This window comes from Microbacterium sp. TPD7012, assembly GCF_003075395.1.
Classification (GTDB): domain Bacteria; phylum Actinomycetota; class Actinomycetes; order Actinomycetales; family Microbacteriaceae; genus Microbacterium.
On the sequence record NZ_QDFV01000003.1, the window covers coordinates 503,237 to 615,974 of the forward strand.

The following is a 112,738-nucleotide window of genomic DNA, read 5'->3' on the forward strand; positions in this document are numbered from 1 at the left end:
CCACGAAGGTCGCCAGGTCCGGGTCGTGATCGACGATGTCGATCTTCTCCCCCGCGAGCTCCTCGGTCACCGCGCGGACGCGGCGCCCCATCTCGCCGATGCAGGCACCCTTCGCGTTGATCGACGGATCGTTGGCCTTCACCGCGATCTTGGTCCGGTGCCCGGCCTCGCGGGCGAGCGAGACGATCTCCACGAGACCGGCCGCGATCTCGGGCACCTCCAGCGCGAAGAGCTTGCGCACGAGGCCGGGGTGGGTGCGCGACACCGTGATCTGCGGACCCTTCAGCCCCTTCGCGACGCTGGTCACGTACACGCGCAGGCGGGATCCGTGGGTGTACTCCTCGCCCGGAACCTGCTCCTCGGGGGGCAGGATGGCCTCGACGGAGCCGAGATCGACGTGGATCATCCGCGGGTTCGGTCCCTGCTGGATGACGCCGGCGACGATGTCGCCTTCCTTGTCCTTGAAGTCGCCCAGCACGACGTCGTCCGCGATGTCGCGGAGGCGCTGGCTGATGACCTGCTTGGCGGCGAACGCGGCGATGCGGCCGAAGTCGTCGGGCGTCGCGTCCTCCTCGCCGATGATGGCGCCCTCTTCGTCCTTGACGACCTGCAGCACGGCGACGTGGCCGGACTTGCGGTCGAGCTCGACGCGGACGCCCTCGGGCGTGGCACCGTCAGCGGCGACGTGCTTGGAGTACGCGGTCAGGATCGCCTGCTCGATGATCGAGACGAGCTCCTCGAAGGGGATCGCCTTCTCCTTCTCGATGCCTCGCAGCAGACTCAGTTCGATGTCCATGACGGCCTCCCTATTCAGCTCTCGTCGCGCCTGATCGCACGCGCGACATCCGTACCACGATACCCTGTGCCCACCGCCTGTTGCCACGGCGGCAGCCGCGCCGCCGCGGCGAAGACGCCGCAGGAGGACCACGTGAACTCGTTCGACACCATCGTGATCGGCGCCGGGATGTCGGGCGTCACGGCTGCGCGGATGCTGACGGACGCCGGCCAGCGCGTCGTGGTGCTCGAGGGGCGCGACCGCATCGGCGGACGGATGAACTCGGACCGGCAGGCCGGGTTCCCCGTCGAACTCGGGGCGTCATGGATCCACGGGATCGACGGCTCGGCGCTCTGGCGACTCGCTCAGGCCCTCGATGTGCCGACGCTGGAGTACACGGTGGGCAGCTTCCAGGTCGGCGGGCGCCCGATCGAGAACTTCGACGGCGACGGCAGACCGATGGATGCCGATGCCACCGCACGATGGATCGCGGATGTCGACGAGGCGGACCGTCTCCTCGTCGAGGAGATCGCGGCGTCCTCGCCCGGCGACACGTATCTGGACGTCACCGAGCGCGCACTCGACCGCTCCGGGCTCGCACCCGAGCGCATCGACGAGATCCGCGAGTTCTTCCGCCACCGCGTCGAGGAGCAGTGCGGCGCGTGGATCGGCGACCTCGACGCTCATGGCCTCGACGAGGACGCGATCGACGGCGAGGAGGTGATCTTCCCGCGCGGCTACGACGAGCTGCCGCACCGCATCGCCGCGGGACTCGACATCCGCCTCGACCACGTCGTCACGCACGTCGCGCGGTCGGCGGCCGGAGTCGTCGTCCGCACCAGCGATGCCGAGTTCACCGCTGATCGCGCGGTCGTGACCGTGCCGCTCGGGGTGCTCAAGAGCGGCTCCCTCGTCTTCGAGCCCGCGCTTCCCGATGCCGTCGCCGGCCCCATCGACCGGCTGGGCATGGGCGTCTTCAACAAGATCTTCCTCCAGTTCCCCGAGCGGTTCTGGAACGAGGAGAGCTACGTCATCCGCGCGCTCGGCGAAGCCGGTGAGCACTGGCACTCCTGGTACGACGTCTCGGCGGTGAGCGGCATCCCGACCCTGCTCACGTTCGCCGCGGGGCCGTTCGGTCGGCACATGCAGGAGCTCCCGGACGACGAGGTCGTGGCCGACGTGGTCCGTGCGCTGCGGGTCCTCTACGGCGATGCGGTCGGAGAGCCCGTGGCGCACTGGATCACGCACTGGGGTGAGGACCGCTTCTCCGTCGGCTCATACTCCCACCTCGCCCTCGGCTCCTCGCATCACGATCACGACGAGCTCGCCGGTCCCGTGGACGACGTGCTGCACTTCGCCGGCGAGGCGACCTGGGGCGCTGAGCCCGCGACCGTCGGAGCGGCGTACTACTCGGGGCAGCGGGCTGCGGAGCGCATCCTCGGCCGGTCGGTGGATCTCGACGCCTTCGCCGCGGGCATCACTGCGCGCGAGCAGACGGAAGATCGTTGATCGCCCGGATGAGCCGGAACAGGTTCCCGACCTGACGCTGGTCCAGGTGCAGGATCAGTCGCGGCAGGTGCAGCACGTCGTCGTCGGCGACCTCGGCCCTCCGGGGCGCCGCTCGTTCGATCCGCCCGGACGAGAGCATCAGCGCGAACTGCTCGTTCAGCGACTCGATCTCGGCATCCGTCGGCTCGTTCCGCAGACGCAGGACGAGCGAGTCGCCGATCCAGCGGAGCGAATCGTAGTTCCGCCAGAAGCCGGCGATCTCGGCGCGCGCCTTGTCCGCGGAGTCGGTGACGACGACCCGGTCGAAGTCGCCGGGTGAGATGACGCCCATCGGCTCGAGGGTGTCATCGATGTAGCGCTGCAGGCCCTGCCAGAACGTGCCGCCGGGCTGATCGAGGAGCACGATGGGCGTCGGCTCCGCCTTGCCGGTCTGCTGGAGCGTGAGGAGCTCGAACATCTCGTCGAGCGTCCCGAAACCTCCGGGCAGGCAGATGAACCCGGAGGATTCCTTGACCAGCATCAGCTTGCGCGTGAAGAAGTACTTCATCGCGACGACCTGACCCTGACCCGTGACGAGGCTGTTCGCCTTCTCCTCGAAGGGAAGCCGGATCGAGACGCCGAGCGAGAGTTCGGGGCCCGCCCCCTCCGCCGCGGCCTGCATGATCCCTGGACCCGCTCCGGTCACGACCATCCAGCCGTCGGTCGCGAGGGCCGCTGCGATGTCGCGAGCCTGCAGGTAGAGCGGGTCGTCCTGTCGCGTGCGCGCGGATCCGAAGACCGTGACCTTCGGCACGCCGTGGAACGGCGCGAACAGCCGGAACGCATCGCGCATCTCGGCGAGGGCTGCGGAGGCGATCTTCAGGTCCAGTCGGCCCGCATCGTCCTCACCGAGACCGATCGCCGTGCGGATCATCCGCGTCACGAGCCTGCGTTCGTCATGAACTCCCGCGTCGTCGAGGAGCGCGTCGATCTCAGCGGTCAGGGTCTCCGCCAGCGGTTCGTCCGTCATGATCCCAGCGTCGCATGTGGGAAGGAGCTGATGCATCCCGCAACGCCGCGCTCCGCGGGAGAGCGGGCGCGGCGTTCGGGCAGACACTCAGCGGGTCAGGCGTTCCACGACGTCGCCGACGGAGATCGCGTCGCGCTCCCCTGTGCTCCGGTCCCAGAGCTCGACCTGACCATCGGCGGCGCCGCGGCCGACGATGACGATCTTGGGCACGCCGACGAGTTCCGCGTCGCCGAACTTCACGCCGGGCGAGACCTTGGGTCGATCGTCGTACAGCACGTCGAGTCCGGCGCCTTCCAGCTGCGCCGAGAGCTCTTCAGCGACGTCGAAGGCGACCTGGTCGCGACCCGCGGCCACGACCTGCACGTCGAACGGCGCGACGGATGCCGGCCAGATCAGGCCCTTGTCGTCGTTGTTGAGCTCGGCGATGATCGCGAGGATGCGGGTCACGCCGATGCCGTAGGAACCCATCGTGACGGTGACGAGCTTGCCGTTCTCGTTGAGGACCTTGAGCCCCAGCGCCTCGGCGTACTTGCGACCGAGCTGGAAGACGTGTCCGATCTCCATGCCGCGAGCGAGCTCGACGGGACCGGAGCCGTCGGGAGCGGGGTCTCCGGCACGGACGTTCGCGATCTCGACGATGCCGTCTGCGAAGAAGTCCCGCCCGGCGACGACCGAGTGCGCGTGCTTCTGGTCGATGTTCGCGCCGGTGATCCAGCTGGTGCCCTCGCTGACGCGCGGGTCGACCAGATAGCGGATGCCGGTGGCCGACTCCTCGCCGAGCACCGCACCGGTCGGCGACCAGGGGCCGATGTAGCCCTTCACGAGCAGCGGGTTGTTCTCGAAGTCGTCGGCCGTGGCCGTCGCCACCTCGGCGGGGGCGAAGGCCACTTCGGCGCGCTTCTCGTCGACCTCGCGGTCGCCGGGGATGCCGACGATGACGAGTTCGCGGGTGCCGTCGAGGTGCGTCAGCGAGAGGACGACGTTCTTGAGCGTGTCCGCAGCGGTGTACTCGCCGTCCAGGTGTGCATTGGTGTGCGCGACGAGCGTCTCGATGGTCGGGGTGTCCGGCGAGTCGAAGATGACCGGCGCCGCATCGGCGTCGAACGCGATCGCCTCGGGGACAGCCGTCGTGAAGGCCTCGACGTTCGCCGCGTAACCGCCGGCGCTGCGGACGAAGGTGTCCTCACCGACGGGCGTGGGGTGCAGGAACTCCTCGCTGCGCGAGCCGCCCATCGCGCCGGCATCCGCCTGCACGATGACGTACTCGAGCCCGAGACGCTGGAAGATGCGCTCATACGCGTCGCGCTGCGACTGGTAGCTGGCGTCGAGGCCCTCATCCGAGGCGTCGAAGGAGTAGGCGTCCTTCATCGTGAACTCGCGACCGCGGAGCAGACCTGCGCGCGGGCGCGCCTCGTCGCGGTACTTGTCCTGGATCTGGTAGATCGTCAGCGGGAGATCTTTGTACGACGAGTACAGGTCCTTCACGAGCAGCGTGAAGGCCTCCTCGTGCGTGGGCGCGAGGAGGTAGTCGCCGCCCTTGCGGTCCTGGAGCCGGAACAGCAGATCGCCGTACTCCTCCCAGCGCCCGGTCGCCTCGTACGCCTCACGCGGCATGAGCGCCGGGAAGTGCACCTCCTGCGCGCCGGCCTCGGCCATCTCCTCACGGACGACGGCCTCGATCTTCGCCTTGACGCGCAGACCCAGTGGCAGCCACGCGAAGATGCCGGCAGCCTGCGGGCGGATGTATCCCGCCCGGATCAGCAGCTTGTGGCTGGCGACCTCTGCACCGGCAGGGTCTTCGCGGAGCGTACGGAGGAAGAATTTCGAGAGACGAGTGACCACGGCTCAAGTCTAGTGAGCCGTGGACACCCGTCTCTGCGACGACGTCAGTTGAGCGCGGGCAGTCCGGACGGGACGACTCCCCCGCCGTACAGGCTGACGGCGAGCTCCTGCAGCGCGGTGAGTGCCACGCGCTGCGGGAGCGGCCCGTAGGAGATGCGTGCGACGCCGAGCTTCTCGTAGTCCGAGGCGGCGAGAGCGCCGGGGACGCCGATCACGCTGACCTTGCGTTCGCCGATGCCCTCGACGAGCTGACGGGTGACGTTCGCGTCGAGAAGGCCCGGCACGAAGACCGCGGTCGCACCCGCGTCGAGGTAGGCGCGGCCCCGCTGGATCGCGTCGGCGATGCTCTCCTGGACCGGGCGGTGACCCGCGCGGACGAAGGCGTCGGTGCGCGCGTTGAGGGCGAACGGGACGCCCTCGGCTTCAGCGGCCTTCACGATCGCCTCGACGGCGGCGACCGACTCGTCGAACGGCTTGAGCCGGTCTTCGACGTTCGCGCCGACGATGCCGACACCGATCGCGAGGCGGGTGGTCTCCCCCGCGTCTCCGTAGCCGTCGTCGAGATCGGCGGTGACAGGCACTTGGACGGATGCCGCGATGCGCCCGACCATGTCGATCATCAGGTCGCGCGGCGTCGCACCGTCGTCGTACCCGAACGAGGCGGCGATGCCGTGTCCGGCGGTGGCGATCGCCTTCGTCTCAGGAAGGGCGGCGACGGCACGGGCGCCGACGACATCCCACACGTTCACGACGCGGAGGATCTCCGGAGCGTCATAGAGTCCGACAAGGGTCTGGGCCTTGGCTGCAGTGGTCATGACTCCACGCTAACGCGGGTGGTCGACATCGGGGGCGGTGCGGGTGGAACAATCGCGAGGCTCCTCGGAGCTGTTCCGTTGTGTTGGGACAGGATGCTGGTGTGTCGGTTTGTGGGCGTGATCTGGGGGTTTCAATGTCGGTGGCCCCTGGTTCACTAGGGGTATGACAGCACTGGCGGACGCGACGGTCGAGCAGGTGAACGCGCTGGGTGCGGTCACCGAGATGCTCGTCGAGGTCGAGCGCACGATCAGCAGCATGCAGGCCGTCCGGGACGGTTTCCTCGCGGTCGGGTCCCGGTTGGCGGTCGACGTCGCGGGCCAGGCGGGGTCTCGGGAGGAGGCGGATCTGGTGTTGCGGTCGGTCGCGGCGGAGTTCGCGGCCGCGCTGCGGGTGTCGGACCGGACGGTGCAGCGGCGGATGACGGACGCGTCGTTCCTGGTGGAGCGTTTCCCGTCGGTGTGGCGGGCACTGGGGTCGGGGCGGATCAGTGCCGGGCATGCGCGGGTGATCTGCGACGCCGGCGAGCACCTGGACGATCCCGCGGACCGGGAGGCGTATTCGGCGGAGATGATCGGGTTCGCGGAGACGGAGTCCGCGAACCGGGTCGCGCGGTGGGCGCGGCGGGTCGCGGAACGGTACCAGGCGCGTCCGGTCAGTGACCGGCACAAGGATGCGCGGAAGAAGCGGGGCGTGTGGGTGAAAGACCTCGCTGACGGGATGGCGGAACTCGGCATGTGCGGGCCCGCCGCGTTGGTGCATGGAGCATTCGAACGGATCACCGCCATGGGAAAGACCGTGCAGGAACAGACGGTGCCGGAACAGACGGTGCCGGAACAGACGGTGCCGGAACAGACGGTTCAGGAACAGACGGTTCAGGAACAGACGGTGCAGGAACAGACGGGCCCGACCCGGGCGGATGCCGGAACGCACGCGACCGCGAGTGCGCCCGCAGGCGAGTCGCCGGAGACCGCGTTCGGCCCGGCCGCGGATGCGACGCGGACCGCGGGACGACCGACCGGTGACACGGTCGCCAAAGACCCGCGCACTCTGGGACAGATCCGCGCGGACATCGCCCTCGACCTGCTCCTCACCGGAGCCCCGGCAGGGCACGACACCCCCGGCGGCCTCCTCGGAGCGATCACGGCAAGCGTGTCGGTCACGGTCCCGGTCACGACTCTGATGGGGCACGGCACGACCCCCGCGGAACTGAACGGGTGCACCCCGATCGACCCCGACACCGCGAGACACCTCGCGGGGGCGGCATCCGGGTGGGATCGCATCCTCACCGACCCCATCACCGGCGCGCTCCTCACTGTCGACCGCTACCGACCCAGTGCGGAGCTGAGACGACACCTCCGGGCCCGGGACCAGCGTTGCCGATTCCCCACCTGCGGGTACGCCGCCACCCACAGCGATATCGACCACCACCACGACGCCGCCCACGGCGGTGCGACCACGGTGGAGAACCTCGGCCACCTCTGCCGACGACACCACGTCCTCAAGCACCACTCGCCATGGCACGTCGAACCCCTCGGCGACGGCACCTACGCCTGGACCAGCCCCACCGGCCGCACCTACATCGACAAGCCGCCGCCCCCGCACACCATCACCTTCACCGAAGACGACACCCCACCACCCTTCTGATACCCCGCGCCCTTCCGACGCCCCAGCCTTCCGACACCCTGTGCTCTTCCGACGCCGCTCTGCAGCGGCTCGACCTAGTGTGGAGACATGCCTCAGCGCCGATCTCACGTCGCCCCGTCCGCCGCGCAGACCGAGCTCGCCTCGGCACTGGCCGCGTTGCGGGAATCCGTCGACGCCCCGATCGAGTTCCCGGCCGACGTCCTCGCCGAAGCCGCAGCTGCCGATCCGACGGATCCCGAACTCGACCTGCGGGAGGTTCCGTTCGTGACCCTCGACCCGGCGGGATCCCGCGATCTCGACCAGGCGTTCCACCTGGAGCGCGACGGCGCCGGGTACACCGTCCGCTACGCGATCGCCGATGTCCCCGGTTTCGTGACACCTCGGGGTGCGGTCGATGTCGAGGCACGCCGCCGCGGGCAGACCCTGTATGCAGCGGACGGACGAATCCCTCTGCATCCGCCGGTTCTCAGCGAAGACCGCGCCTCTCTCCTCGCCGACGTCGACCGGCCCGCCCTGGTGTGGACGTTCTCGCTCGACAGCGACGGCGCCGTCACCACGTTCCGACTCGAGCGGGCGCTCATCCGCTCCCGCGCACAGCTCGACTACGTGACGACGCAGGCCTCCCTCGACCGCGGGGAGGAAGGACCCGCGACTCTGCTTCCCGAGATCGGCGCACTGCGCATCGAGCAGGAACGCGTCCGCGGCGGCGCGAGTCTCAATCTCCCCGACGAGGAGGTCGTGCGCGCTGCCGACGGCACCTATGGCATCGAGCGTGCCAGCCCGCTGCCCGTCGAGGAGTGGAACGCACAGCTCTCACTGATGACCGGGATGGCCGCCGCATCGCTCATGATCGACGCCGGCGTCGGCATCCTGCGCACGATGCCTCGACCCGATGACGACGCCTTCGAGACCTTCCGACACCAGACCGAGGCCCTCGGCCGCCCGTGGACCACCGGCGACTACGGCGAATACCTGCGAGCCCTCGACCGGACCGACCCTCTGACGCTTCCGGTGCTGCAGGCCGCCGCATCGCTCTTCCGCGGCGCCGGCTACGTCACGTTCGACGGAGCGGCCCCGAAGGACGCGATCCAGGCCGCGATCGCCGCGCCCTATGCGCACGCGACCGCTCCGCTGCGGCGCCTCGTCGACCGCTGGGTGCTCGCGATCTGCCTCGCGGTCTCGACCGGCCAGGAGATCCCGTCGTGGGCGCGCGAGTCGCTCGACGACCTGCCCGGATTGATGCAGGAGTCCGGACGACGCGCATCCCAGCTGAACGCGGCGACCATCAACAACGTCGAAGCAGCTCTCCTCACCCCACTGGTCGGCACCGAGATCGACGCGACCGTCATCGAGCTCCGCGGCGAACGGGCATCCATCCAGATCGCGGAGCCCGCCGTGACAGCATCCGCTCCGGTCCCCGCCGGTGCGCAACCGGGCGACGTGGTCCGGCTGCGGGTCGTCCGGGTCGACATCCCGCGCGGCGAGATCGAGTTCGCGATCTGACCCCGGGCCTCCGGCCTCGCCGACGGCGGGAGCGACGAGCGCCGCTCAGCCCGCCGGCACCGCGGTCGTCGTCATCACCAGCAGCTGCGGGTCGGTCAGATCCAGCGTCACCGTGATCGAGGCGAACTCCGACAGCGACGCGACGTGCGTCCCGCCGCACAGGATCACGGCTTCACCCTCGGGCAGCTCGCAGTGCCAGCGCCGGCGATCGACGATGGTCGGCCCCTCGACCTCGATGCGGCTGGAGGCTCCCGACGCCACCCAGTCGGCGAGCTGGGCGTTGATGCGCGCCGCACGGGCGTCGAGCGTGGCTGCGAAGGTCTCCGTGTCGAACCCGGCACGACGCAGACTCTTCCCGAGCCGGTACTCGTCCACCGCACCGTCCTCGTGGATGCGACTGGTCTGGTTCGCCCGACCCTCGAAGTCGGGGTTGCCGAGCGCGTCGGCGCCGGGGTCCTTGCGCCACAGGTCGGCGACGGCGAGGTCCAGCGCGAGCGAGGCGAGATGGCACGCGGTGTGCCCACGGCTCAGTCCCGCACGGCGAGAGGCATCCACCGACAGCGTGACCGGTGTACCGGGGACAAGCCCCTCGGGCGCATCCCCGGCGAGGCGATGCCCCACCAGCCATGTCCAGCCCTCGGCGCCGCGCTTGACGGGGATGGCGCTGCCGACGGCGAACTCGCCGGCATCGCTCGACGCCGCCATGACGGCCTCGACGACGGCCGCACGCTCGTCCCCCGCGGTCATCTCTCCGGAATCGCCGGGCTGATCGGGCCAGGTGTGGTCCACGGGATGGAACGGCGACACGTCGACGACGACCACGACTCCGTCGGGAGCGGCCTCGACCCGCGTGACCACTCCGTCTCCGATCACAGATCCATCGGCGAAGGACACGATCGTTGACGACATGGGACTCCTGGGGTCGGTGCGAAGTGACGGGAAGGCGTCCGGGGACGCCGACATGATCAGTGAGCCGGCGGAATGGTGAAGCTCGCGAGCTTGTCGCCCTCCACCACGAAGATGCCATCGGACTCGCCGTTGAACACGCGACTCGACCATCCGAACCGGATGCGGGTCGTCTCCCCCTCGGTCGTGGCGCTCAACACGGTCATGCGCGCTCCGGCGCCGATCGCATCGCTTCCCGCCCAGCTTCGGACGCCGTCGGGGCCTGCCTTGACCGTTCCCCAGTCGCTCACGAAGCCGTCGGCGGTGAACGCCGACACGAAAGCCTCGGTGTCAGCCGCGTTGATCGCATCGACCATCGCCTGCACGGGAGCGGGTACGGAGTTCTGCGACATCATCGTCTCCTTCGGGTCTCGCGTCAGACCGTGACGACCTGGGCCGTGCCGAGCGGAGCCTCGGGGCCCATCTCGGCGGCGATCCGGTTCGCCTCCTCGATCAGCGTGGCGACGATGTCGGCCTCGGGGACGGTCTTGATGACTTCGCCCTTGACGAAGATCTGCCCCTTGCCGTTGCCGGAGGCGACACCGAGGTCGGCCTCGCGCGCCTCGCCGGGACCGTTCACGACGCAGCCCATCACGGCGACACGCAGCGGGACGGTCATGTCCTTGAGCCCCTCGGTCACGTCTTCCGCGAGGGTGTACACGTCGACCTGCGCGCGTCCGCACGACGGGCACGACACGATCTCGAGCTTGCGCTCGCGCAGGTTGAGGGACTGCAGGATCTGGTGACCGACCTTGACCTCTTCCGCGGGAGGTGCGGACAGCGAGACGCGGATGGTGTCGCCGATGCCCTCGCCGAGCAGGATGCCGAACGCCGTCGCACTCTTGATCGTGCCCTGGAACGCCGGACCTGCCTCGGTGACGCCGAGGTGCAGCGGCCAGTCGCCCATCTGCGCGAGCAGGCGGTAGGCCTGGACCATGATCACCGGGTCGTTGTGCTTCACCGAGATCTTGAAGTCGTGGAAATCGTGCTCCTCGAAGAGCGAGGCCTCCCAGCGCGCGCTCTCGGCGAGGGCCTCCGGAGTCGCCTTGCCGTACTTCTGCAGCAGACGCGGGTCGAGGGACCCTGCGTTGACGCCGATCCGCAGCGAGACACCCGCGTCCTTCGCCGCCTTCGCGATCGCGCCCACCTGGTCGTCGAACTTGCGAATGTTGCCCGGGTTCACACGCACGGCGGCGCAGCCGGCGTCGATCGCCTGGAAGACGTACTTCGGCTGGAAGTGGATGTCGGCGATCACCGGGATCTGGCTCTTCTTCGCGATGATGTGCAACACGTCGGCATCGTCCTGCGAGGGAACCGCGACACGCACGATCTCGCAGCCGGACGCCGTGAGCTCGGCGATCTGCTGCAGGGTCCCGTTGATGTCGGTCGTCTTCGTCGTCGTCATGGACTGCACGCTGACGGGTGCGTCACCACCGACGAGCACCTTGCCCACCTTGATCTGGCGGGACTTGCGACGCGGGGCGAGGACGACGGGGACCTTCGGCATCCCAAGATTCACTGCTGGCACCCCTCAAGCCTACGCCGCCAGGATGCACGAGGGCTGGATGTCGGCCGCATGGTCACGGTGTCATCCGCCCGGGGACGGCGCCTCCGGTGTGGTAGTTTTCACCCCATGCTCGCGAACTTCACCTGGTGGCCCGCCTCCTAGGCGGTGTGTTCGCGTTCCCACGAATCCAGACCGCCTCCGGGGCGGTCTTTTCGTTGAGCCGAGCCGGAGCCCTGCACAGGAGACATCGATGACCCTCTCACGACTCGCCGAGCTCAGCACCGACCCGGCGTCATCCTTCGTGCTGATCGCACGCGACGGCGCCGACACCGTCGAGCTCCTCACCGGCGATGTCGTCGACGTCGACCTGCTCCGCGACATCCCGCTCGACGTCGACGGCGTGCCGCGCGAGGTGTTCGCGCTCGTCCCGTATCGACAGGTCCGCGAGCGCGGCTTCGTGGCGCAGGACGACGGGGCGCCCCTGCGCTGCATCGTCGTGGACGAGCACGTGCACCTCGACACCGCGCAGCTTCTCGCCGCGCTCCCCGACGCACCCGTGCCGCTGCACGACGACGGCTTCGACATCGCGGACGCGGAGTACGCCGCGATCGTCGAGAAGGTCATCGCCGAGGAGATCGGACGCGGCGAGGGAGCCAACTTCGTCATCCGCCGCGACTTCACGGCGAACATCGACGTCGACGACCGCACAGCGGCGCTCACCTGGTTCCGCGCGCTGCTCACGCACGAGCGCGGGGCGTACTGGACGTTCGCCGTGTTCACCCCCGGCCACATCGCGGTCGGTGCGAGCCCGGAGGCGCACGTCGTCGCCCGCGGCGGCGTCGTCACCATGAATCCGATCTCCGGCACGTTCCGGCACCCGGCCGGAGGCGCCACCAGGGAGACCCTCGTCGACTTCCTCGCGTCGACGAAGGAGACCGAAGAGCTGTTCATGGTCGTCGACGAGGAGCTCAAGATGATGAGCGCCGTCTGCTCCGACGGCGGCAGGATCACGGGTCCGCACCTCAAGGAGATGTCACGGCTCACGCACACCGAGTACATGCTGCGCGGACGCAGTGCCCTCGATCCCCGCGACATCCTGCGCGAGACGATGTTCGCCCCCACGGTCACCGGCTCTCCGATGCAGAACGCCTGCGCGGTCATCCGCCGGCATGAGAAGAAGCCCCGCGGCTATTACTCCGGTGTGGCGGCCCTGTTCACCCCGAATGACGCCGGTGGACACGACCTCGACGCCCCGATCCTCATCCGGACCGTGTATCTCCAGGATGGCGCCCTGAGCGTCCCTGTGGGCGCGACCCTGGTGCGGCACTCGGACCCGCTCGGCGAGGTGTCGGAGACCCACGGCAAGGCAGCGGGCGTTCTGGGCGCCATCGGCGCCATCGACCGCGATCGCGTTGCCGAGGCCCGCAGCGACGCGGATGCCCCCGGTGACGAGAAGGCACTCGCCGACGATCCGACGATCGCCGCACTGCTCTCATCGCGCAACGCCCGGCTCGCGGACTTCTGGCTCAACCCGCAGGGCGACGACCTCGACGGACCTTTCGCCGGACGTACCGCCCTCGTCGTCGACGCCGAGGATCGCTTCACGACGATGCTCGCCCACCAGCTCCGCCACCTCGGCCTCGCCGTCACGATCAGCCCCTGGAGCGAGGTGCAGGACGCCGATCTCGATGCGGCCGACATCGTCGTGGCTGGCCCCGGCCCAGGCGACCCTCGGGATGCCGCGAACTCCCGTATCGCCCGCATGCGCGAGGTCGTCGCTCGGCGCATGGATGCCGAGGCCCCGCTGCTCGCCGTCTGCCTGAGCCACCAGATCCTCAGCGACCGCTTCGGCATCGCGCTGACGTCGCTCGATGCTCCGCATCAGGGCCTCCAGAAGGCAGTGCCCGTGTTCGGTGAGGAGCCGTCGATCGGCTTCTACAACACCTTCACCGCCCGGGTCGCACCCGGCACGACGACGGTCGGGCCGGCGGAGGTCTCGGCGGACGCCGGATCGGGCGACGTCTATGCGCTTCGCGGCGCCCACTTCGCCTCGGTGCAGGGGCATCTCGAGTCGATCCTGTCGCGAGACGGCATCCACACGCTCGAACGTCTCGTCCGTCACGCACTCGCCTGAGCACCTGCCCCGGGGCCGCTTACTGCAGGATGTCGACAGGGTTGAACAGGTCGGCGACCAGCAGGAGCGCGCCCATCCCGATCAGCAGCACCGCGACGACGACCGTCAACGGCACGAGCCGGGTGGCGTCGACGGGTGCCGGCGGAGGCCGACGGAACAGCTTCGCCCAGATCCGCTTGATGCCCTCCCACAGCGCGACCACGACGTGACCGCCGTCGAGGGGCAGCAGCGGGATGAGGTTGAAGACGAAGAGGGCGATGTTGAGCGAGCCCAGAAGTCCGAGGAGCACCGCGAAGCGGTTCAGGATCGGGGCGTCGGTCGCGGCGACCTCTCCGGCGATGCGGCCGACCCCGACCACGCTCAGCGGCCCGTTCGGGTCGCGCTCGCCTCCGGTCACGAGTGACACTCCGACGTCCCAGAGCCGCACCGGCAGCGTGACGATCAGCGAAGCCACCCTGGCGACGTTGTCCGCCGTCATCTCCGGGCCCGCGCTCAGAGGCTGCTGCACGTAGCCCATCTGCGATCCCATGCCGACGTAGCCGACCTCCTTGACCACGGGCTCGCCGGCTTCGTCGAGGATCGGCTGCCCGCTGGCATCCGTGATCGTGCGCTCGGCGGCGATCGGCGTGATGCGCAGGGTCTGCTCCGCACCGTCGCGGCGAACCACCATGTCGAGAGTCTCGCCGGGTGCCGCCTGGACGATCGCCGTCGCATCGGCGAACGTCGACACCGGCTGGCCGTCGATCGAGACCAGCACATCGCCCGGCTCGATGCCCGCCTCGGCCGCCGGCGATGCCGGATCGTCGGCCGAGCACTCCGTGGCCGTGGACTCCGCCGGTACGACGCACTCGGTCACCGACGCGATCGTCGTCGTCCCCTGCTGCACGCCGATGCCGGAGACGAGGACCGTGAAGATGATGACCGCGAGGAGCAGGTTCATCAGCGGCCCGCCGAGCATGACGACCACGCGCTTCCACACCGGGAGCCTGTAGAAGACCCGGTCCTCCGCGCCCTCGGCGATGGTCTCGTCGTTCGCGGAGCGCGCATCCTGGATCAGCGTGCGGAACACGCCCTTCGCCGGACCGGCGGTCTTCGACGCCGGGTACATGCCCGACATCGAGATGAAGCCGCCCAGCGGCAGCATCTTGAATCCGTACTCGGTCTCGCCGATCCGCTTCGACCACAGCCGCGGACCGAAGCCGATCATGTACTGGCCGACGCGCACGCCGAAGAGCTTGGCGGGGACGAGATGGCCGACCTCATGCAGGCCGATCGACAAGCCGAGGCCGATCAGCATGAACAGGATGCCGCCCACATAGAGCAGGATTTCCACGTGCTCACGCTACTGCCCGCAGCCTAGGAATCCGCCCGGCACACCGCTCCGGCTAGGCTGACACGGTGACGACCCGGCAGCTGCGATTGGTACGCGCTGCCGCCGTCTCCTCCGTGGCCACGCTCATCGCCGCCGTCTCGCACACGCTCGGCGGCGGATCCGCGCCGCATCCGCTGCTGATCCTCGCGATGTCCACTCTGCTCACCCCGCTCTGCGCACTTCTCGTGGGCGTCCGGCCGTCGCGCCCTCGCGTCGCAGCCACCGTCCTGTTCGCGCAGGCGGCTTTCCACCTGCTGTTCCAGGTGCTGGGTTCGCCGACGGGATCCGCCGCGGTCGGCGCCGGCCATTCGCATCACGTCGCGCTCGACGCCCTCGGGGCGCTGCCGCCTGTCGCGGCGGCGGATACGACGATGCTCTTCGCGCACATCGTCGCGGCGGCGATCACCACGCTGCTCATCTGGCACGGCGAAGCGCTGCTGCGCGGCATCGCCCGCTGGTTCCAGACGCTTCTCCTCCGAGCGGTCCTGAGCGCGCCCGCCGAGCACCGGCGCCCCGACTCTCTCCGTTCCCTCCTCGTGCGCCCCTCCGACGCCGCGGTCTCCGCCGCCGTGTCGCGACGCGGACCTCCGGTGCTCGTCCGCGGCTGATCCGCCGCACCGACGTTCCGCTGCCCCGGCAGCGTCATCCTTCGCGGGTTCCCGCGTCGTTCCGACGCGCCCGCATCAACGAGCAATCAGGAGTACTCCCATGTCCCGCAACACCTCCCGCAGCCGCGCCCGTCGCGTCTCGATCACCTCCGCCGCCGTCTTCGGCGGTGCCGTCCTCGCTCTCGCCGTCCCGACGATGGCCGCCGCGCACGTCAACGTCAGCCCCGACGAGATCGTGGCCGGCGACCACGGCGTGCTCACCTTCTCCTTCTCGCACGGGTGCGACGACTCCCCCACCACAGCACTCCGCATCACGATGCCCGAAGGTCTCGCATCCGTGGCTCCCACGCTCGACGGCGACTGGACCATCGACGTCGAGCGCGGCGCCGACGGATTGGTGAGCGCCGTGACCTACACAGCCCTCACCCCCGTTCCGGTCGATCTCCGTGGCGCGGTGAGCATGTCGGTGGGCCTCGACGAGGACACCCCGGCCTCTTTGGCGTTCCCGGTCGTGCAGCAGTGCGTCGAAGGGGCGACCGAGTGGACGCAGCTCGCTGCCGAGGGTGAGAACCCCCACGACCTGGACTCCCCCGCACCCGTCGTGACCGTCACCGAGGCCGCTGCCGGCGGCCATGGCGAGCACGGTGCGACGGAGACCACGACGGATGCCGCGGCGGAGCCGGTCGCCGCGGACCCGCTGCCCACGGTCCTCGGTACGGGCGGACTCGTGGCCGGGATCGCCGCCCTCGTGGTCGCAGTGCTCGCCTACCGTCGCCGCGTCTGACGACACGGTCCGCCTCCTCCCGTGCATCGCGCGCGGAAGGGGGCGGGCCGCAGACGGGGTTCGTCCCGGCTCCGTGAGATCATGGATTCGACATGTCGATTGAACAACAACCGAGCCTGCCTCCCGTGCTCCGCCCCGCGAACCCGCCCCGGCGTGAGCTGTCCGAACTCGCCTCCCGATTCGCCGACGCCGTCCGCGGCGATGTGACCGGCATCGTGGTCTCCGGCATCACCCTCGCCACCGCGGATCTGCGGCCCGGCGAGGCGTTCGTCGCGATCCAGGGCGTCAACCGCCACGGTGCGGACTTCGCCGTGGCCGCGGCGGAGAAGGGGGCCGTGGCCGTCATCACCGATGAGCCGGGCGCCGAGATCGCCGCAGCGTCCGGAGTCCCGATCCTCGTGGTGGAGAACCCCCGCGCGATCCTCGGAGACCTCAGCGCCTGGGTCTACGGCACCGGTGCCGACGACCCGCTCCCGCTGCTGTTCGCGACCACCGGCACCAACGGCAAGACGAGCGTCTCGCACCTGCTGGAGGGCATCCTCGATCAGATGGGCGTCGTCACCGGCCTCTCCTCGACCGCCGAGCGCCACATCGCGGGCGAGATCATCGTCTCGCGGCTGACCACGCCGGAGGCGTCCGAGATGCACGCCCTGCTCGCACTGATGCGCGAGCGCGAGGTCGAGGCCGTCGCAGTCGAGGTCAGCGCGCAGGCCCTGTCGCGGCACCGCGTCGACGGCATCCGCTTCGACGTCGCCGGGTTCACCAACCTCAGCCACGATCATCTCGACGACTACGCCGACATGGACGAGTACTTCGAGGCCAAGCTGCCGCTGTTCCGCCCCGATCGCGCGCAGCGCGCCGTGATCTGCCTCGACTCCGCGTCGGGCGCCGTCGTGGTGGAGCGCTCCGAGATCCCGTCTGTGACCGTCGGCACTCCCTCGATCGCGGCCGATCCCGACGCCGCAGGAGGCGCGGACTGGGTCGTCGTCATCGATGAGGAGCGCGCCGCCGGCACGACCTTCACGATGACGGGCCCCGCCGGCTCGCTCACCACGACCGTCCCGGTGATCGGTCCGCACATGGCCGCGAACGCCGCGCTCGCGATCGTCATGCTCCTCGAGGGCGGATACCCGTGGCAGCGCATCGTCGACGCGCTCACCCGCGACGGCGGCATCCGCGCCTATCTCCCCGGCCGCACGCAGCTCGTCTCCGGAGACCGGGGACCGGCGGTCTTCGTCGACTTCGGGCACTCGCCCGACGCGTTCGAGAAGACCCTCGCCGCCGTCCGGCGCGTGACGCCAGGACGCGTGCTGATGCTGTTCGGCGCGGACGGCGACCGCGACGCGAGCAAGCGGTTCGACATGGCACGCACCGCCGTCGAGGGCAGCGACGTGCTCGTCGTGACCGACCACCACCCGCGCTTCGAGGATCCTGCCTCGATCCGGGCGACTCTGGTCGCCGGCGCGCGGCGCGCACGGCCGGATGCCGAGATCCACGAGTACTCCCCGCCCGAGAGCGCCATCGTCGCGGCCGTCGGCCTGGTCGGGGACGGCGATGCGATCCTCTGGGCAGGACCCGGGCACCAGGACTACCGCGACATCCGCGGGGTCCGCACGCCGTACTCGGCGCGAGAGCTGGCCCGACGCGCCTTGCGCGCTGCCGGATGGCCCGTGCCGGATTCGCGCTGGCCGGTGCCGTACCCCGACGAGGACTGACCGCGGGGCCGCCCGGCGGGCTCTCGTCGTCAGGCCGCCGCGATCAGCCGATCGGCCGTCTGGCGCGCCCACGATTCCGCGGCCGCGAGCGACTCGACCGTGAGCGCATCGGGCGGCCGGCCAACCGCAGATTGGACATCCGTACGACAATCGAGGTCCACCAGTCGAGCACAAGCCAGTGGCTACATATCGATATTCTGAAATGCGCCTGCTTTCGCACTTGAGCACCATCTGAGGCCTGGACACAATAGGTCGTTGTCGCCACATACGGAGCAGTGAGAGGATTCAGGATCCCGATGATGAAAAAGACTGTGACACGGAACGCCGGCACGATATTGGGTGCTTCATTGCTGCTCGCAGGCGCGAGTATAGCGGTACCCTCTGCCGCCCATGCAGGGACGATAGTCCAATCGAGGGATTACTCAACTCAGTTCCAGTGCAATATCGGCAGAGACACCCTTAGGGTCCAGGGGTTCAACGTCGCCCCCCATTGCACGTACGACGGCCTCTTCAAGACATGGAGCTTCTGGTACGAGACCAAGTGATCCGCTAGTCGCGTGTGGAAAGCGACTCGCGCGAGTGCGCCGGCAGTTGACAGTGACTTCGGTTGCTCCCTGTCGAAGCGCGGCACCCGGGCTGTCACACGCGCGGTCCAGCGGGGATCAAACGCAGGCGGGCGCGTCAGGCCGCCGCGATCAGCCGATCGGCAGTCTGGCGCGCCCACGATTCCGCGGCCGCGAGCGACTCGACCGTGAGCGCATCGGGCGGTTCGTGCGCGTCGACGACGCGGGCGATGGTGTCGACGATGCCGAGGAACGACAGGCGCCCCTCGTGGAAGGCGTCGACGGCCTGCTCGTTGGCGGCGTTGTAGACCGCGGGGAAGGTCGCGCCGGCTCGCCCGACGGCCTTCGCGAGTGCGACCGACGGGAAGGCCGCGGCGTCCAGAGGCTCGAAGGTCCACGAGGAGGCCGTCGTCCAGTCCAGGGGACGTCCGACTCCGCCGACACGGTGCGGCCAGTCGAGGCCCAGCGAGATGGGCAGGCGCATGTCAGGCGGGGAAGCCTGCGCGATCGTCGAGCCGTCGATGAACTCGACCATCGAATGGACGATGGACTGCGGATGGACCACGACGTCGATGTCGTCGTACGCGATGTCGAAGAGGAGATGTGCCTCGATGACCTCGAGCCCCTTGTTCACGAGGGTGGCGGAGTTCGTCGTGACCATGCGCCCCATGTCCCACGTCGGGTGCGCGAGCGCCTCCGCCGGGGTGACGTCTGCCAGCTCGGCGCGGCTGCGACCGCGGAACGGACCACCGGATGCCGTGACGACGAGCCGTCGCACCTCAGCATGCGTTCCCGCCCGGAGCGCCTGCGCCAGCGCGGAGTGCTCCGAGTCGACCGGCACGATCTGCCCGGGGGCCGCGGCCGCGAGCACGAGCTCGCCGCCGACGATGAGCGACTCCTTGTTCGCGAGAGCGAGGGTTCGTCCGGCCTTCAGCGCGGCGAGGGTCGAGCCGAGCCCGATCGAACCCGTGATCGCGTTGAGGACGACATCCGCCTCGACATCCCGCACGAGCTGCTCGGCCTCGACCGCGCCGAGGGCCGTGTCCTCGACCTGGAACTGCGCCGCCTGAGCCGCGAGCATCTCCGCGTTCGATCCGGCGGCGAGGCCGACGAGTTCGAAGCGCCGAGGATTCGCGCGGATCACATCCAGCGCCTGCGTTCCGATGGAGCCGGTGGAGCCGAGGACGATGATGCGACGCATGACGCCAGCCTAGGACACGCGCCCGCCGCGACTACTGCTGCGGCTGGACGGGCGTGGTGGCGAGGATGTCGACGACGAAGACGAGGCTCTCCTTCTGGAGCTCATGCCCCTCGTTCGCGCCGTAGCCGTCAGCCGGCGGCATCACGACGACGACCTGCGAGCCGACCTTCTGGCCCTCGAGAGCCTTCCGGAAGCCGGCGACGACACCGGTGGTCTGGAACTGCGCCGGCGCCGCGTCGCGGCTCCAGCTCGAGTCGAACTCGCTGCCGTCGGACCACTTCACGCCGAGGTACTGCACCACGACCAGGTCACCGGAGGCGACCGTTGCACCGTCGCCCTGCTTGAGGACCGCGACCTTGGTCTCGGTGGGCGCGTCCCCGTCGGGGATCGTCACGGTCGGCTTCCCGGCCTTGTCGAGCTCGACGGCGGGCATGCCGGGGGTCGGATCGACAGGGGTGCCCGTCGCGACCTCGGGGAGGTGCTCGACGGCCTCGGCGTAGACGACCTTGCTGGTCCCTCCCTCGCCGAAGACATTGCCCGGGAGCGCGAGAACGATGCGCGATCCGACCGGCTCGCACTCGAGAGCGGCGACGAACAACGAGGACTGGTCAGTGTCGAGCAAGATGGGCAGCAGACCCTCGTCACCGCGTGCCGACGAGTCGAGGACCTCACCCGTCGCGGCCTCGATGATCTGATACTGCACGGACACGAGGTCACCCACCCCGATGTCCTCGCCGTCGCCCGCGCTCACCACGGTACGCTCGACGCCCGCGAAGGCGGCGTCGGCCGGCACGGTGATCTTGGTATCGGCACCCTCGCCGTCGACGACCACCGCATCGGAGGTGTCGCCCGGCTGCGCGTCCAGCGCGCAGGAGCTCGACGCCGTGGGATCGGGCGTGCTCGAACTCTCCGGGGCACCGCTGCCGGAGCAGCCTGCCAGCAGAAGGGTCGCCGCAGCGACGGTGGACAGGATGACGAGCGGACGCTTGCGCACAGGGAGACCTCAAGATCGCGGGCGGGACACTCCATCCTCCCCCATCCCCCTTTGCCCGCGCTGGGAGGCGCGGCGCGATTCTTCATTCCCGCGATGGCATGGATCCGGGAGTAACCTGCTCTGATGACCTCTGAGCAGTCCGTCGAGCCCGAAGCCTCGTCAGAAGAGATTCCGGCCTCAGAGGAATCAGCGAAACCGCGCCACGCCGGATTCGCCTACCGGCTCGGACGCGGGCTCATCACGCCGCTGGCCCGCCTGGTCTACCGGCCGCGGATCGAAGGCCGTGAGAACGTTCCGCTGAGCGGACCCGTGATCTTCGCGAGCAATCACCTCTCTTTCATCGACTCGATCGCCATCCCGGTCGCCGCTCCGCGACCCGTGCACTTCCTGGCGAAGTCGACCTACTTCGAGGGCACGGGCTTCCAGGGCTGGATGAGCAAGACGTTCTTCCAATCGATCGGTGCGATCCCGGTTCGCCGAGGCGCCGGGCAGGCAGCGCTCGATGCGCTCGACCTGCAGCGCCAGCTCCTGGATGAGGGCCTCGCGGTCGCGCTCTATCCGGAGGGCACCCGCTCCACCGACGGCCGCCTGTACAAGGGCCGCACGGGCGTGGCGTTCCTCGCTCTCCAGACGGGCGCACCGGTCGTACCCGTCGGCCTGATCGGAACCGACAAGGTGATGCCGGTCGGCGCGAAGGTCCCCACCATCTCCGAGCGGATCACGGTGCGGTTCGGCGAACCGCTCGACCTGTCCCCGCACGGGCCCGCGACGAGCGGACGAGCACGTCGACTCGCGACCGACGACATCATGGCAGCGATCCACGCCCTCTCGGGCCAGGAGCTCGCAGGCGCCTACAACGAGGCTCCGGCGCAGGGAGCCATCGAGAAGATCAAGCAGGCGCTGCCGCACGAACGACGCTGACGCGACGCCGCCGCGCGCTACGACGCGAGCGCGGTGACCGTCGCCTCGTGCCGCACCGGGAAGTTCATCGAGTTCGCGATGAAGCACCACTCGTTCGCCTGCGCGTGGGCGCGCTCGGCAGCGTCGATCATCGACGCCTCGGCGACGACGACCTCCGGCCGCAGCAGGACCTCGACGAAGGCTCCTCCGCCCGCGCCGTTCTCGCGCATCATCCCGCTCGCCTGATCGCGGTAGGACACGACGACGACGCCGGCCGTCACGCAGGCATGGAGGTACGACAGCAGGTGGCATTCGGACAGCGATGCCAGCAGCAGATCCTCAGGGTTCCATCGTGAGGGATCGCCGCGGAACGGCTTGTCGGACGAGGCGAGGAGCTCGGGCTTCCCGTCGACCTCGATCGTGACGTCGCGGCGATAGTCGCGATAGCCGCTGGTCCCGCTGCCGGTGTTCCCGGTCCAGGTGGACGTGAGGGCGTAACGGTGCTCGCCGAGGGCGCGGGGGGTCGACTGCTCTGCCATACGTCAAGTCTGCCAGGGCCCGGCGGGACGCGGCGTTAGGATCGAGAGGTGCTGGAGACTCTCACCGTTCAGGATGCCGTGGAACTCGCCGTCGTCGAACGCAGCGGGTTCGTCGAGTCCCGCCATGCGGGTGCCGCCGTCGTGCTGTCGCCCGACGGCGAGATCGTCGCACGCCACGGCAACGTCGAGGCGCTGATCCTTCCGCGTTCCAGCCTCAAGCCGCTGCAGGCCGTCGCCTGCATCACGGCGGGTGCCGTCCTGGAGGGCGAGCAGCTGGCACTCTCGACGGCCAGCCACACCGGGACCGATCGCCATGCCTCCGTGGTCCGCGACATCCTGACCGAGGGCGGTCTGACGGAGGACGACCTCGGCTGCCCCCCGGCCTGGCCGACGGACTCGGCGACGCGGGACGAACTCGTCCGCGAGCACGGCCAGACGGCGCGCGTGCGCATGAACTGCTCCGGCAAGCACGCCGCGATGCTCCGGGCCTGCGTGGCCACGGGCTGGTCGACCGACGGATACCTGGATCCCGCGCACCCGCTGCAGGCTCACATCCGCGAGGTCGTCGAGCGCCTCTCCGGCGAGAAGATCGCGCACACGGCGATCGACGGCTGCGGAGCACCGGTGCACGCGCTCACGCTCACCGGACTCGCCCGCGCCATCCACCGGATCGGCACGGCTTCGGATCGCTCCCCGTTCGCGCTGCACCGTGTTGCCGGCTCTCTGGTGCGCGCGGTGCGGGAGAACCCGTGGACGATCGAGGGCCCCGGCCGTCCCGACACGATCGCGATCGAGAAGCTCGGGGTGTTCACCAAGGGCGGCGCCGAAGGCGTGATGGTGATGGTCGCCCCGAACGGCACCACGGTGGCGCTGAAGATGCTCGACGGCGCCCCGCGTGCCTCGACCGTCGTCGCCGCGACCCTGCTGGCTCGCGCCGGCGGTCTGAGCGATGCCGACGTCGCAACTCTCCAGGCGGCTCTTCCGCTCGAGGTCCTCGGTGGCGGCGGCGTGGTCGGCAGCATCCGACCGGGTAGCGGCATCTGACCCACCCCGGGTCGGCACCCTCTCTCACCCCGGCGTGAGCGCCGGAACGATGACGCGCCGCGGCGACCCAGCCCCGCGCACCGACCACGCACGACCGGCGTGCGGACGCGCGAAGGGCGGAAGCTCGCGGACGCCTGCGAGCTGACGGAGATCCGTCGGCTGCTCGGCGCGGATGAGGATCTCCCCTTCGGCGCGGATGCGCTGCCAGACCGACCAGCTGCGCTGCCAGGTCTCCGCGTCCGCGACGAGGATGCACGAGGCGGACGGACGGAGCCTCTCCGCATCGGGCAGGAGCACCTCGCAGTCGGGGTGAGCGATCTGCAGCCGCGCGACGATCTCCGGGGCGCCCGTGCTCACCACCGCGGTGATGCTCGCCGCCGGGACCCACGCCGGAGGCACTGCCTCCGCGGAGATGGCGACCGCGTGCTCCTCGACCCACGCGAACTGGACCTCACGCCCGCCCAGCGTCGCGCGGCCGGCGATGCGATCGCGGACGAACCCCGACGGCTCGCCTCCGGCGGCGATGTGCTCGACGCGGCTCGGCATCCGCAGCAGAGCCCTCCGCGGAAGCGCGTCGAGAAGGCGCCCCACCGGACCTGTCGCACGCGCCGCAGTCATCACGACGGTTGCGCCTCCGCCCGCCCTCAGGACCTGTTCCCAGCGCTGGGCGAGCTGCTGCGCGTGCTCGGACGGCAGTCCGGCGAGAAGGACGTCCACATCGTCGCACAGCACCACAGCGGGCAGCGGTTCGCCGCCGGTCGCCCAGGCCGTGACGAGATCCCAGGCGTGCTCGGGATCGGACGGCACCCATCGTGCATCGGCGCGCTGCGCCGCGATCGTGCGCAGCGCCGCGGTTCGCCCCGACCCCGGAGCGCCCAGGATGGACAGGCCCCGCTCCGGCCCGGGGTGCAGCACCTCCAGGGGCTGGGACTGCCGCTCGGGAGCGTCGGCCCGTCCGAGGACGACCTGTCCCGCCGGGAGAGCCGCGGCGGGTCCGGTGAGATCGCTGAGCGGGATACGGCCGGGGAGCGAAGCAAGCCAGGGGCTGCGCGGCCGGTCGACGGCTGCCCACCGCATCCCCACGCGCCGCAGGTCCGACGCGCCGGTGAGGGCGACACGCAGCGCGACCGGAGCGTGATCCTCGGGGCGGCGCACCAGGGCGACACCGCGTGAGCCCGCGCCGCCCGGGAGCTCGGCGGCGGCATCCGTGCCGATCACGAGCCTGCTGTCGGCGGCGTCTCCGACCCGCAGGCTGATCCGCAGAGGGCAGTTCGCCGCGAGGGCGTCGCGGACCACCCCTGCGGCGCGTTGGGTGCCGAGGATGAGGTGCATGCCCAGCGCCCGACCACGCGCGGCGACGTCGGTGAAGACGGCACCGAGATCCGGATGCTCCTGCAGGAGAGCCGCGAACTCGTCGACCACGATGATCAGTCGGGGCATCGCCACGTCGCGCACGTCTCTGGCGCCCGCGGCCGCGAGCACCGCCTCCCGGTGCCGCAGCTCCGCGGTCAGACTCGACACGCCTCGTCGCGCGCCCTCGTCGTCGAGATCGGTGATGACGGCCGCGACCTGTCGGAGCTCTCTCAGCGGCTCGAAGGCCGTGCCTCCCTTGAAGTCCGCGAGCACGAACGTCACGCGGTCGGGGCCGTTGGACGCGGCGATCGCGGTCACCCAGGTCACGAGGAGCTCGCTCTTCCCCGTCCCTGTCGTGCCGGTGACGATCGCATGCGGCCCGTCCTCCACGATGTCGACCACGATGTCCTCGTGGGCGCTCCGTCCGATGACCGCGGGAAGTCCGTGGTCGCCCGGTGACTGCGCGAGTTCGCGCATGCCTACGGACACCGGCAGCATGTCGGCGTCCCGATGCTCCTCCCGGCATTCCCCGGCGACCGCCTGCGCCTGCGCGAGCGAGAGGCATTCCACGGCGACGTCCGCGATGCCTCGCGGCGTCCGCAGCGTCGCCGACCCCGGCTCCGCGACGTCGATCACGGTCGTGATGCCGTCGGGCACCTCGCCTCCCGCCTGAGTCAGCCAGACGACCGCATCCGCATCGACCCGTGGGCCGCTCGACGCCGCGACGCCGATCCGGAATCCGCTCCGTCGTGCGCGCAGCGCGTGCGGCAGCGACTCGAGTCCCCAGCGCGCGAGATCGTCGCCGACGAGCGAGAGCTGAGCCGCACCGAATCGCAGACACAGCTGCACGACGACGGCCCGGGCCACCGCGGCCGTCAGCGCCTCCGGTCCGCGCAGACAGATGCCCCGTCCGAGCGGAACCGCGAGCGGCGCATCGTGCAGCGTCGCCGACCGCTCCCGGAAGTCGCGCGTGCGTGCATCGTCTCCCCCACCGCAGCGGATGCCGCTCGGCACCCTTCCCCTGCCCACCACGAGCGAACTCGACTCGTCCGGCGGGTGCGCGCCGCGCAGCGGCGGCTGGACGAGGCATGACGCGGCATCAGGATCCTGGAGCCATCGTGCCGCGCGCTCCTCGCGCTGCCGGCGCTCCAGCCCGGCTTCGGCCTCGGCCCATGCCGCTGCGGCCTCCGCAGCGTTCCGGCGCCGGTCCCGGCGTCGGCTCCGCGCCGCGTCGGCGAGAGAAGCGACCAGCATCAGAGGTCCCAGTGCGGCGAAGCAGAGGGCGAACAGAGAACCGGTGACCAGCCAGAGCACCACGCCGGCCGCGACGGGGACGATCGCCGCCATGAACGGCAGAGCGGGCCTCCGTGGCGAAGGCGGCGCAGCAGGGAGCGTGATCGGAAAGGAGTCCATGCACCTCAGTGCACAGCATGGCGCATCTGGAGAGGATGCTGTCCACAGGAGTGGAGCGGTTACTCCGCGGACTCGTCCTCTGTGGAGAGCGAGTCGTCCTCGCCGCTCACCTGAACGATGACCAGCGTGACGTTGTCGCGTCCGCCGTTCTCCAGCGCTGCGGCGAGCATCGCATCGACGGCATCAGCGGGGTCGGCGTTCTCGCGCAGGAAGTGCTGGATCCCGTAGTCGGTCAGCTCCTTCGTGAGCCCGTCCGAGCAGATGACGAAGCGATCGCCCGCCCGCACATCGATCGTGAGGTAGTCCGGCGGGGTGAGCTCGCTCGCACCGACGGCACGCGTGATGACGTTGCTGTACGGGTGCCCCTCGGCCTCCTCCGGACTGAGCTTGCCCGCCGTGATGAGCTCCTGCACGACGGAGTGGTCCGTCGTCACCTGCACGAGCCGGTCGTCACGGAGCAGGTAGACGCGGGAGTCGCCGATGTTGAGCGAGACCCACTGCGGCTCGTCCCCCGCGACGTCGAGGAAGACGCCGGTGAGCGTGGTGCCGGTGCCCTCGTCGGTCGTCTCCGGGTGATCGGCGATGTCGGCCACGGCCAGCTCGAGAGCGTTCTCGATCGCAGCCCTGTCGACCTCGCCCGACTCGACGACCGCTTCGAGCCTCGCGACGGTGCTGCGGCTGGCGATCTCTCCCCCGGCATGACCGCCCATGCCGTCGGCGACGATGAACAGCGGGTACTCCGCAAGGAACGCGTCCTGGTTCGTCTCACGACGACGTCCCAGGTCGGTGACGCCTGCCCACGAGAGCAGCAGCGGGCGCTGCGCGATCGTGATGCTGCGCGTCTTCGTCGTCTCAGCCACGTGCTGCCTCCGATGGACCTGCGGCGGATCGGGCGAGCGCAGGATACTCACACATCGTAGTGGAACTCCGGTTCCCGGCTCATACCCGGGCACCCGGGTCTTCGGGCAGCGGGAACAGCCTGTCGATGGTCTCGCGGTCGGCGGCGTCGGGGCGCCAGGCGTCTCCCGCAAGGGCGTTCGCCTCGACCTGGGCCGCCGAGGTGGCACCGGCGATCACGCTCGAGACGACGGGGTTGGAGAGGAGCCAGCCGAACGACGCCTGCAGCATCGTGATGCCTCGTTCGTCGCAGAACCCGCGGAACTCCTCGATGGCAGCCCACGGCGCGTTCTCCCACACGTGGCGACGACTCGACATGATGCGGCTCGATGCGGGGCCGCCTTCCCGGGTGAACTTGCCCGTCAGCAGCCCGTTGTGCAGCGGGAAGAACGGGAAGAACCCGAGCCCATAGCGCTCCACGGCGGGGAGCACCTCGCGTTCGGCCGCACGAGCGAGCAGCGAGTAGTGGTTCTGAGATGAGATGAAGCGGCCCGTCGACCGCTCGCGTGCGGTGAACTCCGCCTCGGCGATCTGCCAGCCGGAGAAGTTCGAATGCCCGTAGTAGCGGATCTTGCCTTCGCGAACGAGCTCATCGAGGGCATCCGTCGTCTCCGCGATCGGCGTCTCGGGATCGGGCAGGTGCAGCTGGTAGAGGTCGATCCAGTCCGTGCGCAGTCGGCGCAAGGACTCCTCCACTGCTCGACGGACGTATCGACGGGAACCACGGCCCGCGGGAAAGGCGTAGCCCATGTCGCGCTCGTGGCCGAACTTCGTCGCGAGCACCACGCGGTCTCGGCGCCCTTCCAGGGCCTGTCCCATCAGGGTTTCGCTGGTGCCGGCGACAGCGCCGTACATGTCCGCCGTGTCGAGCAGCGTGATCCCGTTGGCGATCGCGGCATCGATGACCTCGCGGGTCCCGGTGAGCGTCTCGGTGGCGGTGCCGCTGCGTCCGAAGTTGTTGCAGCCGAGGCCCGTTGCCGACACGAGCAGACCGGAGGCGCCCACCCGGCGCTGCGACATGACCATGGTCTCCACGTTAGCGCCCGTACCGTCGCTGTCGGCGCGGCCCACGGCGGGAACGGCACAGGGCCCCCGACCGAAGTCGAGGGCCCTGTGTCCGACGATCAGGCCGGAGGCTGCGTCGGGTCGGACGGCGGCGCAGGCGGAGCTGCCGGCGGCGCGGTCGGAGGTGCCGGCGGAGTGGCCGGAGGAGCTGCCGGCGGTGCCGGCGGCGTGGTGGGCTGCGCCGGAGGCACGGGGGCCCCGGTCGCCGGTGCGGCAGGAGCAGCGGGCGGCGCGTAGCCGGGCTGTGCCGGCGGCGCGTAGCCGGGCTGCGCGGGAGGCGCGTACCCCTGCGGAGCGGGAGGCGCGTAGCCCTGGGGGGCGGCGCCGTAGCCCTGCTGAGGTGCGGCGGCAGCCGGCTGGACGGGGATGCCGTCCCACACCGTGCGGTCTCCGAGGAAGCCGTTGCCCGCCCAGGAGGCCGGCTGGATGTTCGGGTTCCAGCGCGACTTGTCGAACGCGTTGATACCCAGCCAGACGATGCTCAGGAAGACGTAGAGCACGACCCAGACCGCATCCTTCTGCAGCTTGAGGCCGACGCGCCACGCGGCGATCACGGACAGCACGGCCAGCGCGATCGAGAAGACGAAGCCGATCCCGATCCAGCTGAGGAGCGCAGCGCCACCGATGCCGTAGAGCACGAGCCACGGGCTCAGGTCACCAAGCTTGAAGAAGATCATCGTGTTGTAGACGGGCACCCAGGCGCGCCACTTGCCCTGCACTCCGGCCTTCTCGAAGATCTTCATGTAGAAGAGAGAGCCCAGTACATAGCCGGCGATCGCGATCAGGAAGATCACGAAGGAATATGCGAGAAGCAGGCCGGCGTAGCCTGCTCCGTAGTCGTCGTAATCCATGAGACTCACATTCTTTGGTCTCGGGAGACGGCTTTCGCCCCCCGCAAACGAAGCGACCGCCTCGCATTGGACATGGTAGCGGTGCGCATGGGGGCGGGCAACGAACCACGCGGGGAGTTTCATCCCGCGTCACCTGGCGTCATTCGGCGACGACGAGCTCCAGGACGCCGGCATCATCCGTGCCGCGGAGGACGACGTCGCTCTTCTCCGCCCAGCGGCGGAGGCCCCGCAGCGACGTGATGCGCGGTCGGTCCTCGGCCAGCGCACGGACGAGGAGCCCCTTGGACTTCTTGTTGAAGTGGTTGAGCGCCCTGCCGTGCTCCGTCACGACGCGCACGTAGGAGGAGGGGACGGATGCCGGGACGGGCCCGAGAGCCACGTAGGCCTCGCTCCGCAGGTCGAGCACGAAGGCCGGAGCGGACTCCGCGATGGCAGACGATGTGGCATCCGCCCAGTGGCGCCGGAGGGCCGGGAGGCCGGGAACCGAGGTCCCTGCGGAGAGCCGGTACGTCGGCAGCGCATCCAGGGCCCCGATCGGTCCGAGCGGGGCGCTGTGGATCCACACGTGCTCGCCGAGCCAACGTCGGGATGCCGTCGACAGGGTCGCGGCGTCGAGCGCGTCGAAGAGCACTCCCGTGTAGCGGTCGACCGCGGGCATGGTCGGCGCGGTGCGCAGCGTCCGATTGTGCTCCACGTCACCGGCCTGGCGGTCGCTGAGCTTCAACACCCGACGGGCGGCCTCCTCGTCGGCGGCGAGCTCGATCAGCGCGTCGAGCGCGGCGGATCGGTGCGCGTGGAGCTCTGGGAGCGCCAGCGACGAGAGAGCCAGCGGTGCGCCGTCGCCGCCCGGACGCTTGGTCTCCGACGGTGGGAGCAGGATCTTCATGGGACCTCGGGGACAGACACGACCGCCCCGGATCGCCGACAGCTCGAAGAGCGCGGGACGGTCCGGGGCGGACGGGTGGAACAGGACTGCTAGGCGATGAGAGCCGCGTTGCCGGCGACGATGGTCAGGGTGTCGCCCTCCATGGAGAGGAACCCGTCCTGCGCGTTGGCCAGCACCTTGGTGCCGTCGGTCTGGGTGATCCGGACCTGGCCCTCGGCGAGGATGGCCAGCACCGGCTCGTGGCCGGTCATGAAGCCGATCTCGCCCTCGACGGTCTTGGCGACCACGAGGCTCGCCTCTCCCGTCCAGACCTCCGCGTCCGCGGAGACGAGGCTGACGTGCAGAGCCATGGTCAGCCGTTCTCCTTCTGGATCTTCGCCCACTGCTCTTCGACGTCGGAGATGCCACCGACGTTGAAGAAGGCCTGCTCGGCGACGTGGTCGAAGTCACCGCGCGTGATCGCATCGAACGACTCGATGGTCTCCTTCAGCGGGACGGTCGAACCCTCGACACCGGTGAACTTCTTCGCCATGTAGGTGTTCTGCGAGAGGAACTGCTGGATGCGACGTGCACGCGACACGACGATCTTGTCTTCCTCGGAGAGCTCGTCGACACCGAGGATCGCGATGATCTCCTGCAGCTCCTTGTTCTTCTGGAGGATCTGCTTGACGGTGGTCGCGACGCGGTAGTGGTCCTCGCCCAAGTACCGGGGGTCCATGATCCGCGACGTCGAGGTCAGCGGGTCGATGGCCGGATACAGACCCTTCGACGCGATCTCACGAGAGAGCTCGGTCGTGGCGTCGAGGTGGGCGAAGGTGGTCGCCGGAGCCGGGTCGGTGTAGTCATCGGCCGGCACGTAGATCGCCTGCAGCGAGGTGATCGAGTGACCACGCGTCGAGGTGATGCGCTCCTGGAGCACACCCATCTCGTCGGCGAGGTTCGGCTGGTAGCCCACCGCGGACGGCATACGGCCGAGCAGCGTCGAGACCTCGGAACCGGCCTGCGTGAAGCGGAAGATGTTGTCGATGAAGAGCAGAACGTCCTGCTTCTGCACGTCACGGAAGTACTCCGCCATCGTCAGAGCCGAGAGGGCGACGCGCAGACGCGTTCCCGGCGGCTCGTCCATCTGGCCGAAGACGAGGGCCGTCTTGTCGAAGACACCCGCCTCTTCCATCTCGTGGATCAGGTCGTTGCCCTCACGGGTGCGCTCACCGACACCGGCGAACACCGACACACCACCGTGGTCCTGCGCGACGCGCTGGATCATCTCCTGGATGAGGACGGTCTTGCCGACACCGGCGCCACCGAACAGACCGATCTTTCCACCCAGCACGTACGGCGTGAGGAGGTCGATCGACTTGATGCCGGTCTCGAACATCTGAGTCTTGGACTCGAGCTGGTCGAAGTTCGGCGCCTTGCGGTGGATGGGCCAGCGCTCGGTGACCTCGATGGTCTCACCGGGCTCGCCGTTGAGGACCTCGCCGATCACGTTGAAGACCTTGCCCTTGGTGACGTCACCGACGGGGACCGAGATGGCCTCACCGGTGTCGCGCACCTCCTGGCCGCGGACGATGCCGTCCGTCGGCTTGAGGGCGATGGCGCGCACGAGGTCGTCGCCGAGGTGCTGAGCGACCTCGAGCGTGATCTCGACGGAGGACTCGCCGATCACGATCGTGGTCTTCAGTGCGTTGTAGATGTCGGGGATCGAGTCGTGCGGGAACTCGATGTCGACAACCGGACCGTTGACGCGCGCGACGCGCCCGACGACCGCGGTCGCCGGCTGGTCAGCCGTGGCGGTGGGGGTCATTTTCGTCTCTTTCCTGATGGTCTATTTGCTCGACGAGAGCGCGTCGGCGCCGCCGACGATCTCTGCGATCTGCTGCGTGATCTCCGCCTGACGCGCGTTGTTGCGCAGGCGGGTGTAGTCGGTGATGAGCTTGTCGGCGTTGTCGCTGGCGGACTTCATCGCCTTCTGCGTCGCGGCCTGCTTGGCGGCCGACGACTGCAGGAGTGCGTTGAAGACGCGGCTCTGGATGTACACCGGCAGGATCGCGTCCAGCACGGTCTCGGCATCCGGCTCGAACTCGTACAGCGGGTAGACGGTGTTCCCGGCCTCCGACTCGTCTGCTTCCGAGATCTCCAGCGGAAGCAGGCGCACGGACTCCGGCGACTGCGTCATCATGCTGACGAAACGGTTGTACACGAGGTGGATCTCGTCGACGCCGCCCTCGTCCGCACCGCGGGAGAAGTCCTCGAGCAGCTGCTGCGAGATCTCCTCCGCCGTGCGGAACGACGGGGTGTCGGTGTCGCCGGTCCACTCCGCGGCCGCCGCGATGCGACGGAACTGGAAGTAGCCGACGGCCTTGCGACCGACGAGGTAGAACACCGGCTCCTTGCCCTGCTCGCGCAGGAGCTCCGCCACCTCGAGACCCTCACGGAGGATCTGCGAGTTGAAGGCTCCCGCGAGACCGCGGTCCGAAGAGAAGATCACGACCGCGGAGCGGCGGATCGTCTCGGGCTCACGGGTGAGCGGGTGGTCGACGTTCGAGTGCGTCGCGACGGCGGACACGGCCCTCGTCACGGCCCGCGCGAAGGGACTGGACGCCTTGACGCGTGCCATCGCCTTCTGGATGCGCGAAGCCGCGATGAGTTCCATCGCCTTCGTGATCTTCTTGGTCGTCTGAGCAGAAGAGATCTTCTGCTTGTAGACCCTGAGTTGAGCGCCCATGAAATCAGTACCTCACGCGGTTACGCGCGACGACCCTTGACGATCTTCTCCTGGTTGACGTCGTCCGCCTCGGCCGCCGCATGCTCCTCGTGACCGGGAGCGCCGATGGCGTGTCCCTTGCCACCCTGGAACTCCAGGACGAAGGCATCCGTGTGCTTCTCGAGCTCTGCGACCGTGTCGTCGTCGAGGACGTTGGTCTCGCGCAGGGTCTCGAGGACCTTGGTGTTGCGACGCAGGTAGTCCAGGAGCTCGCGCTCGAAGCGGAGGACGTCGGAGACCTCGATCGTGTCGAGCTTGCCCTTCGTTCCGGCCCAGATCGAGACGACCTGCTCCTCGACGGGGTACGGCGAGTACTGCGGCTGCTTGAGCAGCTCGGTCAGACGCGCACCGCGGGACAGCTGACGACGCGAAGCCGCGTCGAGGTCGGACGCGAACATCGCGAAGGCCTCGAGCGAGCGGTACTGCGCCAGCTCCAGCTTCAGCGTTCCGGAGACCTTCTTGATCGACTTGACCTGCGCGTCGCCACCGACTCGCGAGACCGAGATACCCACGTCGACCGCGGGACGCTGGTTGGCGTTGAAGAGGTCGGACTGCAGGAAGATCTGGCCGTCGGTGATCGAGATCACGTTGGTCGGGATGTACGCCGAGACGTCGTTCGCCTTGGTCTCGATGATCGGGAGACCCGTCATCGATCCGGCGCCGAGCTCGTCGGACAGCTTCGCGCAACGCTCCAGCAGACGGGAGTGCAGGTAGAAGACGTCACCCGGGTAGGCCTCGCGGCCCGGCGGGCGACGCAGGAGGAGCGAGACGGCACGGTAGGCCTCGGCCTGCTTCGACAGGTCGTCGAAGATGATGAGGACGTGCTTGCCGCCGTACATCCAGTGCTGGCCGATCGCGGAACCCGTGTAGGGGGCGAGGTACTTGAAGCCGGCGGGGTCGGATGCCGGAGCCGCCACGATCGTGGTGTACTCCAGGGCGCCGGCCTCTTCGAGCGCGCCCTTCACCGAGGCGATGGTCGAGCCCTTCTGGCCGATGGCGACGTAGATGCAGCGGACCTGCTTGTTGACGTCGCCCGACTCCCAGTTGGCCTTCTGGTTGATGATCGTGTCGATCGCGATGGCCGTCTTGCCGGTCTGGCGGTCGCCGATGATCAGCTGGCGCTGACCGCGGCCGACGGGGATCATCGCGTCGATGGCCTTGATGCCGGTCTGCATCGGCTCGTGGACCGACTTGCGCTGCATGACGCCGGGCGCCTGCAGCTCGAGCTCGCGGACCGCTTCGGTGGCGACCGGGCCGAGGCCGTCGATCGGGTTGCCGAGCGGGTCGACCACGCGGCCGAGGTAGCCGTCGCCGACGGGGACCGAGAGGACCTCTCCGGTGCGGGTGACCTCCTGGCCGGCCTCGACGCCGGTGAACTCACCGAGGACGACGACACCGATCTGGTGCTCGTCCAGGTTGAGCGCGAGACCCTTGGTGCCGTCTGCGAAGGTCACGAGCTCGTTGGCCATGACGCCGGGCAGGCCCTCGACGTGCGCGATTCCATCCGCGGCGTCGATGACGGTGCCGACCTCGGTCGCCGCGGCCCCGGTGGGCTCGTAGGCGGCGGCGAAGTCCTTCAGCGCGTCACGGATGACGTCGGGGCTGATCGATAGTTCTGCCATTGTCTTCCCTTTGTATCTGGGTGCGCGGTTCCCCGCGCGAAGTCGTGTTAGCCCGCGAGCTTCTGGCGAAGGTCTGCGAGTCGAGCGGAGATGCTGCCGTCGATGACGTCATCGGCGATCTGCACGCGCAGGCCTCCGACGACGGCAGGGTCGATGACGACGTTGAGCGAGACCGTGCCGTCGTAGCGGCGCGAGAGCGCGTCGCTGAGACGGGTGCGCTGCGCCTCGCTGAGCTCGGACGCACTGTGGACCGTCGCCACGACTCGACCGTGCTGGCTCGAGACGATGCGCGTGGCGCGGCTGAGCAGCTGGCGCACACGCCGCTCGCGCGGCTGGCGCACGAGCGAGGAGACGATCAGCGTGGCGGGAGCGCTGTAGCCGCCGTCGGCGAGCAGTCGCTCCACGAGAGCGCCCTTGGCTTCCTCTCCCCCGAGGCGGCTGCCCAGGGCGAGCTCGAGCTCGGCGTTGGCGGCGATCACGCGGGAGAACCCGAAGATCTCCCCCTCGAGATCGGCGCCCGGCTCCGCGATCGACGCGGCGCGGATCGCGAGCTCCTCGATGCCGTCCACCAGCTCGGAGGCGTTCGACCAGCGCTCGGCGACGACGGTCTTCAGGACGCTCTGCGCGTCTGCGGAGAATCCGCCGAAGACCGCCGTGACGACGTTCTGTCGCGCCTCGGCCGGAGCCGAGGGATCAGCGAGCGCGCCGCTCAGCTGGGACGACTCGCTCACGGCACGCCCGGCAGCGAAGAGCTCCCGTGCGGTGTCGAGAGTGACGCCCTTCGCTGCGGCAAGCGTCTCGATGGATGCCGCGAGTGCCTGAGTGGTCGCGCTGCCCATTACTGAGCCGCCTTCTCGGATGCCTCGAGGTCGGCGAGGAAGCGATCGACGACTGCCGTGGCGCGTGCATCGTCGGAGAGGGTCTCTCCGACCACACCGCCGGCGAGGTCGAGGGCCAGCGAGCCCACCTCGCTGCGCAGCGAGACGAGAGCGGTCTGACGCTCGGCCTCGATCTGCGTGTGCGCGGTCGCGGTGATGCGTGCAGCCTCGCTGGATGCCGCATCCTTCGCCTCGGCGACGATCTTCTTGCCGTCCTCACGGGCGGCCTCACGGATCTCACCGGCCTCGGTGCGTGCCTCCGCCAGCTGGCGGGTGTACTCCTCGAGAGCTGCTTCGGCCTTCTTCTGCGCCTCGTCAGCCTTCGCCATGTTGCCCTCGATGGCCGCCGAACGCTCGTCGAGCATCTTGTTCAGCTTGGGAAGGGCGACCTTCCACACGACGACGAGGATGATGACGAACCACAGCGCCGACCAGATGATGTCGTACCACGCGGGGATCAGCGGGTTGTTGACCGCCTCGCCCTCTGCTGCGAGGTTCGTGACAAGAGCGTTCAGCATCCTGTCTCCTTCAGAAGTCGGTAGAGATTACGGGAAGGGGATGAATCCGACGGCGATGCCGACGAATGCAAGCGCCTCGGTGAAGGCGATACCGATCCACATGAGGACCTGAAGGCGACCGGCCAGCTCGGGCTGACGAGCGACGCCCTCGATGGTCTTGCCGACGACGATACCCACGCCGATGGCCGGACCGATGGCTGCGAGGCCGTAGCCGACCGCCGCGAGGTGGCCGTTGATTTCAGCGAGAACCGTAGTTGCGTCCACGGGTTTTTCCTTTCGTTGGGTGGGAGGGCTGATGCCCGCCCGCTCAGAGTCTGTTGCTCAGTGCTCTTCTGCGACCGCGAGCTGGATGTAGACCGCGGTGAGGACGGTGAAGACGTAGGCCTGCAGGACGGCGACCAGGATCTCGAAGAGAGTGAAGGCGCCGCCGAAGGCGAGGGTTCCGACACCGAGAGCGGCCCAGCCGCCACCTGCGGTGAAGAAGAAGAACTGCGTCGCTGCGAAGCAGAGGACCAGGATCATGTGGCCGACGACCATGTTCATCAGCAGTCGCAGGGTGAGCGTCACCGGGCGGATGATGAAGGTCGAGAGCAGCTCGATCGGGGTCACGATGATGTACACCGGCCACGGGACGCCGGCCGGGAACAGCGCGTTCTTGAAGAACTTGCCCGGGCTCTTCTTGATGCCCGCGTAGATGAACGTCACGTAGCTGACGAGCGCGAGGACCAGTGGCACGGCGATGATGCTGGTTCCGGCGATGTTCAGGAACGGGATGATGCCCGTGATGTTCATGAACAGCACCATGAAGAAGATCGCGGTGAGGATCGGCAGGAAGCGGTCGCCGTCCTTGCGTCCGAGCAGGTCGTGCGCGATGTTGCCGCGGACGAGTCCGAGGCCCATCTCGACGAGGCTCTGGAAGCGGCCGGGCACCACCGTCATGCGACGCGTGCCGAGCCAGAGGATGAGGACCACCGCGATGACCGAGAGCAGCTGCACCAGGTGGATGCGGTGCACCGGGATGCCCGCGACCTCGAACAGGATCTCCGGGAAGAACTCATCGATGGACGGGCCGTGGAACTCGCCGTCAGTGGCAAGTCGAGGGATCAGGGTCGCAGCAAGATTAAACAGCGCGGGCTCCAGCTTCGGGGCACCGGTCTAAACCGGGGCGACGATGGTCGGTGTGCAATCAGCGCAAGCGCTCGCGGGCGAGCGGCGGGCACTCCTCAACACTATCAGAATCTGAGGATGCCCTAAGACCGGGGGCCGACCTCGGACGATCCCTCTTCGGGCCGATTCGCCGACCCGGGCGCGACGTCCTCCGGCACCTCGGTCGGCAGCGTCGTGTCGCTGACGTTCGGCAGCCGCATGCGCGTGAGCACGATGACGTCGATCACGAGCGACATGATCACTCCCGCGACGATCGAGAGGAAGAACACCATCGGGTGCAGCCACGGCTGACCGGCCAGCAGGATCATCACCACGACGAAGACGCCGAGCTTGAGCAGCCAGCCGCCGAGCACGATGGCGAAGAAGAACTGCACGTAGAGGGGGTCGCCGTACCAGCGGTTGGCGACGAGGATGCTGATGCCCGTGATGGCGAGGAACAGGGCGGAGAGGAGCACGCCGAGAAGGCCGCTCACGAGCCCCTCCCCCTGGGCGACGAGGAATCCGACACCGCCGGCGACGATCGCGAGCACCGCGGTCGCCACCGCCGACCAGATGAGGGTTCGACGCAGGATCGGGGTGCTGGATACGGGGCTGGGGCTCATCAGGACTCCACGGGTGTCGGATCGGGTGCAACCCCCGCCGGGCGCTTCCTGCGGCGGGTAGGACTCAGGGTGATGACGAGGCAGGCCGCGATGCCCACGATGCCGAAGCCGACGCCGGGCAGGTACTGGCCGGGCCAGTCCTCCCTCGCGCCGACGTACATGAGCAGGACGGCGAGCGAGATGACCGCCGTCCATGCGTAGAAGATGAGGACCGCGTCCCGGTCGCGATGTCCGAGGTCGAGCATCCGGTGGTGCAGGTGCTTGCGGTCTGGCGAGAACGGCGACTTGCCGGCGTTCATGCGGCGGAGCACCGCCAGACCGAAGTCGAGGAGCGGCAGGAGGACGACCAGGAGCGGCAGCAGGATCGGGATGAACGCACCGAGCAGCTGCGAGCGGCCGAGGCGCTCCGGGTCGAGGGCCGAGGGATCCATCTGCCCTGTGAGCGCGATCGCGGACGTCGACATCAGCAGCCCGAGCACCAGTGCGCCGGAGTCGCCCATGAACAGCTTCGCCGGGCTCCAGTTGAGCGGGAGGAAGCCCAGGCACGCGCCGATGAGCACGGCGGCGATGAACGTCGAGAGGTTGAAGTAGCTGGAGGCACCGGAGTCGCGCGTGAAGATGTACGAGTACGCGAAGAAGACGCCGTTGGAGATGAGGCACACGCCCGCGACGAGACCGTCGAGGCCGTCGATGAAGTTGACGGCGTTCATGACGATCACGATCGCGAACATCGTCATCGTGATGCTGACCCAGCTCGAGAAGACGATGAGGTCGCCGAACGGGAGCGACAGGATCTGCAGGCCGCCGCCGACCGTGATGATCCCGGCGGCGAGGAACTGCGCGCCCAGCTTGATCATCCAGTCCAGGTCCCAGAGGTCGTCGACCACGCCGATGACGGCGATCAGGAAGGAGGCGCCGAGGATCGACCACATGGTCGTCGGCGGGATCCAGATGCTCTGGAAGAAGGGGTTGGCCGCCGAGAACGCGAAGGCGGCGGCGATGCCGAGGAAGATGGCGACGCCGCCGAGACGCGGGGTGGGCGTCGTGTGCACGTCACGATCGCGGATGCCGGGATAGAGCTTGAAGCGCAGGCTCAGCCGCCAGACCGCCCAGGTCAGCCCGAAGGTTATGACGGCGGTGATGACGATCGTGAAGAGGTACTGCTTCACGGGTTCCCGTCCTGCTCCTCCGTGTGCTCCTCGTGCGGGTGGTCCTCGTGCGACTCCTGCGCGCCGTCGGACTCGAGCAGATCGCCGAGCACCTCGGCCAGCTGCTCCCGCGTGACGACGCCGTGGCGGAGGATGCGCACGACCCCCGGCTCATCGTCCCCGCGCCGGACGAGCGAGGTCGCGTCGACGATCGTCGAGGCGATGCCGTTCTTGCTCATGCCGTCGGCGAGGTACACCGCGACGCTGTCGCCCAGCATCTTCTCCGCGTCGAGAGCCGAGATCGCGGCATCCTCGCCCGTGAGGTTCGCGCTGGAGACGGCGAGCGGGCCGGTCTCGGCGAGCAGCTCGAGCGCCACGTGGCCCTCCGGCATGCGCACGGCGACGGTCCCGAGGGTCTCCCCGAGGTCCCAGACCAGAGACGGCTGCGCCGGGAGCACGATCGTGAGACCGCCGGGCCAGAACGCGTCGACGAGACGCTGCACGGGCTCCGGCACCGACTCGGCCAGTGCCGCGAGGGTGTCCTTCGAGCCGATCAGCACGGGCGGCGGCTGGTTGCGACCGCGACCCTTGGCGTCGAGAAGACGCTGCACGGCGGTCGGTGAGAAGGCGTCGGCGGCGACGCCGTACACGGTGTCTGTGGGCATGACGATGAGTTCGCCGCGGCCGATCGCCTGGCGTGCGTTGCGCATTCCGGCGAGCAGCTGCGCCTCGTCGCGGCAGTCGAAGATGGTTGACATGACGGTTCGATTCTATGCGGGACGGATGCGGCGGAAGCTCGACGTGTGCTGATCAGGGCCGGAGAGCGGTCGTCGTGCGGTCGCGCAGCGTCAGGTCGCGGTGCGTGGCGGCGGCGCGCCAGCCGTCGGCGGTGAGCAGATCGCGGATCGATCCGCCCTGCAGCTCGCCGTGCTCGATGACGAGCAGGCCGCCGGGGCGGAGCAGTCGCAGCGCCCTGGTGCTGAGCACGCGCACGATGTCGAGCCCGTCCTCACCCCCGTACAGCGCCATGGCGGGGTCGAACAGACGGACCTCCGGATCGCGCGGGATCGCCGCGTCGGGGACGTAGGGCGGGTTGGAGATGACGACGGATGCCGTGCCGTCGAGCTCCGGGAAAGCCTCGCCGAGGTCGGAGAGGACGAGCGTCAGGTTCTCGACCCCTGCCGAGTTCCGGCTCGCCCACGCGTGCGCGTCCGGGGAGAGCTCCGCCGCGAAGACGCGGGCGTGCGGCACCTCGGTCGCCATGGCCAGGGCGATCGCTCCGCTCCCCGTGCCGAGATCGACGCCGATCGGCGCGGGCTCCGGTGCGTTCAGCAGCGCGTCGATCGCGTACTGCACGACCGTCTCGGTCTCGGGTCGCGGTACGAAGACGCCGGGGCCGACCGCGAGTTCGAGGTGCCGGAAGGGTGCGGTGCCGGTGATGTGCTGCAGCGGCTCGCGGGCCGACCGCCGGGTCACGAGTTCGTCGAGGGCGGCGGAGGCATCGTCGGACGCCCGGTCACCGCGGACGATCGCCGCCTGCACCTCGCCGCGGCGCTGGCCCAGCACGTGTCCGGCGAGCAGCTCGGCATCGACCAGCGGATCCGGCACACCGGCGTCGGCGAGGCGCTGGGCAGCAGCGCGCACGAGGGCGGCGAGCGAGTTCTCAGGCATGGCTTCCAGCGTAGAGTGCAAGCGTCCGTCACATTTCCGGCCCCCGCAGTCCGCTCACCTAGGCTGGTGCGCAGCGACCCGCTCAGGAAAGGTTCCTCATGCCCGGTATTCACTCCGACATCACGACCGCGTTCGGCAACACCCCGCTCGTCCGCCTGAACAGGGTCGCCGAGGGCGTCGGCGCCACGGTGCTGGCCAAGCTCGAGTTCTACAACCCGGCTTCCAGCGTCAAGGACCGCCTCGGCATCGCCATCGTCGACGCCGCCGAGGCATCGGGCGAGCTGAAGCCGGGCGGCACGATCGTCGAGGCGACCAGCGGCAATACGGGCATCGCGCTCGCCATGGTCGGCGCGGCTCGCGGCTACAAGGTCATCCTCACGATGCCGGCGTCCATGTCGAAGGAGCGGCGCATGCTGCTCAAGGCGTTCGGTGCCGAGCTCGTCCTGACCGACCCGACCAAGGGCATGACCCAGGCGATCGCCGAGTCCGAGGAGATCGCCGCGAAGACGCCGGGTGCCGTGCTGGCGAAGCAGTTCGCGAACGAGGCGAACCCCGCGATCCACCGCAAGACCACGGCAGAGGAGATCCTCCGCGACACCGACGGCAAGGTCGACTACTTCGTCGCCGGCATCGGCACCGGCGGAACGATCACGGGTGTCGGACAGGTGCTGAAGGAGCGCATCCCCGGCGTCAAGATCGTCGCCGTGGAGCCCAAGGACTCCCCCATCCTCACCGAGGGCCACCCCGGCCCGCACAAGATCCAGGGCATCGGACCCAACTTCGTGCCCCCGATCCTCGACCGCGACGTGCTCGACGAGGTCATCGACGTCACGTTCGACGACGCGATCCGCCTCGCCCGTGAGACCGCGGCCAAGGACGGCATCCTCGTCGGCATGTCGAGCGGTGCCGCGATCTGGGCGGCGCTCGAGATCGCCAAGCGCCCCGAGGCCGCGGGCAAGAACATCGTCGTGATCATCCCCTCGTTCGGCGAGCGGTACCTGTCGACGGCGCTGTACGAGCACCTCCGCGAAGAGTGAGCACGTCGATCTGGGCTCGCGTTCGCGAGGACATCGCGGCCGCGCGCCTGCGGGATCCCGCTGCACGCAGCGCGGTCGAGGTCGCTCTGCTGTACCCGGGGCTGCACGCCATCTGGGCGCACCGCATCTCGCATGCGCTGTGGCGGCGCCGGCTCCGGCTGCTCGCCCGTGCCGGGTCGCAGCTGTCGCGCTGGCTCACCGGGGTCGAGATCCATCCCGGTGCGACGATCGGTCGGCGCTTCTTCATCGACCACGGCATGGGCGTGGTCATCGGCGAGACGGCCGAGATCGGCGATGACGTGATGCTGTATCACGGCGTGACCCTCGGCGGTCGCACGCGCGACGCCGGGAAGCGGCATCCGACGCTGGGTGACGGTGTCGCCGTCGGCGCCGGCGCGAAGATCCTGGGACCGGTGACGATCGGCGCCGGGTCCGTGGTCGGCGCGAACGCCGTGGTGACGCGGGATGCCCCTGCCGACAGCATCCTGGTCGGCGTGCCTGCCAAGCCACGGCATCGCACGATCGGCGAGGACACGCGAGCGCTGCTCACCGCGCCCGACTACTCCATCTGAGCGACGCCGCCGCTACCGGCGGCGGGAGTCCTTCGCCTCGACCTTGCGCTTGAGGAAGATCAGCGGCAGCAGCACGCTGCCGAGCGCGGTGATCAGCCAGACGATGACCGAGCCGAGCAGCCAGCCGGTGAGGTCGACGATGCGCAACCCGCCGATGGGGAGCAGCACCACGACGATGAGGGAGATCAGGGTCGAGAAGATCCCGATGCCGCCCATCAGCACCGGCGCGTAGCGGTCGGCGAGCTTGCTCACCCACGGCGCGAGCACGCTCTGCAGGATTGCGAAGATCAGGATGCAGATGACGAAGCCCCACCATTTGTCCCACTGGATCTGGAAGCCCTCGAGGAGCGCGTCGGCGACGATGAGGCCGAGGCCGGCGGACACGACGTACATCAGGCCGCGGAACAGAAGTGTGATCACGGGCCGAGCCTAGCGCTCAGCGGATGCAGACGTCAGGAGTCGCCGCCGACGGCGGCCAGACGCGCTTCCTCGTCGGCCGAGATGGCGCTCTCGATGATCGGGTCGAGCGCGCCGTCCATGACCTGGTCGAGGTTGTAGGCCTTGAACCCGGTGCGGTGATCCGCGATGCGGTTCTCCGGGAAGTTGTAGGTGCGGATGCGCTCGGAGCGATCCATGCCGCGGATCTGCGACCTTCGGGCGTCGGATGCCGCGGCATCCAGCTCTTCCTGCTGCCGGGCGAGGAGTCGGGCGCGCAGCACGCGCATGCCGGCCTCGCGGTTCTGCAGCTGCGACTTCTCGTTCTGCATCGAGACGACGATCCCGGTCGGCACGTGCGTGATGCGGACGGCCGAGTCGGTGGTGTTGACGGACTGCCCGCCGGGGCCCGACGACCGGAAGACGTCGATCTTGAGGTCGTTCTGATCGATCTGGATCTCCTCGGGCTCATCCACCTCGGGGAAGACCAGCACACCGGTCGTCGATGTGTGGATACGGCCCTGCGACTCGGTCGCCGGCACGCGCTGCACCCGATGCACGCCGCCCTCGTACTTCAAGTGTGCCCAGACGCCCTGCGCAGGGTCGGTCGAGGAGCCCTTGATCGCGACCTGGACGTCCTTGTAGCCGCCGAGATCGGACTCGTTCCGCTCCAGGAGCTCGGTCTTCCACCCCTTGGACGCGGCGTACTGGACGTACATGCGCAGCAGATCGGCGGCGAACAGCGCCGACTCGGCGCCGCCCTCCCCCGCCTTGATCTCCATGATCACGTCACGGGCATCGTCGGGGTCGCGCGGGATCAGCAGACGCCGCAGTCGCTCCTGCGAGGACTGCAGCTCCTCCTCCATCGCCGGGATCTCGGCCGCGATCGACTCGTCCTCACGGGCGAACTCGCGCGCGGTCTCGAGGTCGTCGGTCGCAGCGACCCAGGCCTCGTAGGCGGCGACGATGCGCGACAGCTCGGCGTAGCGGCGGTTGACGCGCTTCGCCCGACCGGCATCGGCGTGCACCGCCGGGTCGGAGAGCTCCTCCTGGACCCGGCGATGCTCGTCGATCAGAGTCTGTACGGACTCGAACACGGAACGGCCGCTCAGCGGATGTTGTTGTCGTGCCCGTGCGCGCCCGAGGAGAGCGCGGGGATCGACTTCTGCATCTGCACGAGGAACTCGACGTTGGAGTTCGTCTCCTTGAGCTTGCCGAGCACGACCTCGAGAGCCTGCTGCTGGTCGAGGCCGGCGAGGGCGCGACGCAGCTTCCAGGTGATCTTGACCTCGTCGGCCGAGAGCAGCATCTCCTCGCGACGGGTGCTCGACGCGTTCACGTCGACCGCCGGGAAGATGCGCTTGTCGGCGAGAGCGCGCGACAGGCGCAGCTCGCTGTTGCCGGTGCCCTTGAACTCCTCGAAGATGACCTCGTCCATCTTGGAACCGGTCTCGACGAGCGCCGTGGCGAGGATCGTGAGCGATCCGCCGTTCTCGATGTTGCGCGCCGCGCCGAAGAAGCGCTTGGGCGGGTACAGCGCCGAGGCGTCGACACCGCCGGTCAGCACGCGACCGGATGCCGGGGCGGCGAGGTTGTACGCGCGGCCGAGGCGGGTGATCGAGTCGAGCAGCACGACGACGTCGCGGCCCAGCTCGACGAGGCGCTTGGCGCGCTCGATCGCGAGCTCGGCGACCGTGGTGTGGTCTTCGGCCGGACGGTCGAAGGTCGAGGCGATGACCTCGCCCTTCACGGTGCGCTCCATGTCGGTGACCTCTTCAGGGCGCTCGTCGACGAGCACGACCATGAGGTGGACCTCGGGGTTGTTCTGCGCGATCGCGTTCGCGATCTGCTGCAGCACGATCGTCTTGCCGGCCTTCGGCGGGGCGACGATGAGACCGCGCTGCCCCTTGCCGATCGGGGCGACCAGATCGATGATGCGCTGCGTCAGCTTCTCGGGGGCCGTCTCCAGGCGCAGACGCTCCTGGGGGTACAGCGGGGTGAGCTTGCCGAAGTCGACGCGGGTGGCCGCGTCGTCGATCGACAGGCCGTTGATCGAGTCGACCTTGACCAGGGCGTTGTACTTCTGACGGCCCTGCTGCTCGCCCTCACGGGGCTGCTTGATCGAGCCGACGACCGCGTCGCCCTTGCGGAGGTTGTACTTCTTGACCTGTCCGAGCGACACGTAGACGTCGCTGGGACCGGCGAGGTAGCCGGTCGTGCGCACGAAGGCGTAGTTGTCGAGCACGTCGAGGATGCCGGCGATCGGGATCAGGACGTCGTCCTCGCCGATCTCGGTGTCGAACTCGTCGGTGGGCTCTCCGCCGCGGCGCTTGTTGCGCTGACGGTTGCGGTTGTTCCCGCCCGGCTGATCGTCTGCGGCGCCCGCGGCGGCCTGAGGCTGCTGCTGGTCCTGCGCGGCACCGTTCTGACCGCGACCACGGTTGCGGCTGCGGTTGCGGTTGCGGCCACGGCCGCCCTGTTCGTCGCCCCCGTCGGAGTCGGAGGAGGCGTCGTTGTTCTGCGCGTCGGCGTTCTGCGCGTTGCCGTTCTGGCCGTCATCGCTCTGGGCATTGCCGTTCTGGCTGCCGCCGCGCGCGTTGCTGTTGCGCGAGTTGCGCTTGGGGGCGGACTCGTTCTGTCCGCCGTCGTCCTGGCCGGACTCGGCGGGCGCGGAATCGGCGGCGGGCTCGGAGGCCGGGGTCTCGGCGTCAGCCGCCGGCTTCTGCGCGCCGCGGCGACCGCGACCCGTGGTCTTCGGGGCGGCCTCGGCCGGCGCCTCGGCGGCGGCAGGAGCCTCGGCCGGCGCCGCGGCGGCATCCGCGGCAGGAGCGTCGGCGTCTGCCTTCTTCGCGCGGGTGCGGCGGGGAGCCTTCGCCTTGGGGGCGGCCTCCGCGCTCTCGGCGCCGTCGCCGGAGGGAGCCGCCTGCGGCTCGGCGGCCGCGGGCGCGGCATCCGTCTTCTCGGCGGCCTTCTCGGCCTTCGCCGCCGCTGTCGCGGTGGTGGCGCGACGCGGTGCGCGCTTGCGCGCCGGCGCCTTCTCGGTGTCGGCAGCGGCCGCAGGGGCATCGGCGACGGACGTCGTCTGATCGTTCTGGGTCTCGGAGAGGTTCTCCACGAGTACTCCCTTATATGTCATGGGAAATGAGCGTTGAACGCGCACAACGGGTGCTGCGCGCGATCGCACGGGCTGACGCTCGGCGCCAGCCGGCCTCGGCAGGGAGTTCTCGGAAGAAATCTGCCTCAGGGGTTTGCGTGCGGGTCTTGCAAGATTTGCAATGGGGCCAGATTCACGAAACTACGTGGAGCCCTCCGCTCGCCCCCACTGTACCACCACGGACGTCGACGGCGAGCAGGAGCGCCTCCCACGGGGTGTCGGTGACGCGATCCGCGAGATCGACGGCGTCCTGACGGCTGCCGGGACCGTCGGCGAGCACGAGCACGCTCGGTCCGGCGCCGGACACCACGGCGGCGAAGCCCTCGGCGCGGAGCGCCTGCACGAGCCGCTGCGTCTCGGGCATCGCCTCGGCGCGATAGTCCTGGTGGAGACGGTCGGCCGTGGCGTCGAACAGCAGCTCGGGGCTCTGCATCAGCGCGGCGATCAGCAGCGCCGAGCGCGAGACGTTGAACACCGCATCGGCCGTGGAGACCTGGGGCGGCTGCAGGGATCGCGCCTGCGAGGTCGACATCGTGTACGCCGGGACGAGCACGAGCGGAGAGACACCTCGGTGCACGAGGAGCTTCTTGTGCTGCGGGCCGCGCTCCCCCACCCAGGCGATCGTCAGTCCGCCGAAGAGTGCGGGGGCGACGTTGTCCGGGTGGCCCTCGAGCTCGGTGGCGAGACGCAGCAGGTCGGCGTCGTCGATCTCGACGTCGCCCTCCAGCAGCCCCTTGGCGGCGAGCACGCCGGCGGCGACGGCCGCGCCGGAGGACCCGAGACCGCGGCCGTGCGGCACGCCGTTCTCGGCCACGATCCGCAGCCCGGGAACCGGACGGCCGACGTCCGCGAAGACATAGGCGATGGTGCGCACGATCAGGTTCGACGAGTCGCGCGGGATCTCCTCCGCACCGGAGCCGGTGACCTCGATCTCGAGCTGACCGGCGGGAAGCGCGGTGACCTGGAGCGTGTCGTAGATGCTGAGCGCCAGCCCCAGGGTGTCGAATCCCGGGCCGAGGTTCGCGCTCGTGGCGGGAACCGTCACCTCGACGGTGCGCCCCTCGACGGGCTGTGAGTCGGCCGCCACCGTCACTCGCCTTCCACGCGGAGCACGGAGATGACGCGCTCCACGACGGCGCTGCCGGCGAGGGCGTCGACGGTCGCGCTGAGCGCCTGCTCGGTCGCGCGGTGCGTGCCGATGATCAGTCGTGCGGTCGGCTCATCCTCGCCCTCCACCGTCTGCACGACGGTCGCCACGGAGACGCCCCCGTCGCTGAGCGTGCCGGCGACCGTGGCGAGCACGCCCGGCGCATCCGCGACCTCGAGCGTGATCTGATACCGGGTGGTCACATGGCCGATCGGGACGACAGGGAGGTTGGCCCTGGTGGACTCGCCGACGCCGACACCGCCCGCGATGTGGCGCCGGGCGGCGGAGACGACGTCGCCGAGAACAGCGGATGCCGTCTGCACCCCGCCCGCGCCGGCGCCGTAGAACATCAGGGAGCCGGCGGCCTCGGCCTCGACGAACACCGCGTTGTTCGCGCCGTGGACGGATGCCAGCGGGTGCGTGGCGGGAACGAGCGCCGGGTAGACGCGCACCGAGATCGACTCCGCACCGTTCGCCTCGAGCCGCTCGCACACGGCGAGCAGCTTGATCACGAAGCCGGCGGCACGCGCCTCCTCGATCATCGAGGCCGTGACCGAGGTGATGCCCTCGCGGTAGACGGCGTCGAGCGGCACGGCCGTGTGGAAGGCGAGGCTGGCGAGGATCGCCGCCTTCTGCGCGGCGTCGTATCCTTCGACATCGGCCGTCGGGTCGGCCTCCGCGTAGCCCAGGCGCTGGGCGTCGGCGAGCACATCGCCGAAGTCGGCGCCCTCGGTGTCCATCCGGTCGAGGATGTAGTTCGTCGTGCCGTTCACGATCCCCATGATCCGCACGACGCGGTCGCCGGCCAGCGAATCGCGGAGCGGGCGGATGATCGGGATGGCGCCCGCGGCTGCCGCCTCGTAGTAGACGGAGGCGCCGACACGGTCCGCGGCCTCGAAGAGCTCGGGACCGTGCGTCGCGAGCAGCGCCTTGTTGGCCGTCACGACGTCGGCGCCGGATCCGATCGCCTGCAGGATGTTCGTGCGAGCGGGCTCGATGCCGCCGATCAGCTCGATCACGATGTCGGACCCGAGGATGAGCGTCTCGGCGTCGGTCGTGAAGAGCTCCTTCGGCAGGTCGGCGTCACGGGGTGCGTCGACGTCGCGGACGGCGATGCCCGCGAGCTCGAGCTCTGCCCCGGCCCGGTCGGCCAGTTCGTCGCCATGGCGCAGCAGGAGAGCCGCGACCTGCGAGCCGACCGCTCCCGCGCCCAGCAGCGCCACACGAAGTCGTCGGTAGTCAGTCATGGTTGCTCCTTCGGAAGCTTCGGAGGTGGGTCATCTGTCTCCCTCGGGGGCGTGCGCCCCGTCGATGCCCGCGTCCCGGGCCAGCAGGTCGTCGATGGTCTCACCGCGGACGATGACCCTCGACCGACCGTCGCGCACGGCGACGACCGGCGGACGCGGAACATGGTTGTAGTTGCTCGACAGCGAGGCGCAGTACGCGCCCGTCGCGGGAACCGCGAGCAGATCGCCCGGCACGAGATCGGCCGGGAGGTATTCGTGATCGACGACGATGTCGCCGGATTCGCAGTGCTTGCCGACGACGCGGCTGAGCTGAGGCTCTCCCCCGCCGATGCGCGAGGCGAGGCGTGCCGAGAACTGGGCGCCGTACAGCGCGGTGCGGGCGTTGTCGCTCATGCCGCCGTCGACGCTGACATACCGGCGGACCGCGCCGGATTCCACCGTCACGTCCTTCGTCGTGCCGACCTCGTACAGGGTCACGCCGGCGGTGCCGACGATCGCACGCCCCGGCTCGAAGGACAGGGCGGGCACCGGGATGCCGCGCGCGGCGCAGCCCTCGGCGACCGCGGAGACGATCTCACCGGCGAGGACCTCGATCGGCGTCGGATCGTCGACGCGGGTGTAGGCGATTCCGAATCCGCCACCGAGGTTCAGCTGCGGCACCGGACCGCCCTCCAGGAGTGCGGCGTGCAGCTCGAGGACGCGGGACGCCGACTCGCGGAAGCCCGCGACCCCGAAGATCTGGGAGCCGATGTGGCAGTGCAATCCCGCGAAGTCGAGCCCGGGGAGCTCCCGGATGCGGGCGACCGCGTGCGCGGCCTCGGCGAGCGGGAATCCGAACTTCTGGTCCTCGTGGGCCGTGGCGAGGAACTCGTGGGTCTCGGCATGGACTCCGCTGATGACGCGCACCAGCACGCGCTGGACCGCACCGGTTCGCGCGGTGATCGCCGCGAGACGCTCGATCTCGATCGCACTGTCGACGATGACGGTGCCGACGCCGGCGATCACGGCGCGCTCGAGTTCGGCGGTCGACTTGTTGTTGCCGTGGAAGCCGAGCGACGCCGGGGACACGCCCGCGGCGAGCGCCACCTCGAGCTCTCCTCCGGTGCACACGTCGACACGCAGTCCTTCGTCGACGACCCAGCGCGCGACGGTCGTGGAGAGGAAGGCCTTGCCTGCGTAGTAGACCTGCGCCGTCGTGCCGTTGTCGGCCGCCGCCTGGTCGAAGGCGGTCCGGAAGGCCCTGGCGCGGCCGCGGACCTCGTCCTCGTCGAGCACGAGCACAGGGGTGCCGTAGGTACGGGCGAGGTCTGCCGCGCTCACGCCGGCGATGTCGAGGACGCCGTCGGCGTCGCGCACCGCGGAGGCCGGCCACACTCCGCTCGCGAGGTCGTTCGCGTCATCGGGGACGACGAGCCATTCCGGGGCGAGCGAATCGGCAGGGGGAAGCACTGAGCACCAATCGTGGAACGGAGCGCGTCGCTGAATACGCACATCGAGGTTGACCCGATTCTAGGGCACCGCCCCGGAGCGCCTTGTCACGGTGACGCCCGGCGTCAAGCCCCTCCGGCTGTTTCACACGGGCTCATAGGGTGGGGGCGTGATGAACACCGAATCGCCCTCTGAGACCGCTGATCGCCCTGGCCTCGTCGCGCGCGTCACCGGGCCCCTGATCGCCTGGGCGCTGCGGAGGCGCCTCGTGCGGGCCGCGCTGCTGTACACCGAGCGTCGCGGACCGATGCTCGCCGACAGCGTCACCTACCGCGCGCTGTTCAGCGTCTTCGCGGGAGTCCTCCTCGGCTTCTCGATCGCGGCCCTGTGGCTGGCGGGCAATCCCGAGGCGTGGCGGGCGATCATCGACTCGGTCCAGTCGGTGGTACCGGGGCTCATCGGCGACGACGGCGTGATAGATCCGAAGGATCTCCAGAAGCCGGCATCCCTGTCCGTCGCTGGCATCGTGTCGCTCGTCGCGCTCATCGGAGCTGCCCTCGGCGCGATCGGGTCGCTGCGCACCGCCGTGCGCGTCATCGCCGGCACGGTCCAGGACGACATCCTCTGGGTGTGGGTGATCCTCCGCAACCTCGCTCTGGCGCTCGGCATCGGACTCTCGTTCGTCGCCGCGGCCGCCGTGACCTTCGTCGGCCAGCTCGGCGTGGCGTGGATCAGCGATCTGCTCGGGCTCCCTGCGGACTCGGCGCTCGTCAGCTGGAGCGCCCCGGTGCTCTCCCTCGTGGTGGTCTTCGCCCTCGACACGCTCCTCCTCGTCGGCGTCTTCCGTCTGCTCTCCGGCGTGCGCCCCGCCGCGCGGTCGCTGTGGAGCGGTGCCCTGCTGGGCGCATTCGGGCTCGTCGTCCTCCAGCAGCTGTCGAGCCTCTTCGTCGGCGGCGCCACCAGCAACCCGCTCCTCGCCACCTTCGCCTCGCTCCTCGCGCTCCTGATCTGGCTCAACCTGTCGACGCAGGTGATGCTGCTGGCGTGCGCCTTCATCGTGACCGCCGAGGAGGAGCGGACAGACCGCGTGCATCAGAGGTTCGGGGCCACGACGTTCCCGCAGCGTCGCCTCCAGCGCGCCGAGGTCGACGTGCAGATCGCCACCGCCGAGCTCCGGGCCGCGCAGAAGGCCGCTTCCGGCGACGGCACGGCCTCCTGACGCGGGTCCACCCCTCGTAGTGACCAAATGGGATAGTCTGGTCACAACGAGAGGAATCCCATGGACCCCCGACGCGCACGCATCACCGTCGCCGATGCGGAGATCTCCTTCCTCGAATGGCGCCCGGCGGAGGAATCCGGCTCGACGGTCCTCCTGCTGCACGGCGGCGGCGCCGACAGCGCCGAGCTGTCCTGGTCCGAGGTCGGACCGGCACTCGCGGCCACAGGGCACCGTGTCATCGCTCCGGATCATCCCGGTTTCGGTCGCAGCCCGCGCGCGGAGTGGCCGCTCACACAGGAGCGGCTGGTCCGCTACGTCGGCGAGTTCGCCGACGCCGTCGGCCTCACGGACTACGCGATCGGCGGACTCTCGCTCGGCGGGGGCATCGCGCTCGGACACCTCCTCGCCCAGCCGGGACGGGCTCGCGGTGCGATGCTGCTCGGGTGCTACGGCCTCATGCCTCGGCTCGCCGACGGGCCCTTCGGCGGGCTCACGCAGGTCATGACCTTCCTCCTGCTGCGGAGCGGGGCGCTGGCGGCGATGACCAGGCGCTACATGCGGAACCGTTCGGCGATGGAGCGCGGCCTCCAGGATCTCGTCCGCGAGCCGACGGCGCGCACGCCCGAGCTCGTCGATGCGGTCCTCGCCGAGGGGGCATCCGGCACCGGCACCGCCGTCTTCAGCGAGTGGCAGAAGGACCAGGTGCTCTGGAACCGGCTGCGCACCGAATACACCGCGCAGCTGCCCTCCGTCCGCACGCCGACCCTCCTCGTGCACGGCGATCACGACAGCGGGGTGCCGATCGGGCGCATCCGGTTCGCCGCAGAGCGGATGCCGGACGCGACGCTGCTCACGGTCCCCGACGCGGGACACTGGGTGCAGCGCGACCGCCCCGACGTCGTCATCCCGGCGATGCTCACTCACCTGCAGAGGATCGACGATGCCCAGACCTCTCGTCCCGAATAGGCGCGAACGCGTCCTCGATGCCGCCGAGGAACTCGTGCTCGCTCGCGGCTTCGACGCGATGAGCGTCGCGGCGATCGCCGAGGGTGCCGGCATCGGCAAGGGCGCCGTCTACCTGGAGTTCCCGGGGAAGAACGACATCCTCGACGCCCTGCTGCAACGCGGGACAGCCCGGCTTCGCGAACGAGCGCGGGCGGAGGTCGGAGATCGGCCGCGACTCAGTGCGGCGTATCGTGCCTCCGCACGGGCGCTGCGGGATGACGCGCTGATGACCGCCGCCTTCCTCGACGATCGTGGCGTGCTCGGCGCCCACGTGACCGAGGTCGAGCACGGGCGCTACCGCGAGCGTCATCTCGGCGTCGTCGAATGGCTGCACGACCTCCAGCGCCGGGGAGAGATCGACGAACAGGTCGATGCGGAGGCGCTGGCTCTGGCGCTGTCGAGCGCGACGATCGGACTGCTCTCCGCCGCGCGACTGCTCGGTCCGCTCTCCTCGGAGCAGCTCGAGAGCGCGATCGACACCGTCGGCCGGATGGCCGCTTCCTTCGAGAGGAACTGACGATGCACATCGACCGCTACGGCCCCGAACGCGGCACACCGCTGCTGCTTCTGCATGGAGGCGGTGTCGCCGGCTGGATGTGGGAGCCGATGCGCGCGCACCTCGACGAGGGGCACCGCATCCTCCTGCCCGACCTGCCGGGGCACGGACGCAGCGCGGACCAGACCTACACCTCGCACGACGACGTTATCCCGGCACTCGAGGAGCTGCTGGAGGACGAGGGCCGTCCCGCCACGGTCGTCGGCTTCTCGCTCGGCGCCCAGCTGGCGGTGCTGTTGGCCGCCCAGCGCCCGGACCTGGTCGAGAAGGTGATCGTCGTCAGCGCTCAGGCGATCCCGATGCGCGCGGTCGGCCCGATGCTCGCCGTCCTCAGTGCGACCGCGGGACTCGCCCGGCAGGAGTGGTTCGCGAAGCTCCAGGCGCGGGAGCTGTTCGTCCCGCCGGAGCATCTCGACGACTACGTGCGGACGTCTGCCGGCATCTCCCGAGAGACCCTGCTCAACGCCGTCGAAGAGAACCTGCGCTTCACACCACCGGACGGCTGGCGACATTTCCCGGGCGCCGCGCTGATCCTCGCGGGTTCGAAGGAGAAGACGCTGATGAGGCGCTCGTCCGCCGCACTGCACGAGGCTCTGCCGCAGAGCGAGCGGGAGATCATCGCCGACTGCGGTCACGGCATCCCGCTGCAGCGCCCCGCCTGGTTCGCGCAGCGGGTCGAGTCCTGGATGCGCTGACGGCGCTCCTGCCGGTCAGCGCGGGCAGACGCCCTTCTCGAGCAGAGCCGGATCGGTGGCGATCGCACCGTCGACGTCGATGTCGATCACGGCCTCGCTGCCCACGATCGCGAGTCCGGTGAGGGTGAGGCCGGCGGGAAGCTGATCCGCGATGCAGATGCGCTGCGTCCGCGTCAGGCTGTCTCCGACCGATCCGAGCATCGAGCCGACGCCATCCACATCGACGTCGAGTCCGCCGATCGACAGCCCCACCGGCGTGAGCTCGAGGTCACCCTCCGCAGCACCGGGCGTGAGTGTCAGCGTGAGGGGGACGGCCGCCCCGAACACCGTGAACGAGCCGCCCAGCGTGGCGTTCGGCGCGTCGAAGACGACGGATTCGACCGGCAGGTCGGTTCCGGCGAGCAGGGTGGTGAACTCGGCCTGGTCGATCCGGATCGTGCCGGAGGCACCGCCCAGGTCTCCCCCGCGCAGGGGGATGCCCGTCGCGGTCACGTCCGCGGCACCGGTGATCCCCTCGAGGGTCACGGCATCCGTCGACAGGTGAAGCGTGTCGAGTCGTCCGCCGATCAGCTGCGGGAGCAGCACGCCCTCCGCGTCGACGTCGAGCTGCTGGTCGGCGGGGAGGTCCAGCTGCTCGATGACGAGGGACCGCACGATCCCGGGAAGGATCGAGCGCGCGATGAACTCCGCCGCGACGACGAGCAGCGCCAGCAGCACCACGACGATCAGCAGCACCCACGGCCAGCGGCGACGACGCGTCGGCCGCTCGGCATCCGCCTCCGCGGGCGCATCGGACCCGGGGATCACGAGCGTCGGATGCTCTGCCGAAGCGTCAGGATACGGCAGGGTGTGGTTGTCGTCGCTCATGCTGCCATCCTGCCCTACCGGCGCGGTGGACAGCCGTCGCTACATGCGCTCCGGAGCGGACACGCCGAGCAGGTCGAGTCCGTTGCGGAAGACCTGGCCGGCGGCATCGTTCAGCCACAGGCGCGTGCGGTGCACGCTCTCGATCGGGTCGTCGCTCAGGGGGATCACGCGGCAGTTGTCGTACCAGCGGTGATACAGCCCCGCGAGCTCCTCGAGGTAGCGCGCCACGCGGTGCGGTTCGCGCACCTCGGCCGCGAATGCGACGATGCGCGGGAACTCCTGCAGCGCACCGAGCAGTGCCGCCTCGGACTCGTGCGTGAGCGTCTCGGGGGCGAACTCCGAGCGGTCGACGCCGGAGTCGGCGGCGTTGCGCGCCACGTTGTGGGTGCGGGCATGCGCGTACTGCACGTAGAACACCGGATTGTCGTTGGTGCGCTTCTGCAGCAGCTCGGGGTCGAGCGCGAGCGGCGAGTCGGCGGGCGAGCGCTCCAGCGAGTAGCGCAGCGCGTCGGTGCCGAGCCATTCGCGCAGGTCGTCCATCTCGATGATGTTGCCCGCGCGCTTGCTCAGGCGGGCGCCTCCGACAGACACGAGCTGTCCGATGAGCACCTCGACGTCCTTCTCGGGATCGTCGCCGGCGGCTCCCGCGAGCGCCTTCAGGCGGTGCACGTAGCCGTGGTGGTCGGCGCCGAGCAGATAGATCTTGTGCGCGAAGCCGCGGTCGCCCTTGTTGAGGTAGTACGCGGCGTCTGCCGCGAAGTACGTGTACTCGCCGTTGGAGCGGCGGATCACGCGATCCTTGTCGTCGCCGAAGTCGGTGGTGCGCACCCACACCGCGTCGTCCTGGTCGAAGACGTGACCCTGTTCGCGCAGACGGTCGACGGCCTGGTCGACGAGGCTGACCCCGTCGGCGTTCTTCGCGTGCAGCGTGCGCTCGGAGAACCAGACGTCGAAGTGCACGTTGAACTTCGACAGGGACTCCTGCTGCTCCGCCAGCTGGTACTCGTAGCCGAGCTCTCGGGCGACGATCACCTTCTCGTCGTCTTCCAGGTTGAGGAAGTCGGGGCGGGCCGCGAGCACGCGGGCGGCGAGATCGTTGATGTAGCTGCCCGCGTAGCCGCCCTCCGGCGTGGGCTCGCCCTTCGCCGCGGCGACGATGGACTGCGCGAAGCGCTCCATCTGGGCGCCGGCGTCGTTGATGTAGAACTCGCGAGCGACGGTGGCACCGGATGCCGCGAGCACGCGGCCGATCGCATCGCCGAGCGCCGCCCAGCGGGTGTGGCCGATGTGCAGCGGCCCGGTGGGGTTCGCGCTCACGAACTCGATGTTGATGCTGCGTCCGGCCTGGGTCTCGTTCGTGCCGTAGGCGGCTCCGGCGTCGACGATCGTCTTCGCGAGCGCACCTGCGGCCGCCGCGTCGAGGCGGATGTTGATGAAGCCGGGTCCGGCGACCTCGGCGCTGGCGACGCCGTCGACACCGGCGAGACCGTCGGCGATCTGCTGGGCCAGCTCGCGCGGATTCGTGCCGAAGGGCTTCGCGAGACGCATCGCGATGTTCGAGGCCCAGTCGCCGTGGTCGCGATTGCGCGGACGCTCGAACACGATGTCGGATGCGGCGAGCTCGAGGGGCTCGCCGGGACGTCGTTCCTCCGCGATCGGTGCGAGGACGGCGAGGAGGGCTTCGGCGAGCGTTTCAGGGTTCATAGCCGTCCCAGTTTACGGCGCGCGATGACGGTCCCCGACGCCGCGGCGGCGCGGGGAATTTGCGTTCGCCTTCCGGTGATCTACTCTCATGCAATGCACGACTCCGCCGCCCGACGCCGACTGCGCACCGTGGGCATCGCCATCGCCCTGCTGCTCGCCGTCTCCGCGGGCGTCCTGGGCGTGTGGCGACCGTGGACCCCGATGCCCGCCGCGGCCCCGGTCGGAGCCTCCGCCGACGGCGAGGGAAGCGCTGCCTCGGTCGTCGCTCCGGCACCGCTGAGCCTTCCCGATCACCCGCGTGTGCTCGTGTTCGGCGATTCCTGGACCTACGGTTCGGCAGCGACCGATCCGACCCAGGGATACGCCTACGTGCTCGCGGGACTCGTGGGCGGCGAGACCATCGTCGACGGTGTCCGCGGCAGCGGCTACCTCAAGCCCGGGCTCGACGGTCCGACCTTCGGCGAGCGCATCGCCCTCCTCGACCCGGCGCTCGCGCCGAACCTGATCATCATCCAGGGGTCGATCAACGACCGGGCGCAGGGCGTGACCGGCTACCGCGAGGCCGTCACCGCCGCCTGGGACGCGCTGACCGCGAAGTACCCGGAGGCGTCGATCGTCGTGCTGGGCCCCGCGCCGCACGAGCTGCCGGTGGGCGCGGCGACCGCGCGCATCGACACCGACCTCTCCGAGCTCGCGGCAGCACGCGGCTGGTGGTACATCTCCCCCATCGCGCTCGACTGGATCACCGATCAGAACTACCTCGACGTCATCGACGTGGACTTCGGTCACAAGCACCCGTCCACCGAGGGGCACCGTTATCTGGCCGAGAGGCTCGCCGCCGCACTCGATGAGCTGCGCGGCGCTCCGGTCACCGAGGCCGGTGGGTCGGAGACCACCCCCGACGAGTGATATCGTCGTTCGGTACGCCTCCGTAGCTCAGTGGATAGAGCGCCGGTTTCCGGTACCGTAGGTCGCAGGTTCGACTCCTGTCGGGGGCACGAAATCGCAGAAGGGGACCGTCCGCCAGGACGGTCCCCTTCTGCGATTTCTAGGTAACCCCCTACCGAGGGGCCCCGATCAGAGGAGCAGATCCTCGAGGTCGCTGAGCGACAGAGTCCGTCCGCTCGCCACCGGATTCCCCTCCTCGACCCGGAAGTCGTAGAGGTCGCCGTCGCGCCGCAGGTGGGCGACGTAGTCGAGGTCGTGCGCGCGGTGCACCTCCCACTCCCCCGGTGCGACGCACGTGAACCGGTACGTGTTGTTCGCGCTGCTCCATTCGGTCACGACATCGGGTTGATCCTCAAGACGGATCGAGTTGCTCATGGCGGTCTCCCTTCACTTCGAGGTCTTCAATCGCCGGAGGGCCGCGCCCTTATGCGCAGCGCGAGCACCGGTCTTCTCCGACGTCACGATGAACGCGGGCTCACCCGCGGATGCTGTGAACCTCTGCCCGTCGAGCTCGAAGTCCTCGACGCGCCTTTCCTCGACGACGCCTCGGGTGCGCCCCTGCGAGGTGTTCCATGACACCCGGTCGCCTCTGCCCAGGGATTCCGTCATCGCTTCTCCTTCTTCTCGGGGTCGTGACCCCGCGCACGCTCGGCCACAGGGCTGCCTCTCTCCTGGTCCGATCGAGCCTGCGCTCTGATCGACGCCCCATGAAGGGGGTTGCCAAGCGATCGGATCTCATGGCACCGGTAGAGGGATGTCGGAAAGCCGAGCCCCCGTCAGACGCCGATCGCGCCGAGCGTCCCGACGACGAGTCGAGGGCCGTCCTGCCCGCGCAGCAGAGTGAACAGCGTCCTGGTACAGGATCGGCACCGCACGATCGCGGAGTGACTGTCGACCTCGACCACGGTCTCCGCGACGTTCGCCGCGGTTCCGCACCCGGAGCAGGTGGCGACGAGCGAGGTGATGTCGGCGCCGAACAGGTCGCCCATCATCCCCGCGAGGCAGTTGCCGTCGACGATCATCGAGCTGTGAGCAGCATCCATCAGCGACCTCCGAATCGCTCGGTGCGCACGCGCGCAGGATCGTGGCCGAGGCGGACGAGTGCGTCCGCGGCATGCTCGACGAAGCCGGTCGGCCCGCAGACGAAAACGAGCGGCTCCCGCTCGGGCGGCCAGACCGCGTCCCGGAGCGTGTCCTCATCGACGCGGCCGACGCGGCCCTCCCAGTCGGGCGGGGCCGACCTCGTGTACACCCACCGCACATCGATGCCGGCTGCGGCAGCCGACACGACCTCCTCGCGGTAGATGGCATCCTCGGGACTGCGCACCGAGTAGAGCATCCTGACGGAGTCGACCGCACCGGCATCCTGCGCCGCCCGCATCATCGCCACGAGCGGCACGACGCCCGATCCCCCGGCGATCAGCTGCACGGGCCCCCGTCGCTCCGGCTCCTCCTGATCCGGACGCCACACGAAGAACTGCCCGAGCGGACCTTTGACCTCGAGCTCATCGCCGATCCGGACATCGCGCACCAGATAGGGCGAGACCTCGCCGTCGGGCACCTCGTCGACAGCGAGCTCGATCACGTCCGTCGACGCCCCGTAGGAGCCGAGAGAGTAGGACCGCACCGCTTGATACCCGTCCTCCGCCGTGAGCCGCACGTCGACGTGCTGGCCCGCGTCACTGCCCGTCCAACCCGGAACCTCCAGGCGGATGCTGCGCGCAGAGGGAGACTGGGGGCGGGTCTCGATCACCCGTGCCGGACGCCACCCGCCGACGATCACCAATAGCGTTCCTCGGTCCACGGATCGCCGTGCATGTTGTAGCCGTTCTGCTCCCAGAAACCGGGCGCATCCTCGTCCATCAGGGTCAGCGCTCTCACCCACTTCGCGCTCTTCCAGAAGTACAGATGCGGCACGAGCAGACGCGCCGGACCGCCGTGCTCCGGGTCCAGGGGCTCGCCCTCGAACTCGAACGCGATCCACGACTGCCCACCGAGCAGGTCGTCGAGGGCGACGTTGGTCGTGTATCCGCCGTAGGAATGGGCCATCGCGTACGACGCGGCCGTGTCGACGTCGGCGAGGAGCGTGTCGAGCGAGATGCCGCGCCATGCGGTGCCGAGCTTCGACCAGCGCGTCACGCAGTGGATGTCGGTGTGCACCTCCTCGATGGGGAGCGCCTGCAGCTCGTCCCAGGTCCAGGACGTCACGAGCCCGGCTTCGTTACGGATGCCGAAGCTCCACTCGGCCGTGGAGATCTGCGGCGTCGGTCCGGCAGACAGCACCGGGAAGTCCTCTGTCAGATATTGGCCCGGCGGGAGCTTCGGATCGCTCTCCCTGCGGCGTGCGCCGAAGCCTCTCGAGATCACTGCCATGGTCATTCTCCTTCGCGGCCGGGTAGACGGACGCTAGCAGAGCATCACCCCGCTCGGCGATCACTTCACGGATCAGACCCTGCTTGTACAGTGATCGCGTGGACACCGTCACCGAGCAGCCCCGCACGCACAAGCGACCCGTCGTCGTCACCGTCGTGGTGATCCTGGTCGTGCTGAGCGGCCTGTCGAACGCGCTCCTCGGTCTCACCGTGCTCCTGAGCCGGTATCAGGTGCCCGACGGTGACGTGCTCGTCGTGTCGCTGATCGGCGCCGCCGTCATCCTGTTCGGCCTGCTGACCCTCGCAGTGGCGGCGGCGATCGCCCGCGGCAGTCGTCTCGCCCGCCTGCTGCTGACGATCTACATCGGCGTGCAGCTGGCTCTGCACGTCGTGACGGCGCTCACCACCACGTGGGATTGGGCCGTGCTCGTCCAGTCAGTCGTCGAGCTGCTGGTGCTGGTCGCCGTCTGGGCGCCGCCCGGATCGCGGCACTTCCTCGACCGCTGACCCTCCAGCCACGGCGTTCGACCGGGCGAGGAACCGCCGGTGGATCAGCCGGACGATCTCGATGGCGAGGATCGTCGCGATCGTGACGGCGGCGATCAGGTACGCGGCCCCCTCTCCCGGATCCACGAGCTGGAAGAACTCCCCGGCGAGCGGCACCGTGAACAGGATCGACAGCGCGATGAACATCGCACCCACCACCAGCACCTTGTAGCGGTTGAGCGGTCGCGCCAGCACCGAGAGCACCCAGATCCCGACGATGGCGAGGATGATGGTCGAACCGGTCCGCAGCTGCGGCTCGGTGACGCCGAGCGCCATGGCGCCGCGCGTGTACACGGTCAACGCGATCGCGATCAGGAGGCCTGCGGGGATCGCGAACGCCAGCGAGCGCCGCAGGAACCCGGGGACGTAGCGGCTCGCATTCGGCATCAGCGCGAGGAAGAACGCCGGGATGCCGATCGTCAGGCCGTCCGTGATCGACAGCTGTCTCGGCAGGAACGGGAACTCCAGCACCATGACGCCGAAGAGCACGGCGAGCGTCGTCGCGTAGACGGTCTTCGTCAGGAAGAGCATCGAGACGCGCTCGATGTTCGCGATCACCTGTCGCCCCTCCGCGACGACGTCCGGCAGGTGCGAGAACTGTCCGTCCAGCAGTACGAGCCGCGCGACGGCCTTCGTCGCCGGCGACCCGGAGTTCATCGCGATGCCGATGTCGGCCGTCTTGATCGCGAGCGCGTCGTTCACGCCGTCGCCGGTCATCGCGACCGTGTGTCCGCGCGCCTGCAGCGCGACCACCATGCGCTTCTTCTGCTCGGGAGTCACCCGGCCGAAGACGGTATGCGCTTCGAGCACCGGACCGAGCTCGGCGTCGTCCTCCGGGAGCTGCCGTGCGTCGTAGCCCTCTCCGGCATCGAGACCCACCTGCCGGGCGATCGCCGCGACCGTGCGCGGATTGTCTCCGGAGATCACCCGCACTCCGACGCCCTGCGCGCGGAAGTACGACAGCGTCTGCGCGGCATCCGGGCGCACCTTCTCGCTGAACGTGATGACGGCCACCGGGACGAGGCCCGTCGGAAGCGTCTCGGACTCCTGCGCGGCGGAGGAGTAGGGATCCGCGGTGAACGCGAGGACGAGCGTGCGCAGGCCCTCCGCGGCCAGGCGGGTGACGGCTTCACCGACCTCGGTCCCGGCATCCGTCGCCGCGTCTCCCAGCACCATCTCGGGAGCGCCGAGCACCCAGGTCTCGTCGCCGCGGTCGGCGAACGAGAGGGCGCTCCACTTGCGCGCGGACGAGAAGGAGACATAGACGGATGCGTCGCGCGGCGCCGTTGCGGGGAACGGCTCGCGCAGGCACCGCGCGGTCGCATTCGCATCCGGAGCGCCGCCGAACCAGGCGAGCGCCGCCTCCCACTCCCCCGTCGCCGAACCGAGCTCGAGCAGATCGCGGTACGCGAGCTCGCCCTCGGTGAGAGTGCCGGTCTTGTCGAGGCAGATGATGTCCACGCGCGCGAGTCCCTCGACGGCGGGCAGCTCGTTGACGAGCACCTGCCGAGCCGCGAGACGCGCGGCACCGACGGCGAAGGCGATCGACGTCATCAGCACGAGGCCGAGCGGGATCATCGCGGTCAACGAGGAGATCGTGTTGACGATCGCCTGCGTCCAGGTGCTGGTCTCCCACGCCGTCACCCAGCCGCCCGCGACCATCATCTGCGCGTTCAGGACGAGGAGGCCGATCGGACCGATCCCCCAGCCGACCCACTTCAGCACACGGTCGATCGACGTGCGCAGCTCGGAAGACACGAGAGAGAAGCGCTTGGCCTCCTCGGCGAACTTGTTGGCGTAGGAGTCCGCCCCGACGCGCACGGCGCGCGCGATGCCGTCACCCGCCACCACGATCGAGCCGGACAGCGCCTCGTCACCGTCGTTCTTGTCGACGGCATCCGATTCGCCCGTCAGCATCGACTCGTCGATCTGGAGCGCACGATGCTCGAGCACCACGGCATCCGCGGTGACCTGATCTCCGGCGCGGAGCACGAGGATGTCGCCCTGGACGACGTCGGCAGGAGAGATCTCGATATCCTGCGAATCCCGGCGCACTCGTGCGCGCGGCGCATTCAGCAGCGCCAGCCGGTCGAGAGCCGCCTTGGCGCGGAACTCCTGCCAGCATCCGATGATCGCGTTGCCGAAAGCCGCGAGGCCGAAGAGCGCGTCCTGCCAGCGACCGAGGAGGAGCAGGACGAGGAAGCAGGCGCCGACGATCCCGTTGAAGAGCGTGAAGACGTTCGCGCGGACGATGTTCCACGCGCTGCGGCTGGAGTCGCCCGCGAACGCGTTGGTCCGGCCGTCCGCCGTCAGCTCGGCCACGCGCGCTGCCGTGAGGCCCGTCCGGGGGTCGGTGTCGAGGTCGTCCTGCTGCTGCACCGCCGTGGGGGACTCCATGCGCCCCATATTAGGGGCGGGCCGAACTCGAGCCGGGTTCGGCCGCGCATCACTCTCCCGGGGTGACGCGCCGCGCGCGAGCTCGGCGCGAGAATCACCAGCGAGCGCAGGGATTCCGCCCCGCGCCCCGTCTTGCCGCCCGTCGGCAGAGAGGTGTGAATCATGTCCTCCACCAGAGCGTCGACCGGATCCTCGGCCTGGACGGGATGGGCGGCTTTCGCCGGCGTCATCATCCTCATCAGCGGCATCTTCGGGCTGCTGCAGGGTCTCGTGATCCTGCTCGGGCCGCAGGCCTCTTATGTCGTGGTCGACGGATCGCTGTTCCTCTTCGACGTCGCCGGGTGGGGATGGTGGCACGTCGTCATCGGGGCGCTGCTGACCCTGACGGCGTTCGCGCTGTTCAGCGGGGCGACGTGGGCGCGCGTCGTCGCCGTCATCCTGGCGGTGATCAGCGCCGCCGGGCAGCTGCTCGTGATGCCGCTGCAGCCGTGGTGGTCGGTCATCGTGATCGCGATCGACGTGCTGATCATCTACGCCCTCACCGCGCACGGTCACGAGCTCTCCGAACGGCGCGCGCCGCATCAGCGCGGGAGCATGGTGTGACCGCACAGCTGCGCGTCAGGCAGGTGCTGCGCCACCCGTTCCGGAACGCGGAGTCGCGGGAGTCCGCCGCGCTGCTCATCGCCGCCGGCGTGCTCGTCGTCGCGACCGTCGTCTCGCTCCTGGTCTTCCGCGGCGGACCTCTCCCGATCGCGGGCCCCGGGTCGATCGGGCAGTTCGTCGCCCTCGCCGCCGCCGTCACGGCCTTCGGCGTCTTCATCGCCGCCGTGACGGTGTCGCACGCCGGCCCGCAGGACGCGCGGGCACTCCCCCGCATGCGATGGTTCGACATCGCGAGCATCGCCGCGGCCCACGGGGTCATCGCGCTGCTCGGCTGGATCGGCATGGCGAACATCGTGGAGCGCAGCTTCTTCGGCGCCGTCGTGTTCCCGGTGTCGGCAGCCCTGCTGGCCGGAGTCGCGATCGCGGTCACCGCCTATCTCACGACGGTGTCGGCGATGAGCATGAACCCGACGAGGCTGTCGCTGGTGCTCATGGTCTTCCTCGTGGTCGGGGTGTTCGCGAGCATGCTCAGCGCCACCGACCCGCTCTGGTGGCAGAAGAACCTCAGCACACTCGGGATCTCCGACGACTTGTCTGCGCTGGCCTTCAACCTCACCGTGATCATCGCGGGGCTCATCGTCACGACCATCGCGCACTTCGGCACGATCGACATCCCCGTCGACACCGAGAAGGCCCGACGCGGACGGCGCGTCGTGCGGATCGAGCTGCTCCTGATGGGGGTGTTCCTCGCGGGCGTCGGCCTCTTCCCCGTCGACACCCACTTCGCGATCCACAACACCGTGGCCTCCGGGATGGCGGTGCTGTTCGTCGCGCTCGTGATTGGCCTGCGGTGGCATGTCCCCGGCACTCCCCGGGTGTTCCTGATGCTCGGCTACGCCTTCGTGCTCATCATCGTCGTGCTCGCCGTGCTGTTCACCACCGGCTACTACAACCTGACGGCGGTCGAGCTGATCGCCTTCCTCATCATCTTCGGCTGGCTGATGCTGTTCCTCCGCAACACGGCCGCCGCCGGCACAGGGGCCGACGGCGGCGAGCGCCGGACGGATGCCGTCAGCGAGCCAGCGCCTTCCCCTTCAGGGTCTCGTACTCTCCCGCAGTGATCGCACCGGAGTCGAGCAGCGCCTTGGCCTTGGTGATGTCGTCGGCGGGCGACGCCGTGCCGGCGGTCTCGCGGATGTAGGCGGTCTGCGCCTCACGCAGAGCGCCGATCTCTGCCGCGCGGCGCTCCGCCATCCCCTGTCCCCGGGCGATGAGGTAGACGAGGGCGGTGAGGAACGGCAGGAACACCAGGAAGATGATCCACACCGCCTTGAGCCAGCCGTTGAGCGACTGGTCGCGGAAGATGTCGCCGATGATCGTGAACACGACCATCAGGTAGGAGATGAAGACGAAGGACCAGAAGAACCAGGCGATGAGATCCCAGATGAACATGATTTTCTTCCTTTGCTCGGGGACACGACCGTGCCGGAACCGAAGCTAGTGAGCGGACGACCGGGCGGCGTCACCCTGCCCGGGTGACTCAGCGGTCCGCGACCGGATTCACCGAGATCACCTCGATGTGCAGGTCGTCGAAGGCGCCGAGCAGGGCCAGCAGGCGCGGTTGATCGATCACCGGACCGACGATGCTCGTCACACCGCCGTCGCGGAGTCCCACGGTGAAGCCGTCGAGCGCGCCGGCGAGCTCCGCGCTCAGCCGTCCGCGGACGATCACCTCGAAGGTCTGGACCATGCGGCCCCCTCTGATCAGCCGCCTCGGACGGCACCTGCGAACGTCGGTCCACCCCATGATCGACCGACGCGACCTGCTCGTCCTCACCCCCTCTGGATGATCTGGTCGCGCACTGCGATACTGAGCGCGAGAGCGCGATGACCGTCTTCCCCCATGTGCCGGTTCACGCCGTCGATCGTCCGCGGTTGCGCCGCCGACTCGACGCGGCGCTCGGCGCGCCCTTGAGCACGATCGTCGCCCCGGTGGGATCCGGCAAGACGGTGCTGCTCTCGCAGTGGGTCGAGTCGCGCCCTGATGTGCGGTTCGTCTGGCTCGAGCTGGAGGCCGCCGACGACGATCCGCAGCATTTCGTCGCCCGCCTGCTCGAGGGATTCCGCAGCGATCCCCGCACTCGTCACGACCTCGGCACCCCGCACGCCCTGAGCGACAAGGCGCTCGGCCGACCGGTGCTGGAGGCGCTCCTGGCCGTGTTCCGCGAGCATCCGGGGACGACGGTGATCATCGACGACGCGCATGCCGTGTCCAACTCCGCGCTGCTCGCCGACATCTGGTGGCTGGCGGATCATCTGCCGGAGGAGAACCACATCGTGCTGTCCTCCCGGGTGGATCTGGGCTTCCCGTGGAGCCGGCACCGGCTGCGGCACTCGCTTCTGGAGCTGCGACAGTCCGACCTGGCGCTGGATGACGACAGCGCTGCCACGCTGCTGCGGCGGATCATCGGCAGCCCGGTGAGCGCGGCGACCCTGTCGGCCGTCATGGAGCGGACGGAGGGATGGGCGGCAGGAGTCCAGCTGACCGCGCTCGGGCTGCGCGATCAGGACGATCCGGAGGGTTTCGCTCAGCACCTCCGCGGCACGGATCTCCTGATCGCCGACTACCTCAGCGAGCAGGCGCTGGCGCAGCAGTCGCCGGAGCGCAGGGATCTCCTGCTGCGCCTGTCGTCGCTCGATCGGATGTCGGCCGAGCTCATCGAGTCCGTGCTGCACGTCGACGACGCCGCGCAGCTCCTCGATGAGCTCCAGCACGATTCGATGTTCCTGGTCTCCCTCGACGAGCGCAGGGAGTGGTTCCGCTTCCATCACCTGTTCCGCGATCTGCTGCACTACCGGCTCCGCGCGCGCGGCGACGGCGAGGAGACCCGGCTGCTGATCGCGGCGGCGGAGTGGCACCTCCGGGAGGGCGATCTGCCGTCGGCCATGGCGTATCTCCTGCGAGCGCGGGAGTGGGATCGCGTGCTCGATCTGCTGCTCGCGAGCGGCCGCGACGTGTTCGAGCGCAGCAGGACGCTGTCGGTGAGTCGATGGCTCGACGCGGTACCGGCGGAGGTCCGCGCTGGGCGCCCGGACGCCGAGATCCTGCGGGGGATCGTGCTCGGGATGAGCGGCGATGCCGTCCGCGCGGAAGACGTCCTCCGTGCGCAGAGCGCGCGCGACGACCTGACCGCAGCCCAGTCCGCGGTCGTGCACGCCTACATCGCCGCGCGGGTGCAGTTCCGGTCGGAACCGGAGATCGCCCTGCGCGCGGCGAAGACGTCGATCGCCTTCCTCCGGCACGACCCGACGCTGCGGCCGCCCGACATCCTCGGCCTGATGCATCCGTCCTTCCTGCACACGCTCGCGCGCACGTCGGGGGGCCGGGCGCACTTCCTCGCCGGCGACTTCGTGCGGGCCCGGCGCTGGTTCGACGACGGCCTCGCCGGCCCCGGCGCCGAATACTCGCCCTACCGCGTGCATCTCCTGGGCTCCATCGCGCTGCTCGACGCGTGGTGCGGTCGCGTGTCGCATGCATCGTCGCTCGCCCAGGAGGCGCTCGAACTCGCCGCCGATGCGCAGCTCCTCGCCCACCCCGCACCGGCGGACGCCTACCTCGCGGCCGCTCTCGCCGCCGTCGAGCGCGGAGAGCCCGGCAGCGCCGCGTTGAATCTGCACGAGGGCGTCGTGCGTGCGGAATCGAACAGACGCTCGCAGCTGCTGTGGATCGCTCACCTCGTCCGCACGCTGATGGATGCCGAGGATCCTCCGAGCGCCCTGCCCCAGGGCATGGGCCGCCCTCCGGCGATCGTCGATGCGGCGCTGCGTGCAGAGGACGCTCGCACGCTGCGTGCCCAGCGGTCGTCCGCGCCGCTCGACGTGCCGACGGGTCGATGGTCCCCGCTGCTGGTCGAGTCGATCGCGGCCGCGCTCACGGAACGGAGACCGACGATGGCCCGCCGTCGCCTGGCGTGGACCGCGCCGGATCCGGACGCTGCTCCGCGGGAGAGGGTGGAGCGCCTCACCCTCGAGGCCTGGCTCGCCGCGTCGGAAGGCGGACCATCCGCCGCGCGGGACCTGCTGTCCGAGGCCCTCGCCGTCGCCGAATCGAACGGGCTCGTCGCGGTCTTCCCGCGCATGGGCCCCGAGGTCGTCCGACTCATCGCCGAGCTTCCGGGTGCCCCTTCGCGATTCCGCACCACGGTGCTGCAGCGCGCACGCGAGAGCCATCAGCGACGAGTCACCTCGCCGCTGCTCGCGGAGCAGCTCACCGACCGGGAGCTGGAGATCCTCGCGCATCTGCCCTCGCGCATGACCAACACGGAGCTGGCGGCGCAGTGCTTCGTCTCGGTCAACACGATCAAGACCCACACGGCCCACATCTATCGCAAGCTCGACGTCGCCAACCGCAACGGCGCCGTCGCGCGGGCGCAGGAGCTCGGCATCCTCTGACGCGCAAATCGCCCGGAAAGGATGACGCGGGCGATATACCGGCACCAGCAGAGTGACACGATGAGCGACGCGACACCGCCCGCATCCGAGCCGCCGGATTCCCCTCCGGCGCTCCCGCCGCCGCGTCGCCGCAGCATCCTGACCGCGCTGGAGCATCCCTTCGGCCTGGGATTCGCTCTGGTCCTGGGCGGACTCGCCGCATTCGTGCTCGGCGTCGCACTCACGTCGCTTTCGACGATCCTCATCTACATCGCATTGGCGATCTTCATCGCCCTCGGACTCGATCCCGTGGTGAAGCGGCTCGAGCGGAACGGCATGTCGAGGCCGCGCGCCCTCGCGGTCGTCTTCGGCGTCTTCCTCGTGGTCGTCATCGTCGTGCTCGTCTTCATCGTGCCTCCCGCCCTCCGGCAGATCGCCGAGTTCGCCCGCTCGATCCCCTCGGCGATCGCGCAGTTCCAGGCCTCCGACTGGTACCGGGGATTCGAGGCGCAGATCGGCGACGTCGTCGGCACCGCGCTCGATCAGCTCTCGGCCTTCCTCGCCGACCCGGGCAATCTGCTGCTGCTGGGCGGCGGTGCGCTCGCGATCGGCTTCGGCATCGGGAACGCGATCTCCGGGATCCTCATCGTCATCGTGCTGACGCTCTACTTCCTCGCGTCGCTGTCCACCTTCCAGACGAGCTTCTATCGCCTCGCGCCGGCGCGCGACCGGCCGAAGGTCGCCGAGCTCACCGAGACCATCACGGACTCGGTCGGCGCCTACCTGATCGGGATGGTGGTCCTCGCGGCCTGCAACGCCGTGTTCGCGACGATCCTGCACTTCGCGCTGGGGCTGCCGTTCCCCGCCTTCATGGGACTCGCCGCCTTCCTGATCACCCTCATCCCGCTCGTGGGACCCGTGCTCTACTGGATCATCGCGTCGGTGCTCGCGCTGTTCACCGACCCGCTCCTGGCGCTGATCTTCGCGGTGCTGTACCTGATCTACATGCAGTTCGAGGCGTATCTGCTCACCCCGCGGATCATGAACAAGGCCATCGCGGTGCCCGGCGCCCTCGTCATCATCGGCGCGCTCGTCGGGGGCACCCTGCTCGGACTGCTCGGCGCCCTGGTGTCGATCCCGGTCGCCGCCGCGATCCTGCTGATCATCAAGCAGGTCACCATCCCCCGGCAAGACGCCAAGACCTGAGGTCGGAGTCCGTCATGAGCACACCGAAGATCGCGGAGCTGCAGAGCCGACTGGCCGCCCTCGAGGAGGAGAACGCCGTGCTCCGCGGCGGCCTGCCGGTGTCCGGCCCGGGCTCCCCCGCACCCGCACGGAGACGGCGGACCTGGGGACGGACGCTCCTCGCCACGGTGCTGATCACGCTCGGCGCGCTCCTCGCCCCTGTCGCGGTCGTCGCGACGTGGACGCACGTGCAGCTCACCGACACCGAGCGGTTCGTGAACGGATTCGCGCCGCTCGCCGACGACCCAGCCGTGCAGTCGGTGGTCACGACCCAGGTCGTCGCCGTCATCGGCGAGCAGATCGACATCCCCGCGCTCACCTCCGACGTCATCGACGGCATCATCGACCTCGGCACCGGCGAGCGCGCGACGCGGGCACTCGAACTCCTGAAGGGTCCGGCTGCCGAGGGTGTGCAGTCGCTCGTCACGACCGTCGTGACCCGGTTCGTGGAATCCGACGCGTTCGCGGATGTGTGGGCATCGGCGCTGCGCGTGACCCACGCGCAGGTGACCGGAGCGCTGCAGAACGATCCGAGCGCAGCGGTCACCCTCGGTGAGGGCGGCACGATCGGCATCCAGCTCGCCCCGATCATCGACCGTGTGAAAGAGGTGCTCGTCGATCAGGGCATCGGCTTCGCCTCGTCGATCCCGGCCGTCGATCGCACCGTCGTGGTCGCGACATCCGACGCGCTGCCCACCGTGCAGCTCGCGTACGGCCTGGCGGTCGCCGCGGGACTGTGGCTGCCCTGGGTCGCGATCGCCCTGCTGATCGCCGGAGCCCTCGTGGCTCACCGCCGCTCAGTCGCGACGATCGTGTCGGCCCTCGCGCTGGCCGCCTCGATGCTGATCCTGATCGCCGGGTTCGCCGTGGGTCGTGTGTTCTTCGATGCGGCCATGCGCTCGGGTCCGATCCCCGCCGATGCGGCGGGCGTGATGTACGAGACCCTCGCGGGGCCCATGCGCGACACCGCCGTGGCCGTGCTGGTGCTCGCCGTCGCGGTCGCCGTCGTCACCTGGTTCAGCGGCCCGTACGGGGTGCCGCGGCGACTGCGTGCCGCCGCACAGGCGGGCGCTGCCCGACTTCGGGCGGGCATGGCACGGCACGGGGTGACAGCGGGGCGTGCGGGCCGCTGGCTGCACGCCCAGCACACCCTCCTCCGTGTCGTGATCGCCGCCGTCGGCGCCGCCGTTGTCCTCCTCGTGCGTCCCCTCACGCCCGGCCTCGTCGTGTGGACGGTCGTGCTCGCCGCGATCGTCATCATGATCCTGGAGATCGTGGAGATCCCTCCGGACGAGAGCCGCGCCGTGGTCCCAGATGCAGACGTTCTCGTCGCCGAGCGATCCGAGGCGTGACATGGCGAAGGAACGCAGGTCGCACGACGACGCGGAGACGACCGCCCCGCTCCCGGCCGCCCCGGACTTCGTCCTGCGACGGAGCAGGGGGCGGGATGCCCGAGCGCGGGCGCCCCGATCGGCGCAGGGGCCCTGGGTCGCACCGCCCGGACGCACCGACCCGATCGCACTCCTCGAGGAGCAGGCGGAGTCGCGCGTCTCCGAGCTCGTGCCGATCCGGTACGCGCGGATGGCCGTGTCAGCGTTCGCGTTCTATCGCGGTGCGGCGCTGCCGATGGCCGCCGATCTCGCGACCGCGGCGCACAGCGGCGTCATCGTGCAGCTCTGCGGCGACGCGCACCTGTCGAACTTCGGCGTCTTCGGCACCCCGGAGCGGCAGCTGATCTTCGACATGAACGATTTCGACGAGACCCTCCCCGGACCGTTCGAGTGGGACGTCAAGCGACTGGCGACGAGCTTCGCCGTCGCCGGACGGCAACGCGGATTCACGCCGTCGGAGATCCGGGAGTGCGTGGAGCAGGCGGTCCGCGGCTATCGCGTCACCGTCAGCAGGGCGGCCGACGCGTCGGTGCTCGATGCCTGGTACGACCGGTTCGATGCGGACCGTGCGCGGCATCGCATCCGATCGGAACGACGACGTCGGCGAGCCGATGACGAGGCTGTCGAGCGCCTGGAGGCCGCGCTGCGGAAGGCCCGCAAGCGCGACCGCAGGAAGTCGTTCTCGAAGCTGGTCGGCGTCGAGGACGGACAGCTCCGCATCACCGCGGACCCGCCCCTGATCGTCCCCGTGGAGGATCTGGTCGACGGCGTCGACGACGTGGACGACGCCGGGGCCATGCGAGAGATCCTCGACGCCTACCGTCAGACGCTTCCCGGAGCACGGCATCCGCTGTCCGAGTATCGCTACCGGCACATGGCCAGGAAGGTGGTGGGAGTGGGCAGCGTGGGCACCCGAGCCTGGGTCATCCTGCTGAGCGGACGGGACGACGACGATCCGCTGCTGCTCCAGGCGAAGGAGGCGCAGCCCTCGGTACTCGAGCGCTTCCTGGGACCGAGTCGGTATGCCGGATCCGGCGAGCGCGTCGTCAGAGGTCAGCGACTCATGCAGGCCGCGTCCGACATCTTCCTCGGGTGGCAGCAGGTCACGGGACTGGACGGTCGAACACGCGACTTCTACATCCGGCAGCTGCACGACTGGAAGGGCGGGATCGATCCGGAGACGATGACGCCGCGGGGTGCCGCGCTCTACGCACGCGTCTGCGGCGAGACCCTCGCGCGGGCTCACGCGCGCAGCGGTGACCGTCTCGAGATCGCCGGATATCTCGGCAGGGGGCGTCGGTTCGAGGATGCCGTCGTCGCGTTCGCGGACTCGTACGCGGACCAGAACGATCAGGACCACGCCGCGTTCCGGGAGGCCCTCGCATCCGGGCGGCTGCCCGGCGGCGAGCGGGAGAGCGCGGAGCCGTGACAGCGACGACGCGACGCGGGGACCCGGTGGCGCGCCATCGCGCACGCCGCACCGTCGTCCGCGATCGCCACGGGGTCGCGGGGTACACCGTCGCCCTCGCGCTGCTCGTGCTCTCGTACGCGCTGTGTGCCACGCAGCGATCCACCGATCCGAGTCCGTTCGCCTTCCTGCTCATCCTCGCGACCGTCGCCGTCATCTTCCACGTCACGGCGGTGCGCGCGATGATCCAGCACGTCGCCTGGGTCGTCCTGGCCGCAGCAGCCGTCGCGACGACGCTCGGAACCGTGTTCGGGGCCGCCGGACACGTGCTGGACATCGTCTTCTCCACGGCGTCGATGCTCGCCCTGCTCGTCGCCCCGGCTGCGATCGTCGCCCATCAGGCGAAGCGGCGCGGCTTCAACCTCGAGGCCCTGCTCGCGACGATCACGGCCTACGTGCTCGTCGGCCTGTTCTTCGCCTTCCTCTTCAATCTCCTGTCGCTCGTGACCTCGACGCCCATGTTCGGCGAGGGCAGCGAGGAGTCGCTCTCCAATCAGCTGTTCTTCTCCTTCACGACGCTGACCACGACCGGATACGGCAACATCGCGCCGGTCACCGCGGGCAGTCAGGCCGTCGCGGTCGCCGAGGCGATCACGGGCCAGCTATTCCTCATCACCGCCGTGGCCCGCATCATGCGCGGAACAGGCGACAGGAGCGCGATCGACCGCGCACGCACCGCGACTCCGGAGGAGATCTCATGAGGAGATGGAACGTCGTCATCGTGCTCGGCTGCGCGCAGTTCGTCATGGTGCTCGACGGCACCGTGATGAACGTGTCGATCTCGACCGTCGTCGTCGACCTCGACACGACCGTCGCCGCGATGCAGGGGGCCATCACCTTCTACACGCTGACCATGGCGGCGTTCATGCTGCTGGGGGCGAAGCTCGGCGACGTGTGGGGTCGTCGCCGGGCCTTCGTGATCGGATCGTGCGTGTACGCGGTCGGCTCTCTCGTGACGGCGCTCAGCCCGAACGTGCAGATGCTCTTCCTCGGGTGGTCCGTCATCGAGGGGCTCGGGGCCGTGCTCGTGATCCCGGCGATCGCCGCTCTCGTCGCGGACAACTACCAGGGGCGCGACCGGGTCACGGCGTTCGCCGTGATCGGCGCCGTGTCGGGCGCGGCGGTCGCCGCAGGCCCGTTGATCGGCGGTTTCGTCACGACCTACTTCGACTGGCGCTACGTCTTCGTCGCCGAGGTCGTGATCATGATCGTCGTGGTGCTCTGCGCTCGAGTGATCACCGATGCGACACCGCGCACGAGCATCTGCATTGACCTGCTGAGTGTCGGACTGTCGTCGGCCGGGCTCGTCGCCGTCGTCTTCGGGATGCTGCAGAGCAAGATCTGGGGCTGGATCGTGCCCCTGCGCATCCCCGTCATCGGCGGCGTCGCCGTGGCGCCGCTCGGCATCTCGCTCACCGCATGGCTCATGGTCGTCGGCGTGCTGCTCATCGCGCTGTTCATCGTCCGGCAGCGCCGGCTCGTGCGCCTCGGACGACCGCCGCTCGTCAACGTCGAGATGTTCGGGATCTCCTCGCTCCGCAGCGGGCTCTCGGTGCTCGGCGCGCAGTACGCCGTCACGGCCGGTCTCTTCTTCATGGTGCCGGTCTACCTGCAGATGACGCTCGGGCTCGACGCGCTGGAGACGGGGATCAAGATCTTCCCCCTGTCGGTGGCCCTCGTGCTGTTCTCGATCGTGGGGACCGGGCTCTCGAAGCGGATGTCGCCGCGGACGATCGTGCGGATCGGACAGCTGCTCCTCGTGTTCAGCTCGCTCGTGCTGCTCGGCTCGGCGACCAGCGATCTGCGGAGCGGGCTCTTCGCGGCCGGCATGTTCCTGTCCGGGGCAGCCCTCGGGCTGCTGGCTTCGCAGCTGGGGAATGTGAACATGTCGAGCGTCTCGGCGAAGGAGACGAGCGAGGTCGGCGGACTGCAGGGAGTGTTCCAGAACCTGGGTTCGTCGCTCGGCACCGCCTTGATCGGCTCGATCCTGATCGGAGCGCTGTCGACGTCGTTCGCCTCCGGCGTCGCGGAGAGCGATCTGCCCGCAGAGACGCAGACACAGGTGAGCGCCTCGACGGAGCACGGCGTCACGATCGTCCCGGCCACCGACGTGCCGAAGATCGCCGAGGCCGCCGGCCTCAGCGAGGATGACGCGGATCAGCTCGCGCAGATCTACCGCGACTCGCAGCTCTCGTCGCTGCGGGTGGCGTTCTTCGGCCTGATCATCATCAGTCTCCTGGCGCTCTTCTTCTCTCGCGGCATCCCGAGCGAGATCGAGGTGCGTCGACGCACGGAGGCCGCCTGAACTCTCGTTAAATTGTGCACAACTCAATTGCGTGACATACTCCAGGTATGGCCGTGACCGATGAGATGGTGTGCTTCTCGCTCTACTCCGCCGCCCGCGCCACCACCCAGGCGTATCGCGCGCTGCTCGCCCCCTGGGGCCTGACCTACCCGCAGTACCTCGTGCTCGCCATCCTCTGGCACGAAGGCGACCAGACGATCGGCTCACTGGGCGAGGCGATGCAGCTCGACTCCGGCACCCTGTCGCCCCTGGTGCGCCGCCTCGAGCAGGCCGGCCACGTCACGCGATCGCGCCGCGCGGATGACGAGCGGGTCGTCACGGTGACCCTCACCGCCGACGGCCAGTCGCTGCGCGGCGAGCTCGCGTCCATCCCCGCACAGGTGGCCGGCTTCTCAGGCATCCGCGACGACGAGCACCGCCGCCGACTCATCGGCGAGTTGCAGGAGCTCACCGCGCTGCTGCAGGACGCGACCACGAACGCCGCCGCCGCGCACACTCGCGGCGGCGAATGACCACCGATCGAAAGGAAGAACCGCACCCCATGGAAGCTCTCTACACCGCAGAGGCCCTCGCCACCGGAGCCGGACGCGACGGCCACGTCGCCACGAGCGATCGCCGCGTCGAGTTCGATCTCGCGATTCCGAAGGAGATGGGCGGAAGCGGCGATGGCGCGAACCCCGAGCAGCTCTTCGCCGCCGGGTACGCGGCCTGCTTCCACTCGGCGCTGCAGAGCGTCGCCCGCGCCCAGAAGGTGCGCATCGCCGACTCCTCGGTGGGCGCGCGCGTGCAGATCGGCCAGAACGGTCGTGGCGGGTTCGGCCTCGCGGTCGAGCTCGAGGTCGTGATCCCCGAGATCCCGCACGAGCAGGCCCAGGCCCTCGCGGACGCCGCGCACGAGGTGTGCCCGTACTCGAACGCGACCCGCGGCAAAATCGATGTCACCATCACCGTCTCCGACGACTGACCCGAGAGGCAGAACCACCATGCGCGCACTCATCCATTCCACATTCGGCACGCCCGAAGAGGTCCTCGAGGTCCAGGAGCGCCCCGTCCCGGAGCCCGGCCCCGGTCAGGTGCGCCTGCGCATCGTCCTCTCCCCCATCCACAACCACGATCTCTGGACGGTCCGCGGCACCTACGGCTTCAAGCCCGAGCTTCCCGCAGCCTCCGGCACCGAGGCGCTCGGCATCGTCGACGCCGTGGGCGAGGGTGTCGAGCACCTCGCCGTCGGCCAGCGCGTCGCCACCGGCGGCACGTTCGGCGCCTGGGCCGAGTACATCCTGGCGAGCGCGGCCGGACTCGTCCCGGTACCCGACTCGCTGCCGGACGAGAGCGCCGCCCAGCTCGTGTCGATGCCGTTCAGCACGATGACCCTGCTGCAGTTCCTGCAGGTCGAGGAGGGCGACTGGATCGTCCAGAACGCGGCCAACGGCGCGGTCGGACGGATGCTGGCTCAGCTCGGCGCCGCCCGCGGCATCAACGTCCTCGGACTCGTCCGCCGGTCCGCCGGCGTCGAGGAGCTCCGCGCGCAGGGCATCGACAACGTGATCGCCACCGACCAGGACGACTGGAAGGAGCAGGCGGCCGCTCTCATCGGCGATGCCCGCGTCGTGGCCGGCGTCGACTCGGTCGGCGGAGCCTCGGCCGGGCAGGTGCTCTCGCTCCTCTCCGAGGGGGGAACGCTCGTGGCCTTCGGGGCCATGGACTCCCCCACCATGGAGATCGCGTCCTCCGACGTGATCTTCAAGCAGGCCACCGTGAAGGGCTTCTGGGGCAGCAAGGTGATCCCGGCGCTCGATCCGGCCGACCGCAAGGCCCTCTTCGGCGAGCTGTTCCAGCGCATCGCCGACGGAACCCTCACGCTTCCCGTCGCGGGCGTCTTCGACGCCGCCGACATCGCCGAGGCCGTCCGCGCCAACGGGACCCCCGGCCGCGTGGGCAAGGTGCTGCTGAAGTTCTGACGCGCATCGGGAGGCGGCCGGCGACGGCGCCTCCCGTTGCTCAGTGTCCGACCCCGGGTGCACACTCCCCTCATGGAGATCACACTCGCTCAGCCCGAGGGGCTCGTCGTCAGCCCGGCATTCAGTCACGTCGCCGTCGTGCCCCCGGGTGCGACCACGATCTACGTCGGCGGTCAGAACGGCGTCGACACCACGGGAGCCGTCGTCTCGGCCGACGCCGCCGAGCAGTCGGCTCGCGCCGTCGAGAACGCCAGGATCGCGTTGGAGTCGGCCGGCGCGGGTCTCGGCGACGTCATCAGCTGGACCGTCCTCATCCATCAGGATGCCGATCTGCGCGCCGCCTACGGCGCGGTCGCGTCGAAGCTGGCGCGTGAGGGGGCGCCGCCCCTGGTCACCGCGGCACTCGTCGCGGGACTCGGCGTCCCGGGAGCGTTGATCGAGGTCAGCGCGGTGGCCGCGGTCATCCGCTGAGGCGCGCGGTCTCCGAGCGTGAGCGCCGGGCGCGGACCCACCTGTCGATGGCGACGGCCGCCCATGCGCCGCCGAGACCGATGATGACCACCACGCCGAGCGTGACGAGCGCGTAGGCCCCGGAGGTCACCGAGCTCTCGACGAGAAGCCTGCTCACGACGGGCGAGACCAGGATCAGCAGGAGGACGACGTAGGCGGCGGGTGTGCGCTCCCTGACGATCAGCCACCCGCCGAGGCTCACGAGGAGCGTGATCAGCCCCTGATCAGTGACGAACTGCCAGACGCTGATCGGCTCGACGATGTTGCCCACGCCCCGTTCGATGCCGATCGTGGCCCAGAGCAGCAAGGTCACGCAGGCCAGGGTGACGGCGCCGAGACGCCGCGCGGCCGAGGTGGGGAACATCGCGAACGACACGATGTACAGGCCGAGACAGACCAGGAACTCGAAGACGTCCACGATCGGGATGTCGGTGCCCAGGACCCCGGCGTAGTTCTCCGCCTGGATGAACGCGTCGAAGCTCGTGACGATGTTCAGGTAACCCGCGAACAGCACGCCGCCCATGCTCGCGCCGTATCGCGCATTCCTGTCGAATCGCACTCGCTCCGCCATGACTCGACCTTAGCGATATATCCGTCGTCGACGGTCGACGCTCGGCGGTCTCTCGCGTTGCTACTATGCGAGAGGAGGTGCGGGTGGAAGACACAAGCAGCACGCAGGCGGACGGGGACTCGTCCTCGCCGCAGTCACGTCGTGACTTTCTTCGTCGAGCGGGGATCGGCGCCGCGGGTCTCGCGATCGGCGGGTCGGCAGGAGCCGCCGTCACCGCGGCGGCCACCGCCAGTCCGCCGGAATTCGCACCGCTTCCGACGCGCAAGGTCCCGGGATTCGATCACGTCGTCGTGGTCATGTTCGAGAACCGCAGCTTCGACAACATGCTCGGCCACCTCTACAGCGCCGAGGAGAAGTCGAAGGACGAGTTCGACGGGCTCGCCCAGGGCTCTTACTCCAACCCCGGTCCGGACGGCGAAGCGATCGAGGCGCACATCTACTCCGGCTCCACAGACCACATCATGCAGTCGCCGCAGCCGGACCCCGGTGAGCACTTCCCGCATGTGAACACCCAGCTCTTCGGAACGGTCGATCCGGCGGGCAACGCCCACATCCGGAAGAACGGCCAGATGCCGCCGTTCAACACGCCCCCGACCGGCGCGACTCCCACGAACGACGGCTTCGTGCGTGACTACGTCATCAACTTCGAGCTCGACAAGGGTCGACCTCCGACGGCCGACGAGTACCGGATCGCGATGGGCGGCTTCAGCCCCGAGATGATGCCCGTGCTCTCAACCCTCGCGCGCGAGTTCGCCGTCTATGACGCGTGGCACGCCGCCGTTCCGTCCCAGACGTTCTGCAACCGCCTCTTCTTCCATGCCTCGACCTCTCACGGGTACGTCACGAACCACGGCGGCGACGGGTACTACAAGTGGATCGACGGGCCGGCGGCACCGACGATCTTCAACCGCCTCGAGGAGGCGGGCATCCCGTGGCGCATCTACTACGACGGATCGCAGCTGGTCTCGCTCACGGGACTCCTGCACTCCCCCGTGCTGCAGCCGTACTGGAAGACCAACTTCCGGGAGATGAGCCAGTTCTACGAGGACGTGAAGAGCGGCGATCTCCCGGCCTACAGCTTCATCGAGCCCCGCATGGTGTTCAACCACAACGACATGCATCCGCCGTGGGGCGCGCACGTCCGCGAGACCGACGTCGAGATCGACGGCGAGACCGTGCCGGTCTACAACAGCGCACTCTCCGATGTCCGCGCCGGCGATCGGCTGGTCCAGGACATCTACGACGCGATCCGCACGAGCAAGTCGCACACGGGATCGAACGCGATGAACACCGCTCTCGTCATCACCTTCGACGAGCACGGCGGGACGTACGACCATGTGGCCCCGCCGCAGACGACGCCTCCCGACCGCAGCGGCCCCGGTGAGATGGGGTTCGTCTTCGATCGGCTCGGGGTGCGCGTGCCCGCCATCGTGGTCAGCGCCTACACGGCCCGAGAGACCGTCATCCACGATGAGATGCACCACGGCTCGATCATCAACACCCTGTGCCGTCAGCACGGGCTGTCGCCCCTGACGCTGAGGGATCAGACGGCGAACCCGATCTTCAACGCGATCAACCTCACCGAGCCTCGGCAGCCGTACACCTGGCCGAAGCCTCGCGCGCTCTACGTCGGGCGCAACCCGGAGGAGGATGACGCGACCTCGTCCGCGACGAAGCACAAGCATCGTCCGCTCACGGCACCGGCGGTCGGCCTGACCGGTCTGCTCCTCGCCCGCTACAACCCGGGTTCGAAACCTCCCAAGACCTACGGCGAGGCGTACGAAGCGGTCACCCGGTACGGGTCGGGGCTCTTCGGCGTCTACGACGAGTGAGCCTCGGCGCCCTGCTCAGATCCGGCCGCGCACCGGCGTCCGCTCGACGGGGTCGCCGTCGTCCGGCATCGCCATCTCCGCGCGGACGCCCAGCAGGCGGATCTCGCGCTCGGCGTCCAGAGTCGAGCCGAGCGCGACAGCCGCCTCGATGACGTCGTCCCGTCGCTCGGTCGGAGAGGCGAGCTTGCGGCCCAGCGTCTTCGTCTCGAACGGCGCGTACCGAACCTTCAGATGCACGCGGATGACCGGCCGCCCCTCGGCTGCGCAGTCGTCGAAGGCCTGCCCGGCGAGCTCGCGGATCGAGGCTTCGACCTCCGCCGTGGTCGTGAGGTTCTGCTGAAAGGTCGTCTCCCGGCTGTGGCTGCGCGCGATCCAGGGCGTGTCGTCGACGACGTGCGGCCCGAGGCCGGATCCGAGGCCGTGATACCAGACGCCCATCTTCGGACCGAACTCCGTCACGAGCTCCTGCTCGTCGGCGTCCGCGAGCTCTCTGACCGTCTGGATGCCGTGATCGGCGAGGCGCTTCTGCACCTTCGATCCCACGCCCCAGAGATCACGCGTGGGCTTCGCACCCATCACCTCGAACCAGTTCTCCTCGGTGAGCCGGAAGGTGCCCCGGGGCTTGCCGAACTCGGTCGCGATCTTGGCGCGCACCTTGTTGTCGCCGATGCCGACCGAGCAGTGCAGGCCGGTCGCGTCGAGCACGGCCGCCTGCGCATCGCGCGCCGTCTGCTCCGGGTCGTCGGTGGTCACCCCGAGGAAGCACTCGTCCCAGCCGATCACCTCCAGCACGACGCCGGGGAGGGTTCGCAGCGCTGTCATGACCTCGGCAGAGGCGGCTGCGTACGCCTCGTGATCCACAGGCAGGAACACCGCGTCCTCCGGCGCCTTGCGCGCGGCGATCTTGAGCGGCATCCCCGAGCCGATGCCGAACTCCCGCGCCTCGTAGGATGCGGTCGAGACCACGGCGCGCTCGGTCGGGTCGCCGCGTCCGCCCACGATCACAGGACGGCCGACGAGCTCGGGGCGGCGCAGCACCTCGACCGCGGCGATGAACTGATCCATGTCCACGTGCAGCACCCAGTCGGCCATGCAACGAGTGTGGCGGCTGGTGGATCGGATGTCACCCCTCTCAGCCGAGAGCGATGCCGATCGCCGTGCCGATCACGGCGAGGAGCGGGAGGGTCCCCTGCATCACCGCGGCACGGATCTTCGTGCGGTCCGAGAGCACCAGCACGAGCGCGGCGGCGGCCATCATGCCGGTGCCGGCGAAGACGAGCGTCAACCCGACGGTGGGTGACCCGACGATCACGAGACCGATGCCGAGCAGCGTCGTCAGCGCCAGGAACAGGTTGTAGAAGCCCTGGTTGAAGGCGAGCTGCTTCATCGTGACGGCATCCGCCTCGCTGGCGACGCCGAAGATCTTCCTCGTCTCGGGCTCGGTCCACTTCAGCGACTCGAGCGCGAAGATGAACACGTGGAAGGCCGCAGCGGCTGCGGCGAGGACGAGACCGACGATGAGCATGGACCGATTCTCTCAGAACAGCCGGCTCAGACGAGGAAGATCGGCAGAACTCCGGGGTTGTGCGCGTGCACGAGGACGGCGAAGACGACAGCGTCGAAGAGCAGGTGCACCGTCACGACATAGGCGAGAGAGTGCGTCCGCAGGAAGATGAAGCCCTGCAGCAGAGCGAACGGGATCGTGAGCAGCGGACCCCACTCGCGGTAGCCGAGCTCCCAGAGGAACGACACGAACACGATCGCCTGCAGCACGTTCGCGACCACGTCGGGGAAGTGCCGGCGCAGCAGGGCGAACACCGTGCAGATGAAGAAGAGCTCGTCCCAGATGCCGACGGCGCCGACGCCGACGAACAGTCGCACGATCAGCTCGGGCGTGTCGACGACCGGCCAGTTCTGATAGACGCCGCTGGTGATGAAGTAGAACGGCAGGATCAGCCACCCGAGCACCAGCACCGCGACGAGCCAGCCCCACTGGAGGCGGCCCCAGCGCTTGCGGGTGCGCCAGGGGAAGCTGATGGCACGGTCGCGGTAGACGAACCGTGAGATCACGTAGGGCACCACGACCGCCCCGCCCAGAGCGAGCGTGAACCGGAGCATCGCCATGTCGTCGAGCTCGGCGGCGAGCGGGATCACGCTGACGATCAGCATGCCCACGGCGATGAGCGACAGGTCCCTGGTCAGCGAGGGCTCGGATGCTGTCACCCTCCCGCGCTCGACCGCCCAGGCGGCACCGACGCCCAGCGCCAGCAGCACCCAGCCGAGCCACGGGATCTCCAGGACGAAGAACGCGGGCGCGGCGGCGCAGACGAGGAGCGCGGGCGCGATGCCGCGCCCGAGCGCGGTGTCGCCCCGCACGACGGTCACGCGCGGTCCCGCCGCCGATACACGAGATCGCGGATGTCGCGTCCCTTCGCGATGCCCTTGCGCTCGAACGCCGTCATGACCCGACCGTCGAAGCGCTCGGCCCACTCGCCGTCGAATGCGCGCTCGAACAGCGGCTCCGCATCGAGCACCTCGCGCATCTGCTGGGCGTAGTCCTCCCAGTCGGTGGCGAGTCTCAGGAGTCCGCCGTCGCGCAGCGCCCGCGCCGCGTTGTCGGCGAATCCTGGGCGCACCAGGCGCCGCTTGGTGTGCTTCTTCTTGTGCCACGGGTCGGGGAAGAAGATCCACACCTCCCGGGCCGCGGCCTCCGGGAGGAACGAGGCCAGCACCTCTGGCGCGTTGGCCTCGACGACGCGGAGGTTGCGAGCGCCCTCCCGATCGGCGTCGAGCATCGTGCGGGCGAGGCCGGCGCGGAAGACCTCCACGGCGAGGAAGTCGTCTGCAGGGCGCGACGAGGCCGCCGCGACGATCGCGTGACCCTGCCCCGAGCCGATCTCGACGTACAGGTCGGCGGCGCGACCGTATTCCGCAGCGGGATCCAGGCGCGCCTCCGGGTGCACCGACGTCCAGGCCACGTCCCGCGGGACGTCGAGCAGATAGTGCGGGGCCAGGTCGGAGAAGGCGCGGTCCTGCGCCTCCGACATGCGGCCGCTGCGGCGTACGAAGGACACCGGCTCGTCACGGAAGGTGCGGGGTTCGGGCATGATCCCAGGGTAGTCGGCGGAGACGCTCACTCCGCGGGCGCGGTCACGAAGTCGATGAGCTCTTCGACGCGCCCCAGCAGCGCCGGCTCGAGGTCCCGGTAGGTCGTCACCTTCGAGAGGATGTGCTGCCACGCGCGCCCGGTGTCGCCCTGGGTCTCGTACGGCCAGCCGAACGCGCGGCAGATGCCGGTCTTCCAGTCGGTGCCGCGAGGGATCTCCGGCCACTTCGCGATGCCGAGGGCGCGCGGAGTCACGCACTGCCACACGTCGACGAACGGATGCCCGACGATGCGCAGGTGGCGGCCGTGCGGACCGCGCGCCACGGCATCCGCGATGCGGGACTCCTTCGATCCGGGAACGAGGTGGTCGACGAGCACTCCGTAGCGGCGGCTCGCGCTCGGCGGTTCCGCGGCCAGCAGATCGTCGAGCAGGTCGACGCCCTGCAGGAACTCGACGACGACGCCCTCGACGCGGAGGTCCGCGCCCCACACCTTCTCGACGAGCTCCGCGTCGTGCTTGCCCTCGACGAGGATGCGGCTGGGCAGCGCGACACGTGCACGCTGATCGGCGACGACGAAGGATCCGGATGCCGTGCGCCGCGGACCCTGCTCCGACGCTGCGGGAACGACGAGTCGCACGGGAGCGCCGTCGATCAGGAACCCACCGCCGAGCGGGAACAGCCGCTTTCGGCCGAGGCGGTCCTCGAGCTCCACGTTGCCGCCCTGCACACGGGTCACGGCGCCGCAGTAGCCGTCGTCCGCGACCTCGACCACGAGGTCGGTCTCGGCCGGCACCTGCGGCACCTTCTTCGCCCCGCGCTCACGCCAGCCCGCCGAGAGCACATCCGATCCGTACCGGTCATCCATGCCTTCCAGCGTATGTGTCTCCGCTGATGGCGAACGGAGATCGGGCAAGGGATGCTGTCGCGTGTCGGCCTCTGTGCATAGACTCGTGCCATGGGGCTCGGCTGCCGGTCGGAGGGAAAAGCATGACGAAACGGTGGCTCACGCTGGCCGCGTTGACCGTGGCCGCGGTCGCAGGGGCGTTCTCCGCCTCCGCGGCATCCGCCACCGATCCGATCACGCTCGACTCCGGGTACGTCACCGACGACGCCGGGGTGCTGAGCTCCGCGCAAGAGGATGCCGTCGAGGCCCGTCTGACGGAATTGAGCGCGAACTCGAACGCCGACCTCTTCGTCGTCCTGGTCGACGACTTCTCCTCCCCCTCCGACAACGCCGAGTGGGCGGACACGGTCGCGCAGAACAACAACCTCGGCTCCGAGCAGTATCTGCTCGCGATCGCCGTGGAGGGCCGCAGCTACTACATCTCCGCCGCACCCGACGGCCCGCTGAGCGACAGCAAGCTCGACGACGTCGAGAACAAGATGGTGCCGCTCGCCTCGCAGAACGACTGGGTCGGGGCGATCACGCTCGCGGCCGACGAGATCCAGGGCGACGGCGGCGCGGGCGCTCTGCGCGTGGCGCTGATCATCGGCGCCGTCGTGGCGGCCGGCCTGCTCCTGTGGCTCGTCATCGCGCTCGTCCGCCGCTCGCGACGCGACGCCGAGGTGCGGCGGCGCGGCGCGATGCCCGAGACGCCCGACCCGAACGACCCGTTCTCCACTCTCACCGACGAGCAGGTCGAGACGCAGGCAGGGGTCGCTCTCGTGCAGGCCGACGATGCGATCACCTCGAGCAAGGAGGAGCTCGGATTCGCCGTCGCGCAGTTCGGCGAGGGCGCCACGGCTGAGTTCACGCATGCCGTCGAGGCGGCGAAGGCGAAGATGTCCGAGGCCTTCGACCTCAAGCAGAAGCTCGACGACGAGATCGAGGACACGGTCCAGGACCGCCGGGCCTGGCACATCCGCATCATCCAGCTCGCCGACGAGATCGGCGACGTCCTGGAGGAGAACACCGAGGCCTTCGACGAGCTGCGCAAGCTCGAGCAGAACGCCCCTCAGGAGCTCGAGCGGGTTCGCGGCGAGCGGGCGGCCCTGGCACCCGTTCTCGCATCGGCCGCTCCCGCCCTGGCGGCGCTGTCGGCCTCGTACGATCCCGCAGCGCTCAGCACCGTGTCGGACAATCCTGCTCACGCGCAGGAGCGCGCCACCCTCGCGGATCGCTCGATCGAGGCCGCACGCCAGGCGATCGCGGCCGGTCGATCCGGCGAAGCAGCATTCGCGATCCGCACCGCCGAGCAGTCGGTCGCGCAGTCGGCGCAGCTCGCTCAGGCCATCACGGCGCTCGGGCAGGAGCTCGCGACGATCGAGACCCAGGCGCAGGCGCTGATCGTCGAACTGCAGGGCGACATCGCCGCAGCCCAGCAGCTTCCGGATGCCGGCGGCACGATCGCCGCGGCCGCATCCGCGACGGCCCAGCAGGTGCAACTGGCGCAGACGCAGCTGGCCGGCGCGGGTCGCAACCCGCAGGCCGCGTTCGCGACGCTCACGGCTGCGAACGCGCAGATCGACGCCGCCCTCGCGCAGGGTCGGGAGACCGCAGAACGCGCCCGTCGGGTGCAGCAGGTCCTCGACCAGACCCTGACTCAGGCGAACTCCGAGATCCGCGCGACGCGCGAGTACATCGAGACCCGCCGCGGCACGGTGGGCTCCACCGCGCGCACCCGCCTCGCCTCTGCCGAGGCCAGCCTGACGCAGGCGCAGAATCTGCGGGCGACGGATGCCGAGGCGGCACTGGCCGAGGCGAACCGCGCGGTCGAGCTGGTGCGCCAGGCGACCTACGCCGCTCAGTCCGACGTGCAGTCCTACAGCTCCCCCTCCGCCGCGGACGACGGATGGGGAGGCGGGCTGTTCGGCGGCTCCGGCTCGTCGTCCGGCGGCTCGGGAATCGGTGGCGACATCCTCGGCGGCATCATCGGCGGACTCCTCTCCGGTGGCGGAGGCGGCGGAAGCTCCTCCCGCAGCAGCAGCTGGCGCTCCGGCGGGGGCGGCGGCTACCGCAGCTCCGGTTTCGGAGGAGGCTCCCGCAGCAGCTCGCGGAGCAGTTCCCGCAGCAGCAGCAGCAGCGGCCGCAGCGGTCGATCCGGAGGTAGGCGCTTCTGATCCGCACATCGACAGGTACCCCAGGCTCACGACTCCGTCCCTCTGAAAGGAATCACGCATGACCAAGCAGTCCATCTTCGGACGTATCTCGACCCTCGTCCGCGCGAACATCAACTCGCTCCTCGACTCTGCCGAAGACCCGCAGAAGATGATCGATCAGCTCGTTCGCGACTACACGAACAGCATCGCCGACGCCGAGTCCGCGATCGCCGAGACCATCGGCAACCTGCGCCTGCTCGAGCGCGATCACGAAGAAGACGTCCAGGCGGCCACCGAGTGGGGCAACAAGGCTCTCGCCGCCAGCCGCAAGGCCGACGAGATGCGCACGACCGGCAACGCCGCGGACGCCGACAAGTTCGACAACCTCGCGAAGATCGCGCTGCAGCGCCAGATCAGCGCCGAGCGCGAGGCGACCGGCGCCGAGCCGCAGATCGCCGCGCAGACCGAGATCGTCGACAAGCTCAAGAGCGGCCTCAACGGCATGAAGGACAAGCTCGGCGAGCTGAAGAACAAGCGCAGCGAGCTGCTCGCCCGTGCCAAGGTCGCCGAGGCGCAGACCAAGGTGCAGGACGCCGTCGGTTCGATCAACGTCCTCGACCCCACCAGCGAGCTCGGGCGCTTCGAAGACAAGGTCCGCCGCCAGGAGGCCATCGCCCAGGGCAAGATCGAGCTTGCGGCCTCCAGCCTCGACGCGCAGTTCGAGAGCCTGGAAGACCTCGGCGAGCTGACCGAGGTCGAGGCGCGCCTCGCCGAGCTCAAGGCCGGCGGCACCGCGCCGCGCCAGGCCATCGAAGGCTCCTGACACACCCCGCCGATGCCCCGGACACCACTCGTCCGGGGCATCGGCGCTTTCTCCCCCGGAGGCAACCCATGGTGCGATTCCTCGTCGTCCCGCAGTGGCAGGGCTCGCCCGCACCGCGCGCGATGCTCCTCGTCGACGGCGCCTCCGCGATCGCCGGCGACCTTCCGCGCGCGGCGACGACCCTGCTCGATGTGCCCGTCGAAGCCGGAGAGTCACTCGGCACCGGCGTCCGTCGCCTGAGCGCGCTGCTGCGCACTCGCGAACTGGTGCGCGAGCATCTGCAGGAGGACACCGTCATCATCGGCGGCGACTGCAGCGTCACCGTCGCGGCCCTCGCGGCGCTGCCGGGCGGAACGGATGACCTCGCGGTGGTGTGGTGCGATGCGCACGGCGACCTCCACACGCCGGAGACCTCGCCATCCGGAGCCTTCTCCGGCATGGCCCTGCGCGCCGTGCTCGGGCAGGGAGAGGAGCAGATCGTGCTCTCCCCCGGCATCCCGCGCGATCGCATCGTCACGGTCGGCATGCGCGACGTCGATGACGCGGAGGTCGACCAGCTCGACACGCTCACACAGCTCTCCGTCGACGACCTCGCGCGCACCGATGCGCTGGCCGAGGCCATCAGCGCGACGGGAGCGGCCCACGTCTGGGTGCACATCGACGTCGACGTGCTCGATCCCTCGGATCTCGCCGGAGTCTCCTCCGCCGCTCCCTTCGGCGTCTCCCCCGCAATCCTCAGCGCGGCGATCCGTCGGCTGCGGGAACAGGTTCCGCTCGCGGGCGCCACCATCTCCGGTTTCGCACCTCGCTCCCCGGCGGATGCGGTCGACGATCTGGGCGCCCTTCTCCGCCTGGTCGGGGCTGTCGCGTGACCGCGGACTGGAAGCCGACCGCGGAGGCGGCACTCGCCCGCGGGCGACGATTCGATCGCCGCATCCCCTCGTTCCTGCTGCGTTCGCCGATCAGCCGCGTCGGCTACTGGTGGGGCACGGGAGTCGGCTGGCTCTGGGGCTCGCTGTGGAGCACGGGCCCGGTCGAGCGCCGTGCGGGTCTCTGGATCTTCCAGGGCATGCCGAGATGGACCTTCAACCGCGGCGGAGTGTGCGTCGGCGGATGCTTCCTCACGGGTGACACGCGTCCGACGGACGCGGTGCTCCGTCACGAGGCGGTGCACAAGGAGCAGTGGCTGCGCTACGGCTTCCTGATGCCGCTGCTGTACCTGTTCGCGGGACGCGACCCGCTGCGCAACCGCTTCGAGATCGAGGCGGGCCTGGAGGACGGCAACTACGTGCGCCGCGCGCGCTGACGGATCAGCGGTCGGCGGGCAGCAGTCCGAAGCGCTCGGGAGCGTGGATGAGCGCGGGCTCGATGTCGAGCGTGTGCGTCAGGTGATCCACGATGTCCGCCGTGCCGAGGTAGCCCCCGAGAAGCGTGACGTGCGTCTGGATCTCGTCGTCGCACATCATCTCGTCGGCCCATGCGCAGGTGGCGCGAGCGAGGGCCTGTCCTGGTGCGCACGAGCGCCCGGAGCCCGGTGCGCCGGACCGCTGTCCGCGAGCGAGCCACGTGACGGTCATGCGTCCGGGAGCCTCGACCACGCCGATGTCGGATGCGTCGGGGACCTCGATGAAGATGCGGCCGGATGCGCACAGAGGAAGAGTGGCCAGGAACATCTCGAGGTCGGCGAGCGAGTGCTCGTCAGCGGTCACCAGGTGGTGCGCACGGCGTCGCGCTTCGCGGCGCTGGGCACGCGTGCTGCGGAGCTCGAGGGAGGTGTTCATGGTGTCTCCATCGTACACCAAGTGAAGGCTTGCCTAACCTTCCTCGACGAGTGCCTTCTTCAGAGCTGCCAGCTCGGCATCCGTCATCCCGTTCGCACGCAGATAACCGGCTGCCGAACCCCAGCGCTCGTCGACCTGCTCCAGCAGCGCACGCATCACGGGCGCCGGCGACTGCGTCGCGAGGGCGACGGCGTGCACCGCCTCGGGATGCTGCGACCGGAGGTAGTCCGCGATGCGCTGCGACCGCTGCGCCGGCAGCTGCGACTCCGTGAGCGCGTAGTCGGCGATCACAGCCTCGCGATCAGCGCCGACGGCGGACAGCGCGAGCGCGACGGTCACGCCCGTCCGGTCCTTGCCCACAGTGCAGTGCACGAGCGTCGGCTTGCCCTCGGCGATGATCCGGATGGCGTCGACCAGACGCTCCCCGCTCTCCTCGAGCAGGTGCAGGTAGAGGTCGTCGAGGCTCGTGTCCGCCTCGAAGAACGAGCGCACCGACCCAAGGAACAGCGGAAGGTGCGTGGTCTCCGGGCCCTCGATCTCGGTCGGCTCCGCCGCGACCTCTTCGCCGTCGCGCAGATCGACGATGTGCTGGATGCTGCTCTGCAGCGCGGTCGCACCGCGGGGCGTCGCACCCGACAGCTGCCCGGATCGCAGCAGCACGCCCGAGCGGATCCGTCCGCCCTCCGCGGGGATGCCGCCGACGTCGCGGACGTTGTTGACGCCGTCGATGTCGAGGATCGTCATGCCTGCGCCTGCGGGGTACGAGGCGGCACCGGGTAGCGTCCGGCGATGACGATGCGGTTGAAGGCGTTGATGGAGACGCATGCCCAGCTCAGTGCCGCGTACTCCTTCTCGGTGAACACGCTCCCCACCAGGTCGTAGACCTCGTCGGACACACCGTCGTCGGCGATGAAGGTGAACGCCTCGGCGAGCTCGAGCGCTGCGCGCTCCCGGTCGCTGAACACGCCGCTCTCACGCCAGACCGGGATCTGGGTGATCGTGTCGGTGTCGAGACCGGCCTTGAGCGCCCGATCGACGTGGAGTCGGGCGCAGTAGCTGCATCCGTTCAGCTGCGAGCAGTGGATCATGACGATCTCCTTGAGTCGATCGTCGATGCCGTTGGCGGCGCAGATGTCGCCGACCGTCCTCGCGAACGCGTCGAGCGCCTGATACGCCGCCGGCTCGGTCTTGGAAAGGTGCACGCGCGTCTCGCTCATGTCTCCATGATATTCGTCGCGCGAACAGGGCGCCCTCGGTCATCGACAGGCGGTGAAATGCGAAATGCTCAGCACCAAGAAGGATGCCTAGTGAATATGTCCGTAGATGTCCGCACATTGCTTGTCATATCGCTCCGCAATTTCCTGCCGCCGAATCCGAGGAGCAGAATATGGACGTGGCGATCGACATCACCGAGTTCAGCTATCTTCCCGCACAGGCCGAAGCCCTGGGCGTCCCTCTCCCCCCGGTCGAGCGCGTGACGCTCCCCCTCCCCGGTGGTCGCACAGTGAGCGCGCTACGCTTTGGGATCGAGGCACCACGGGTCACGCTTCTGCACGGCGCCGGGCTGAACGCGCACACCTGGGACACCACCTCGCTCGCCCTGCAGCAGCCGCTGCTCGCGATCGACCTGGCCGGCCACGGAGACTCCTCCTGGCGGACCGACGCCGACTACACTCCGCGCACGCTCGCCGTCGACGTCGCCGCTGCCCTCGATGCCTGGACCGCACAGCCCCAGCTCGTCGTCGGGCAGTCTCTCGGCGGGCTCACCGGCGCGGCCCTCGCCGCGGCTCGACCGGATCTCGTGTCGGAGCTCGTCGTGGTCGACATCACCCCGGGCATCGACGTCAGCGCCGGGCCCGCCGCGCTGCGCGCCTTCTACGAAGGGCCCACCGACTTCGCCACTCGCGATGAGCTCGTCGACAAGGCGATGTCCCTCGGCTTCGGGGGCACCCGACCGGAGACCGAGCGCGGCGTCTTCCTCAACACCCGCGTGCGGCCGGACGGGCGCATCGAGTGGAAGCACCACTTCGCACATCTCGCTGCTCGAGCGCTCGCTGCCCACGATCCGGGATCGGCCGTCGCCCCCTCCGCGCTGCACGAGACCGGCTGGGACGACCTGACGGCCGTACGCGCCCCGATCACGCTGGTGCGCGCCACCCGCGGCTTCGTCAGCGAGGCGGATGCCGCGGAGCTGCAGCGCCGCATCCCCGAGGCGCGCGTGGTCGTCGTCGACGCCACCCACAACGTGCAGGAGACGGCGCCGACGTCGCTCGCCGACCTCGTCGTCTCCGCCGCAGCCGGCACCTCCCCCGGCACCGGTTTGTGACGATTCGTTCCGCATCCGCCCCGCATCCCTCCCGCCATCCCTAGGCTCGATCCAACGGCACACAGCAACTGCCGCACCGAGAGGAAACGCCTCATGTTCCGACGCACCCGACGTCTCGCGCTGATCTCCGCCCTCGCGGCGACCGCCGTCATCCTCAGCGCCTGCTCCGGCACCCCCGCGGAGACCCCGTCCTCGTCTCCCGGGAAGCCCGACCCAGACGCGACCCTGCACGTGGGACTCGTGCTCGAGCCGACCAACCTCGACATCCGGCACACCAGCGGCGCCGCCATCGAGCAGATCCTCATCGACAACATCTACGAGGGTCTCGTGACCCGCACGCAGGACAACGAGATCGAGGGCCGGATCGCCTCCGACTACGAGGTGTCCGCCGACGGGCTCACCTACACGTTCACACTGAACGACGGTGTCGCCTTCCACGACGGCACCCCGCTCACATCCGCCGACGTCGTCGCCTCCTACGAGACCGTGCGCACCGACGCGACCGTGCAGGGCAACGCGGAGTTCGCCTCGGTGGCCTCGATCACCGCGCCCGACGCCACGACCGTCGAGATCGTGCTCTCCGCGCCGAACCAGAACTTCCTGTTCGTCCTCACCGGGCCCGCGGGACTGATCTTCAAGTCCGGTGACACGACGGACCTGAAGACGGCAGAGAACGGCACGGGTCCGTTCACCCTCACACGCTGGAACAAGGGCAGCACGATCACCTTCGCGCGCAACGAGGCCTACTGGGGCGAGGCGGCCGGTGTCGCCGAGGTGGAGTTCCAGTACATCCCCGACTTCACGGCCGGTGTGAACGCCGCACTCGCCGGCGACGTCGACGTGCTGACGGCGGTGGACCCGAACCTCGCGTCGCAGCTCGAGGACTCCGGGGACTTCACGCTCACCAAGGGCCGCACCACCGACAAGGCGACGCTGGCCTTCAACAACAAGAAGGCGCCGCTCGACGACGTGCGCGTGCGCGAAGCCCTGCGTCTGGCCATCGACCATGAGGCCCTGATCGAGGCCGTCGGAGCCGGCACCACCCTGTACGGACCGATCCCGGAGCTCGACCCCGGTTACGAGGACCTCTCCGACGTCATCTCGTACGACCCGGAGAAGGCCAAGGAGCTCCTCGCCGAAGCCGGCCAGGAAGACCTCGAGCTCACCCTCACCATCCCGAGCTTCTACGGGACGACCGTGCCGAAGGTCCTGATCTCGGACTTCGCGAAGGTCGGTGTGACCCTCGAGGTCGATTCCGTGGAGTTCCCCGCCTGGCTCGAGGACGTCTACACCAACCACGACTACGACCTGAGCTTCGTGCTGCACGTCGAGCCGCGGGACTTCGGCAACTTCGCGAATCCGGACTACTACTTCGGCTACGACAACGCCGAGGTCCAGGGGCTCTACGAGCAGGCGCAGGCCGGGGTGGATCCCGACAAGTCCGCCGAGCTCCTCGCGCAGGCCGCCCGCATCGTATCCGAGGACCACGCCGCGGACTGGCTGTACAACGGCGAGACCCTCACCGCAGTGAGCCCGATCGTGGCCGGCTTCCCCGAGGACTCGATCAACTCGCGCATCAACCTCGCGGGCGTCACCGTCTCCGCCGAGAAGTAGGAGCGGTCGGCCCTCCGTGCTCCGCTACGCGCTCGTCCGAGGAGCCCTGCTCATCGCAGGGCTCCTCGTGTCGAGCGTGCTCATCTTCCTGACGCTGCGGGTCTTCCCCGGCGACGTCGCGCAGCTCATCGCCGGGACGCAGGCCTCCCCCGCCGAGGTCGACGCCCTGCGCGAATCGCTCGGACTCGATCGCCCGCTCCTCGCGCAGTACACCGACTGGATCGGCGGCATCTTCCGGGGGGATCTCGGCACCTCGCTGCTCTCCGGCGCCTCCGTCGGTGAAGAACTGTTCCTCAAGTCGCAGGTCACCGTCCCGCTCGGGATCATGTCGCTGCTGATCGCTATCCTGATCGCCGTGCCCTTCGGGATCGTCGCGGCGCTCCTCCGCGGCCGTCGCGGCGGCACGGCGCTCAGCGTCGGTGCCCAGACGCTCGCGGCCGTCCCCGTCGTCTGGGCGGGCATGATGCTGATCGTGGTCTTCTCGGTCTGGCTCGGCTGGCTGCCGCCGCAGGGGTTCCCGCGCACCGGCTGGTCGACGCCGGGAAAGGCCATCGAAGCTCTGCTGCTCCCTGCGCTCACGATCGGGATCGTCGAGGGCGCGATGCTCATGCGCTTCGTCCGCAGCGCCACGCTGCAGGCGGCCGGCCAGGACTTCGTCCGCACCGCCGCCGCGAAGGGTCTGACGCGCACCAGGGCGCTGATCCAGCACGGCATCCCTGCGGTGGGTCTGTCGATCATCACGGTCCTGGGACTCCAGGTGGCCGGGATCATCGTGGGATCGGTCGTGATCGAGCAGCTGTTCACGCTGCCCGGCATCGGACGGATGCTCGTGGCCGACGTCGGCACCCGCGACCTGATCAAGGTGCAGAGCGAACTGCTCGTGCTCACCGGATTCGTGCTCGTGGTCGGCTTCCTCGTCGATCTGCTGCACCGCGCGATCGACCCCCGACAGCGGGAGGCCGCATGATCCCCCGCTGGCTGACGAGGCTCTGGGCGACGGCGACCGGTCGCTTCGGGCTCATCGTCGTGGCGATGATCGCCGTCACCGCGCTCGTGTCGTCGTTCTGGACGCCGTTCGATCCGCAGTCGTCGAACATCGGCGACCGCTGGCTGCCGCCCAGCTGGCCGCACCTGCTCGGCACCGACGACACCGGTCGCGACATCCTCAGCCTGATCATGGCCGGGGCACGGACGGCCGTGTTCGTCAGCGTCGGCGCCGGCGTGGTGGCGACCGTCATCGGCATCTCCCTCGCAGCGCTCGGAGCCCTCACCACGCGCTGGGTGCGAGAGACCGTCGCCGTGTTCGTCGACATCCTCATCGCGTTCCCCGTGCTGCTGATCGCCATGATGATCTCCTCCGTCTGGGGCGGATCGCTGTGGGTCGTCATCTGGGCGGTCGGGATCGGCTTCGGCGTCAACATCGCCCGTGTCACCCGTCCGGAGCTGAGGCGGGTGCAGCAGAGCGACTTCGTGCTCGCCGCCCGCGCATCCGGACTCACCCCCGCGCAGAGCCTCGCCCGGCACCTGCTTCCGAACGTCGCACCGGTGTTCATCGTGCAGCTCTCCTGGTCGATGGCCGTCGCCGTCCTCGCCGAGGCAGGGCTGTCGTACCTCGGCTTCGGCGCATCGGTGGTCGAGCCGAGCTGGGGCATCCTGCTGGCCGACCTCCAGCGGTACATCGGCGTCCATCCGCTCTCCGTGATCTGGCCGGGCCTGACCATCACCGTCACGGTCCTCGCCCTGAATCTGCTCGGCGACGGGCTGCGCGAGGCGACGGACCCGACTCTGCGTCACCGTGCGGCGGAGCTGCACACCCCGGCGGTGGTCGCATGACGCTCGCCGTGCAGGACCTGGTCATCGACATCGACGGGCGTCGGGTGGTCGACGGCGTCTCCTTCGACGTGCCGGACGGCTCGCGCCTCGGGCTGATCGGCGAATCCGGCTCCGGCAAGTCGCTCACCGCCCTCGCCGTGCTCGGACTCCTCCCCGAGGGGGCCACCGCGAGCGGCAGCATCCGCTGGAACGGCACCGAGCTGATCGGCATGCCGGATCGCGAGCTCGCGAAGCTGCGCGGCGACGACATCGGCATCGTCTTCCAGGAGCCCCGGACCGCGCTCAACCCGATCCGGACCGTCGGACGACAGATCGCGGAGTCCATCCGGATCCACGAGGGGCTCGGCCGCCGCGAGGCCCGAGACCGCGCGATCGCCGAGGCGGAACGCGTTCGCCTGCCCGATCCGGCGTCGATCGTGGACCGCTACCCGCACCAGCTCTCCGGCGGCCAGCGGCAGCGCGTGGCGATCGCCATGGCCCTCGCATGCCGTCCGCGACTGCTGATCGCCGACGAGCCGACCACGGCGCTCGACGTCACGATCCAGTCCGAGATCCTCTCGCTGCTGCTGTCGCTCGTCGCCGAGGAGGGCATGTCGCTCGTCTTCATCACGCATGATCTCGCCGTGCTCGCGCAGGTGGCGACGGAGGGCGTCGTCCTGGAGCACGGACGCGTGACCGAGGCGGCACCCGTGTCCACCCTCCTGACCGCGCCGACGTCTCCCGTCACCCGGGCTCTGCTCCGTGATGCGACCGCCACGCTCTGGCGACCGGATGGCGGCGCGTCATGAGCCTGATCGAAGCGCGGGATCTGAGCCGGGACTTCGTCGTCCCGAAGCGCTCCTCCTTCGAGCGCACGCGCCGGCAGACCGCACTCGCGCCCACCGATCTCGACGTCGTCGAAGGATCGTCGATGGGGATCATCGGCGAGTCCGGCTCCGGGAAGTCCACGCTCGTCCGCCTCCTGCTGGGGCTCGATCGTCCGACGACCGGGACCGTGAGCGTGGACGGGCGCGCCGTGGACGCCACGGCCTCCGCGAAGTCCCTGCACTGGCTGCGCCGCGAGACAGGGCTGGTGTTCCAGGACCCGTATGCGTCGCTGGACCCGCGGATGTCGGCGGGGCAGATCGTGCGCGAACCGCTGTGGGCACTCGGGATCGAGGGCGACCACCGGGCGAGGGTCCGCGAGGTCCTGGAGCAGGTCGGGCTGGAACCGGAGATGGTCGACCGCTATCCCCACGAGTTCTCCGGCGGGCAGCGCCAGCGGATCGCACTCGCCAGAGCCATCGTGCACCGTCCGCGAACCCTCGTCGGAGACGAGCCGCTGTCCGCTCTCGATGTCACGGTGCGCGCGCAGATCCTCGAGCTGCTGATCGAGCTGCGACGAACGACCGCCCTCACCCTGCTGCTCGTCTCGCACGACATCGGGGTCGTGCAGAACCTGTGCGACGCGGTCGTCGTGATGAAGGACGGCCACATCGTCGAGCGCGGCTCCACGAAGGACGTGCTCCTGCACCCGCAGGAGGCCTACACGAAGAAGCTGCTGTCGGCGATCCCGGTGATCCCCGGCTCCACCGGTCGTTGAGCGAGCGAAGCGAGACGAAACGTCTCAGCCCTTCGATCCGAACAGGCTCCCCCGCCGCCGCCCCACGGGCTTGAGCACACGTCGCATGTACACGGTCCCGAGGTCGCGCCCGAACTTGTAGCCCACGCGTCCCATCCGCCCGGCCTCGACGAAGCCCAGCTTGGCGTGCAGACGGATCGAAGCCTCGGCTCCGCTGTCGCTGATGACCGCGACCATCTCCCGCAGTCCGATCTGCTCGCAGGCGTCGATGAGCGCTTGCAGCAGGGCCGCACCGAGCCCCTTGCCGCCGGCACCCGGACCGAGGTAGATCGAGTCCTCGACCGTGTAGCGGTAGGCGTTCTTGCCCGCCCAGGGCTGCGCGAGCGCGTAGCCGATCACCTCGCCCCGCGATGAGACCGCGACGAGGAACGGCAGCTTCAACCGCTCGAGGAGCGCGAACTTGTCCCGCCAGTACGGGATGCTGCTGCGCCGCTCGTCGAGCGTCACTGCGGAGTTGCTGACGAAGTGGTTGTAGATCTCCCGGATATGGGCGAGGTCGTTGGCGCGTGCAGGACGGATGACGTACGAGAACACCTCCGGTGCCGCCTCCGGGCGCAGGTGGCGCGGCAGGACACGACGACGGTCTCCCGGCTCGAACTGCATGGGTTCAGCTTAGGGAGGAAGGCGCGTCGCCCTCCACTCTCCAGTCCACCGGATCTGCACCGAGCTCTTCGAGCAGTGCGTTCGCCCGCGAGAAGGGCCGCGAGCCGAAGAAACCGCGGCGCGCCGACAGCGGTGACGGGTGCGCCGACGCGATGACCGGCGTCTCGCCGAGAAGGGGCTGCAGATTCGCCGCGTCCTTGCCCCACAGGATCGCGACGAGCGGCTGCTCACGCGCCACGAGGGCCCGGATCGCGAGCTCCGTGACCTCCTCCCAGCCCCAGCCGCGATGCGACGCCGCCGCACCCGGACGGACCGTGAGGACGCGATTGAGCAGCAGCACGCCCTGGTCGCTCCACGCCGTCAGATCGCCGTGCGGCGCCGGTGGGATGCCGAGATCGCTCTCGCGCTCCTTGTAGATGTTCGCCAGGCTGCGCGGGAGCGGGCGCACCTCGCGGTCGACGGCGAAGGAAAGACCGATCGGATGCCCGGGCGTCGGATACGGGTCCTGACCGGTGATGAGGACCCGCACCTCCGACAGCGGCCGCTGGAAGGCGCGAAGCACGTTCTCCCCGGCAGGAAGATAGCCGTGACCGGCTGCCTGCTCGGCACGGAGACGCTCCCCCAGGGCGGTGATCTGCTCCTGCGCCGGCGCGAGCGCCTCGGCCCAGCCCGGATCGATCTGCCCGTCGGCGGCGAGCTCGGCGAGGGTACGGGCCATCGTCAGTCGATGGATCGCACGCGCAGTGGGCCGCGGGCGAGAAGGTGCTGCGCCGACTGGGCGACCGGACGCATCGTGATCTGGTCGAGGTTGACGTGCGCCGGCGACTCGAGCGCATAGGCGATGACGTCGGCGACGTCTTCTGCGAGGAGCGGCGCCTCGACGCCGGAGTACACGGCTTCGGCCGCCACCGTGTCGCCGCCGAGACGGTTCAGCGTGAACTCCTCGGTGTGCACCATGCCGGGAGCGACCTCGACGACGCGGACCGGCTCTCCGTTGAGCTCCTGACGGAGCACCTTGACGAGCATCGACTCCGCCGCCTTGGCGGCGTTGTATCCTGCACCTCCGGCGTAGGCCGTCTGCGCGGCCGTCGACGTGATGAACACGGTGTCGGCGTGCCCGTCCGCTGCCGCCGCGCGGCGCAGGAGCGGGAGGAGCCCTGCCACCAGACGCTGCGTCGCCAGCACGTTGGCGTCGAACATCCACTGCCAGTCGTCGATCGACGCGTCCTCCACGCGATCCGTTCCGCGCGCTCCGCCCGCGACCTGCACGAGGGCGTGCACGGGCCCGGACTTCTCGAGCTCGGCCACGAGCGCGTCGACCGCTGCGGCGTCGGTGAGGTCGCAGGCGATGGCCGAGGCCCCGGTCTCCTCGGCGAGCGCGGTCAGCCGGTCCTCCCGTCGGGCGACTCCGACGACATCCCATCCGCGGGCGCGGAGCTCGCGCACCGTCGCCGCGCCGATCCCGGAGCTCGCACCTGTCACCACTGCACGTCTGATCACCATGCCTCCACCGTACGATGTTCCCGCGCGATTTCGCGGTCCGGCACTGTTACGTCACATTTCCCGTCCCTTGTTGACACGAGCCGATGTTCCGTACTCTCGCTGCAACGGCATCCGCCATCCGACCTTCACACGTTCCAGGGGGAACACATGACCGCACCCGAGTCCTGGCGCTTCGAGACCAAGCAGATCCACTCGGGTGCCGCACCCGATCCGGTCACGAAGGCCCGCGCCACGCCGATCTACCAGACGACGTCTTACGTGTTCGACAGCGCGGACCACGCCGCGAACCTCTTCGCCCTCGCGGAGTTCGGCAACATCTACACCCGCATCCAGAACCCCACGCAGGACGTGCTCGAGCAGCGCCTCGCCGCGCTCGAGGGCGGCACCGGCGCCCTGGTCCTGTCCAGCGGTCAGGCGGCCTCCACGTTCGCCGTGCTCAACATCGCCGAGGCGGGCGACCACTTCGTCGCCTCGAGCTCGATCTACGGCGGAACGTACAACCTCTTCAAGTACACCCTCGCGAAGCTCGGCATCGAGGTCACCTTCGTCGAGAACCAGGACGACCCCGAGGAATGGCGCCGCGCGGTCCGCCCGAACACGAAGCTGTTCTTCGCCGAGACCATCGGCAACCCGCAGATCAACATCCTCGACATCCGCACGGTGGCCGACGTCGCGCACGAGAACGGCGTCCCTCTGATCGTCGACAACACGATCGCCACGCCGTACCTGATCCGCCCGTTCGAGTTCGGCGCCGACATCGTCGTGCACTCGGTCACGAAGTTCCTCGGCGGCCACGGCACGACCATCGGCGGCGTCATCATCGACGGCGGCACGTTCGAGTGGTCGAAGAACGTCGAGAAGTTCCCGGGTCTCACGGTTCCGGACCCCTCGTACCACGGCGCGAGCTACACCGCCGCGGTCGGCGACCCGCTCGCGTACATCATCAAGGCGCGCGTGCAGCTGCTGCGCGACCTCGGATCGGCCATCGCCCCGCAGAGCGCCTGGAACCTCATCCAGGGCGTCGAGACGCTGTCGCTGCGCATCGAGCGCCACGTGCAGAACGCACAGGAGATCGCCGAGTGGCTCGACAGCCGCGATGACGTCGCGACCGTCAACTACTCCGGACTGCCCTCTTCGCCGTGGTACGCCAAGGCGAACGAGTACGCCCCCAAGGGTGTCGGCGCCGTGCTGTCCTTCGAGCTCAAGGGCGGTGTCGAGGCCGGCCGCGAGTTCGTCAACAGCCTGTCGCTGTTCAGCCACCTCGCCAACATCGGCGATGTGCGCTCGCTCGTGATCCACCCGGCATCGACCACCCACGCCCAGCTCACGCCCGAGCAGCAGCTCACGGCCGGCGTCACTCCTGGCCTCGTGCGTCTCTCGGTGGGCATCGAGAACGTCGACGACCTCAAGGCCGACCTCGAAGAGGCTCTCGCCGCGGCTCGCCGCGTGTCGGAGGCCGCTCGCGCCTGATCCGCACACCGCGAGTGCACAGCACGGCCGCGCCAGAATAGGAGGTCTGCCCGAGGAGCGCACGATCGACACCACATCCGTCCGACCGACCACGCCGAGACCGTCCTCTCGGCGCTCCCGCGCGCGCACGCGACGGCTCATCGCGGTGGCCGGGCTGATCCTGCTGGTCGCGGTGATCTGCGTCTGGGTGCCCGGACTGATCGGCACGGCCGCGGCCGCCGCCCTGCCGTGGACCGGTGTCGCGCTCGCGATCGTGGCGGTCATCGCGCTGTTCCTCGCGCGTCGCGTGCTGCTCCTGCTGCTGGTCCCCGCTCTCGTCTGGGCAGTCGCGATCTTCCCCTCGCTCCCTGGTCCGGGCACCGGTCCGGCGACGGATGCCACGCCGCTGACCGTCGTCAGCCAGAACGTGCGCGCGCATTCCGGCGGCGCCGCCGCGTCAGCCGGCGATCTCGCGGCCCTCGGCGCCGACGTGATCGCCCTCACCGAACTGGACGGGGACAGCCTGACCGCGGCGAGCGCGGCGCTGGCCGAGGAGTACGCGCACTCGTACGCGATCGGGACGGTGGGTGTGTGGAGCCGCTTCCCGATCGACGACGCGGTGCCGCTGACTCTCGGACTCGACTGGAAGCGCGCACTCCGCGTCTCGGTGCGCACTCCGGATGCCGACGTCGCCGTGTACGTCCTGCATGCGGCATCGGTGCGCCCGGGACAGCAGCACGATCGCGACATGATGCTGGAGGGCATCGCCCAGGCCGTCGCCGACGACGAGGCCGGCTCGATCATCGTCGTCGGAGACTTCAACGCCGCGTCGGCGGATCCGGCCCTGAGCGCGGTCCGCTCCCGGCTCGACTGGGTCCGACCGACCGACGGCACCCTCGGCATGACCTGGCCGGCCGCCCTGCCCCTCGTCCGCATCGACCACGTCTTCGTGCGGGGCCTCGACGTGCATAGCTCCACGACACGACGCGCCGGGAACAGCGATCATCTCGCGACCGTGACGAGCGTCAGCGTCGGGATCCGGGACGCGGACTCCGCCCCGGGACCGTAACGTTCGACGCACCGGTCCCCCGCCAGGCGAGAATGGGAACATGGACTGGCAGACGACCTCCGAGGACACGGTGCCCTCAGCGCCCGTGACGGAGGCCGATGTGCGGCTGCTCCGTGCTCGCCCTCCGGCGACCGGCGCGTGGCGCGACGGGGACCCCGTCGGCGGTCGGCGCTTCGGGAGCTTCGGCGCGTTCACGACCGAGAGCGGTGCGGTGCTTCCCGGCATCCGTCTCGCCTACGAGAGCTGGGGCGAGCTGAACGCGGCACGGGACAACGCCGTGCTCGTGCTGCACGCGCTCACCGGTGACAGCCACGTGCGCGGGGCGGCCGGTGCGGGTCATGCGACCGCCGGGTGGTGGGAGGACATCACCGGCCCCGGCGCTCCGCTCGACACGGACCGCTGGTTCGTGATCGCCCCGAACATGCTCGGCGGCTGCCAGGGCTCGACGGGGCCGGCGAGCGTCGCGCCCACCGGCTACGAGTGGGCCTCTCGCTTCCCCTACCTCACGATCCGCGACCAGGTGGCGGCGCAGGTGCGTCTCACCGATGCCCTCGGCATCGACCGGTGGGCCGCTGTCATCGGCGGCTCGATGGGCGGCATGCACGCTCTCGAGTGGGCCGTCACGCATCCCGAGCGCGTCGCGCGTCTCGCCGTGCTCTCCTCACCCCCGGTCACCACCGCCGACCAGATCGCGCTGAACACGGTGCAGCTCGAGGCGATCCGGATGGACCCGCGCTTCCAGGGCGGGGAGTACTACGACCTCGGCGACGGCGACGGTCCTCACCGCGGCCTCGCCCTCGCCCGGCGGATGGCTCTGCTGAACTACCGCAGTCCGATCGAGCTCAACCAGCGGTTCCAGCGCTCGTGGCAGTCCGGCGTCTCCCCGCTCGGCCACGGCGGTCGCTTCGCCGTCGAGTCGTACCTCGACTTCCACGGGAACAAGTTCACGCGCCGCTTCGATGCGAACAGCTACATCACGCTGGTCGAAGCCATGAACTCGCACGACGTCGGGCGGGATCGCGGGGGTGTGGAGGAAGCTCTGCGCGCCGTCACGGCCAGGACCCTCGTGATCGGCATCGACAGCGACCGCCTCTTCCCCGTGGACGGACAGCAGCGCATCGCGCGGAGCATCCCGGATGTCGTCGGCGGCGAGGCGGTCGTGCTCACCAGTGACTTCGGGCATGACGGCTTCCTCATCGAGACGGAAGCCGTCGGCACGCACCTGCGGCAGCTGCTCGCCGACTGAGCCCGAGGCTCAGCTCCGTACGAAGCGCCAGGGCAGGGTTCCGGCCTCGAGTCTTCCCTGCTCCCAGGCGAAGGCGCGCCCGGCGTCGGTGTCGAGCACGCGCGTCTGGAAGAGCTGCGCAGCACCTGCAGAGGACAGCGCCGACGCCGCGTCGACGAAGCCGGTGAGCTGGTGCAGGGTGATCCACGTCGGCGGGAAGAGCACCCACTCACCGGCGGCGTGTCGCGCCAGAGCGTCGGCCGGGCTCGCCCAGGTGAGCTCCGCCACCTCGTCCGCCGACGCCACAGGCTCCGCAACGGGAGCCATCGCGAGGAAGAACCAGGTACGGATCCGCGTCGGCGCCTCGAGCGGCGGACGCCACTCCGACAGCGGCACCAGGTCCGCGACCGCGAGGCCGACCTCTTCGCGGGTCTCCCGGATACCGGCGCGACGCGCGTCGTCGCTCTCGGCCTCGCCGATACGCCGATCGGCCGGCTCGACCTTCCCGCCTGGGAAGACCCACGCACCGGCGAACGACCCGCGATCGGGACGGCGGATGAGGAGCACCTCGAAGCCGGGATCGGCAGCACGCAGCAGCACGACGGTGCCCGCCACGGGCAGGGATTCGTCGGGAGAGCTCACCCCGCCACTCTAGGACGCGACGAGTACAGCAGCGGAGGCGCGGCGCGCTTCGAGGCGGTACGACGCCAGGGCGATCAGCAGTCCGGCGACGGCGAGCCCTGCTCCGGTCATGGCCGGGGCCGTGAACCCCCAGCCCAGGGCGATGACGACGCCGCCGAGGAAGGCTCCGAGGCTGTTGCCGATGTTCAGGGCCGAGTGGTTCATCGCGGCGGCGATCGACTGGTTGTCCCCCGCGACATCCATCAACCGTGTCTGGATGGTCGGGCTCAGAACCGATGAGACGAATCCGACGATCAGCACCATCAGGCACAGAGTCACGATCCAGAACGACAGCACGGCGAGCAGGACGAACGTGGCTGCCATCACGGCGAGCCCGATCAGCAGCGTGCGGCGCAGGTCGATGTCGGCGAGGTGGCCGCCCACGAGGTTTCCGATCGTCATGCCGATGCCCATCAGGACGAGCACGATCGGCACGGCCCATTCCGGCGACCCCGCCACCTCGGTGACGACCGGTGCGATGTAGCTGTAGACGGCGAAGAAGCCGCCGAATCCGATCGCTCCGACGCCGAGCGTGAACCACACCTGCGGGATGCGGAACACCCCGAGCTCCTGGCGCATGGTGCGGCCCGGCGACCCGGGGTGCGCGGGCACGAACAGCGCGATGCAGAGCGTGGCCAGGGCGAAGACGAGCGCCACGACCGCGAATGCGGTGCGCCACCCCCACTGCTGGCCGAGGAAGGTGCCCAGCGGTACACCGACGACGTTGGCGACCGTCAGCCCCGTGAGGATGAACGCGACGCCCTTCGCCCGGTTGCCCGGACCCATCACATCGGCCGCGACGAGCGCGCCGATGCCGAAATAGGCGCCGTGCGGAAGGCCGGCGAGGAAGCGCGAGATCCCGACGAGCTCGAACGACGGGAGCACCACGGTCAGGGCGTTGAAGACCGTCAGAGCCAGCGCCAGCACGATCATCACGCGATGCCGCGGGTACCGCGCGACGAAGCCCGCGATGGTCGGGGCGCCGATGACGACGCCGAGCGCATACAGGGAGATGAGCCAGCCGGCCTGGCTCAGTGCATCTTCCGGGCTCGCCGCCCAGAGGGTGGGCAGCAGGTCTCCGGCGATGTCGGGCAGCAGGCCCATGACCACGAACTCGGTCATGCCGATGCCGAAACTGCCGATGGCGAGAGAGAGGAGCGCCCTCTTCGCCGCACCCCTCGATTCTGTCGAGGGATTCACCGGATCAGCTTACCGGTCCCCGGACTCCTCGATCCGCCCCGTCCGGTCGAAGCTCATGAAGACATCGACCTCGTCCTCCCGGTCGACGACGAAGCCGTGGCGCTCGTAGAGGCGCCGCGCGGCGCTTCCCTGCAGCACGTTGAGCCGATAGAGCACGTCGTCCTGCAGGACCATCGACAGGATGCGTCCGCCGACGCCACGCCCCTGGTGCGATCGAGCCAGGTAGAAGTGCTCGATCCAGTGGGTGTCGTCTTCGCGACGCACGGCGATGCAGCCGACATCCTCGCCGTCGACGACCACGATCCGCGTGACCGATGGGTCGTAGGCGTCGCGGAGCCGCTGCCGCACGCGGACGGCGTCATAGCGCCCGAGACGCTCCAGGTCTGCGCGGAGCACGATCGCGCGGAGATCGGCGAGCCAGTCCAGGTCCGCAGACTCCGCAGGGCGGAGAGTCACCTCCGCGCGAGCGCGACGGTCAGTCATCCGCCCCGTCGATCGCCGCCTCGAGCCGCTCGATCTTGGCATCGAGCTCTCCGGAGTACCCCGGACGGATGTCGGCCTTGAGCACCAGCGAGACCCGTGAGCCGAACGGCATCACGGCCTCGGTCGCGCGCTTCACGACGTCCATCACGGTGTCCCAGTCAGGCCCCTCGACCTCGGTGAACATGCTGGTGGTGCGGTGCGGCAGGCCCGATTCGCGGACGACGCGCACCGCCGCGGCGACGGCATCGTGCACGGAGTCGTCGGTGCGCTCGGCACCGCCGGCGGGGGTGCCGCTCGGGGCGACGGAGAAGGCGATCAGCATGGTTCACTCCCTGGTTTTCGAAGGTCGGTGGGCGGGCACACGGGCGAGCGCCCGGATGCCGACGGCGAGAAGCACGAGGAGAAGGACGTTGCGCAGCGTGAGCACCAGGACCGGCAGCAGCTCCGCCCGCAGCAGCGCGTCATAGCTCAGCGGATAGACGAGGCAGGTCAGCGCGCACAGGGTCAGCACGATCAGCGCGGGCACGCGGGCCCGGATGCCGTCGAAGACGATCCACAGCACGACGGGTGCGATCAGCCAGGTCTGGAACTGCGGCGAACCGACCTTGTTCGTCACGATGAGCACGACGACCAGACTCAGGGCGAGCGGCGGGAAGAGCCGGGCGAAGGATGCTCCGCGCGCGGCCTTCACGGCGCCGATCGCGGCCACGGCGGCCGCGGCGATGATCATGAGCGGCGTGAGGATCGCGGTGACCGCCTCCGTGCCGGACCCGGTGATCTGGAACGTCAGGATCTCGAAGCTGTACTCGATGCGCGCGGAGCCGGCGACAGCAAGCCACAGGAACGGCGTCGCCGCCACGGCCTCGATCTGCAGTCCGCGCCCCGTCTGCTCGGTGAGGAAGCCGAACACCTCGGTGTCCGCCCCGAGCAGCAGCAGCACCACGACGACACCGGCGCTGACGGCTGCGGCGGCGAGCAGCATCCGGATCCGCGCACGGACGGCCAGGATCGCCGCCAGGACCAGAGCACCCGGCCAGATCTTGATCCAGGCGCCGATCGTCAGCAGCGCGACGGCCACGACGGGTCGCGACGCGAGCCAGAGTCCGCCGATCACGGCGAGCGGGACGGTGATCGCGTCGATCCGGTAGATCGCGATGGGACCGAGGAGCAGGACGGCGGCGATCCAGAACCACGCGGCGACGCGCCGCGGCCGGGACGGCGCTCGTCCGATCAGGACGCCGAACGCGACAGCGTCGAGCACCGTGACCAGAAGCGCCCAGGCGACCAGGTAGGCACCGGAGACTCCGAGAAGCGGCACGAGCGGCGCGGCCAGTCCCGCGGTCAGCAGCATCGGCACGAGGGCGAGCTGTGGATAGACCCACGTATCGCTGACACCCATGATCGCTCCCCCGCCGATCGCCGACGACGCCCAGGGCTCATAGACCAGGACGACGTCGCCCATGGGCTGGCTCGGATACACCCAGCCCAGCGCGGCCGTGACGAGGTGCACGAAAAGGAAGACACACCACAGCACGACCACGCGGGTCGTCCGGGTCCGGCTCACGCCAGGACGTCCGCGATCGCGGACGGGAGAGCATCCGCGACATCCATCGCGACGATCGGGTGTCCCGGTGCGCCCTCGAGCACACCCGCGGCGATGCGGGCGGCATGGCCGTGCAACCACGCTCCCGCCGCTGCGGCCTCCGCCAGAGAGGCGCCGGGATTGGCGGCCGTGACCGCGCCGAGAGCGCCGGCGAGCACATCCCCGGTCCCTGCCGTCGCCAGCCAGCCGGTCCCGGCTTCCACGGCGATGACGGCTCCGGACGGGTCGGCGATCAGCGTTCGAGCGCCTTTGAGCAGCACGGTTCCACCGATCTTCGCGGCGACCTGGGACGCCGCCTCGGCACGGTCGTCGCCCGACGAGGGCACCCGCAGACGCTCCCGCAGCCTCGAGAACTCGCGCGCGTGCGGCGTCACGAGGAAGGGAGCGCGCGTGCCAGGCGCGAGGTCGAGTGCCCCGGCGTCGATGATCACCGTGACCGACCCGGAGAGGATCTCCCGCAGCGCCAGGGTCTCGGTGTCGCTGCGCTCCCCCGGATCCGTGCCCGACCCGATCACCCAGACGTCCACCCGCGTTCCGCCCGCGTCGGGACCGGCGACCGTCTCCGGACGACGAGCCAGCACGGCATCCGCCACTCGGGACGCCCCGACGTACCGGACGAAACCGGCACCTGCCCGCCACGCGGCCTCGACACCGAGGACGGCGGCACCGGGGTAGGCGGGCGAGCCGGTGCGCAGCGCGACGACGCCACGAGCGTACTTGTCGTCGTCCGACGTCGGCACCCGGAGGAACCGCGCGGTATCGCTGCGTGTCCACTCGCGCACCTCGACCATGACTCCACGTTAGCGGGACGGCCCCCGCCCCGCGCACGCGGGGGTAACGTCGAACGGTGAGCCTCCTTTTCTCCCCGCTGACCATCCGATCCGTCACGTTCCGCAACCGCCTGTGGGTGTCGCCGATGTGCATGTACAGCGCCGTCGACGGCGTCGTGCAGGAATGGCACCACAGCCATCTCGCCCAGTTCGCGTCCGGCGGCGCGGGGCTCATCGTGGCGGAGGCGACCGCCGTCGTGCCGGAGGGTCGCATCTCGCCGCGCGACGTCGGACTCTGGAACGACGACCAGCGCGACGCCTGGGCTCCCATCGTGCAGGCGATCCACGATCGCGGTGCGGTCGCCGGGATCCAGCTCGCCCACGCGGGTCGCAAGGCCTCGACCTGGTGGCCGTGGGCGGAGAGTCGCGGCTCGGTGCCGTCCGACGAGGGCGGGTGGACGACGAGCGCACCGTCCGCCGTCGCCTTCGAGGGCTTCGCCGATCCGGCCGCGCTGGATGCCGCAGGGATCGACCGCGTGGTCGACGCCTTCGCCGCGGCCGCCCGACGCGCGGTCGACGCGGGCTTCGACGTGCTCGAACTGCACGGGGCGCACGGCTACCTGCTGCACCAGTTCCTGTCGCCGCTGTCGAACCTCCGCGACGACGAGTACGGCGGGTCGCTGGACAACCGCGCCCGACTGCTCCTGCGCGTCGTGGACGCCGTCCGCGCCGAGGTCGGCGAGGAGGTTCCGCTGTTCGTGCGCATCTCGGCCACGGACCACGCCGACGGCGGCTTCACCGCCGACGAGGCGGCTGTGGTCGGAGACTGGGCGTCTCAGCACGGCGCGGACTTCATCGACGTCTCCAGCGGCGGGCTCGTCGCCCACCAGCGGATCGAGGTCTTCCCGGGCTACCAGGTCCCCCTCGCCGAGACCGTCCGGCAGGGAGGACGCATCCCGGTCTCGGCCGTCGGACTCATCACGGCGGCGGAACAGGCCGAGCAGGTGCTCGCCGGGGGCGCGGCCGATGCGATCTTCGCCGGACGCGAATGGCTGCGCGATCCGCATTTCGGCCTCCGCGCGGCGCACGAGCTCGGCGCCGAGGTCGCCTGGCCGCCGCAGTACGACCGCGCACGCTGGCGCTGACCGGCGCCGTGCCGGACGAAGGCCGCCGCCCCGAGAACCGGGACGGCGGCCTTCGTCGTGAGGCGTGCGCGGTCAGCGTCCCCGGATGCGACGGGTCGCGTCCTGCACCTCGCCGACGAGCTCCTCCAGGATGTCCTCCAGGAACAGCACGGCGGTCGTGCGGCCGTCCGCGTCGCGCACCTTGGCCAGATGACGACCGGCACGGCGCATGAGCGCGAGGGCGTCCTCCAGATCGGTGTCCTCCTGCACGGGGACCATGTGGTGGATGCGCTTCGCCGGAAGCGGCTCCACCAGCTTCTCGGCGGCGTCCGGGCCGTCGGAAGCCCGCAGGATGTCCTTCAGATGGACGTAGCCGACCGGCACGGCATCCGCATCGACGATCACGTAGCGGGAGAACCCGTATCGGGCGACCGCCTTCTCGATGTCATCGGGTGTCGTCGACTGCGGCAGCGTGATGAGGTCGCTGAGCGGAACGGCCACGTCGCGCGCCTTCTTGTCCGTGAACTCCACGGCGGCCGCCACGGTTCCCGCGGTATCGGTCAGCACGCCCTCTCGGCGCGACTGATCGACGATGGTCGCGACCTCGTCGAGCGTGAAGGTCGAGGCGGCCTCGTTCTTCGGCTCGACCCGGAACAGTCGCAGCACGCCGTTGGCGGCCGCGTTCAGGAGCCAGATCACCGGCATGAAGATCTTCGACACCCACACGAGCGGGGTCGCCAGGATCAGCACGGCCCGGTCCGGCACCGAGAACGCGAGGTTCTTCGGCACCATCTCGCCGAACACGACGTGCAGGAACGAGACGATCAGCAGCGCGATCGTGAACGACACCACATCGACGACGCCGTCCGACCAGCCGAGCGCGTGCATCGGCACGGCGAGCAGGTGGTGGATCGCGGGCTCGGAGACGTTCAGGATCAGCAGCGAGCAGATCGTGATGCCGAGCTGCGATGTCGCGAGCATCAGCGTCGCGTGCTCCATGGCATAGAGCGCGGTCTTGGCAGCGCGCGAGCCCTCCTCGGCGCGCGGCTCGATCTGCGAGCGACGCGCGGAGATGACCGCGAACTCGGCACCGACGAAGAACGCGTTCGCGACGAGCAGCACCACGAGCCAGGCGAGTCCTCCCCAATCGTTCATCGGGTGGCCTCCTCTGCGGTGTGGTGCGGTCTCGGGACGTATCTCACGCGGTCGACCCTCCGGCCGTCCATCCGGACGACCTGGAGCATGCCGCTGTCGACCGTCACCTCGTCTCCGACGGTCGGCACGCGCTCGAGCACGCTCATGACGTACCCGCCGACCGTGTCGTAGACGTCGCCCTCCGGAACCACGACTCCGGCGCGGCTGCGCAGCTCGTCCGGTCGCAGCTCACCCGGGAACATGATGCCGTCGCGCCCGCGGACGATGCCGGCCCTCGTGCGGTCGTGCTCGTCCGACACCTCGCCGACGAGCTCCTCGACGAGGTCCTCGAGTGTCACGAGACCCGCGGTGCCGCCGTACTCGTCGACGACGATGGCGAGCTGGTAGCCGCGAGCGCGGAGCTCGGAGATGAGACCGTCGACGTGCACGGTCTCCGGGACCCGGAGCGCGTCCGTCGCGAGAGCGCCCACCGGTACCTCCGCGCGACGCTCACGCGGCACCGAGATGGCCGCCTTCAGGTGCACGACGCCGGAGATGTCGTCGAGGTCGTCGTCGTAGACGGGGAAGCGGCTGTGGCCGGTGCGACGTGCCAGCTGGATGACGTCATCGGCGGAGTCGCCCGCGGCGAGCGCATGCATGCTCGGCCGAGCCGTCATCACATCGGCGGCGCTGAGCCGCGAGAAGGTGAGCGTGCGGTCGAGCAGGCTGGCCGTGTCGGCCTCGAGCAGCCCCGCGTTCGCGGAGCGGCGGACGAGGGACGAGAGCTCCTCGGCGCTGCGCGCACCGGAGAGCTCCTCCTTGGGCTCGATGCCCATGCTGCGCAGCACACCGTTCGCGCTGCCGTTGAGCACCACGATGGCGGGCTTGAACACCGTCGTGAACGCGACCTGGAAGGGGATGACGAGCTTGGCGGTCTGCCGCGGCAGCGCCAGCGCGAAGTTCTTCGGGACCAGCTCGCCGAGGATCATCGACAGCACCGTGGCGACCAGCATCGCGACGATCGTCGCGATCGGAGCGACGGCAGCCTCGGGGATGCTCCAGGCGAGGAGAGTCGGACGGAGCAGGTTCGACAGCGCGGGCTCCATCGTGTAACCGGTGAGGAGCGTCGTCAGCGTGATGCCGAGCTGCGCCGACGAGAGATGCGTCGACGTGTGCTTGAGAGCGCTGATCGTGAGCGAGAGCCGGGATTCGCCTCGTGCCTGACGCGCCTCGAGGTCGGCGCGGTCGAGATTGACCAGCGCGAACTCGCTCGCGACGAAGAGGCCGGTGCCGACCGTGAGCAGGAGCCCCACGCCCAACATGATGTAGTCCATCAGAGGTTCCTCTCCGGTGAGAGAGGCGGACAGTGGGGCGATGTACTGCAACTGGGAGGGTCGTCCATTATGCGGACGATTCTACAGAACCCGGCGGGGAGCGCGACTCGGTTACCAGCTGACCGGGAGCGCCTTGCCCTCCTCGTATCCCGCGGCCGACTGGAGGCCGACGAGAGCCCGGTCGTGGAACTCCGGCACCGACGACGCGCCGGCGTACGTGAACGACGAGCGCACGCCCGAGGTGATCATGTCGAGCAGGTCCTCCAGTCCGGGGCGGAGCGGATCCAGGTAGATCGTCGACGAGGAGATCCCCTCGGCGAAGAGCTCCTTGCGCGCACGCTCGTAGGCGTCGAGGCGGCCGAACCGCGCTTGGACCGCCTTGGTCGAGGCCATGCCCCACGATTCCTTGAAGATCCGTCCCTCTCCGTCGCGCTGCAGTTCCCCCGGCGCCTCGATCGTGCCGGCGAACCAGGAGCCGACCATGACGGATGCCGCGCCGGCGGCGAGCGCGAGCGCCACGTCGCGGGGGTACCGCACCCCGCCGTCCGCCCAGACATGGGCCCCGAGCTCTCGCGCCGCCTGCGCGGTCTCGAGCACCGCCGAGAACTGGGGTCGCCCGACCGCGGTCATCATGCGCGTCGTGCACATCGCGCCGGGGCCCACGCCGACCTTGAGGATCGACGCTCCCGCATCGACGAGGTCGCGCGCGCCGTCGGCGGTGACGATGTTCCCCGCCACGATCGGCAGGCCCAGGTCGAGGTCGGCGACCGCGCGCAGCGCGCGCAGCATCCCTTCCTGGTGCCCGTGGGCGGTGTCGACCACCAGCACGTCGACCCCGGCGCCGGCGAGCGCCTTGGCCTTCGCGGCCACATCCCCGTTGATACCGACAGCGGCGGCGACGGCGAGGCGGCCGTCGGCGTCGAGCGCCGGACGATACAGCGTGGAGCGCAGCGCGGTGCGCGCGCTCAGCGTTCCCACCAGATGCCCGTGATGGATCACGGTCACCATCTCGACGTCGGCATCCGTGATCACGTCGAAGGCGTGGCGTTCCGAGCCGATGTCCTCCGCGTCGATCGATGGGACGCCGCTGTGCACGAGATCGCCCAGCTGCGCATCCGGGAGCGCCGTGGCCAGCCGCGTCGCCGGAAGGATGCCGAGCACCCGGCCGACCTCGATCGGCGCCTCGCCGCGGGCGACGACGATCCCGTGCCCTGCGGTCGGCGGGAGCAGACGGAGCGCGTCGGCGACGGACGCCTCCGGCGGGAGCACGATCGGCGTGTCCCAGAGCACGGGCTGAGCCTTGACGTCGCGGATCGCGGCGTCCAGGTCCTGCAGCGGCAGGTCCTGCGGAAGCACGCCGAGTCCGCCGCGGCGGGCGAGCACGGCCGCGAGACGCGGACCCGTCACCGAGTTCATGTTCGAGGCCACCAGGGGCAGCGTCGCCGGTGTCCCGTCCTGCGGCGCGAGATCGACCTGGAGACGACTGGTCACCGCGGATCGGCGCGGAACCAGGAAGACGTCCGAATAGGTCAGATCGACGGTCGGCTGCGCACCTGAGAAGTTCATGTCTCCACGGTACTCAGATCGCCGCGCGGTCGGCACACGGCTTCGACGATTGCCGGGGCGAAACACGTTAGGCTTGACAGTCGAGAGTGTGCGGACCCGGGCGCATCCTGCGCCGTCGTCTGCACCAGAGTGCTTCAGCGATGAAAGAGGGCGATACAGCGTGTCGAACCAGGTGACCGGCGTCGGAGGCGACGGGGGGTTCGGAGCCAATTCCTGGCTCGTCGAAGAGCTCTACGAGCAGTTCAAGGAGAACCGCGACTCGGTCGACAAGGAGTGGTGGCCGGTTCTGGAGAAGTACCACGCGGACACCACCGGCTCCGCGGCTCCTGCGGCTGCCCCCGCGGCCCCCGCTGACACGGCCGCGCATCCCGTCACGGCACCGATCCCGGTGATCGGCTCGCAGCCGGTCGCACGGACCACCACCAAGCCGGCGGCCACGGCTCCGATCCCCGCCCAGGCGCCGAAGCCTGCGGCGAAGGAAGCCGTCGACGCCGCCGAAGAGGACAAGGTCACCCCGCTCCGCGGCCTCCCCAAGACCCTCGCGGCGAACATGGACGAGTCCCTGACCGTCCCGACCGCGACCAGCGTCCGCACCGTTCCGGCGAAGCTGATGATCGACAACCGCATCGTCATCAACAACCACATGGCCCGCACGCGTGGCGGCAAGATCAGCTTCACGCACCTCATCGGCTGGGCGCTCATCCGCACCCTCGACGAGTTCCGCAGCCAGAACGTGTTCTACGCCGAGATCGACGGCAAGCCGTCCGTCGTCGCACCGGCGCACGTGAACCTCGGCATCGCGATCGACCTGCCCAAGCCCGACGGCACGCGCGCCCTCATGGTCCCGAGCATCAAGCGCGCCGACACCCTGAGCTTCACCGAGTACCTGTCGGCGTACGAGGATCTGGTCACGCGCGCCCGCGGCAACAAGCTGACCGCCGCGGACTTCCAGGGCACCACGGTGTCGCTGACCAACCCGGGCGGCATCGGAACCGTGCACTCGGTTCCGCGTCTGATGAAGGGCCAGGGCTGCATCATCGGCGCCGGCGCCCTCGAGTACCCGGCCGAGTTCCAGGGCGCGAGCGACAAGACGCTCAACGAGCTCGCGATCGGCAAGACCATCACCCTGACCAGCACCTACGACCACCGCGTCATCCAGGGCGCCGGGTCGGGCGAGTTCCTCAAGAAGGTGCACGAGCTGCTCATCGGGCAGCGCGGCTTCTACGACGACATCTTCGCGGCGCTGCGCATCCCGTACGCGCCGATCCGCTGGAACCCCGACATCGCGGTCGACCTCGCCGAGCGCGTCGACAAGCAGTCCCGCGTGCAGGAGCTCATCAACTCCTTCCGCGTGCGCGGCCACCTGATGGCCGACATCGATCCGCTGGAGTACGTGCAGCGGTCGCACCCCGACCTCGAGATCGAGAGCCACGGGCTCACCTTCTGGGACCTGGATCGCGAGTTCGTCACCGGCGGCTTCGGGGGCCGGCGACTCGCGAAGCTGCGCGACATCCTCGGCGTGCTGCGCGACTCGTACTGCCGCACGCTCGGCATCGAGTACATGCACATCCAGGACCCGGAGCAGCGCCGCTGGTTCCAGGAGAAGGTCGAGGTCAAGTACCAGAAGCCCGGCCACGACGAGCAGCTCCGCGTCCTCCGCAAGCTCAACGAGGCCGAGGCGTTCGAGACGTTCCTGCAGACGAAGTTCGTCGGCCAGAAGCGGTTCTCGCTCGAGGGCGGCGAGTCGCTCATCCCGCTTCTCGACGAGATCCTCCAGGGCGCCGCGACGGCCGGACTCGAGGGCGCGGCGATCGGCATGGCCCACCGCGGTCGTCTGAACGTGCTCACCAACATCGCCGGCAAGACCTACGGGCAGGTGTTCCGCGAGTTCGAGGGCACGCAGACCCCGGGCAACCAGCGCGGCTCCGGCGATGTGAAGTACCACCTCGGCACCGAGGGCACCTTCGTCGCCGACGACGGCTCCGAGCTCCCCGTCTACCTCGCCGCGAACCCCTCGCACCTCGAGACGGTCGACGGAGTCCTCGAGGGCATCGTCCGCGCCAAGCAGGACCGCAAGCCCATCGGCACCTTCGCCTGGCTGCCGATCCTCGTCCACGGTGACGCGGCCTTCGCAGGCCAGGGCGTCGTGGTCGAGACGCTGCAGATGTCGCAGCTGCGCGGCTACCGCACCGGCGGCACCATCCACGTGGTCGTCAACAACCAGGTCGGCTTCACGACGTCGCCGAACGACGGTCGCACCTCGGTCTACGCGACCGATGTCGCCAAGACGATCCAGGCGCCGGTGTTCCACGTGAACGGCGACGACCCCGAGGGCGTCATCCACGTCGCCCAGCTCGCCTTCGAGTATCGCGAGCGCTTCCACCGCGACGTCGTGATCGACCTGGTCTGCTACCGCCGACGTGGTCACAACGAGGGCGACGACCCCTCGATGACGCAGCCTCTGATGACCGACCTGATCCAGGCGAAGCGCTCGGTCCGCAAGCTCTACACCGAGTCGCTCGTCGGCCGCGGTGACATCACCGAGCAGGAGTACGACGAGGCGAAGGCGGACTTCCAGAACCGCCTCGAGATCGCCTTCGCCGAGACGCACGCCGCGGAGACCGGTGCGACGCCGATCGCGCCCGATCTCCTCCCGGTCGAGGAGCAGATCGGCGCACCGGACATCACCGGCGTGCCGAACGAGGTCATCCAGCTCATCGGCGATGCGTTCGTGAACAAGCCCGAGGGCTTCACGGTGCACCCGAAGATCCAGCAGCTGCTCGACAAGCGTCTCGACATGAGCCGCAACGGCGGCATCGACTGGGGCTTCGGCGAGCTTCTCGCGTTCGGTTCGCTGCTCGTCGAGGGCACGCCCGTGCGCTTCGCTGGTCAGGATGCGCGCCGGGGCACGTTCGTGCAGCGTCACGCCACCCTGCACGACCGCGCGAACGGCCAGGAGTG

110 protein-coding genes and 1 tRNA gene (2 of these 111 cut by a window edge) are annotated in these 112,738 nt (G+C 69.6%); 46 read left to right on the plus strand and 65 right to left on the minus strand.

Annotated features, from left to right (window positions below; all coding sequences use genetic code 11):
* Window positions 1-796, minus strand: partial view of a transcription termination factor NusA gene (nusA, locus tag DC434_RS10575; protein WP_116635230.1) — the 5' portion only. 191 nt of this gene lie to the left of the window's left edge; the window shows 796 of its 987 coding nt (coding positions 1-796); the start codon lies at window positions 794-796; its stop codon lies off the left edge, out of view.
* A 66-nt stretch (window positions 797-862) separates the two neighbouring features.
* Here nusA and DC434_RS10580 point away from each other — a divergent pair, with 66 nt between their 5' ends.
* Entirely contained in the window at window positions 863-2,284 is a 1,422-nt protein-coding gene (locus DC434_RS10580) for an NAD(P)/FAD-dependent oxidoreductase (RefSeq protein WP_347707147.1), read from the plus strand.
* Here DC434_RS10580 and DC434_RS10585 read toward each other — a convergent pair.
* The 3 genes from DC434_RS10585 to DC434_RS10595 form a co-directional block, all read right to left on the minus strand.
* A complete protein-coding gene (locus DC434_RS10585) occupies window positions 2,253-3,293 on the minus strand; it encodes a TIGR00730 family Rossman fold protein (protein ID WP_116635232.1) in 1,041 nt (346 codons plus the stop codon). The two genes, DC434_RS10580 and DC434_RS10585, sit on opposite strands and share 32 nt — an antisense overlap.
* A gap of 87 nt (window positions 3,294-3,380) precedes the next feature.
* A complete protein-coding gene (locus tag DC434_RS10590) occupies window positions 3,381-5,135 on the minus strand; it encodes a proline--tRNA ligase (protein WP_116635233.1) in 1,755 nt (584 codons plus the stop codon).
* 44 nt (window positions 5,136-5,179) lie between these two features.
* The gene (locus DC434_RS10595; protein WP_116635234.1) at window positions 5,180-5,950 is read right to left on the minus strand and encodes an isocitrate lyase/phosphoenolpyruvate mutase family protein; all 771 of its coding nucleotides are present in this window, start codon (window positions 5,948-5,950) and stop codon (window positions 5,180-5,182) included.
* 163 nt (window positions 5,951-6,113) lie between these two features.
* On the opposite strand from DC434_RS10595, the gene DC434_RS10600 reads away from it, so the two are divergent.
* Both DC434_RS10600 and DC434_RS10605 read left to right on the plus strand, forming a co-directional pair.
* Window positions 6,114-7,595 (plus strand): HNH endonuclease signature motif containing protein, encoded by a 1,482-nt coding sequence (locus tag DC434_RS10600; protein ID WP_116635235.1) that lies wholly within the window; start codon window positions 6,114-6,116, stop codon window positions 7,593-7,595.
* Window positions 7,596-7,682: 87 nt separating this feature from the next.
* Entirely contained in the window at window positions 7,683-9,098 is a 1,416-nt protein-coding gene (locus DC434_RS10605; RefSeq protein WP_116635236.1) for an RNB domain-containing ribonuclease, read from the plus strand.
* 45 nt (window positions 9,099-9,143) lie between these two features.
* On the opposite strand, the gene DC434_RS10610 is transcribed toward DC434_RS10605, so the two are convergent.
* From DC434_RS10610 to ispG, 3 genes are read right to left on the minus strand one after another with little or no spacing between them, the layout of a single operon-like run.
* The gene (locus DC434_RS10610) at window positions 9,144-10,007 is read right to left on the minus strand and encodes a hypothetical protein (protein ID WP_116635237.1); all 864 of its coding nucleotides are present in this window, start codon (window positions 10,005-10,007) and stop codon (window positions 9,144-9,146) included.
* 56 nt (window positions 10,008-10,063) lie between these two features.
* Entirely contained in the window at window positions 10,064-10,396 is a 333-nt protein-coding gene (locus DC434_RS10615) for a nuclear transport factor 2 family protein (protein ID WP_116635423.1), read from the minus strand.
* A gap of 23 nt (window positions 10,397-10,419) precedes the next feature.
* Complete coding sequence (gene ispG, locus DC434_RS10620; RefSeq protein WP_116635238.1) at window positions 10,420-11,550, minus strand: flavodoxin-dependent (E)-4-hydroxy-3-methylbut-2-enyl-diphosphate synthase; 1,131 nt, start codon at window positions 11,548-11,550, stop codon at window positions 10,420-10,422.
* Between the two features lie 250 nt (window positions 11,551-11,800).
* Here ispG and DC434_RS10625 point away from each other — a divergent pair, with 250 nt between their 5' ends.
* On the plus strand, window positions 11,801-13,684 hold the full coding sequence (locus DC434_RS10625; protein WP_116635239.1) for a chorismate-binding protein: 1,884 nt from the start codon (window positions 11,801-11,803) through the stop codon (window positions 13,682-13,684).
* A gap of 19 nt (window positions 13,685-13,703) precedes the next feature.
* Here the strand turns inward: DC434_RS10625 and DC434_RS10630 are convergent, their stop codons facing one another.
* Window positions 13,704-15,017, minus strand: a complete 1,314-nt coding sequence (locus tag DC434_RS10630; RefSeq protein WP_116635240.1) for a M50 family metallopeptidase — start codon at window positions 15,015-15,017, stop codon at window positions 13,704-13,706.
* 65 nt (window positions 15,018-15,082) lie between these two features.
* Between DC434_RS10630 and DC434_RS10635 the strand changes: the two genes are divergently transcribed.
* The 3 genes from DC434_RS10635 to DC434_RS10645 all read left to right on the plus strand — a co-directional run bounded on the left by DC434_RS10635 (window position 15,083) and on the right by DC434_RS10645 (window position 18,163).
* The gene (locus tag DC434_RS10635) at window positions 15,083-15,664 is read left to right on the plus strand and encodes a hypothetical protein (protein WP_116635241.1); all 582 of its coding nucleotides are present in this window, start codon (window positions 15,083-15,085) and stop codon (window positions 15,662-15,664) included.
* 100 nt (window positions 15,665-15,764) lie between these two features.
* Complete coding sequence (locus DC434_RS10640) at window positions 15,765-16,448, plus strand: YcnI family protein (RefSeq protein WP_116635242.1); 684 nt, start codon at window positions 15,765-15,767, stop codon at window positions 16,446-16,448.
* A gap of 92 nt (window positions 16,449-16,540) precedes the next feature.
* Window positions 16,541-18,163: a UDP-N-acetylmuramoyl-L-alanyl-D-glutamate--2,6-diaminopimelate ligase gene (locus DC434_RS10645; protein ID WP_207769945.1), complete on the plus strand. Its 1,623-nt coding sequence runs from the start codon at window positions 16,541-16,543 to the stop codon at window positions 18,161-18,163.
* 681 nt (window positions 18,164-18,844) lie between these two features.
* Here the strand turns inward: DC434_RS10645 and dxr are convergent.
* Entirely contained in the window at window positions 18,845-19,927 is a 1,083-nt protein-coding gene (gene dxr / locus DC434_RS10655) for a 1-deoxy-D-xylulose-5-phosphate reductoisomerase (protein ID WP_116635245.1), read from the minus strand.
* Window positions 19,928-19,958: 31 nt separating this feature from the next.
* Window positions 19,959-20,921 (minus strand): FKBP-type peptidyl-prolyl cis-trans isomerase, encoded by a 963-nt coding sequence (locus DC434_RS10660; RefSeq protein ID WP_116635246.1) that lies wholly within the window; start codon window positions 20,919-20,921, stop codon window positions 19,959-19,961.
* Window positions 20,922-21,044: 123 nt separating this feature from the next.
* Here DC434_RS10660 and DC434_RS10665 point away from each other — a divergent pair, with 123 nt between their 5' ends.
* A complete protein-coding gene (locus DC434_RS10665; protein WP_116635247.1) occupies window positions 21,045-21,842 on the plus strand; it encodes a lysophospholipid acyltransferase family protein in 798 nt (265 codons plus the stop codon).
* A gap of 17 nt (window positions 21,843-21,859) precedes the next feature.
* On the opposite strand, the gene DC434_RS10670 is transcribed toward DC434_RS10665, so the two are convergent.
* Complete coding sequence (locus DC434_RS10670) at window positions 21,860-22,360, minus strand: OsmC family protein (protein WP_116635248.1); 501 nt, start codon at window positions 22,358-22,360, stop codon at window positions 21,860-21,862.
* Between the two features lie 48 nt (window positions 22,361-22,408).
* Here DC434_RS10670 and DC434_RS10675 point away from each other — a divergent pair, with 48 nt between their 5' ends.
* Window positions 22,409-23,404, plus strand: coding sequence for an asparaginase (locus DC434_RS10675; protein WP_116635249.1), 996 nt, complete (start codon window positions 22,409-22,411; stop codon window positions 23,402-23,404).
* Window positions 23,405-23,428: 24 nt separating this feature from the next.
* Here the strand turns inward: DC434_RS10675 and DC434_RS10680 are convergent, their stop codons facing one another.
* The 17 genes from DC434_RS10680 to prmC form a co-directional block, all read right to left on the minus strand.
* The gene (locus tag DC434_RS10680; protein WP_133192795.1) at window positions 23,429-26,170 is read right to left on the minus strand and encodes an FtsK/SpoIIIE domain-containing protein; all 2,742 of its coding nucleotides are present in this window, start codon (window positions 26,168-26,170) and stop codon (window positions 23,429-23,431) included.
* 59 nt (window positions 26,171-26,229) lie between these two features.
* Complete coding sequence (locus tag DC434_RS10685; protein ID WP_116635251.1) at window positions 26,230-27,030, minus strand: protein phosphatase 2C domain-containing protein; 801 nt, start codon at window positions 27,028-27,030, stop codon at window positions 26,230-26,232.
* A 79-nt stretch (window positions 27,031-27,109) separates the two neighbouring features.
* A complete protein-coding gene (locus tag DC434_RS10690; protein WP_116635252.1) occupies window positions 27,110-28,093 on the minus strand; it encodes an aldo/keto reductase in 984 nt (327 codons plus the stop codon).
* A 98-nt stretch (window positions 28,094-28,191) separates the two neighbouring features.
* Window positions 28,192-28,983, minus strand: coding sequence for a large exoprotein (locus tag DC434_RS10695; RefSeq protein WP_116635253.1), 792 nt, complete (start codon window positions 28,981-28,983; stop codon window positions 28,192-28,194).
* Between the two features lie 139 nt (window positions 28,984-29,122).
* Window positions 29,123-29,869 (minus strand): peroxide stress protein YaaA, encoded by a 747-nt coding sequence (gene yaaA, locus DC434_RS10700; RefSeq protein ID WP_116635254.1) that lies wholly within the window; start codon window positions 29,867-29,869, stop codon window positions 29,123-29,125.
* 89 nt (window positions 29,870-29,958) lie between these two features.
* Window positions 29,959-30,219, minus strand: a complete 261-nt coding sequence (locus DC434_RS10705) for a F0F1 ATP synthase subunit epsilon (protein ID WP_045280545.1) — start codon at window positions 30,217-30,219, stop codon at window positions 29,959-29,961.
* 2 nt (window positions 30,220-30,221) lie between these two features.
* Window positions 30,222-31,676, minus strand: coding sequence for a F0F1 ATP synthase subunit beta (gene atpD / locus DC434_RS10710; RefSeq protein ID WP_116635255.1), 1,455 nt, complete (start codon window positions 31,674-31,676; stop codon window positions 30,222-30,224).
* Between the two features lie 21 nt (window positions 31,677-31,697).
* Window positions 31,698-32,597, minus strand: coding sequence for a F0F1 ATP synthase subunit gamma (locus DC434_RS10715; protein WP_116635256.1), 900 nt, complete (start codon window positions 32,595-32,597; stop codon window positions 31,698-31,700).
* Between the two features lie 20 nt (window positions 32,598-32,617).
* Window positions 32,618-34,258 carry a F0F1 ATP synthase subunit alpha gene (gene atpA, locus DC434_RS10720; RefSeq protein ID WP_116635257.1) on the minus strand — a complete coding sequence of 547 codons (1,641 nt, stop codon included), beginning with the start codon at window positions 34,256-34,258 and terminating at the stop codon, window positions 32,618-32,620.
* 47 nt (window positions 34,259-34,305) lie between these two features.
* Complete coding sequence (locus DC434_RS10725) at window positions 34,306-35,097, minus strand: F0F1 ATP synthase subunit delta (protein WP_116635258.1); 792 nt, start codon at window positions 35,095-35,097, stop codon at window positions 34,306-34,308.
* On the minus strand, window positions 35,097-35,654 hold the full coding sequence (locus tag DC434_RS10730) for a F0F1 ATP synthase subunit B (protein ID WP_116635259.1): 558 nt from the start codon (window positions 35,652-35,654) through the stop codon (window positions 35,097-35,099). The genes DC434_RS10725 and DC434_RS10730 overlap by 1 nt, the downstream gene beginning before the upstream one ends.
* A gap of 27 nt (window positions 35,655-35,681) precedes the next feature.
* On the minus strand, window positions 35,682-35,918 hold the full coding sequence (gene atpE, locus DC434_RS10735) for an ATP synthase F0 subunit C (RefSeq protein WP_025103147.1): 237 nt from the start codon (window positions 35,916-35,918) through the stop codon (window positions 35,682-35,684).
* A gap of 57 nt (window positions 35,919-35,975) precedes the next feature.
* Window positions 35,976-36,668, minus strand: a complete 693-nt coding sequence (gene atpB / locus DC434_RS10740) for a F0F1 ATP synthase subunit A (RefSeq protein ID WP_347707148.1) — start codon at window positions 36,666-36,668, stop codon at window positions 35,976-35,978.
* Window positions 36,669-36,904: 236 nt separating this feature from the next.
* Window positions 36,905-37,423 carry a hypothetical protein gene (locus tag DC434_RS10745; RefSeq protein ID WP_116635261.1) on the minus strand — a complete coding sequence of 173 codons (519 nt, stop codon included), beginning with the start codon at window positions 37,421-37,423 and terminating at the stop codon, window positions 36,905-36,907.
* Window positions 37,423-38,592, minus strand: coding sequence for an MraY family glycosyltransferase (locus tag DC434_RS10750; protein WP_116635262.1), 1,170 nt, complete (start codon window positions 38,590-38,592; stop codon window positions 37,423-37,425). Before DC434_RS10750 ends, DC434_RS10745 begins: the two co-directional genes overlap by 1 nt.
* Window positions 38,589-39,329: an L-threonylcarbamoyladenylate synthase gene (locus tag DC434_RS10755; protein WP_116635263.1), complete on the minus strand. Its 741-nt coding sequence runs from the start codon at window positions 39,327-39,329 to the stop codon at window positions 38,589-38,591. Before DC434_RS10755 ends, DC434_RS10750 begins: the two co-directional genes overlap by 4 nt.
* A gap of 52 nt (window positions 39,330-39,381) precedes the next feature.
* Complete coding sequence (prmC, locus tag DC434_RS10760; RefSeq protein WP_116635264.1) at window positions 39,382-40,242, minus strand: peptide chain release factor N(5)-glutamine methyltransferase; 861 nt, start codon at window positions 40,240-40,242, stop codon at window positions 39,382-39,384.
* A 98-nt stretch (window positions 40,243-40,340) separates the two neighbouring features.
* Here prmC and cysK point away from each other — a divergent pair, with 98 nt between their 5' ends.
* Window positions 40,341-41,279, plus strand: coding sequence for a cysteine synthase A (gene cysK, locus DC434_RS10765; protein WP_116635265.1), 939 nt, complete (start codon window positions 40,341-40,343; stop codon window positions 41,277-41,279).
* Window positions 41,276-41,851 (plus strand): serine O-acetyltransferase EpsC, encoded by a 576-nt coding sequence (gene epsC / locus DC434_RS10770; protein WP_116635266.1) that lies wholly within the window; start codon window positions 41,276-41,278, stop codon window positions 41,849-41,851. Before cysK ends, epsC begins: the two co-directional genes overlap by 4 nt.
* 12 nt (window positions 41,852-41,863) lie before the next feature.
* Here epsC and DC434_RS10775 read toward each other — a convergent pair whose 3' ends face one another.
* The 6 genes from DC434_RS10775 to lysA form a co-directional block, all read right to left on the minus strand.
* Entirely contained in the window at window positions 41,864-42,271 is a 408-nt protein-coding gene (locus tag DC434_RS10775; RefSeq protein WP_116635267.1) for a phage holin family protein, read from the minus strand.
* Window positions 42,272-42,303: 32 nt separating this feature from the next.
* Complete coding sequence (gene prfA / locus DC434_RS10780) at window positions 42,304-43,383, minus strand: peptide chain release factor 1 (protein ID WP_116635268.1); 1,080 nt, start codon at window positions 43,381-43,383, stop codon at window positions 42,304-42,306.
* An 11-nt stretch (window positions 43,384-43,394) separates the two neighbouring features.
* A complete protein-coding gene (gene rho, locus DC434_RS10785) occupies window positions 43,395-45,401 on the minus strand; it encodes a transcription termination factor Rho (RefSeq protein WP_116635269.1) in 2,007 nt (668 codons plus the stop codon).
* Between the two features lie 172 nt (window positions 45,402-45,573).
* Window positions 45,574-46,527: a homoserine kinase gene (thrB, locus tag DC434_RS10790; RefSeq protein ID WP_116635424.1), complete on the minus strand. Its 954-nt coding sequence runs from the start codon at window positions 46,525-46,527 to the stop codon at window positions 45,574-45,576.
* 2 nt (window positions 46,528-46,529) lie between these two features.
* Complete coding sequence (locus DC434_RS10795; RefSeq protein ID WP_116635270.1) at window positions 46,530-47,834, minus strand: homoserine dehydrogenase; 1,305 nt, start codon at window positions 47,832-47,834, stop codon at window positions 46,530-46,532.
* A gap of 30 nt (window positions 47,835-47,864) precedes the next feature.
* The gene (lysA, locus tag DC434_RS10800) at window positions 47,865-49,283 is read right to left on the minus strand and encodes a diaminopimelate decarboxylase (RefSeq protein WP_116635271.1); all 1,419 of its coding nucleotides are present in this window, start codon (window positions 49,281-49,283) and stop codon (window positions 47,865-47,867) included.
* 151 nt (window positions 49,284-49,434) lie between these two features.
* On the opposite strand from lysA, the gene DC434_RS10805 reads away from it, so the two are divergent.
* From DC434_RS10805 to DC434_RS10820, 4 genes are read left to right on the plus strand one after another with little or no spacing between them, the layout of a single operon-like run.
* Window positions 49,435-50,481, plus strand: coding sequence for a YihY/virulence factor BrkB family protein (locus DC434_RS10805; protein WP_116635272.1), 1,047 nt, complete (start codon window positions 49,435-49,437; stop codon window positions 50,479-50,481).
* Window positions 50,482-50,541: 60 nt separating this feature from the next.
* Window positions 50,542-51,447 carry an alpha/beta hydrolase gene (locus DC434_RS10810; protein WP_116635273.1) on the plus strand — a complete coding sequence of 302 codons (906 nt, stop codon included), beginning with the start codon at window positions 50,542-50,544 and terminating at the stop codon, window positions 51,445-51,447.
* Window positions 51,422-52,003 carry a TetR/AcrR family transcriptional regulator gene (locus DC434_RS10815; RefSeq protein WP_116635274.1) on the plus strand — a complete coding sequence of 194 codons (582 nt, stop codon included), beginning with the start codon at window positions 51,422-51,424 and terminating at the stop codon, window positions 52,001-52,003. Before DC434_RS10810 ends, DC434_RS10815 begins: the two co-directional genes overlap by 26 nt.
* A gap of 2 nt (window positions 52,004-52,005) precedes the next feature.
* Window positions 52,006-52,737, plus strand: a complete 732-nt coding sequence (locus DC434_RS10820) for an alpha/beta hydrolase (RefSeq protein WP_116635275.1) — start codon at window positions 52,006-52,008, stop codon at window positions 52,735-52,737.
* A gap of 15 nt (window positions 52,738-52,752) precedes the next feature.
* Here the strand turns inward: DC434_RS10820 and DC434_RS10825 are convergent, their stop codons facing one another.
* Window positions 52,753-53,604: a DUF2993 domain-containing protein gene (locus DC434_RS10825; RefSeq protein ID WP_116635276.1), complete on the minus strand. Its 852-nt coding sequence runs from the start codon at window positions 53,602-53,604 to the stop codon at window positions 52,753-52,755.
* Between the two features lie 39 nt (window positions 53,605-53,643).
* A complete protein-coding gene (argS, locus tag DC434_RS10830; RefSeq protein ID WP_116635277.1) occupies window positions 53,644-55,308 on the minus strand; it encodes an arginine--tRNA ligase in 1,665 nt (554 codons plus the stop codon).
* Window positions 55,309-55,401: 93 nt separating this feature from the next.
* Between argS and DC434_RS10835 the strand changes: the two genes are divergently transcribed.
* A complete protein-coding gene (locus DC434_RS10835; protein ID WP_207769946.1) occupies window positions 55,402-56,217 on the plus strand; it encodes an SGNH/GDSL hydrolase family protein in 816 nt (271 codons plus the stop codon).
* Between the two features lie 16 nt (window positions 56,218-56,233).
* Window positions 56,234-56,306: transfer RNA gene (locus DC434_RS10840), tRNA-Arg, on the plus strand.
* 79 nt (window positions 56,307-56,385) lie between these two features.
* On the opposite strand, the gene DC434_RS10845 is transcribed toward DC434_RS10840, so the two are convergent.
* The 5 genes from DC434_RS10845 to DC434_RS10865 form a co-directional block, all read right to left on the minus strand.
* Window positions 56,386-56,631, minus strand: a complete 246-nt coding sequence (locus tag DC434_RS10845; protein ID WP_116635278.1) for a hypothetical protein — start codon at window positions 56,629-56,631, stop codon at window positions 56,386-56,388.
* Window positions 56,632-56,643: 12 nt separating this feature from the next.
* Window positions 56,644-56,865: a DUF2945 domain-containing protein gene (locus tag DC434_RS10850; RefSeq protein WP_116635279.1), complete on the minus strand. Its 222-nt coding sequence runs from the start codon at window positions 56,863-56,865 to the stop codon at window positions 56,644-56,646.
* 167 nt (window positions 56,866-57,032) lie between these two features.
* Complete coding sequence (locus tag DC434_RS10855; protein WP_116635280.1) at window positions 57,033-57,299, minus strand: DUF6510 family protein; 267 nt, start codon at window positions 57,297-57,299, stop codon at window positions 57,033-57,035.
* Complete coding sequence (locus tag DC434_RS10860) at window positions 57,299-58,039, minus strand: ferredoxin reductase (RefSeq protein WP_116635281.1); 741 nt, start codon at window positions 58,037-58,039, stop codon at window positions 57,299-57,301. The genes DC434_RS10855 and DC434_RS10860 overlap by 1 nt, the downstream gene beginning before the upstream one ends.
* Window positions 58,036-58,629, minus strand: a complete 594-nt coding sequence (locus DC434_RS10865; RefSeq protein ID WP_116635282.1) for a sulfite oxidase-like oxidoreductase — start codon at window positions 58,627-58,629, stop codon at window positions 58,036-58,038. The genes DC434_RS10860 and DC434_RS10865 overlap by 4 nt, the downstream gene beginning before the upstream one ends.
* 98 nt (window positions 58,630-58,727) lie before the next feature.
* Here DC434_RS10865 and DC434_RS10870 point away from each other — a divergent pair, with 98 nt between their 5' ends.
* Window positions 58,728-59,135, plus strand: coding sequence for a hypothetical protein (locus tag DC434_RS10870; RefSeq protein ID WP_116635283.1), 408 nt, complete (start codon window positions 58,728-58,730; stop codon window positions 59,133-59,135).
* Here the strand turns inward: DC434_RS10870 and DC434_RS10875 are convergent.
* Window positions 59,064-61,571, minus strand: a complete 2,508-nt coding sequence (locus tag DC434_RS10875) for an HAD-IC family P-type ATPase (RefSeq protein WP_116635284.1) — start codon at window positions 61,569-61,571, stop codon at window positions 59,064-59,066. The genes DC434_RS10870 and DC434_RS10875 overlap by 72 nt on opposite strands.
* A 162-nt stretch (window positions 61,572-61,733) precedes the next feature.
* On the opposite strand from DC434_RS10875, the gene DC434_RS10880 reads away from it, so the two are divergent.
* On the plus strand, window positions 61,734-62,174 hold the full coding sequence (locus DC434_RS10880) for a hypothetical protein (protein WP_116635285.1): 441 nt from the start codon (window positions 61,734-61,736) through the stop codon (window positions 62,172-62,174).
* The gene (locus DC434_RS10885; RefSeq protein WP_116635286.1) at window positions 62,171-63,295 is read left to right on the plus strand and encodes a DUF998 domain-containing protein; all 1,125 of its coding nucleotides are present in this window, start codon (window positions 62,171-62,173) and stop codon (window positions 63,293-63,295) included. Before DC434_RS10880 ends, DC434_RS10885 begins: the two co-directional genes overlap by 4 nt.
* Here the strand turns inward: DC434_RS10885 and DC434_RS10890 are convergent.
* On the minus strand, window positions 63,246-63,626 hold the full coding sequence (locus tag DC434_RS10890; RefSeq protein WP_116635287.1) for a PLDc N-terminal domain-containing protein: 381 nt from the start codon (window positions 63,624-63,626) through the stop codon (window positions 63,246-63,248). The genes DC434_RS10885 and DC434_RS10890 overlap by 50 nt on opposite strands.
* A gap of 88 nt (window positions 63,627-63,714) precedes the next feature.
* On the minus strand, window positions 63,715-63,924 hold the full coding sequence (locus tag DC434_RS10895) for a hypothetical protein (protein ID WP_116635288.1): 210 nt from the start codon (window positions 63,922-63,924) through the stop codon (window positions 63,715-63,717).
* A 137-nt stretch (window positions 63,925-64,061) separates the two neighbouring features.
* Here DC434_RS10895 and DC434_RS10900 point away from each other — a divergent pair, with 137 nt between their 5' ends.
* The 10 genes from DC434_RS10900 to DC434_RS10945 all read left to right on the plus strand — a co-directional run bounded on the left by DC434_RS10900 (window position 64,062) and on the right by DC434_RS10945 (window position 75,446).
* Window positions 64,062-66,626, plus strand: coding sequence for a LuxR C-terminal-related transcriptional regulator (locus DC434_RS10900; protein ID WP_116635289.1), 2,565 nt, complete (start codon window positions 64,062-64,064; stop codon window positions 66,624-66,626).
* 60 nt (window positions 66,627-66,686) lie between these two features.
* On the plus strand, window positions 66,687-67,811 hold the full coding sequence (locus DC434_RS10905; protein ID WP_243408890.1) for an AI-2E family transporter: 1,125 nt from the start codon (window positions 66,687-66,689) through the stop codon (window positions 67,809-67,811).
* Window positions 67,812-67,825: 14 nt separating this feature from the next.
* Window positions 67,826-69,202: a hypothetical protein gene (locus DC434_RS10910; RefSeq protein WP_207769947.1), complete on the plus strand. Its 1,377-nt coding sequence runs from the start codon at window positions 67,826-67,828 to the stop codon at window positions 69,200-69,202.
* Between the two features lies 1 nt (window position 69,203).
* Entirely contained in the window at window positions 69,204-70,670 is a 1,467-nt protein-coding gene (locus DC434_RS10915; RefSeq protein WP_116635426.1) for a DUF2252 domain-containing protein, read from the plus strand.
* A complete protein-coding gene (locus tag DC434_RS10920; protein WP_243408891.1) occupies window positions 70,667-71,410 on the plus strand; it encodes an ion channel in 744 nt (247 codons plus the stop codon). Before DC434_RS10915 ends, DC434_RS10920 begins: the two co-directional genes overlap by 4 nt.
* Complete coding sequence (locus DC434_RS10925; protein ID WP_116635292.1) at window positions 71,407-73,014, plus strand: MFS transporter; 1,608 nt, start codon at window positions 71,407-71,409, stop codon at window positions 73,012-73,014. The genes DC434_RS10920 and DC434_RS10925 overlap by 4 nt, the downstream gene beginning before the upstream one ends.
* A gap of 47 nt (window positions 73,015-73,061) precedes the next feature.
* On the plus strand, window positions 73,062-73,526 hold the full coding sequence (locus DC434_RS10930) for a MarR family transcriptional regulator (protein ID WP_207769948.1): 465 nt from the start codon (window positions 73,062-73,064) through the stop codon (window positions 73,524-73,526).
* 29 nt (window positions 73,527-73,555) lie between these two features.
* The gene (locus tag DC434_RS10935) at window positions 73,556-73,978 is read left to right on the plus strand and encodes an organic hydroperoxide resistance protein (RefSeq protein WP_116635293.1); all 423 of its coding nucleotides are present in this window, start codon (window positions 73,556-73,558) and stop codon (window positions 73,976-73,978) included.
* A 19-nt stretch (window positions 73,979-73,997) separates the two neighbouring features.
* Complete coding sequence (locus DC434_RS10940) at window positions 73,998-74,975, plus strand: zinc-binding dehydrogenase (RefSeq protein ID WP_116635294.1); 978 nt, start codon at window positions 73,998-74,000, stop codon at window positions 74,973-74,975.
* A 72-nt stretch (window positions 74,976-75,047) separates the two neighbouring features.
* The gene (locus tag DC434_RS10945; protein ID WP_116635295.1) at window positions 75,048-75,446 is read left to right on the plus strand and encodes a RidA family protein; all 399 of its coding nucleotides are present in this window, start codon (window positions 75,048-75,050) and stop codon (window positions 75,444-75,446) included.
* Here the strand turns inward: DC434_RS10945 and DC434_RS10950 are convergent.
* Window positions 75,436-76,056: a hypothetical protein gene (locus DC434_RS10950; protein ID WP_133192797.1), complete on the minus strand. Its 621-nt coding sequence runs from the start codon at window positions 76,054-76,056 to the stop codon at window positions 75,436-75,438. The genes DC434_RS10945 and DC434_RS10950 overlap by 11 nt on opposite strands.
* 83 nt (window positions 76,057-76,139) lie before the next feature.
* Here DC434_RS10950 and DC434_RS10955 point away from each other — a divergent pair, with 83 nt between their 5' ends.
* Window positions 76,140-77,888: an alkaline phosphatase family protein gene (locus tag DC434_RS10955; protein ID WP_243408892.1), complete on the plus strand. Its 1,749-nt coding sequence runs from the start codon at window positions 76,140-76,142 to the stop codon at window positions 77,886-77,888.
* 15 nt (window positions 77,889-77,903) lie between these two features.
* Here DC434_RS10955 and DC434_RS10960 read toward each other — a convergent pair whose 3' ends face one another.
* Genes DC434_RS10960 through DC434_RS10980 form a run of 5 tightly spaced genes read right to left on the minus strand, consistent with a single transcriptional unit; the run spans window position 77,904 to window position 81,861 of the window.
* Window positions 77,904-78,980 (minus strand): DNA polymerase IV, encoded by a 1,077-nt coding sequence (locus DC434_RS10960; protein ID WP_207769949.1) that lies wholly within the window; start codon window positions 78,978-78,980, stop codon window positions 77,904-77,906.
* Window positions 78,981-79,020: 40 nt separating this feature from the next.
* Window positions 79,021-79,413, minus strand: coding sequence for a DUF1304 domain-containing protein (locus DC434_RS10965; protein ID WP_116635298.1), 393 nt, complete (start codon window positions 79,411-79,413; stop codon window positions 79,021-79,023).
* Between the two features lie 26 nt (window positions 79,414-79,439).
* Window positions 79,440-80,273, minus strand: coding sequence for a CPBP family intramembrane glutamic endopeptidase (locus DC434_RS10970; protein ID WP_116635299.1), 834 nt, complete (start codon window positions 80,271-80,273; stop codon window positions 79,440-79,442).
* Window positions 80,270-80,995, minus strand: a complete 726-nt coding sequence (gene trmB / locus DC434_RS10975; protein WP_116635429.1) for a tRNA (guanosine(46)-N7)-methyltransferase TrmB — start codon at window positions 80,993-80,995, stop codon at window positions 80,270-80,272. The genes DC434_RS10970 and trmB overlap by 4 nt, the downstream gene beginning before the upstream one ends.
* Before the next feature lie 26 nt (window positions 80,996-81,021).
* Window positions 81,022-81,861: a DUF3097 domain-containing protein gene (locus DC434_RS10980; RefSeq protein ID WP_116635300.1), complete on the minus strand. Its 840-nt coding sequence runs from the start codon at window positions 81,859-81,861 to the stop codon at window positions 81,022-81,024.
* A 122-nt stretch (window positions 81,862-81,983) separates the two neighbouring features.
* On the opposite strand from DC434_RS10980, the gene DC434_RS10985 reads away from it, so the two are divergent.
* The 4 genes from DC434_RS10985 (at window position 81,984) to DC434_RS11000 (ending at window position 86,164) form a co-directional block, all read left to right on the plus strand.
* Entirely contained in the window at window positions 81,984-84,056 is a 2,073-nt protein-coding gene (locus tag DC434_RS10985) for a TPM domain-containing protein (protein ID WP_165808051.1), read from the plus strand.
* Between the two features lie 58 nt (window positions 84,057-84,114).
* A complete protein-coding gene (locus DC434_RS10990) occupies window positions 84,115-84,858 on the plus strand; it encodes a PspA/IM30 family protein (RefSeq protein ID WP_116635302.1) in 744 nt (247 codons plus the stop codon).
* A 68-nt stretch (window positions 84,859-84,926) separates the two neighbouring features.
* Window positions 84,927-85,730 (plus strand): arginase family protein, encoded by an 804-nt coding sequence (locus DC434_RS10995; protein ID WP_116635303.1) that lies wholly within the window; start codon window positions 84,927-84,929, stop codon window positions 85,728-85,730.
* Window positions 85,727-86,164, plus strand: a complete 438-nt coding sequence (locus DC434_RS11000) for a Fe-S oxidoreductase (RefSeq protein ID WP_116635304.1) — start codon at window positions 85,727-85,729, stop codon at window positions 86,162-86,164. Before DC434_RS10995 ends, DC434_RS11000 begins: the two co-directional genes overlap by 4 nt.
* A gap of 4 nt (window positions 86,165-86,168) precedes the next feature.
* On the opposite strand, the gene DC434_RS11005 is transcribed toward DC434_RS11000, so the two are convergent.
* From DC434_RS11005 to DC434_RS11015, 3 genes are read right to left on the minus strand one after another with little or no spacing between them, the layout of a single operon-like run.
* Window positions 86,169-86,639, minus strand: a complete 471-nt coding sequence (locus DC434_RS11005) for an SIP domain-containing protein (protein ID WP_116635305.1) — start codon at window positions 86,637-86,639, stop codon at window positions 86,169-86,171.
* 33 nt (window positions 86,640-86,672) lie between these two features.
* A complete protein-coding gene (locus DC434_RS11010) occupies window positions 86,673-87,383 on the minus strand; it encodes a tyrosine-protein phosphatase (protein ID WP_116635306.1) in 711 nt (236 codons plus the stop codon).
* On the minus strand, window positions 87,380-87,856 hold the full coding sequence (locus tag DC434_RS11015) for a carboxymuconolactone decarboxylase family protein (RefSeq protein ID WP_116635307.1): 477 nt from the start codon (window positions 87,854-87,856) through the stop codon (window positions 87,380-87,382). Before DC434_RS11015 ends, DC434_RS11010 begins: the two co-directional genes overlap by 4 nt.
* A 170-nt stretch (window positions 87,857-88,026) precedes the next feature.
* On the opposite strand from DC434_RS11015, the gene DC434_RS11020 reads away from it, so the two are divergent.
* The 6 genes from DC434_RS11020 (at window position 88,027) to DC434_RS11045 (ending at window position 93,994) form a co-directional block, all read left to right on the plus strand.
* Window positions 88,027-88,965 carry an alpha/beta hydrolase gene (locus tag DC434_RS11020; protein WP_116635308.1) on the plus strand — a complete coding sequence of 313 codons (939 nt, stop codon included), beginning with the start codon at window positions 88,027-88,029 and terminating at the stop codon, window positions 88,963-88,965.
* A 93-nt stretch (window positions 88,966-89,058) separates the two neighbouring features.
* The gene (locus DC434_RS11025) at window positions 89,059-90,579 is read left to right on the plus strand and encodes an ABC transporter substrate-binding protein (protein WP_116635309.1); all 1,521 of its coding nucleotides are present in this window, start codon (window positions 89,059-89,061) and stop codon (window positions 90,577-90,579) included.
* 16 nt (window positions 90,580-90,595) lie between these two features.
* Entirely contained in the window at window positions 90,596-91,546 is a 951-nt protein-coding gene (locus DC434_RS11030; protein WP_116635310.1) for an ABC transporter permease, read from the plus strand.
* Window positions 91,543-92,412: an ABC transporter permease gene (locus DC434_RS11035; RefSeq protein ID WP_116635311.1), complete on the plus strand. Its 870-nt coding sequence runs from the start codon at window positions 91,543-91,545 to the stop codon at window positions 92,410-92,412. The genes DC434_RS11030 and DC434_RS11035 overlap by 4 nt, the downstream gene beginning before the upstream one ends.
* Window positions 92,409-93,200, plus strand: coding sequence for an ABC transporter ATP-binding protein (locus tag DC434_RS11040; protein WP_116635312.1), 792 nt, complete (start codon window positions 92,409-92,411; stop codon window positions 93,198-93,200). Before DC434_RS11035 ends, DC434_RS11040 begins: the two co-directional genes overlap by 4 nt.
* Entirely contained in the window at window positions 93,197-93,994 is a 798-nt protein-coding gene (locus tag DC434_RS11045; RefSeq protein WP_116635313.1) for an ABC transporter ATP-binding protein, read from the plus strand. The genes DC434_RS11040 and DC434_RS11045 overlap by 4 nt, the downstream gene beginning before the upstream one ends.
* Before the next feature lie 24 nt (window positions 93,995-94,018).
* Here the strand turns inward: DC434_RS11045 and DC434_RS11050 are convergent, their stop codons facing one another.
* From DC434_RS11050 to DC434_RS11060, 3 genes are read right to left on the minus strand one after another with little or no spacing between them, the layout of a single operon-like run.
* Window positions 94,019-94,636, minus strand: a complete 618-nt coding sequence (locus tag DC434_RS11050) for a GNAT family N-acetyltransferase (RefSeq protein WP_116635314.1) — start codon at window positions 94,634-94,636, stop codon at window positions 94,019-94,021.
* 4 nt (window positions 94,637-94,640) lie between these two features.
* The gene (locus DC434_RS11055) at window positions 94,641-95,354 is read right to left on the minus strand and encodes a uracil-DNA glycosylase (RefSeq protein WP_116635315.1); all 714 of its coding nucleotides are present in this window, start codon (window positions 95,352-95,354) and stop codon (window positions 94,641-94,643) included.
* A gap of 2 nt (window positions 95,355-95,356) precedes the next feature.
* Entirely contained in the window at window positions 95,357-96,139 is a 783-nt protein-coding gene (locus DC434_RS11060; RefSeq protein WP_207769950.1) for an SDR family oxidoreductase, read from the minus strand.
* A gap of 147 nt (window positions 96,140-96,286) precedes the next feature.
* On the opposite strand from DC434_RS11060, the gene DC434_RS11065 reads away from it, so the two are divergent.
* From DC434_RS11065 to DC434_RS11075, 3 genes are all read left to right on the plus strand, one after another.
* On the plus strand, window positions 96,287-97,609 hold the full coding sequence (locus DC434_RS11065; RefSeq protein ID WP_116635316.1) for a bifunctional o-acetylhomoserine/o-acetylserine sulfhydrylase: 1,323 nt from the start codon (window positions 96,287-96,289) through the stop codon (window positions 97,607-97,609).
* 145 nt (window positions 97,610-97,754) lie between these two features.
* Window positions 97,755-98,657, plus strand: coding sequence for an endonuclease/exonuclease/phosphatase family protein (locus DC434_RS11070; RefSeq protein ID WP_165808052.1), 903 nt, complete (start codon window positions 97,755-97,757; stop codon window positions 98,655-98,657).
* Between the two features lie 40 nt (window positions 98,658-98,697).
* The gene (locus tag DC434_RS11075) at window positions 98,698-99,903 is read left to right on the plus strand and encodes a homoserine O-acetyltransferase (protein ID WP_116635318.1); all 1,206 of its coding nucleotides are present in this window, start codon (window positions 98,698-98,700) and stop codon (window positions 99,901-99,903) included.
* Between the two features lie 9 nt (window positions 99,904-99,912).
* On the opposite strand, the gene DC434_RS11080 is transcribed toward DC434_RS11075, so the two are convergent.
* From DC434_RS11080 to DC434_RS11105, 6 genes are read right to left on the minus strand one after another with little or no spacing between them, the layout of a single operon-like run.
* Window positions 99,913-100,524, minus strand: a complete 612-nt coding sequence (locus tag DC434_RS11080; protein WP_116635319.1) for an NUDIX domain-containing protein — start codon at window positions 100,522-100,524, stop codon at window positions 99,913-99,915.
* A 9-nt stretch (window positions 100,525-100,533) separates the two neighbouring features.
* On the minus strand, window positions 100,534-101,763 hold the full coding sequence (locus DC434_RS11085) for an MFS transporter (protein ID WP_116635320.1): 1,230 nt from the start codon (window positions 101,761-101,763) through the stop codon (window positions 100,534-100,536).
* 9 nt (window positions 101,764-101,772) lie between these two features.
* Window positions 101,773-102,246, minus strand: coding sequence for a GNAT family N-acetyltransferase (locus DC434_RS11090; protein WP_116635321.1), 474 nt, complete (start codon window positions 102,244-102,246; stop codon window positions 101,773-101,775).
* A complete protein-coding gene (locus DC434_RS11095; protein WP_116635322.1) occupies window positions 102,239-102,568 on the minus strand; it encodes a thiamine-binding protein in 330 nt (109 codons plus the stop codon). The genes DC434_RS11090 and DC434_RS11095 overlap by 8 nt, the downstream gene beginning before the upstream one ends.
* A gap of 3 nt (window positions 102,569-102,571) precedes the next feature.
* A complete protein-coding gene (locus DC434_RS11100) occupies window positions 102,572-103,810 on the minus strand; it encodes a hypothetical protein (protein ID WP_243408893.1) in 1,239 nt (412 codons plus the stop codon).
* On the minus strand, window positions 103,807-104,640 hold the full coding sequence (locus DC434_RS11105; RefSeq protein ID WP_116635324.1) for an NAD(P)H-hydrate dehydratase: 834 nt from the start codon (window positions 104,638-104,640) through the stop codon (window positions 103,807-103,809). The genes DC434_RS11100 and DC434_RS11105 overlap by 4 nt, the downstream gene beginning before the upstream one ends.
* Before the next feature lie 56 nt (window positions 104,641-104,696).
* Here DC434_RS11105 and DC434_RS11110 point away from each other — a divergent pair, with 56 nt between their 5' ends.
* Window positions 104,697-105,764 (plus strand): NADH:flavin oxidoreductase/NADH oxidase, encoded by a 1,068-nt coding sequence (locus tag DC434_RS11110; RefSeq protein WP_116635325.1) that lies wholly within the window; start codon window positions 104,697-104,699, stop codon window positions 105,762-105,764.
* A gap of 72 nt (window positions 105,765-105,836) precedes the next feature.
* Here the strand turns inward: DC434_RS11110 and DC434_RS11115 are convergent, their stop codons facing one another.
* The 3 genes from DC434_RS11115 to DC434_RS11125 all read right to left on the minus strand — a co-directional run bounded on the left by DC434_RS11115 (window position 105,837) and on the right by DC434_RS11125 (window position 109,777).
* On the minus strand, window positions 105,837-106,898 hold the full coding sequence (locus DC434_RS11115; protein WP_116635326.1) for a hemolysin family protein: 1,062 nt from the start codon (window positions 106,896-106,898) through the stop codon (window positions 105,837-105,839).
* On the minus strand, window positions 106,895-108,211 hold the full coding sequence (locus tag DC434_RS11120) for a hemolysin family protein (protein ID WP_116635327.1): 1,317 nt from the start codon (window positions 108,209-108,211) through the stop codon (window positions 106,895-106,897). Before DC434_RS11120 ends, DC434_RS11115 begins: the two co-directional genes overlap by 4 nt.
* Before the next feature lie 111 nt (window positions 108,212-108,322).
* Window positions 108,323-109,777, minus strand: coding sequence for a GuaB1 family IMP dehydrogenase-related protein (locus tag DC434_RS11125; protein ID WP_116635328.1), 1,455 nt, complete (start codon window positions 109,775-109,777; stop codon window positions 108,323-108,325).
* A 160-nt stretch (window positions 109,778-109,937) separates the two neighbouring features.
* Between DC434_RS11125 and DC434_RS11130 the strand changes: the two genes are divergently transcribed.
* Window positions 109,938-112,738 carry the 5' portion of a multifunctional oxoglutarate decarboxylase/oxoglutarate dehydrogenase thiamine pyrophosphate-binding subunit/dihydrolipoyllysine-residue succinyltransferase subunit gene (locus tag DC434_RS11130; RefSeq protein WP_116635329.1) on the plus strand. The gene runs 880 nt beyond the window's last position, so only the first 2,801 of its 3,681 coding nucleotides appear in the window; its start codon is at window positions 109,938-109,940; the stop codon falls past the right edge of the window.

Bases quoted from the DNA above. Each gene is read 5' to 3' on its own strand.
- DC434_RS11045 (WP_116635313.1), top strand. From the start codon at position 93,197: ATGAGCCTGATCGAAGCGCGGGATCTGAGCCGGGACTTCGTCGTCCCG.
- ispG (WP_116635238.1), bottom strand. From the start codon at position 11,550: ATGCCGAAGGTCCCCGTCGTCCTCGCCCCGCGTCGCAAGTCCCGCCAG.
- DC434_RS10835 (WP_207769946.1), top strand. From the start codon at position 55,402: ATGCACGACTCCGCCGCCCGACGCCGACTGCGCACCGTGGGCATCGCC.
- DC434_RS10695 (WP_116635253.1), bottom strand. From the start codon at position 28,983: ATGGATTACGACGACTACGGAGCAGGCTACGCCGGCCTGCTTCTCGCA.
- DC434_RS10745 (WP_116635261.1), bottom strand. From the start codon at position 37,423: ATGAGCCCCAGCCCCGTATCCAGCACCCCGATCCTGCGTCGAACCCTC.
- DC434_RS11025 (WP_116635309.1), top strand. From the start codon at position 89,059: ATGTTCCGACGCACCCGACGTCTCGCGCTGATCTCCGCCCTCGCGGCG.
- DC434_RS10980 (WP_116635300.1), bottom strand. From the start codon at position 81,861: ATGGATGACCGGTACGGATCGGATGTGCTCTCGGCGGGCTGGCGTGAG.
- DC434_RS10925 (WP_116635292.1), top strand. From the start codon at position 71,407: ATGAGGAGATGGAACGTCGTCATCGTGCTCGGCTGCGCGCAGTTCGTC.
- DC434_RS10815 (WP_116635274.1), top strand. From the start codon at position 51,422: ATGCCCAGACCTCTCGTCCCGAATAGGCGCGAACGCGTCCTCGATGCC.
- prmC (WP_116635264.1), bottom strand. From the start codon at position 40,242: ATGCCTGAGAACTCGCTCGCCGCCCTCGTGCGCGCTGCTGCCCAGCGC.
- DC434_RS11065 (WP_116635316.1), top strand. From the start codon at position 96,287: ATGACCGCACCCGAGTCCTGGCGCTTCGAGACCAAGCAGATCCACTCG.
- DC434_RS10890 (WP_116635287.1), bottom strand. From the start codon at position 63,626: ATGTTCATCTGGGATCTCATCGCCTGGTTCTTCTGGTCCTTCGTCTTC.
- DC434_RS10865 (WP_116635282.1), bottom strand. From the start codon at position 58,629: ATGGCAGTGATCTCGAGAGGCTTCGGCGCACGCCGCAGGGAGAGCGAT.
- DC434_RS10715 (WP_116635256.1), bottom strand. From the start codon at position 32,597: ATGGGCGCTCAACTCAGGGTCTACAAGCAGAAGATCTCTTCTGCTCAG.
- DC434_RS10905 (WP_243408890.1), top strand. From the start codon at position 66,687: ATGAGCGACGCGACACCGCCCGCATCCGAGCCGCCGGATTCCCCTCCG.
- DC434_RS11105 (WP_116635324.1), bottom strand. From the start codon at position 104,640: ATGGTCGAGGTGCGCGAGTGGACACGCAGCGATACCGCGCGGTTCCTC.
- trmB (WP_116635429.1), bottom strand. From the start codon at position 80,995: ATGCCCGAACCCCGCACCTTCCGTGACGAGCCGGTGTCCTTCGTACGC.
- DC434_RS10595 (WP_116635234.1), bottom strand. From the start codon at position 5,950: ATGACCACTGCAGCCAAGGCCCAGACCCTTGTCGGACTCTATGACGCT.
- DC434_RS10805 (WP_116635272.1), top strand. From the start codon at position 49,435: ATGAACACCGAATCGCCCTCTGAGACCGCTGATCGCCCTGGCCTCGTC.
- DC434_RS10895 (WP_116635288.1), bottom strand. From the start codon at position 63,924: ATGGTCCAGACCTTCGAGGTGATCGTCCGCGGACGGCTGAGCGCGGAG.
- DC434_RS11005 (WP_116635305.1), bottom strand. From the start codon at position 86,639: ATGAACACCTCCCTCGAGCTCCGCAGCACGCGTGCCCAGCGCCGCGAA.
- DC434_RS10935 (WP_116635293.1), top strand. From the start codon at position 73,556: ATGGAAGCTCTCTACACCGCAGAGGCCCTCGCCACCGGAGCCGGACGC.
- DC434_RS10795 (WP_116635270.1), bottom strand. From the start codon at position 47,834: ATGACTGACTACCGACGACTTCGTGTGGCGCTGCTGGGCGCGGGAGCG.
- DC434_RS10690 (WP_116635252.1), bottom strand. From the start codon at position 28,093: ATGGTCATGTCGCAGCGCCGGGTGGGCGCCTCCGGTCTGCTCGTGTCG.
- DC434_RS10950 (WP_133192797.1), bottom strand. From the start codon at position 76,056: ATGGCGGAGCGAGTGCGATTCGACAGGAATGCGCGATACGGCGCGAGC.
- atpD (WP_116635255.1), bottom strand. From the start codon at position 31,676: ATGACCCCCACCGCCACGGCTGACCAGCCGGCGACCGCGGTCGTCGGG.
- DC434_RS10610 (WP_116635237.1), bottom strand. From the start codon at position 10,007: ATGTCGTCAACGATCGTGTCCTTCGCCGATGGATCTGTGATCGGAGAC.
- DC434_RS11020 (WP_116635308.1), top strand. From the start codon at position 88,027: ATGGACGTGGCGATCGACATCACCGAGTTCAGCTATCTTCCCGCACAG.
- atpA (WP_116635257.1), bottom strand. From the start codon at position 34,258: ATGGCAGAACTATCGATCAGCCCCGACGTCATCCGTGACGCGCTGAAG.
- DC434_RS10810 (WP_116635273.1), top strand. From the start codon at position 50,542: ATGGACCCCCGACGCGCACGCATCACCGTCGCCGATGCGGAGATCTCC.
- DC434_RS10755 (WP_116635263.1), bottom strand. From the start codon at position 39,329: ATGTCAACCATCTTCGACTGCCGCGACGAGGCGCAGCTGCTCGCCGGA.
- DC434_RS10910 (WP_207769947.1), top strand. From the start codon at position 67,826: ATGAGCACACCGAAGATCGCGGAGCTGCAGAGCCGACTGGCCGCCCTC.
- DC434_RS11040 (WP_116635312.1), top strand. From the start codon at position 92,409: ATGACGCTCGCCGTGCAGGACCTGGTCATCGACATCGACGGGCGTCGG.
- DC434_RS11035 (WP_116635311.1), top strand. From the start codon at position 91,543: ATGATCCCCCGCTGGCTGACGAGGCTCTGGGCGACGGCGACCGGTCGC.
- DC434_RS10985 (WP_165808051.1), top strand. From the start codon at position 81,984: ATGACGAAACGGTGGCTCACGCTGGCCGCGTTGACCGTGGCCGCGGTC.
- DC434_RS10880 (WP_116635285.1), top strand. From the start codon at position 61,734: ATGTCCTCCACCAGAGCGTCGACCGGATCCTCGGCCTGGACGGGATGG.
- DC434_RS10640 (WP_116635242.1), top strand. From the start codon at position 15,765: ATGTCCCGCAACACCTCCCGCAGCCGCGCCCGTCGCGTCTCGATCACC.
- DC434_RS11055 (WP_116635315.1), bottom strand. From the start codon at position 95,354: ATGGCCCGTACCCTCGCCGAGCTCGCCGCCGACGGGCAGATCGATCCG.
- DC434_RS10900 (WP_116635289.1), top strand. From the start codon at position 64,062: ATGACCGTCTTCCCCCATGTGCCGGTTCACGCCGTCGATCGTCCGCGG.
- DC434_RS10625 (WP_116635239.1), top strand. From the start codon at position 11,801: ATGACCCTCTCACGACTCGCCGAGCTCAGCACCGACCCGGCGTCATCC.
- DC434_RS10940 (WP_116635294.1), top strand. From the start codon at position 73,998: ATGCGCGCACTCATCCATTCCACATTCGGCACGCCCGAAGAGGTCCTC.
- cysK (WP_116635265.1), top strand. From the start codon at position 40,341: ATGCCCGGTATTCACTCCGACATCACGACCGCGTTCGGCAACACCCCG.
- DC434_RS11125 (WP_116635328.1), bottom strand. From the start codon at position 109,777: ATGAACTTCTCAGGTGCGCAGCCGACCGTCGATCTGACCTATTCGGAC.
- DC434_RS10825 (WP_116635276.1), bottom strand. From the start codon at position 53,604: ATGAGCGACGACAACCACACCCTGCCGTATCCTGACGCTTCGGCAGAG.
- DC434_RS10645 (WP_207769945.1), top strand. From the start codon at position 16,541: ATGTCGATTGAACAACAACCGAGCCTGCCTCCCGTGCTCCGCCCCGCG.
- DC434_RS10990 (WP_116635302.1), top strand. From the start codon at position 84,115: ATGACCAAGCAGTCCATCTTCGGACGTATCTCGACCCTCGTCCGCGCG.
- DC434_RS11120 (WP_116635327.1), bottom strand. From the start codon at position 108,211: ATGGACTACATCATGTTGGGCGTGGGGCTCCTGCTCACGGTCGGCACC.
- argS (WP_116635277.1), bottom strand. From the start codon at position 55,308: ATGAACCCTGAAACGCTCGCCGAAGCCCTCCTCGCCGTCCTCGCACCG.
- DC434_RS10670 (WP_116635248.1), bottom strand. From the start codon at position 22,360: ATGGCAGAGCAGTCGACCCCCCGCGCCCTCGGCGAGCACCGTTACGCC.
- DC434_RS11095 (WP_116635322.1), bottom strand. From the start codon at position 102,568: ATGCTGATCGCCTTCTCCGTCGCCCCGAGCGGCACCCCCGCCGGCGGT.
- DC434_RS10725 (WP_116635258.1), bottom strand. From the start codon at position 35,097: ATGGGCAGCGCGACCACTCAGGCACTCGCGGCATCCATCGAGACGCTT.
- DC434_RS10945 (WP_116635295.1), top strand. From the start codon at position 75,048: ATGGAGATCACACTCGCTCAGCCCGAGGGGCTCGTCGTCAGCCCGGCA.
- DC434_RS10705 (WP_045280545.1), bottom strand. From the start codon at position 30,219: ATGGCTCTGCACGTCAGCCTCGTCTCCGCGGACGCGGAGGTCTGGACG.
- DC434_RS10600 (WP_116635235.1), top strand. From the start codon at position 6,114: ATGACAGCACTGGCGGACGCGACGGTCGAGCAGGTGAACGCGCTGGGT.
- DC434_RS10915 (WP_116635426.1), top strand. From the start codon at position 69,204: ATGGCGAAGGAACGCAGGTCGCACGACGACGCGGAGACGACCGCCCCG.
- DC434_RS11115 (WP_116635326.1), bottom strand. From the start codon at position 106,898: ATGAACGATTGGGGAGGACTCGCCTGGCTCGTGGTGCTGCTCGTCGCG.
- DC434_RS10730 (WP_116635259.1), bottom strand. From the start codon at position 35,654: ATGCTGAACGCTCTTGTCACGAACCTCGCAGCAGAGGGCGAGGCGGTC.
- DC434_RS10680 (WP_133192795.1), bottom strand. From the start codon at position 26,170: ATGGACTCCTTTCCGATCACGCTCCCTGCTGCGCCGCCTTCGCCACGG.
- DC434_RS11090 (WP_116635321.1), bottom strand. From the start codon at position 102,246: ATGACTGACCGTCGCGCTCGCGCGGAGGTGACTCTCCGCCCTGCGGAG.
- DC434_RS10820 (WP_116635275.1), top strand. From the start codon at position 52,006: ATGCACATCGACCGCTACGGCCCCGAACGCGGCACACCGCTGCTGCTT.
- DC434_RS11010 (WP_116635306.1), bottom strand. From the start codon at position 87,383: ATGACGATCCTCGACATCGACGGCGTCAACAACGTCCGCGACGTCGGC.
- DC434_RS10665 (WP_116635247.1), top strand. From the start codon at position 21,045: ATGACCTCTGAGCAGTCCGTCGAGCCCGAAGCCTCGTCAGAAGAGATT.
- yaaA (WP_116635254.1), bottom strand. From the start codon at position 29,869: ATGAAGATCCTGCTCCCACCGTCGGAGACCAAGCGTCCGGGCGGCGAC.
- DC434_RS10850 (WP_116635279.1), bottom strand. From the start codon at position 56,865: ATGACGGAATCCCTGGGCAGAGGCGACCGGGTGTCATGGAACACCTCG.
- DC434_RS10585 (WP_116635232.1), bottom strand. From the start codon at position 3,293: ATGACGGACGAACCGCTGGCGGAGACCCTGACCGCTGAGATCGACGCG.
- dxr (WP_116635245.1), bottom strand. From the start codon at position 19,927: ATGCGTCGCATCATCGTCCTCGGCTCCACCGGCTCCATCGGAACGCAG.
- DC434_RS10845 (WP_116635278.1), bottom strand. From the start codon at position 56,631: ATGAGCAACTCGATCCGTCTTGAGGATCAACCCGATGTCGTGACCGAA.
- DC434_RS10875 (WP_116635284.1), bottom strand. From the start codon at position 61,571: ATGGAGTCCCCCACGGCGGTGCAGCAGCAGGACGACCTCGACACCGAC.
- DC434_RS11050 (WP_116635314.1), bottom strand. From the start codon at position 94,636: ATGCAGTTCGAGCCGGGAGACCGTCGTCGTGTCCTGCCGCGCCACCTG.
- DC434_RS10605 (WP_116635236.1), top strand. From the start codon at position 7,683: ATGCCTCAGCGCCGATCTCACGTCGCCCCGTCCGCCGCGCAGACCGAG.
- DC434_RS10615 (WP_116635423.1), bottom strand. From the start codon at position 10,396: ATGTCGCAGAACTCCGTACCCGCTCCCGTGCAGGCGATGGTCGATGCG.
- DC434_RS11015 (WP_116635307.1), bottom strand. From the start codon at position 87,856: ATGAGCGAGACGCGCGTGCACCTTTCCAAGACCGAGCCGGCGGCGTAT.
- DC434_RS10855 (WP_116635280.1), bottom strand. From the start codon at position 57,299: ATGGATGCTGCTCACAGCTCGATGATCGTCGACGGCAACTGCCTCGCG.
- DC434_RS10995 (WP_116635303.1), top strand. From the start codon at position 84,927: ATGGTGCGATTCCTCGTCGTCCCGCAGTGGCAGGGCTCGCCCGCACCG.
- DC434_RS10965 (WP_116635298.1), bottom strand. From the start codon at position 79,413: ATGCTCATCGTCGGTCTCGTCCTCGCCGCAGCCGCTGCGGCCTTCCAC.
- DC434_RS11075 (WP_116635318.1), top strand. From the start codon at position 98,698: ATGGACTGGCAGACGACCTCCGAGGACACGGTGCCCTCAGCGCCCGTG.
- DC434_RS11060 (WP_207769950.1), bottom strand. From the start codon at position 96,139: ATGGTGATCAGACGTGCAGTGGTGACAGGTGCGAGCTCCGGGATCGGC.
- DC434_RS10930 (WP_207769948.1), top strand. From the start codon at position 73,062: ATGGCCGTGACCGATGAGATGGTGTGCTTCTCGCTCTACTCCGCCGCC.
- DC434_RS10960 (WP_207769949.1), bottom strand. From the start codon at position 78,980: ATGGCCGACTGGGTGCTGCACGTGGACATGGATCAGTTCATCGCCGCG.